Origin of the sequence: Streptomyces sp. NPDC060184 (assembly GCF_042728795.1) — a bacterium.
In the GTDB taxonomy this organism is placed as follows: domain Bacteria; phylum Actinomycetota; class Actinomycetes; order Streptomycetales; family Streptomycetaceae; genus Streptomyces.
In genome coordinates this window covers 237,931-351,817 of the sequence record NZ_JBHWYX010000001.1, presented here as the reverse complement: position 1 = coordinate 351,817, position 113,887 = coordinate 237,931, and the positions used below count along the sequence as shown (strand labels likewise).

Genomic DNA, 113,887 nt, shown 5'->3' with positions numbered 1-113,887 from the left:
CGTCACCGTGCGGCCGGTGGAGAGGTCCAGGGCGCGCAGCGCGTGGTTGACGGTGTCGGCGACGGCGATCCGGCCGTCCGGCAGCACCGCGAGTCCCTGCGGCTCGCTGAACCGCACCTCGTCCCGGCCGCCGTCGGTGAAGCCGCGCTCGCCGGTGCCGTAGTGGCCGCGCACGGTCTCGCCGTCCGCCTCCAGCTCGACCAGCCGGTGGCGGGTGGTGTCCGAGACCAGGAAGCCGCCGTCGGGCAGCAGCAGCGCCTTGCCGGGGAACCGCAGGTGGGTCGCGACCGGCTCGGGCGCCACGTACGGGCCGTCCCCGCGCCGCAGGGTGCCCTTCGCCGCGTGCTCGGCCTCCAGCTCGTCCACCAGCTTCGCGATGGCGTGGGCGTGGCCCTCACCGGCGTGCTGGGCGACGACGTAACCCTCGGGGTCGATGACCACGAGCGTCGGCCAGGCGCGGACCGCGTACTGCTTCCACGTCGCGAGCTCCGGGTCGTCGAGCACCGGGTGGTGCACCTCGTACCGCTCCACGGCGTCCACCACGGCCCTGTGCTCCGCCTCGTGCACGAACTTCGGCGAGTGCACGCCGATGATCACCACGGTGTCGCGGTGCTTCTCCTCCAGCTCGCGCAGCTCGTCGAGGACGTGCAGGCAGTTCACACAGCAGAAGGTCCAGAAATCGAGGACGACGATACGTCCTCGCAGGTCAGCAAGGGTGTACTGCTGGCCACCCGTGTTGAGCCAGCCGCCCTTGCCGATGAGCTCGGGGGCGCGGACACGGGCACGGTGGGGCGCGGGGGTGGGCGCCGGGACGGCATCGTTCATGCCTCAAGGGTGCCACCCGTGTAGAAATGCCGGACACGCACGTGTGGACGGCCATGCCACCGAAGATGCCCCGTGTCGAGGCGGTGGGCTCCGGACCGGCGACGCGTCCCGACGCCTTCGCCGAGGACCCGGTCGTGGTGGCCGCATGGAACAGGACCGCGCTGCGGGAGTTCGTGGAGAACGAACACCTCGACGTCCGACGCAGCCTGCTCCCCGGTCTGGCGCTGCGGAAGTCGGCGCAACCCCCCGGGCTTCACGGCCTGGTGGACGCCGCGGTGGCGATAGCCCGTTCCCATCCGGACGACTACATCCGCCACCGGGTGGAGCACCAGGTGGGCGACTGAGGGGGCAGGAGGCGTGGCGGGCGGACAAGGGCCCGCCACCCCCCGGCATTACCGGCCACGCCCGCACGACGACGGCACCTCGCGCGCCCCCATGCATTCCGTGCACGGCTCCGGGAACCTGTGCTCCATGAGACTTCTCGTACGCGAGCGACTGTTCGCCATCGGCGACGACTACTGGATCGAGGACACCGAGGGCCGCAAGGTGTTCCTCGTCGACGGCAAGGCCATGCGGGTACGCGACACCTTCGAGCTGAAGGACGCGAACGGCCGGGTCCTCGTGGAGCTGCGGCAGAAGCTGATCAGCGTCCGCGACACGATGATCATCGAGCGCGAGGGCGAAGAGCTGGCCCGGGTCAGGAAGAAGCACCTGTCGCTGCTCCGCAACCACTACCGCGTCACCATGGCCGACGGCACCGAACTCGACGTCAGCGGCAAGATCCTGGACCGCGAGTTCGCCGTCGACTACGACGGTGAGCTGCTGGCCCAGATCTCCCGGCGGTGGCTCAGTGTCCGCGACACGTACGGCATCGACATCGTCCGCGAGGACGCCGACGCCTCGCTGCTGATCGCGGTCGCGATGTGCGTGATCGTGCTGGCGGAGAAGGACCACGACAAGGGGGACGACTGAGGGGGCGCGAGACCGGGACGGGTACGACGGACCTCATCACCGCGATCAGGTTCTGAACCGCCCCTCACCCCTCCGTCCCCGGCCGCTCCACCCCCAGCCGACGGTCCTTCAGCGCCGGGAACTGCGACCGGGTCTTCTCCACCTTCGCGGGGTCGAACTCCACCCGCAGGATCTCCTCGTCCGCCCCCGCCTCGGCGAGGACTTCGCCCCACGGGTCGACCGCGAGGGTGTGGCCCGCCTGGGGGACGTCGGCGTGGGTGCCGGCGGTGCCGACGGCGAGGACGTACGCCTGGTTCTCGACGGCGCGGGCCCGGGCGAGGAGGGTCCAGTGGGCGCGGCGGCGTTCGGGCCATCCGGCGGGGACGACGAGGGTCTGGGCCCCGGCGTCGACGAGGCCCCGGAAGAGTTCGGGGAAGCGGAGGTCGTAGCAGGTGGCGAGGCCCAGGGTGGTGTCCGGGAGGGGGACGGTGACGAGGGTGTCTCCGGCGCCCATCAGGGTCGCTTCGCCCTGGTCGAAGCCGAAGCGGTGAATCTTGCGGTAGGCGGCGACGCGTTCGCCCCGGGGGTCGAGGACGAGGGAGGTGTTGTAGAGGGTGCCGTCCTCGGCGCGTTCGACGAAGGATCCGGCGTGCAGCCAGACGCCCGCTTCGGCCGCCGCGCGGGACATCACCTCGTGGGTGGGGCCTTCGAGGGGTTCGGCCTCGTCGGCGAACCGGGTGAAGGCGAAGGCGCCGACCGGCCAGAGTTCGGGGAGGACCACCAGGTCGGCCGGATGTGGACCTGACGCCTCGCCGACCACGAGCGAAGCCGCCCTCGCTCTGCGGTGATTGACGGGTTCGTCCGGGTTTACCGCGATCTGGATCAGAGAGGCGCGCACAGTACCACCGTCCTGGCATTCGAGCCGTCAACACCGGCCTACGATCGTCACACGAAAGCACTGCCGGGGTGCCTGATCGCAGCGTAACTTGGAACTTTCCGAAGGAACGAACCTCCCACGCAGCTCGCAGACAGCGCCGTCAGTGCCAGCCCACCCGCCCGCACGCCCTGCTCTCCAGCCCACGCACCGAAGAACCGCACGAGGGGTCCCGTGACCGTCCATCCCAGCCTCCAGCCCTACGCCGACGCCTGGACCCACTCCATCGAGGCGATAACGGAGCTGGTGCTGCCGCTCGCCGAGGGGGACTGGAATCTCCGTACGCCGTGCCCCGCCTGGTCGGTGCGCGACATCGTGTCGCACATCATCGGCATGGAGTGCGAGCAGCTCGGCGACCCGCGGCCCATCCACACGCTGCCGCGCGATCTCTACCACGTGCAGAGCGACATGGCGCGGTACATGGAGATGCAGGTCGACGTACGGCGCCACCACACCTCGCCCGAGATGACTTCGGAGCTGGAGTACACGATCATCCGCCGCTCCCGGCAGCTGCGGAACGAGTCGCGCGCGCCCGAGACGACGGTCCGGGCGCCCCTGGGGGCCGAGCAGACCCTCGAAGTCGCCCTGCACATGCGGGCCTTCGACGTGTGGGTGCACGAGCAGGACCTGCGTACGGCGCTCGGGCAGCCCGGCAACCTCGACTCCCCGGGCGCCCACATCGTCCGCGACACCCTGCTGGAGGCGCTGCCGAAGGTCGTCGCCAAGGACGCCGGGGCCCCGCCGAACTCGGCCGTGGTGCTCGACGTCCAGGGGCCTCTGGAGTTCCTCCGTACGGTCCGGGTGGACGCGGAGGGGCGCGGCTCGATCGACGGTTCGCCGTCGCTGGGCCCCGCCGTGACGCTGGCGATGGACTGGGAGACGTACTACCGGCTGGCCTGCGGGCGGGTGCGCCCGTCGGCCGTCGCGGACCGGATCAAGGTCGAGGGCGACGAGGACCTGGCGGCGGCGATCCTGCACCGGTTCGCCGTGACCCCGTAAGGGCTCCGGGGGGGGTGCGTCAGCGGACCAGCGGCAGGAAGACGGTGTCGACGATCTCTTCGAGCACGTCGTCCGGGACCGGGGCGAAGGTCGTGAGGAGTTCGTGGCGCAGCAGGTCGAAGGGGAGTGACCTGACGCGGTCGGTGAGGCGTTCCGGCCGGGCCTCGCCGCGCCGGACGGCACGTTCGTAGAGCACGTCGACGGCTTCCTCGCGCCCGCTGGTGAGGGGGGCGTGCGGGGCACCGGGGCCGGTGGCCCGGTGGTAGTCGGCGAGTTGCACGCTCATGACGGTGACGAGTTCGACGCGGGTGGCGTTGATCTCGCGCATGAGGGTGAGCACGTCCCCGCGCAGGCTCCCCGTGTCGGGGACGTCGAGGAGGGCGCCCTTCATGACGTGCTGGAGGGTGGCCCGGACGAGGGCGTCGCGGTCGGACCAGCGGCGGTAGAGGACGGGCGGGCTGGTGCCCGCGCGCTGGACGACGGCGTCCATGGTGAACCGGGCATAGCCGTTGGCCGTGAGTTCTTCCCAGGCGGCGTCGAGGAGTGCCTTCTCCAGCGCCGGTCCGCGTCGCCGCTCGGCCATCTCGTCTCCTTGAAGGTCGTGCCCCAGAGCCGGTTAGATACATTTGCCTATCTTATTTCGGCGCCCTACGCTGAGCTCCGTAAGATAGGACTCTATATCTTAGGCGGTCGTCGTCCTTGCGTACGCACCACGGGCCCGGGGCCAAGACCGCGCCCCCCGCGAAAGCCCCGTCCCCCCGCTCGCTCCGCGAGGCGTGGCCCGCGCTGACCGGGCTGTCGGCGGTGTTCCTCGTCGAGATGCTGGACAACTCGGTCCTGAACGTCGCGCTCCCCACGATCGGGCGGCAGACGCACGCCTCGACCACCGCGCTCCAGTGGGTGACCGGGGTCTACGCGGTGGTGTTCGGCGGGCTGATGCTCGCGTCCGGCGCGGTGGCCGACCGGTTCGGGCGGCGGCGGGTGATGCTCACCGGCCTGGTGCTGCTGGGCGTCGCGAGTCTGGCGACCGCGTGCGTCACCACCCCGGGGCAGCTGATCGCGGTCCGCGCGGTGACGGGGGTCGCGGCGGCGATGACCACGCCGGGTTCGATGGCCCTCGCCTTCCGGCTGTTCGACGACGACGGGCTGCGCGTACGGGCGACCACCCTGATCTCCACCGTGGGCCTGGCGGGGCTCGCGGTCGGACCGGCGGCGGGCGGTTTCGTCCTCGCGGTCGCGCCGTGGCAGGTGCTGCTGCTGGTGAACGTGCCGGTGGCCGCGCTCGCGTTCCTGGGCATACGCCGGGGCATCGCGCCCGACGGGGCGGCGGAGCTCCACCGCGATCCGGTGGACGCGGCCGGAGCGGCGCTCGGTACGGCGACGATCGTGGCGGCGCTCCTCGCGCCGACGCTCTTCGTGGAACGGGGCACCGGCTCCTGGGCCCCGTGGGCGGCCTCGGCGGTGGTCGCGGCGGGGGCGGTGCTGTTCGTCCTGCGCGAGCGGTCGGCGCGCCACCCGCTCCTCGACCTCCGGCTGCTCGCCGCGCCGCTGGTGTCGAGCGGCCTGGCGTTCAAGGCGGCGGCCGGGCTGGCGACCGCCGGGCTCGGCTATCTGGTGACGCTGCGGCTCCAGCTCGACTGGGGCTGGTCGCCCGGCCAGGCGGCCCTCGGGATGCTGCCGCAGGTGGTGGTGCTGGTCGCGGGCGGCGTGTTCGTCCGGCCGTTCGTGGAGCGGGCCGGGCTCGAACGGGCCGCCCGGCTCAGCGCGTCGGCGGTGGTCGCCGGGCTCGCCGTCCACTCCCTGCTGGGCGGGTACGGCTACGGGTGGGTCGCGCTCGCCCTGGTGCTGGTGGCCGCCGGGATGCGGGTGGTCGGAGTCGTCGCCGGGGTCAACGTGCTCCGCGGGCTGCCCGAGAACCGGACCACGACCGGCGCGGCCCTCGTCGACACCGCGTCCGAGGTCAGCTCCGGCACCGCCGTCGCGATCGCCGGTACGGTCCTCGCCGCGCTGTTCACCGGCTCCGTCGCCGACGCGCACTGGACCGCCCGGCAGACCGCGGAGTTCCAGCGGGCCGCCACGGTCGCGGGCCTCGCGCTCACCGTCCTGGCCGCCGCCCTCGTCGCCTGGGGGTTCGTACGGGCCCGCGCCCGCCGGGCCACCGGCGCCACCGGGTGACCGGTCGCCACCGGCACCCGCACCGGCCGGGGAGACTCACACCGGTACGTGCACCGCCTCCACCCGGCTGACCACGTGGTGCTCGCGCTCCCGGGCCGCCGCGCGCTTCCGCAGCCGCAGGATCTGTACGAGACCGAGCGCCTCCAGAAGAAACACCGAGGAGAACGCGATCGTGTAGTCGTCGCCGGTCGCGTCGAGCAGCACCCCGACCAGGAACAGCGTGGTCATCGAGGCGATGAAGCCGCCCATGTTGACGATGCCGGAGGCGGTGCCCTGGCGCTCGGGCGGGTTGGCGGGCCGGCCGAAGTCGAAGCCGATCATCGACGCGGGGCCGCAGGCGCCCAGCACCACGCACAACACGATCAGCAGCCACATCGGCGCGTGCCCGGGGTGGAAGATCGTGGCCGCCCAGAGCACCGCCGTCGCCCCGACCGTGCCGAGGGCGAGCGGGAGCCGGGCCGCGTGGTGGCGGGCGATGACCTGGCCGTAGACGAGGCCCACCGACATGTTCGCCAGCACCACCAGCGTGAGCAGGCTTCCGGCGGTGCCCCGGCTCAGCCCCTGGTCCTCCACGAGGAACGGCAGCCCCCACAGCAGCAGGAACACCATCGCCGGGAACTGCGTGGTGAAGTGGACCCACATCCCGAGCCGGGTGCCGGGCTCCCGCCAGCAGGCGGCGATCTGGCGGCGTACGTACGCGGCGCCCGCGTGCTCCACGGGCGGGGGCTCGTGGCCCTCGGGGTGGTCCTTCAGGAAGAGCAGCATCAGGACGAGCACCAGCACGCCCGCCATCGAGCTGCCGACGAAGGTCTTCGTCCAGCCGAAGCCGTGCAGGGCGCGGGCGATGAAAAGGGTGGAGACGAGGTTGCCCGCCATCCCGAAGAGGGCGGCGACCTGCCCGATCAGCGGTCCGCGCCGGGCCGGGAACCACCGGCTGCCGAGCCGCAGCACGCTGATGAACGTCATGGCGTCGCCGCAGCCGAGCAGGGCGCGCGAGGCGAGCGCGGTGCCGTAGGACGGGGAGAGCGCGAAGCCGAGCTGGCCCGCGGTAAAGAGGATCGCACCGAGCCCGAGGACCTTCTTGGTGCCGAGCCGGTCGACCAGCAGGCCGACGGGTATCTGCATCCCCGCGTACACGAGCAGCTGGAGGATGGAGAAGGTCGACAGGGCGGAGGCGTTGACGTCGAACCGCGCGGCGGCGTCGAGTCCGGCGACGCCCAGGCTCGTACGGAAGATGATCGCGACGAAGTAGACGGCGACCCCGATGCCCCAGATCCACACGGCCCGTCGGCCGCCGGGCGGGTCTCCGGGCAGCGAGAGGGCGGGCGCACCGGCGGAACTCATCGGTCCTCACCCCGCACCAGCACCCTGACCCGGCCGACGTGCCGCCGGACGACCTCCGCCGCGGCCTCGGCATCACCCGATCGAATGGCTTCCAACAGCTCCGTGTGCTCGGTGATGTTGGTGGCGATCCTGCCGGGGTGCGCCTCCATCACGGCGACGCCCATCCTCAACTGCCGGTCGCGGAGCTGGTCGTAGAGGCGGGAGAGGATCTGGTTGCCCGCGTTGCGCACGATCTCGGCGTGGAAGCAGCGGTCGGCGACGGAGACGGCGGCCAGGTCCCCGGCCCGCGCGAGGGTGGCCTGTTCGGCCAGCAGCTCTTCGAGCCTGCCGATCAGGCGGGGGGAGGCCGGCACCGCCTTGCGGGCGGCGAACTCCTCGACGAGCAGCCGGGTTTCGATGACGTCGGCGATCTCCTGGGCGGAGACCGCGAGGACGAGCGCGCCCTTCTTCGGGTAGAGCTTGATCAGCCCTTCGACTTCGAGGCGGAGCAGCGCCTCGCGCACGGGGGTCCGGGAGACGCCGACGGCCTCGGCGAGGTCGCCTTCGGTGAGGAGCGTCCCGCCTTCGTAACGGCGGTCGAGTACCGCTTCCTTGACGTGGGAGTAGACGCGTTCGGCGGCGGGGGGCGGTTTGGGTTCCGCCCGGTGGGCAGCAGGGGATGCGGGAGGTGCGGCAGGCATGCGCACAGCATAGATACAACATGGACGCATGGGGGGAGCCGTCCGTGATCCGGACGCCACGGTGAACCCGTGGGCCTCTCCCGTACCAGGAGAAACGCCCGCCTCAGGGGCGACCTGGCTGTCGGCGACGCGCGTTACGATGCGCAGCGCTCCGCACGCCGCTCAAACGCGCCCCGGCGCCAGCACATCCAAGCGGCCGTCTCAGGAGTCTCACCATCAGCGGCTCCCATGCAGTCGCATTCCAGTGGCATTTGGAGCATTTATCTTGAAGATCCGCATGAGGGGCATTCGTCGCACGTCCGTCGCGGCGACCGTAACCCTGACGGCCGGTGCCGTCATCGCCGGTGGGGCGCTCGCCACCACCGCGCAGGCGGCCACGGTCCCGACGCCCACCGTCGTCGCGCCCGGCGGGTTCGTGATGAACAACGCCAACGCCGCGACCCTCTACTCCAAGGGCGCCGACACCCGTCGCGCCACCGGGTCCACCACCAAGATCATGACCGCCAAGGTGGTGCTGGCGCAGAAGAACCTCAACCTGAACAGCACCGTCACGATCCAGAAGGCGTACAGCGACTACATCGTCGCCAAGGGCGCCTCCTCCGCGCACCTGATCGTCGGCGACAAGGTCACCGTGCGCCAGCTGCTGTACGGCCTGATGCTGCCGTCCGGCTGCGACGCGGCGTACGCGCTGGCCGACAAGTTCGGTACCGGCACGACCCGCGCGGCCCGGGTGAAGTCCTTCCTCGGCAAGATGAACGCCGACGCGAAGGCCCTCGGCCTGAAGAACACGCACTTCGACTCGTTCGACGGCATAAGCAATGGCGCGAACTACTCGACCCCGCGCGACCTGACGAAGATCGCCAGCAGCGCCATGAAGAACTCGACCTTCCGCGCCCTCGTCAAGACGAAGTCGACGAAGCAGAAGGTCATCACGAAGAGCGGTGGCTACCGCTACATGTCGTGGACCAACACCAACAAGCTGCTGAGCAGTTACAGCGGCATGATCGGCATCAAGACCGGCTCCGGCAGCAACGCCAAGTACTGCCTGGTCTTCGCCGCGACCCGCAACGGCAAGACGGTGATCGGCGCCGTCCTGGCCTCCACCTCCGAGGCCACCCGCACGACCGACGTCAAGAAGCTCCTGGACTACGGCTTCAAGAAGTAGTCCACGGCACCGCACCAGTGCCACGGGAGGGGTCCGGACCGCGCGCGCTCCGCGCACCGGGCCCCTTCCCGCTCCACTCCCGCTGTGCTCCACGACCCTTGTCCGAAAGGGCCTCCTCACGTGACACCCCCTTCCCGCGTACGGCTCCGCTCCGTCGCGGCCCTCTCCGTCGCGGCGACCTCCTGCACGCTGCTCTCGGCCATCGGCGCCACTCCGGCGGCGGCGGCCACGGTGGTCTGCAAGACGAACTACTTCACGCGCACCTACTACGCGAACACCACGTTCGCCGGGACGCCGAAGAAGACCGACTGCGACAACGCGATGGACCAGAACTGGGGCAGCAACGCACCCATATCCGGTCTGCCGAAGGACAACTTCGCCGTCCGCTACTCCGTCACCCGCGACTTCGGCGGCGGCGGCCCCTTCACCCTCGCCGCCTCGGCGCGCGACGGCGTGCGGGTCTACCTCGACGGCGTGCGGAAGATCGACATCTGGAAGAACGGCTCGGCCACCGTGTCGAAGTCGGTCAACCTCACCATCCCGTCCGGCAAGCACACCCTGCGCGTGGACTACGTGAACTGGACGGGCGCCGCCAACGTCAAGTTCGGCTACGCGCCCCGCACGTCGAAGACGTACGACAAGGTCAAGCCGCGCACGCCCACCGGCGTGAAGGCCGTCCACGACACCGCGTCCGGCAAGGTGAAGATGACCTATCCGGCGAGCGTGGAGATGGACCTCGCCGGGTACCGGATCTACCGCCGCCTGGCCGGCACCACCACGTACACCCAGGTCGCCGCGGGCGGGGCCACCAGCTACACCGGCCTCAACCCCGAGCCCGGCAAGACCTATTACTACGAGGTCCGCGCCGTCGACAAGGCCGGGAACGTCTCCACCGGCTCGGCCGACGTCCCCGTGGTCTCGCCGCTGATGACCACCCCGACCGGCCTCGCCGCGACGGGCACGGACGCCGGCATCACGGTGACGTGGAAGCCGGTGGCGGGCGCGACCCACTACGCGCTGATCCGCACCGGCAACAACACCACCGTCACCAAGAGCGTGACGGGCACCTCCTTCACCGACACCGCCGTCACCCGCTCCACCGTGTGGCAGTACCGGGTCGCCGCCGTGGACGGCGCGGGCCGCACCTCCGCTTACACCGCCGCGAACAACCCGCCGGCCGCCGCGTACCGCCTCGTCGCCGCGCCGCACGAGGTCACCGCGCGACCGGCCATCACCTCGGTCACCCTCACGTGGATCAAGGAGAGCGCCGACGGCTCGGTGTACGACTACCACGTCTACCGCTCGAAGAGCCTGCCTCTGGACGCGACGGCGGAGCTCGCCCGGTGCACCACCACGTCGAAGCTGCTCGCGGACGGCCGCCGCCAGTACACCTGCACCGACAGCTTCCCGGCGGCCGGCACCACGTACCACTACGCGGTGAAGGCGTTCGACAGCAAGTCGAAGGAGTCCGTGGCCTCCCCGACCGTCACCACCACCACGCTCACCGCCGACACCACGCCCCCCGCGCCGGTCACCGACCTGGCCGCCGAGGCGACCGACTACGGCGTCGAGCTGCGCTGGCACGTCGGCAGCGAGCCCGACATCAAGCGCCAGCGCGTCCTGATCGGTGAGCTGGTCACCGACGAGGAAGAGGGCACCTCGGTCTGCTACGCGGTGTCGTCCGAGTACGTCGGCCCCACCGTCACCTCCTACCGCGACGTCCGGCTCCCCGACGGTGAGGAACGCTGCTACTTCGTCGACGTCGAGGACCAGTCCAACAACCACAGCATGGTGGACCCCGAGATCAACCCCGTCGTGACCGTCACCGAGCGGGACCTGACCCCCACGGTCGCGACCCCCGAGGGCTCCCCGGTCACCGTCACCGGCACGCCCGTCCTCACCGGCGGCGTCCTGCTCGACTGGCAGTCGGCCGGGGACGCCACCGGCTACACGGTCGAGCGCTGGAACCCGGTCACCGGGGCCTACGAGGCCATCCCGGACGCCCCGTCCCCGTACGGCGCCACCTCCGTCACCGACCGCACCGCCGTCGCGGGCACCACGCACTTCTACCGCGTGACCGCCCTCTACGCCGACGGCACCGCCTCCGTTCCCGGCACCGCCTACGTGGTGCTGGCCCCGGCCGCGTGAGCTGACCACCGGACGGTACGGACACCCCGAGGGGCCCCGCGCGAAGGATCGCGCGGGGCCCCTCGGCCGAGAACACCTCAGCGTTTTCCGGCGCGGCGCTTCCTCACCACCACAAGCACCAGCGCGCCTGCGGCCCCGGCGAGCAGCGCGCCGCGTCGGCGGCCGACCGCCCGCTGGGCACGCCCGGCCCGCTCCGCGAACGCGTCCGGGGTCTTCTCCTCGACCCTCGCGGCAAGGGACGTGGCGACCGCGCCGATCCGGTCCTTGGTGCGCACCGCCTTGTCCACCACCGGCGGCGGAAGCTTCTCCCGCGCGCCCCGGGCGATCCGGGCGGCCCGGTCCCTGGCCGACGCCGCCTTCTCCCGCCCCTGGGTCCGGGCGTCGGCGGCCTTCTCCCGCATCTGGACCTTGGCATCCATCGCCGCCAGCCGTGCCTGGACCCTGGCCTGGTCCGCCGTGGCCTGGGCATGGACCTTGGCGTCCTCGGCCTTCCGCTGGACCTGTGCCTTCACGTCCGCCTTGGCCGCCAGGGCTTCGACGGTCTGTCCGAGCTGCTCGCGCGTCGCCTCCGCCTTCGCCCGCGACTCCTCGGGGGTCGGGGATTCGTCGTGCGAAGACCGGGACTGGGGCATGTCGTTCATCGGTGCGCCTTCTCCTTGATCTCTGCCGTGTCGGCCTTGACGTCGTCGATGGCCCGCTCGGGCTTGGGGGGAGTGGCCAGGGCTATCGCCTTCTTGCCCTTCAGGGCCAGGCCGGCCGTGCCCGGGACGCGTCCGCCGGTGCGCTCCTGGCGCCGTCCGGTCCGCCGATGCCGGTACGGGCCCCGTTCCCGCGAACGTGCGGCCCGGAAGGGTGTTCAACCGTGCTCATGGCCGTTCGCCGCCTTCCCCGCGGCGCGGTACCCGGAAGGGAGGAACCACGCGCCGCACAACACTGGATTGTCATGAATGGGCCATATCGCGCGTACCCCCCACGGCGCGCCGTATGCGCGCTCCCGCCCGCGCGCCCGGTGCCCCCGGTCGGCCGGGGCCCGGGTCAAGGGTTCAGCCGAGCCGGCGACGGTCCTCCTCGGACCACGTGGAGGTGTCGCGCGGTTCTACGTACGGCTCCTCGGTCTCCGGGAGCCCGCCGACGATGGCCCGCTCCCGGCTCAGCTCCGCGTCGAATTCGAGGCCGAGGAGAATCGCCAGGTTGGTGATCCACAACCACACCAGGAACACGATGACCCCGGCGAGGGTGCCGTACGTCTTGTTGTACGAAGCGAAGTTGGCGACGTACAGAGCGAAGCCCGCCGAAGCGACCAGCCAGATCAGCAGGGCCAGGAGACTGCCCGGGGTGATCCAGCGGAATCCCCGGCCGCGGGCGTTGGGTGCGGCCCAGTAGAGGATCGCGATCATCAGGATGACGAGGACGGCGAGTACGGGCCACTTCGCGATCGACCACACCGTCAGCGCGGTGTCCCCGAGGCCGAGCGTCTCACCCGCACGGCGGGCGAGGGGACCGGTGAAGACGACGATCAGCGCGCTGATCACCGCCATCACCATCAGGACCACGGTCAGCACGAAGCGCAGCGGCAGCACCTTCCACACCGGGCGGCCCTCGGGCAGGTCGTAGACGGCGTTGGAGGAGCGGATGAACGCCGCGACGTAGCCGGACGCCGACCAGACCGCCAGCACCAGGCCCACGACCGCCATGACCGACCCGATGCCGCCGTTGTTCTGCAACTGCTCCACGGCGTCGGTCAGCATGTCGCGGGCCGGTCCGGGCGCGAGCTTCTTCAGGTTGTCCATCACCTTCTGGGTGGTCGACTCCCCGGCGAGACCGAGAATCGAGACCAGCACCAGCAGGGCCGGGAAGAGCGCGAGGACGCCGTAGTAGGTCAGGGCCGCCGCCCGGTCGGTCAGCTCGTCGTCCTTGAACTCCTTGCCCGTCCGCTTCAGCACCGCCCACCACGAGCGCTTGGGCATGCCGGTCGGGCTGTCGGGGGCGTTGGCCTCCACCTCAGGACCGGGGCCGACGTTCTCGGCCCCGGGATCGGGCCGGCGCTGCGGGGAGGGAGCCTCGGCATCCCGGCGCCCGTCGGCGCGGTGGTGTCCCGCGAGGTGGTGCCCGCCGGGTTCTTCCTGGTCATCGGGTGATTCGGGGGTCGGTGCCATGCATCACGAGTAACCCCGGCACCGGATCGGAAACGATCCTGCGTCCGCACCGGTGAAGCGGCACGCCAACCGGCCCAGCCCGTACGTGCGGCGGGGGGCGCCCTGCGGTTCACCACTGGTCCGGGTTCGTGCGGAACACCCCCGACGGATCCGCCGGGCCCGCCGCCCCGGTCGCGTCTGTCAGGGTCGGACCTCATGGACTGTGTCTTCTGCGCTCTCATCCGGACCGGCTCCGCCTCATGGGTCACCCGTGGGCCGGTGGCCTCCGCCTTCGCCCCGCTCTCGCCGATCGCCCCCGGCCACACCCTGGTCGTCCCCACCTCGCACTTCGCCGACCTCTTCGACACCCCGCCGACGGTCCTCGCGGAGACCACGGCACTGGTGCGGCTGGTCGCCGACGGGATGCGGTCCGCGCTCCGGGCCGACGGGGTCAACATCCTCAACGCCAGCGGCCCGGGCTCCGAACAGTCCGTGCCCCACTTGCACTTCCACGTGATCCCCCGGTGGATCGGCGACGGCTTCTCGACCTGGCCCGGCGGACGTTCGCAGCACCAGGTCGACGGCGACCCGGTCGCGCGGCTCGCCTCGGCCGTCGCCGGGTGACCGCCCTCCGTGCGTTCGCCCGTCCGCTGGTCGAGGCCGTGCTCTAATCGCCGGATGACGACGATCGACTCAGCGCTGATACGACGGTGGCTGAACGGCTGGTCCGTGGCCCGCTCCCTGCCCGAGGCCGAGCCGGTCGAGCCCGCCGGGGACGGTCTGCGGTCCGAGTACGGCCAACCCGGCCGCGAGGTGGAGGTGTTCGCGCTCCGGGCGGACGAGGAGCCCGACTCCTTGGTACGGCTGGCGGCAGCGGTCGCCGCGGCGACCCGGACCACCTGGCTCACGGTCCCCACGCTGCGCCCGGAGACCGTCGAGGAGGTCTTCGGCGCCGCCCGACTGGAAGTGCTCCAGCGGTCGGAGTGGCTCATGACGACCGACCTGACCGGGCACCCGCAGCACGCGCCCGCGGCGCCGTACGAACGCGAGCTCCGCACCGACGGGCCGGTCACGGTCGTCACGTTCCGTACGCCCTCCGGAGAACTGGCGGCCAACGGCACCATCGCCGTGGCCGGCACCGACGCGACCGCCGATCGCATCGAGACGTACGCGGGACACCAGCGGCGCGGCCTGGGCAGCGCCGTGATGAGCGCGCTGGCGGAAGCGGCCGTTGCCCAGGGCGCCCGTACCGGACTGCTCATCGCCAGCCAGGAGGGCCAGCGCCTCTACTCCTCGCTGGGCTGGCGCCGCGCGGCCGACGTCCTGGTCGCCCGGGGGCCGGCGGCGCCCGCCCAGGGGTAGGACCACTCCGCCCCGGCCCCATCCGCCCCCGCACACGGCGCCGTCCTCACAGCGGCGGCGCCGCCGCCCTGGACTGCGGGCCGCTCAGGACGCGGGGTCCTCCGAGCGGCACAACTCCGCGCCGAAGGCGGCCCAGGCGGCGGGCGCGACGACGATCACCGGCCCGTGGGGGCGCTTGGAGTCGCGTACGGCCACGGAGCCGGGGACGTTGCGGGCGACCTCGACGCAATCGCTGTTCATGCTGCTGAAACTGGACTTACGGAAGTGGTACGGCTTCAATTGCTCATTTCCTTCGCAAGGTCGTCGATGAACTGAACCGAGTCGTACGGTGACAGACTCATTCGCGCCGCTTGGTTGAACAGGTTAACGAAGACTGCACTCTCTTCCGCGTCCTCAACCCAGATCGTGGAACGCGGAGTATCCATGTGTACAACGTCGACCGCCTCGTCCTCCCCGAAGGACAGGACGTTGAAGGGTCCGCCCACGCACGGATGACCACCCGCCCGGAACGGGAGTACCTGAATGGCTACGTTCGGAAGCTCGGCCAGCTGACACAAGTGCGCGAGCTGTCGAGCCATCACAGCTGGCCCACCCATCAGTTGGCGAAACGCAGCCTCCCAGATGACCGCATGGATGCGCAGTGGAGCATCACCGTACAACTTCAGCTGACGCTTCGCCCTGTTGGCAACAACGTCCTCGATTCCGTCGATGTCGTCCCACGACATGTCTGCCACGCCCAGAGCTCGCGTGTACTCAGCTGTCTGAAACAGACCGGGGACCAACGCCAACTGCCACTGCCTGACTCGCACAGCAGCGTCTTCCATCGCGATGTATTCCATCTGCGTGGCCGTGGTCGGAGTGTCGTTCCACCAGCCCTTGACCTTTCGCCGCTCGCGATCGGTCTTGGCCAGCTCCAAGAGGTGCGCCACGACCTTCGGATCATCGACTCCGTACGCTGCGCAGAGAGCCGAGATATCCGGATCGCGCATGGGCACCCAGCCGCTCTCCATCTTTACGACCTTGGTCTGGGTCGCACTCAACGCTTCCGCTGCCTGCTTCTGCGTCTTACCGGCCGCGCCCCTCAGTCGCTGAAGCTCTCCGCCCAGCCGTCGCCCGAGAACGGTGGAGACCCGGTTGCCCGCTGCTCGCCTGCCGGATGCCTGCATGTCGCCTCCCAATGAACGCCACCAGTTTCGCAGCAGGTTGAGACTCGGAACACCGCCTCACTCGAACGGGGAATATAGTTCCCGGAACCTTGAGTGCCGGACATCTAGGGCGCTACGTTCGGTACTCCACCGCTCGCACAGCGAGGCCACCGGCGGAAGTGCACCGTCCTGCCCTGCGCCGGATACGTACCGGCCCAGGCGCCCCGGCACGGCATCGCCACCGCCCGTTTCCACGGAGGTACGTGTCCATGACGCCCGCCCAGGAAATCCCCGCCCCCGAACCCGTCCTCCATGAAGACGTGCTCAGTTACACGCCCACGCCCGGCAGCGTCAGGCTCAGCCGGCGCCGGGCCGCGCGGCTCGTCGCGGAGTGGGGGCATGAACACCTGGCCGACGACGTGGCGCTGCTGGTCAGCGAGTTGACCACCAACGCGGTACTGCACGGCGGCGTACAGGGCCGCCTCTTCCGCGTACGCCTCCTGCTCACCGCGACCACTCTGCGGATCGAGGTCAGCGACGCGCGGGCGGAACGGCTGCCCGACACCCGCAAGCCGGTGGACACGGACTGTTTCGGGCGGGGGCTGCTGATCGTGGCGAACCTCGCCGACAAGTGGGGCATCGAGCGCCGTACGGTCGGCAAGACGGTGTTCGCCGAGGTGTCCCTCGCGGGGAAGACCGGGCCCCTCTTCCTCCCGTAACTCCGCCTCCCGCCTCCCGCCTCCCGCCTCCCACTTTCCGCCTCCGGAGACGGAAAGTGGGCCCGCACGCTGCTGCGCGCGGGCCCACCTCGTAGGACGTCCGGGCCGTCAGGCCCAGGTGATCAGGCGCTTCGGCTGCTCCAGGATCGCGGCGATGTCCGCGAGGAATCTCGACCCGAGTTCGCCGTCGATCAGACGGTGGTCGAACGACAGCGCCAGCGTCATGACGTGACGGGGCTTCACCTTGCCCTTGTGGACCCACGGCTGGAGCTTGATCGAGCCGACCGCGAGGATCGCGGACTCGCCCGGGTTGAGGATGGGCGTGCCGGTGTCGACGCCGAATACACCCACGTTGGTGATGGTGAGCGTGCCGCCCGCCATCGCCGCCGGGGAGGTCTTGCCCTCGCGGGCCGTGGTGACCAACTCGCCGAGCGCACCGGCGAGTTCGGGCAGGGTTTTGTCCTGCGCGTCCTTGATGTTCGGCACGATCAGTCCGCGCGGGGTGGCGGCGGCGATGCCCAGGTTCACGTAGTGCTTCTGGACGATCTCCTGATTCGCCTCGTCCCAGGCGGCGTTGACGCCCGGGTTCCGCTTGACCGCGACGAGCAGGGCCTTCGCGATGAGGAGCAGCGGGTTGACCCGGACCCCGGCGAGGTCCTTGTCCTCCTTCAGCTCCGCGACGAGCTTCATCGTGCGGGTGATGTCGACCGTGACGAACTCGGTGACGTGCGGCGCGGTGAAGGCGCTGGTGACCATCGCCTGCGCGATGGCCTTCCGGACCCCCTTGACCGGGATACGGGTCTCCCGCGCACCCGGGACCGCGGCCACCGGCTGCGGCGCCTCGGCCGGAGCGGTGTCGTACGGCGCGGTCTCGAACGGCAGGTTCCCGGCGGGCGGCTCCGTCGGCGCGGCCTCGACGACCGCGGGTGCCGGAGTCGCGGCGGCGTGCACGTCGTCGCGGGTGATGACACCGTCCGGGCCGGTCGGGGTGACCTGCGCCAGGTCGATGCCGAGGTCCTTCGCGAGCTTGCGGACCGGGGGCTTGGCGAGCGGGCGGCTCTTCGCCACCGCCTTCACCGCTCCGGCGCCCTGGCCGTTCAGCTCGCCCTGGACCGCCTGGACCGCCGCGGCGGCGGGCTGCTCGGCGCCCTTGCGGGGGCGGCGCTTGGTGGAGCTCTCGGAGACGCCGTAGCCGACCAGGACGGACTGGCGGCCCTTGGGCGCCTCCTCCGCGGCCGGGGCGGCGGCGGGCTCCTCCGGAGCGGTCACCGCCTCCTGCGCGGGGGCGTCGGCGGGGCCCGAACCGGGCGCCACGTCCACCGCGATGATCACCTGGCCCACGTCGACCGTGGTGCCCTCGGGGAAGCGCAGCTCGTGCACCACCCCGTCGAACGGGATCGGCAGCTCCACGGCGGCCTTCGCGGTCTCGACCTCGCAGACGACCTGGCCGTCGGTGACGGTGTCGCCGGGCTGGACGAACCACTTGAGGATCTCCGCCTCGGTGAGCCCCTCGCCCACGTCGGGCATCTTGAACTCGCGGAAACGGACCGTTGTGTCGGTCATCGTCACGACCCCTCTCCTCAGTACGCCAGCGAGCGGTCGACGGCGTCGAGCACCCGGTCGAGACCCGGCAGGTACTCGTCCTCCAGCCGGGCCGGCGGGTACGGCACGTGGTAGCCGCCGACCCGCAGGACGGGTGCTTCGAGATGGTAGAAGCAGCGCTCGGTGATCCGGGCGGCGATCTCGGCGCCGGAGCCGTAGAAGACCGGGGCCTCGTGCACGACGACGAGCCGGCCGGTCTTCTCGGCCGAGGCCTGGATGGCGTCGAAGTCGATCGGGGACATCGACCGCAGGTCCAGGACCTCGACCGACTTGCCCTCCTCCTCGGCCGCCGCGGCGGCCTCCAGGCAGACCTTCACCATCGGCCCGTACGCGACGAGCGTGAGGTCGCTGCCCTCGCGGACCGTGACGGCGCGGTGCAGCGGGACCGGGATGGCCTCGGTGTCGACCTCGCCCTTGTCCCAGTAACGCCGCTTCGGCTCGAAGAAGATGACCGGATCGTCGGACTGGAGAGCCTGCTGCATCATCCAGTAGGCGTCGTGCGCGTTCGACGGCGAGACGACCTTCAGACCGGAGACGTGCGCGAACAGCGCCTCGGGCGACTCGCTGTGGTGCTCGACCGCGCCGATGCCACCGCCGTAGGGGATGCGGACCACGACGGGCAGCTTGATCGTGCCGAGCGAGCGGGCGCGCATCTTCGCGAGCTGCGTGACGATCTGGTCGTACGCGGGGAAGACGAAGCCGTCGAACTGGATCTCGACGACGGGACGGTAGCCGCGCAGGGCCAGACCGATCGCGGTGCCGACGATGCCGGACTCGGCGAGCGGGGTGTCGATCACCCGTCCCTCGCCGAAGTCCTTCTGCAGCCCGTCCGTGATCCGGAAGACGCCGCCGAGCTTGCCGACGTCCTCACCCATGATCAGGACCTTGGGGTCGGTGTCGAGGGCATGGCGCAGCGACTCGTTGAGCGCCTTCGCGATGGACATCTTTTCCGCGGCCACGGTCAGTTCCCCTCCTCGACGAACGATGCCTGGTAGGCGATGAACTCGGCCCGCTCCTCGTCGACGAGCGAGGAGCCGTCGGCGTAGACGTGGTCGAACATCGCCATCGGACCGGGGTCCGGCATGGCGCGGACGGCCTCGCGCACGCCCTTGCCGAGCGCCTCGCTCTCCGCCTCCAGGGCGGTGAAGAAGGCCTCGTCCGCGAACTTCTGCTTCTCCAGGTACGTGCGCAGCCGCAGGATCGGGTCCTTCGCCTCCCACGCGACGCGCTCCTCGTCGGCCCGGTACTTCGTCGGGTCGTCGGAGGTGGTGTGCGCGCCCATGCGGTAGGTGAACGCCTCCACGAGGGTGGGGCCCTCACCCCTGCGGGCCCGCTCCAGCGAGGCCTTGGTCACCGCGAGGCAGGCGAGCACGTCGTTGCCGTCGACCCGGACGCCGGGGAAGCCGTAGCCCTGGGCGCGCTGGTAGAGCGGCACCCGGGTCTGGCGGGCGGTGGGCTCGGAGATCGCCCACTGGTTGTTCTGGCAGAAGAACACGACGGGCGCGTTGTAGACCGCGGAGTAGGTGAACGCCTCGGCCACGTCGCCCTGGCTGGTGGCGCCGTCACCGAAGTACGCGACCACGGCGGAGTCCGCGCCGTCCTTGGCGACACCCATGGCATAGCCGGTGGCGTGCAGGGTCTGCGAGCCGATGACCAGCGTGTACAGGTGGAAGTTGTTGGTGGCCGGGTCCCAGCCGCCGTGGTTCACCCCGCGGAACAGGCCGAGCAGGTTCGTCGGGTCCACGCCCCGGCACCAGGCGACGCCGTGCTCGCGGTAGGTGGGGAAGACGTAGTCGTCGTCGCGCAGCGCCCGGCCGGAGCCGATCTGCGCGGCCTCCTGGCCCAGCAGCGAGGCCCACAGGCCCAGCTCGCCCTGGCGCTGCAGGGCGGTCGCCTCGGAGTCGAACCGGCGGGTCAGCACCATGTCCCGGTACAGCCCGCGCAGCTCCTCGGGGGAGATGTCGATGCTGTAGTCCGGGTGCTCCACCCGCTCGCCCTCGGGCGTCAGGAGCTGTACGAGCTGAGGCTCGGAACTCTGCGGTGCCTTCGCGGCGCTGGTGCGCCTGCTGCTACTGCGTCGCGGCTTACGCGCGGCAGTGCTCTCCACGGTCACGTGCGTGCTCCTCCGTCGGTCCGGACCCCGGGGTCTGCCGGGATACCAGTGCGGCTCGCCTGTGTCCGGACCCGTGCACGGGGTGGGTGCCGCTCGGCCGGGAACAGGCGTGACAGGTGCCCCGGCGAGCGCCCTGTCACAGGCACGTTACCCAGTGGGTCGCATATACGCGAAACCCTCTCTGACCTGCGATTTTGCTTGGATTTCCAAGTAAATCGCGAAAAACCCGAACTCTTGCTGGTCACAGCACTGGTAACAGCCTCGCAGGCGGCCGGAACAACGGCACGTTATCCCGGAGGACCGGCGCAGGGAAGGGCGGAGCGGAGCGGAGTGTGTGAGACTGCGAATGTGTCCGAAGATGGAAAAATCACCGTATTTCTACTCGACGACCATGAGGTAGTACGTCGGGGCGTCCACGACCTGCTCGCGGTGGAGGACGACATCGAGGTCGTCGGCGAGGCCGGGACCGCCGCCGACGCCCTGGTCCGCATCCCCGCCACCCGCCCGGACGTGGCCGTGCTGGACGTGCGCCTGCCGGACGGCAGCGGGGTGGAGGTGTGCCGGGAGATCCGCTCCCAGAACGAGAACATCAGGTGCCTGATGCTGACCTCGTACGCCGACGACGAGGCCCTGTTCGACGCGATCATGGCCGGTGCCTCGGGGTACGTGCTCAAGGCGATCCGCGGCAACGAGCTGCTGAGCGCGGTGCGCGACGTCGCGGCCGGCAAGTCGCTGCTGGACCCGGCGGCCACCGCCCGCGTGCTGGCCCGGCTCCGCGACGGCAAGGACCCCAAGGGCGACGACAGACTCGCCAACCTCACCGAGCAGGAACGCAAGATCCTCGACCTGATCGGCGAAGGACTCACCAACCGGGTCATCGGCGAGCGCCTGCACCTCGCGGAAAAGACGATCAAGAACTACGTCTCCAGCCTCCTGTCGAAGCTCGGCATGGAGCGCCGCTCGCAGGCCGCCGCGTACGTCGCCCGCATCCAGGCCGAGGGCGAGCGCTGAGAGGGCGGAGCCGACGAACCGGCCCGGCCGGGGACCTTGGTCCCGGTGTGCCCGGGGCCCCGGACCCTTACGCACGGGCGGGGCCGCACCGGACAGTGGAGGAATGTCTCCAGAGGAATCGCGCGCCATCGAGTTGCTGGACCGGGTCCCGTACGGCCGGCTGGCGACCAGCAGGCGTGCGCTCCCGCTGCTGGCCTTCGCCCGCCACATCGTGCACGAGGGCCACCTCGTGCTGCGCATGCACGGCGGACTCGGCCACCACGAGGCCTGTGACGGCACCGTCGTCGCCTACGGGGCCGACAACCTGAACACCGCCGCACCGGGCGACCGGGACCTGTGGGCCGTGCAGTTCACCGGCACCGCCGAGCTGCTGGAGCCCTCCGCCGACCAGCGCGCCCGCTTCGGCGCCCTGCCCGCCGAGGTCAACGGCGAGGCCTACGCTCCGGTCTACCTCCGGCTGCGTCCGCAGTTCGCCTCAGTGCACACTCTGGGCTGGATTTCAAGTCCGCATCCGGGGCACGTGGGGTGATCTACCATCTGGTAAGTGCCGCGCTCATATGTAACCCACCCTCCCCAGCCTCCGGTCGGCGAGGTCATGCGCCGCTATCCCGCGGTCGGTGAACCGCTCGCCTGCGAGCCGATCACCAAGGGACTTCTCAACCACGGATACCGCGTCTCCACCACGCGCGGCGCGTACTTCCTCAAGCACCACCTCGACAAGCAGCACCTGGACGACGCCACCGGCGAGCGCTCCCTCATCGCCCGCCAGCACCGGGCCACCATGCGCCTCCAGTCGATCGGCGTCCCCGTCGCACCGCCGCTCGCCGACGCCGACGGCGAGACCGTCACCGTCATCGACGGCCACTGCTTCGCCCTGCACCCCTGGGTCGACGGCCGCCACCGCGTCGGCGCCCAGCTGACCCCGGACCAGTCCCAGCGTCTCGGGGCGCTCCTCGGAGCCGTACACACCGGTCTCGAACAGGTCATGGGCCCCGGCGGCGGCACGCCGGCCACACGGCGCGGACACGGCAGCCCCGACCCGGCCGACACCTTCGCCCTCATCGACGAACTGCTCGACGCCGCACGCGGCGTGCGCCCCCGCGACACCCCGCTGGACGCCTTCGACGAACTCGCCGTGCACCGCCTCGTCGAGCGCCGGGCCCTGCTGGAACGCCACGCCCACCGCCGCCCGCCCACCCCCGTGGGCCCCGCACACGGCTGGGTGCACGGCGACTTCCACCCGCTGAACCTGCTCTACCGGGGCAGCGACCCCGTCGCGATCGTCGACTGGGACCGGCTCGGCGTCCAGCCCCGCGCCGAGGAGGCGGTCCGCGCCGCGGCGATCTTCTTCGTCCAGCCCGCCGGAAAACTCGAACTCGACAAGGTCAAGGCGTACGCCCGCGCCTACCGCGAGGCCGCCGGGGTCAGCTCGGCGGAACTCGCCGCCGCGGTGCACCGGGTCTGGTGGGAACGGCTCAACGACTTCTGGATACTGCACTGGCGCTACGCCCTGGGAGACCGAAGGGCCGACCCGCAGTTCCCTGCGGTGTCGGCCCTGGTGGTGTGGTGGACCCGCGAATACGAGGCCGTGAACGAGGCGTTCACGGGCTGAGCGCCCCGCACCGGACGGGCGGGGCGCTCGACGGGGCTCCCGGGGTGAGCTGTGGCGGCCCGGTCAGGGGATGAGACCGGTGGCGCCCGCGGACTCGGCGGAGCCGGTGGGCTCCGCGGTGCTGCCGGTGTCGCCCGCACCCGCCGCCGCGTCCCCGTCCGCACCGTCGTCCGTCGGCTCCGTGGTCGGCTCCTCGGACGTGTCGCCCGTGGGCTCCCCGGCGCCCCCGCCGTTCGACGTGGCGGGCGCCTCCGTGGTCTGCGTCGGCTTCGGGGTGTACGACCCCTGGGTTTCGGTCGGCGTCGGCGTCCAGGTCGGGTCCTGGGACCACTGCGACTGCCCGCCCGAGGAGTCCTCGGGCTCCTGCGACTCCTCGGTCGGCTCGTCACTGGGCTCGGCCGAGGTCTCGTCCGGGGACGGCGAGCTCGACGTGGTCGGCTCCACCCGGCCCGTGCCGGGGTCGTCGCCGCCCGCCGCGTTGACCGCGAGCGCGACGCCGATACCGATCGCGACCAGCGCCAGCACCGCGAAGAGCCACATCTTGCTCTTGCCGCCGCCGTTGCCCTGGCCGCCGTTGTAACCGCCGTTGCCGTAGCCGCCGTAGCCGCCGTCGTCCGGGTTCGCCGGAGGCAGGATCGGCCCCTGCGAGGTGTCCCCGTGCGACCCGTAGCCGCCGGCCCCCATCACCTGGGTGGCACCCGCGAAACCCTGCGCCGGAGTGTGGCCGCCGTCGTACCCGACCGGTCCGGTGTTCCACGTGCCGGTGTGACCGCCCTGCACCTGGAGCATCTGCAAGCCGTACTGGACCAGCCCGCGCATCTCCTCCGCGCTCTGGAACCGGTCGTCCGGCTCCTTCGCGAGCGAACGCATCACCAGACCGTCCAGCTCCGGCGGCACCCCGTCCGAGACCTCGGACGGCGGGACCGGGATGTCCTGGACGTGCTGGTACACCACGGAAAGCGGCGTCTCACCGGTGAACGGGGGCCGCAGCGCCAGCAGTTCGTACAGCAGACAGCCGGTCGCGTACAGGTCGGAACGGTGGTCGACGGCCTTGCCGAGCGCCTGCTCCGGGGAGAGGTACTGCGGGGTGCCCATGACCATGCCGGTCTGCGTCATCGTCGACTGCGCGCCGTGCAGCGCGCGGGCGATCCCGAAGTCCATGACCTTCACGGCGCCGGAGTTCGTGATGATGACGTTCGCGGGCTTGATGTCCCGGTGCACGATGCCGTGCTGGTGCGAGTAGGCCAGCGCCTCCAGCACCCCGGAGACGATGATCAGCGCCTGCTCGGGCGGCGGCGCCTCCGCACTGATCAGCAGGTCGCGGATGGTGCGGCCCTCGACCAGCTCCATCACGATGTAGGGGACGGTCTGACCGCCCACGACGTCCTCGCCGGAGTCGTACACGGCGACGATCGCGTGGTGGTTCAGCCCGGCCACCGACTGCGCCTCACGGGTGAACCGCGCCTTGGACACCGGGTCCTCGGCGAGATCGGAGCGGAGCAGCTTCACCGCGACGGTACGTCCCAGACGCACGTCCTCAGCGGCGTAGACCTCCGCCATGCCGCCCCTGCCGAGGCGGTGGGTCATCCGGTAACGGCCGTCCCCGACGACGCCGCCGACGCCCCAGGAGTCGGTGCCATCCGAGACTCCGCCGCCGTTTGCTTCGGAATCGGGTGCCATCAGTCCTCGCCGTCGTATCTGTCCGCGCGTCCGCGGGTCCTCACGGTGCCTGGTTCCTGCAACAGCCGCATGGACGGCTGCATTGCCACGCCACGCTACAGCCTCCACCGCGCCCCTCGGTCCGGAGCGAAACCGGTCATCCGATCGGCGGGCGCGGCGCACGCGCACATTCCGGGCAGTTCCTGTAACGCTTCCGAGACGGTTCGTGTGGTCAGGGTCACGGAACCGGCACCTGGCTTGACGTGTCCCACCCCTCGGGCAGACTGGGCACGTAGTACGGATCTTCGCGGATTCCCGGGGCCCCGGGGCCACTGTTCACCGAAGTTTCTGTTCACCGAAGCTTCGGAGTTCCTGTTCACCGGGCCTTCGGAACGATTTCCGCGATTCCCGCGACATCGGGGTGAGGCGCCGACAGCGCGCCGAGGGGGAGCACGTCATGAGCCAGGACGGTTCGCAGGGCCGCTATGCGGGCGGAGCCGTCGCCGGCGGCCGGTACCAGCTCCGGGATCTGCTCGGCGAAGGCGGCATGGCCTCCGTCTACCTCGCCTACGACGCGGCACTCGACCGCCAGGTGGCGATCAAGACCCTGCACACCGAACTCGGACGGGAGCAGTCCTTCCGCGAACGGTTCCGCCGCGAGGCCCAGGCCGTCGCGAAGCTCCAGCACACCAACATCGTCTCCGTCTTCGACACCGGCGAGGACGAACTCGGCGGCGCCCTGATGCCGTACATCGTCATGGAGTACGTGGAGGGCCTGCCGCTCGGCTCGGTGCTGCGCCAGGACATCGCCGCCCAGGGCGCGATGCCCGCCGACAAGGCCCTCAAGGTGACCGCCGACGTGCTGGCCGCCCTGGAGACCAGCCACGAGATGGGGCTCGTCCACCGCGACATCAAGCCCGGCAACGTCATGATCACCAAGCGTGGCGTGGTCAAGGTCATGGACTTCGGCATCGCCCGCGCCATGCAGTCCGGCGTCACCTCGATGACCCAGACCGGCATGGTCGTCGGCACACCCCAGTACCTCTCGCCCGAGCAGGCCCTCGGCCGCGGCGTGGACGCCCGCTCCGACCTCTACTCGGTCGGCATCATGCTCTTCCAGCTGCTCACCGGGCGCCTCCCCTTCGACGCGGAGTCGCCTCTCGCCATCGCCTACGCGCACGTGCAGGAACAGCCGCCCGCCCCGTCCACGATCAACCGGGCGGTCACCCCCGCGGTGGACGCGCTCGTCGCCCGCGCACTCCGGAAGAACCCGAACGAACGCTTCCCCAGCGCCGCCGCGATGCGCGACGAGATCTTCCGGGTGCTGAACGCCTCGGGCCAGGCCGCCGCCCCGGTGATCGTCGCCGGAGGCCCCGTCAACAGCGGGTCGGGCGTCGGCGCCACGGTCTTCCCGCCGGTCGACCAACAGGCCCAGCCCGGCCCGTACGGCGTCCAGACCCCGTACCCGGCCCACCCGCAGCAGCCCGGCCCGTACGGCGCCCCCACCCCGGCTCCGAGCTACGGCTACCCGCAGGCCGCTCCTCCGGCGTACCAGCAGACCCCGCCGCCGTACGCGGGCGCGGCGACCTCCCCGACCGCGGGCCAGGTGGTCGGCGGCGGTACGGGCTCCGGGGGCGGGGGCGGCAGGTCCCGGCGGAACCCGGTGGTCGTCGGCTCCGTGGCCGTGGCCGGCATCGTCGTCATCGGCCTGATCGCGGCGACGCTCCTCCTCGACGGGGGCGGCGGCGAGGACCCGGCGCCGGGTCCCACCGACGCCACCGGCAGCAGCGCGCCGGCGGTCGCCGGGGAGCACAAGGGTCCCGAGCGCAACCGGACGATGGACACCGACGAGTGCACGGACCCGAGCACGGACGTCCGCGACGCCGACAAGGTCTCCGCACCGGACTTCGTCTACAAGGACCTGCTCTCCGCGAAGGCCTGCGCGGACGCCGCCGGGTGGACCCTCAAGGTGATCGAGGAGCCCGGCAACACCTACGCCGAGGACCAGATCGTCAAGCAGTTCCCGACCGCGGGCACCGCCATCGACCCGGTGAACGCCCACATCGAGCTGAGCGTCTCCACGGGGGACCCCTCCTGAGCCCTGCGTGCCTGCCCGGCCCGCTGTGCCCTGCCGTGCCCGCTGTACCTGCCCGGCCCGCTGTACCTGCCCGGCCCGCAGTCCCTGCCCGGCCCGCTGTTTCGGCCGTCTGTGCGTGGGCCGGATCGGCCGTTCGGGTGGGAGGCGGGTCCGCCGTCACCGTGGCGGATGACATCCCTCCATCCGGGATGCCGGGAATGTGCGGGCGTGTGACGCTGATCCCATGGCTCCAGGTCCTCCTCCCCCGCGGTCTCCGTGGACGTCGAGGTCGGTGGTCTCCCTCCTGCTCGCCATGACCGCCGCGCTGGGCCCGACGGCCGGTGCGGCTGCTTCCCCGTCCCCCCGTACGAGCACCGTCACGCCCTCCGCGTCCCCGGGCCCGGTGCCCCCGGCAACCGCCGGACCCGCCTTCTCCCGCGCTCCCTCCCGCGCCCCCGACCCGCGCGCCGCCCACCGGGCCACACCTTCGCCGGGCGCGCCGCCGTCGTTCTCCCCGGCCCCGCGGGGAGCCCCGCCGTCCGGCCGGGCGGCCTCCGCCGTCTCTCCCGCTCCGGCAGCACCGGCAGCACGGGCCGAGCTCACGCTTCCGGCCACCACCCCGCCCGTCGCTCCGCCGCCGCCCCTCACCCCGACCGGCTCGCCGTCCGCCCCGTCGTCCGCCCAGCCGTCCGTCTCGCCGTCTCCGGGTGAGCAGCCGTTCGCCGGGCGGCCCGCGGGGGAGGGCCGGGTACGCCCCGGCCGTTCGCTCTCCCCCCAGGAGCTCGCGGAGGCCATCGCCGCGCTGGAGGACGAGGAGGCCCCGGCCACCCCGTCCGCGCCCGCCTCCCTCTCCGCCGCGCCGCTCTTCCCCTCTTCCGAGCCCGTACCGGCGACCCGGCCGCACACGCTGGGCACCCGCCCCGCCGAAGGGCTCAGCCCGCTCTCCCTGGGCAGCGGAATCGCCCTGGTCGGCCTCGGACTGGCCTTCCTCGGCGCCCGGATGCGCCGCGCGGACTGACGGGACGGGCGGTACGTACGGGACTCGGTCGTGTTGGTGAACCCTCACCACACGACCCAACCGGGTCCGTGTCCGGCGCGGCGCCGGACGATCCCGGGGGACTGATCACGCATTCAGGTACGTAGGGGACGGTGGATCAAGCCCAAGAAGGGGCACCACCCTTCTGTACGGCGCATGTGCGAGACAATGGCGGCATGGAGATGCCGAGGAATGACCGGTCGCAGGAGCACCCCCAAGTCCTCGTAGTGGGACAGGACGGAATGGCTGTCGGCGGCGGTGCCAGTGGCGACGAGTCCCGCGAGGTCCCAGTGACGGAGATGGTCGAACAGCCCGCGAAGGTCATGCGCATCGGCAGCATGATCAAGCAGCTCCTCGAGGAGGTCAGAGCGGCACCTCTCGACGAGGCCAGCCGCGTCCGGCTCAAGGAGATCCACGCCAGCTCCGTGAAGGAGCTGGAGGACGGCCTCGCGCCCGAGCTGGTGGAGGAGCTGGAGCGCCTTTCGCTGCCGTTCACGGAGGAGTCGGTCCCCTCGGAGGCCGAGCTGCGGATCGCGCAGGCCCAGCTGGTGGGCTGGCTGGAGGGCCTTTTCCACGGCATCCAGACCGCCCTGTTCGCCCAGCAGATGGCGGCCCGCGCCCAGCTGGAGCAGATGCGGCGCGCCCTGCCCCCCGGCTCCGGCGACGACGAGGGGTCCGACGGAGACCCGCACGGCGCGATCCGCTCCGGCCCGTACCTGTAAAGCCGTACGACACGCTCTGGACCAGATCCCGTAGAACAGCGCGCTCGCGCGCAGAGCCCGGACCCGGAAGAGCCCGGTCCCGCACACGATCCGATGTGCGGGCCGGGCTCTCGTCATGCGGGCCGGGCTCCGTTCGCGCGGGCGGGCCAGGCTCGCACGGTCAGGCCCGGTACGCGGGGTCAGACCTGGTTCGTGGCGGGCGCCAGCAGCAGGACCTTGCCGATGTGGGCGCTGGACTCCATCACCCGGTGCCCCTCGGCGGCCTCGGCCATCGGCACCGTACGGTCCACGATCGGGCGGACCACCCCGGCCTCGATCAGCGGCCAGACGTGCTCACGCACCGCCGCCACGATCGCGGCCTTCTCGGCGAGCGGGCGACCCCGGAGCGACGTCGCGGTGACGGCGGCCCGCTTGGTCAGCAGGGCCCCCAGGTTCAGTTCGGCCTTCGCGCCGCCCTGGAGCCCGATGACGGCGAGCCGCCCGTTGGTGGCGAGCGCCTCGACGTTCTTCGACAGGTACTTCGCGCCGACGATGTCGAGGATGACGTCCGCGCCCGCGCCGTCCGTCGCCTTGCGGATCTCCTCCACGAAGTCCTGCTCGCGGTAGTTGATCAGGATGTCCGCGCCGAGTTCCGCACAGCTCGCCAGCTTCTCCGCGCTGCCCGCGGTCACCGCGACCCGGGCGCCGACCGCCTTGGCCAGCTGGATCGCCATGGTGCCGATGCCGCTGGAACCGCCGTGCACCAGCAGGGTCTCGCCGGGGCGCAGATGCGCCACCATGAAGACGTTGGACCAGACCGTCGACGTCACCTCGGGAAGCGCCGCCGCCGACACCACGTCGAGCCCCGCGGGCACCGGCAGCAGCTGCCCGGACGGCACCACGACCTTCTCCGCGTACCCGCCACCGGCGAGGAGCGCGCAGACCTCGTCGCCCACCGCCCAGCCGCTCACCCCGGGGCCCAGCGCGGCGATCCGCCCCGCGCATTCGAGACCCGGGTACACGGGGGCGCCGGGCGGCGGGTCGTAGAAGCCTTGGCGCTGCATGACGTCGGCGCGGTTCACCGCGCTGGAGAGCACCTGCACGAGGACTTCGCCCTCGCCGGGTACGGGATCGGGCACCTCGGTCCAGACGAGCGCCTCGGGGCCACCGGGTTCGGGGATCGTGATCGCATACATGGCCGCGAGGCTACTCCGTACCCCGCCGCGGCAGCCGTCGCGCCGCCGGACACCGCCTACAGCCGCTGCGGGCCCTGGGGCGGCCGGTTCGGGATCAGCGGCGAGGGCAGCGGGGAGGCGCGCACGACCACCACCACCCGGTCCGTCGTCTGCAAGGGGCTCGCGGCGGGATCGTCGTAACTGAGCATCCGGTGCCCCCGCACCACGTTCACCACCAGGTCATCGGTCTCCCGGACGCCCCGTCCCACCTCGCTCTTTATGACCGGCCGCTCGATGAGATCCAGGCCGCTGCCGTGCTGGATCAGGTCCTCCAGCACCGTGCCCGCGCCGGGGCTGAGCGCCGACAGGCCCAGCAGGCGGCCGGCCGCGCTGGCGCTGGTGATCACGGAGTCCGCGCCGGACTGCCGGAGCAGCGGGGCGTTCTCCTCCTCGCGCACCGCGGCGACGATCTTCGCGCTCTGGTTCAGCTGCCGGGCCGTCAGCGCCACCAGCACGGCGGTGTCGTCGCGCTGGGTGGCGATGATGATCTGACGCGCCTTCTGGACCTCGGCCCGCAGCAGCACCTCGCTGCGCGTGGCATCGCCCTGCACCCCGGTGAACCCCTGGGCGTTGACCGCGTCCACCACCTTGCCGGCCGGATCGACGATGACGATCCGGTCCTTGCGCTGACCGGTCGCGCAGAGCGTCTGCACGGCCGAACGGCCCTTCGTACCGAAACCGACGACCACACTGTGATCACGCACGTTGCTTCTCCAGCGATTCAGCGATTCAGGAACTCGGGGGTCCGGGTGTCCGGGTGTCCGGGGGTCGGTTGCCCGGGGGTCGGTTGTCCGGGGGGTCGGGGTGTCCGGCGGCCCCCTGGCCGGTGGGCCGCGCGGTACGGCGCAGTTCCCAGGGTACGGAAGGACGACGGACGGAACGGCCGCACGGGACCCCTTACGCTTCTCTCCGCCGGTGACGGTGCACGACTGGTGGAGACACGGCACGTGCGACGCGCTTCGGCCACCGTCCCCGTCGTCGATCCACGACCATGGGCCACGACGTGACCACCTGCCCGCCGCCGCCAGAGGACATGCCATGAAGGACGAGAACCAACCAGCAGTCAGGAACGGCAGGTTCTCCATCCTGCGATCCCTCTGGCACCGCTCGCGCTCGGACGCGCGGGAGGACGCCGAGGCCAGCCGCGCCATCACCATGCCGACGCAGGGAGCGCTGCCGCCACTCCAACAGGTCCTCCGGCGCCTCGCGATGGCACTGCTCGTCCTGGCGGTCACGGTGGTGATCGTCTGGTCCGACCGCTCCGGCTACAACGACACCTCCGACAGCAGCGTCGATCTGCTCGACGCGGTCTACTACGCGACCGTCACCCTCTCCACCACCGGATACGGCGACATCACTCCGGTGAGCGACGGCGCCCGCCTCATCAACGTGCTGGTCATCACCCCCCTTCGAGTGCTCTTCCTGATCATCCTGGTCGGCACCACCCTCGAAGTCCTCACCGAGCGGACCCGCCAGCAGGTACGCATCCACCGGTGGCGTTCCCGCACCCGCGACCACGTCGTGGTGGTCGGTTACGGCACCAAGGGCCGGCACGCCGTCGAGTCGTTGATCTCCACGGGCATCACCAAGGACAAGATCGTCGTGGTGGACCCCCAGCAGAAGGCCGCACACGCGGCCGGTGACGACGGGCTGGTGGCCGTCGTCGGCGACGCCACACGCTCCGAGACACTGCTCAAGGCCGAGGTACCGACCGCAAGCCGGGTGATCATCGCCCCCCAGCGCGACGAGACCGCCACCCTGATCACCCTGACCGCCCGCCAGCTCAACAAGCACGCCACCATCGTCGTCGCGGTCCGCGAGGACGAGAACGTCCCGCTGCTCAAACAGAGCGGCGCGGACACCGTGGTCACCAGCTCCAGTTCGGCCGGCCGCCTGCTCGGGGTCTCCATGGCCAGCCCGCCGGTCGCCAGGACCCTGGAGGACCTGATGACCCACGGCAGCGGACTGGACCTCGGGGAACGGGCGGTGACCGAGGAGGAGATCGGCCGTCCGCCGCGCGACTGCGCCGATCTGATCGTCGCGGTGCTCCGCAACAGGAGACTGCTCGACTACACGGACCCCGCGCTCACCAGCCTCCAGCGCGAGGACCGTCTCATCACCATCAGCCGTTCAGGACCAGCCCGCTGACGCACTGTTCGCCCGCGCGTTCCGGTTCGGGTGTTTCACGTGAAACACCCGAACGCCGGACCGTTGCTGTCACCGTCGCCGGTCCTGTCACCGGCGACGTTTCACGTGAAACGGTCGGGGCGCCCGAGCCCTGCCTGATCCGAACGAAGGGTCCTACGCCCAGGGCAGATCCAAGATCTCCACCTCGGCACCGGGGCGCGCACCACCCGGCTCCACGACCGCCATGCCGTCGGCGGTGGCGATCCCCCGCAGCATCGCGGGGCCGTTGTAGCGCAGCGGTACGGCGTGGTCCCTGGCCCCTCCCCGCCCGGCCCGATGCACCACGGGCACGAGCCGGGTGTCGTGCGGATGCCCCTGCACCGCCTCCTGTACGGGCGCCCGGTACGGCTCCTGCTCGACGCGGCCCGCGAGCCCGCCGAGGAGCGGAAGGGCGAGCGTGAGGAGGCCGGAGACGGCAGCGAGCGGGTTGCCCGGCAACCCGACCAACCAGGGGCCGTCCGGTGCCAGTCTGGCCAGCAGCATGGGGTGACCGGGGCGTACCGCCACTCCGTCCACCACCAGTTCGGCGCCGATCTCCGCGAGGATCGGGTGCACATGGTCGACCGGGCCGGCCGCAGTGCCGCCGGTCGTCAGCACCAGGTCCGCGTCGGTGGAGGTGAGCGCCCGCCGCAACGCCCCCGCGTCGTCACCCAGTCGGCGCGGTTCGGCGACATCGGCGCCCGCGGCGCGCAGCCACGGACCGAGCATGGGCCCGAGCGCGTCCCGGATGTGCCCGCCGTGCGGGAGCCCCGAGGTGAGCAGTTCGTCGCCGAGCACCAGCACCTCCACCCGGGGACGCGGGACCACGACGAGCGCGTCGTACCCGGCGGCAGCGGCGAGTCCGAGCACCGCGGGGGTCACCAGTGTTCCCGGCGAGAGCAGTTGCTCGCCGGTCCGGCACTCCTGGGCGCGCGGCCGGATGTCCTGGCCCGGGACGACCGCCCGCCGGGCATGCAGCATCCCCTTGGCCTCGTCCACTTCCGCGTGCTCGGAGCGGATGACCGCCGTCGCCTCCACGGGGATGCGGGCCCCGGTGGCGATCCGTACCGCCTCGCCGTCCGGCAGCCGGCCGGGACCACCGTCCCCGGCGAGCAGCCCCGAGCCTCCGTGGAAGTGCCAGGGGCCAGGTCCGGTGACGGCCCAGCCGTCCATGGCGGAGGTGTCGAAGGACGGCAGATCGGTCAGCGCCGTGAGTCCTTCGGCCAGTACATGGCCCAGCGCGCGGTCGAGCGGCAGCCGGATCGCGGCATGCGTACCCCCGCGTCCGGCGCGCACGGCCAGCGCCCGGGCCTGCTCCCAGGTCACGGCGGGGGAGAGGTGCGCGGGCGTGACCCCGCGGGCGGGTACATCCCTCGCGGGCGCCTCCCTGGCGAATCCACCCGCTGTGGCTCCGGAGGGCTCAGGAGACAGGGGGGCCGAGAAGTCGTGGCGCGAGGAGTCGTGGCGCGAGGAGTCGTAGGGCGAAGGCTCGTGCGGGGAGACCCTGTTGGCCAGGGCCAGTGCCTGTTCCACGGCCCGTTCGTCCTCGGCCGAGGAGGTCTTCCGCGCGGGCACCGGGCAGTCGTCCAGTTCCGGAAGCACGAAGAAGTCCCCGGGCGTTCCCATGCCGGAGAGCCGCACGGTCGGGGCCTCCGCCGCCGGGATCGGCTCCCGGCCGGTCACGGGGCTCCCGCTCCCTTGCCCTCGCCCGATTCCGCTTCCCAGCGCAGGGCGAGAGCAGTCGCCTTGCGGGTCGCCTCCGCCACGGCCCGGGGGCCTTCACCGGGTGCGGCGTTCGCGCCCGCCAGACCCGCCGCGTACCCGACGAGGAACGTGGTGAGCGGGGCGGCGGGCCGCGCGACACCGTGCGCGGCGTCGCGTGCCAGGTCGAGCAGAACATCGGTGTCGACGTCGAGTTCGAGGCCCAGTTCGGTCTTGACTGCGGTGATCCATTCGTCCAGCACGGCCTCATGCTCCCTGATGTGTGCCCTTGCCACCCTGATGTCGTCCCAAGTGTCGCAGTCGAAGGAGGCGAGTCCCGGTGTGGCCACGGCGGCCAGATCGAGTTCGGCCGTCAGCAGGCGCAGCGGGAGTCCGGCGAGGCCGCCGTGCTCGGTCGCGAGCAGGGCGAGCTCACGGCGGAGCGGTTCGGCGCGGTAGACGGCGACCAACGGCTGCCGTCGCCCGTCGGGGTCCCTACACAGGGCACCCTCCCGGCCGCCCTCCTCGGCGGCGGCCAGCAACGCGTCGACGGTGGCGGCGCCGAGGAACGGCAGATCCGCCGAGAGCACCACGAGCCAGGGGGCGGTGGTCTGCCGCACGCCCGCGTCCAGCGCGGCCACCGGCCCGCCTCCCGCAGGTGCTTCGCGGGTCCAGATCACCTGCCGGACCGTGGGTCTGCGGGGCCCCACCACGACCGTGCTCGCGGCACCGGCGCACGCCGCGAGCACCCGGTCGAGCAACGCCCGCCCGCCGACGCCGATCCCGGGCTTGTCGGTTCCCCCGAGCCGTCGGGCGGCCCCTCCTGCGAGGACGATGGCGTCATGGGCGGTCATGCGACGAGTATGGCCGCCCAGCCCCGGGGCACCCGCCCCCGGGCACGGGCCCAGCGGGCGAGGGCCGCGCGCGGGGACTGTCGGAGACGCTTCAGAGGGTCCGCAGCAGGACGGCCGGCTGCTCCACGCAGTCGGCGACGTACCGCAGGAAACCGCCCGCCGTGCCGCCGTCGCAGACCCGGTGGTCGAAGGTGAGCGAGAGCTGCACCACCTGACGTACCGCCAGCTCGCCGCCGTGGACCCAGGGCCGGGGGACGATCCGGCCGACCCCGAGCATGGCCGCCTCGGGGTGGTTGATGATCGGCGTGGAGCCGTCCACCCCGAACACGCCGTAGTTGTTCAGGGTGAAGGTGCCGCCCGTCAGCTCCGCAGGGGTCAGCTTCCCGTCCCGGGCCGCCTCGGTGAGCCGGGCCAGTTCGGCCGCCAGCGAGTCCACGGAACGCGCGTGCGCGTCCCGGACCACCGGCACCACCAGCCCCCGGTCCGTCTGCGCGGCGAACCCGAGGTGGACGGACGGCAGCCGGACGATCTCCCGGGCGGCGGTGTCCACGGTGGAGTTCAGCTCGGGATACTTCGCCAGCGCCGCCGCGCAGATCCGGGCCAACAGGGCGAGGACCGAAACCTTGGGCCCCGCCGTCCTGTTCATCGCCGCGCGGGCCGCCATCAGTTCGGTCGCGTCCGCGTCCACCCAGCAGGTCGCGTCGGGGATCTCGGTCCGGCTGCGCGCCATCTTGTCGGCGACCGCGCCCCGCACCCCGCGCAACGCGATCCGCTCGCCGGTGACGGCACGGTCCTGCGGAGGAGCGGAGGCCGCCCCCGCCGCGCCGACGGCGTGCCCACCGCCCATCGCGGACGCCCGCTCGATCACCGCCTCGACGTCGCACCGGAGGATCAGCCCCTCCGGCCCCGATCCCGCAAGCTCCCGGAGGTCCACGCCGTGCTGCCGGGCCAGTCGGCGCACGAGCGGAGAGATCACCGCGACCGGTGCGGCGGAACCAGCCGGACCGGCCTCCGCCACCGGAGCGACCGGACCGGCCTGCACCACGGGAGCGCCCGAACCGGCCTGCACCACCGGGGCGCCCGGAGCGACCGGACCGGCGCCGACGGTGGCGGCGGCCGAAGCGGACACGGGACGGACCCGCCGCCGCCGCGCCGCCGGGGCGGCCGTGCCGTACCCGACCAGCACGTTCCCCGACGCGTCCGACGACGCGGGGCCCGGGGCGGCCGGGGCGGAAGCCGAAGACGGGGCGGAACCCGGGACCGGACCCGACACCGGGGCGGAAGCCGGGACCGGGGCGGAAGCCGGGACCGGGGCGGAAGCCGGGACCGGGGCGGAAGCCGGGACCGGGGCGGAACCCGCCGCCGGGTCCGGCGCGACCGCGACCGTCATCAGCGGGGCGCCGACCGGGAGTTCCGCGCCCTCCTCGCCGAAGCGCGCCGTCACCACGCCGCCGTACGGGCACGGCACCTCCACCAGGGCCTTGGCCGTCTCGACCTCGACCACCGGCTGGTCCACGGCGACGACCTCGCCGATCTCCACCAGCCACCGCACGATCAACGCCTCGGTCAGCCCCTCGCCGAGGTCCGGCAGCCTGAATTCGAGCACCGTGGGCATCAGCGCGTCGCCTCCCACTGGAGCCGGGCGACCGCGTCGAGCACCCGGTCGACCCCCGGCAGATGGTGCCGCTCCAGCATCGGCGGCGGATACGGGATGTCGAAGCCGGCGACCCGCAGCACCGGCGCCTCCAGATGGTGGAAGCACCGCTCGGTCACCCGCGCGGCGATCTCGCCCCCCGGCCCACCGAACCCGGCGGACTCGTGGACGATCACCGCGCGCCCGGTCCGCCGCACGGAGGCGGCGACGGTCCCGTCGTCGAAGGGCACCAGAGACCGCAGATCGACGACCTCCAGGTCCCACCCCTCAGCCACCGCCGCCTCGGCCGCCTCCAGGCAGACCGGCAGGGACGGGCCGTAGGTGATCAGCGTCGCGCTCGTACCCGGCCTGCGGACCACCGCCCGTCCGAGGGGCTCGACCTCCGGCAGAGCCTCCGGCGACCAGTCGGACTTCGACCAGTACAGCCGCTTCGGCTCCAGGAACACCACAGGATCGTCCGAGGCGATCGAGGCCCGCAGCAGCCCGTAGGCGTCCTCCACGGTGGCCGGGGTGACGACGTGGAGCCCCGGAGTGGCCATGTAGTACGCCTCCGAGGAGTCGCTGTGGTGCTCGACCCCGCCGATCCCGCCACCGTACGGAATCCGCACGGTCAGCGGCATCGGCAGGGCGCCCCCGGTCCGGTTCCGCATCCGGGCCACATGGCTGACGAGCTGCTCGAACGCTGGATAGGCGAACGCGTCGAACTGCATCTCCACCACCGGCCGCAGGCCGTACATCGCCATCCCGACCGCCGCGCCGAGAATCCCCGCCTCCGCGAGCGGCGTGTCCGTGCACCGCTCGTCCCCGAACTCCGCCGCGAGGCCGTCGGTGACCCGGAAGACGCCGCCGAGCGTGCCGACGTCCTCGCCGAGCACATGCACCGAGGGATCCTCCGCCATCGCGTCCCGCAGCGCCCGCCCCAGCGCCTGGGCCATCGTGACCGGCCCCGTACGCCCCGCCCGCGCCCGCACCGCCGTGGTCATCGCCCGCCCTCCGTGTCCCGCTCCCGGCCGGACCGCTCGCTGCCGTCCCGCTGCTCCTCGGCGTCCTCGGCCGCGTCCTCGGCCACCAGTTCGGCGCGCAACCCGGCCTCCTGCTCGCGCAGCGGTCCGGTCCGGTCCCCGTAGACGTGCGCGAACAGGTCCATCGGGTCGAGCACCGGATCGGCGTTCATCCGCTCCCGCAGCGCCGCCGCCATCCGCTCCGCCTCCTGGCGCACCGCGTCGGCGGTGGCCTCGTCCAGCAGGCCGCGCGCGGTCAGCTCGCGCTCCATGAGGAGGACCGGGTCGTGGTCCCGCCAGGACTCCACCTCCTCCCGGGAGCGGTAGCGGGTCGCGTCGTCGGCGTTGGTGTGGGCGTCCATGCGGTAGGTCACCGCCTCCACCAGCGTCGGTCCGCCACCCCCGCGGGCGCGCGCCACCGCCTCGGCCAGCACCTCGTGCACCGCTGCGGCGTCGTTGCCGTCGACCAGCCGGCCGGGCATGCCGTAACCGACCGCCTTGTGGGCGAGGGACGGTGCCGCCGTCTGCTTGGCCAGCGGCACCGAGATGGCGAAGCCGTTGTTCTGCACGAGGAAGACGACCGGTGCCCGCCACACGGCCGCGAAGTTCAGCGCCTCGTGGAAATCGCCCTCGCTGGTCCCGCCGTCCCCCACCAGCGCCAGCGCCACCACGTCGTCGCCCTTGAGCCGCGCCGCGTGCGCCAGCCCCACCGCGTGCGGCAGGTGCGTGGCCAGCGGGGTGCAGAGCGGCGCGATCCGGTGCTCGCGGGGGTCGTAACCGGTGTGCCGGTCGCCCCGCAGCAGCGTCAGCGCGTCGACCGGATCGAGCCCCCGGGCCACCGCGGCGAGGGTGTCGCGGTAGCTCGGGAAGAGCCAGTCCCGCTCCTCCAGCACCAGCGCCGCGGCCACCTGGCAGGCCTCCTGGCCCGTGCTGGACGGGTACACGGCGAGGCGTCCCTGCTTGGTGAGCGCGGTCGCCTGCGTGTTGTACCGGCGGCCCCGCACCAGCTCGGCATGGAGCCTCAGCAGCAGCCGGGGGTCCGCTCCGGCCGCCGCCTCCGTGCCCAGCACCCGGTACGGCTCCGGGTCCGGAAGCAGCGGGGCGGGATCGGTGAGCGGCTTCCAGGCCGGGGGCGGCACCGGCCGGTAACCGGCCGCGCCGGGCAGCTCTTGGACCGTCATGAGAGGCACCTCCTTGGCAACGAGGCGGACACACGGACCGGCGGGGGAGCCGAATCCCCCGGGCCCCGCGCCCTACGTCGGGGTGTACGTCGGTGTGTACGTCGGAGTCGGGGCGGTCGCACGCGGACGCGTCCCGGGACGGGCCCGGGTGACGTGTCTCACCCAACGATTGTTCGGTCGTGGGCGCATTCTGGCTACAGCCCCCCTCGCCCTGTGGACAAACGGTTGTCCACAGCCTGGGATGGAGGCAGCTCGTCCACAACAGGGAGGCGCGGGGGCATGGCAGCTGAACGAATGGCCGGAGGGCCGGGGACGGGGCCGACACCGCCGCCCCGTCCGCTGGACGCCGTCGACCAGGACATCCTGCGCATCCTCCGTACCGACGGCCGGGCCTCGATACGGGCCGTCGCCGAGCAGGTGCACGTATCGCGGGCCAACGCCTACGCCCGCATCAACCGGCTGGTCGAGGACGGGGTCATCCGCGGGTTCAGCGCCCGGATCGACCACGAGCGGGCCGGGCAGGGGGCATCCGCGTACATCACGCTCAAGATCGTGCAGAATTCCTGGCGGACCGTGCGCGAGGAGCTCCAGGCGCTCCCGGGCGCCACCCACATCGCGCTGGTCAGCGGCGATTTCGACGTACTGCTCCTGGTGCACACGCCGGACAACCGGGCGCTGCGCGAGCTCGTCCTCACCCGCATTCAGGCCATTCCCGAGGTGCTCTCCACCCGCACCCTGCTGGTGTTCGAGGAGACCGAACTCGGCCACGGCCGGGACAACCCCTAGCTTGGTCTTCGAGCAAAGGGTCCGGCTGTCGCCCGAAGCGTCACCGGCCGGCGGAACGCATCCCGTCGAAGGCGAGGCGTACAACGGTCCCCGGCAGGTCGTCCGCCCCGAGCACCCCGTCGGGGGCGCCGCCCGTACCGCCGACGGCCCCCTCGGGCTGCGGGCGGTACCACTCGACCAGCGAGTTCACCATGCCGAACAGCAGCCGGGTGGCCAGCCGTATGTCCACGTCGGCCCGGAGGTCCCCGTCCGCGACGGCCGCCTTCAGCAGGGCCGCCACCCGCTGGTCGAACTCGCGGCGCCGCTCCAGCGCCCACCGCTCGGTCTTGGTGTTGCCCCGGACGCGCAGCAGCAGGGTGACGTACGGCAGCTCGGCCATCAGCACCTCGACCGTGCGGCGCGTGACGTATTCGACCCGCTCGACCGCGCGCCCCCGGCCCGCGCCCGGCTCGTCGAGAATCCCGAAGAGCCCGTCGATCGCCCGGCTCACCGCACGGTGCAAAAGCTCCTCCTTGCCCGCCACATGGTGGTAGATCGAGGACTTCGAGATGCCCGCCGCCCGGGAGAGGTGCTCCATGGACGTGCCGTCGTATCCGCGCTCGTTGAAGACCCGCACGGCGACGGCGAGCAGGGTCTCCGGGGTGTACGTGTCCCGCTTGGCCGTGGTCATGGACGCGATCCTCCCCCATGAGTTGTCCACAGGTTGTCCGGGCCCCCTTGTCCCGACCGATCGTTCGGTTAATCTAACTCCGTCAGCACGTCCCCGCCCGGCTCGATGAGGAGTTGGTCCGCCATGGCCGCCGCGCTCTCCCTCCAGAAGCTGTCCGAGACCCACCGGCCCACGCTCGACCAGGCCCTCGACGCCATCCGGACCCGCGCGTACTGGTCGCCCCACCCGGAGCACCCCAAGGCGTACGGCGAGGGCGGGGCGCCCGGCAGCCTCGGCGCGGCGGAGGGCAAGGCGGCGTTCGACGCGCTCCTGCACACCCGGTTCGACCTCGGCCAGCCCGGCACCGACGGCTGGGCGGGCGCCGAGATCTCCCCGTACGGCCCCGAGCTGGGCATCGAGTACCCGCACGCCGACCCCGACGTCCTGCTGCCCGCGATGCGCGCCGCCACCGCCGCCTGGCGGGACGCGGGCCCGGAGGCGCGGGCGCTGGTCTGCCTGGAGATCCTGGCGCGCATCGGCGCCCGCACGCACGAGCTGGCACAGGCCGTCATGCACACCAGCGGGCAGGCCTTCCTGATGGCGTTCCAGGCGGGCGGCCCGCACGCCCAGGACCGCGGCCTGGAGGCGGTGGCGTACGCGTACGAAGAACAGCTCCGCACCCCCGCGGAGGCCGACTGGTCCAAGCCGCAGGGCAAGCGCGATCCGCTCCGGCTGCGGAAGTCGTTCACCGCGGTCGGGCGCGGTGTCTCGCTGCTGATCGGCTGCAACACCTTCCCCACCTGGAACAGCTACCCGGGCCTCTTCGCCTCGCTCGCCACCGGCAACCCCGTCCTCGTCAAGCCGCACCCGCGCGCCGTGCTGCCGCTCGCGCTCACCGTCCGGATCGCGCGCGACGTGCTCGCGGAGACCGGATTCGACCCGAACCTCGTCGCGCTGACGGCCGAGCGCCCCGGCGAGGGCATCGCCAAGGAGCTGGCGGTGCGCCCGGAGGTCCGGATCATCGACTACACCGGCTCCACCGCCTTCGGCGACTGGCTGGAGACCCACGCCCGCCAGGCCCAGGTGTACACCGAGAAGGCCGGGGTCAACACCGTGGTGATCGACTCCACCGACGACTACGCCGGAATGCTCGCCAACCTCGCGTTCTCGCTCTCCCTCTACAGCGGCCAGATGTGCACCACCCCGCAGAACCTCCTCGTCCCCCGCGACGGCATCAGCACCGAGACCGGCCCCAGGACGTACGACGAGGTGGTCGCGGACCTCGCGGCGGCGGTCGACGGGCTCCTCGGCGACGACGCACGCGCCACCGCCCTCCTCGGGGCTCTGGTCAACCCGGACGTGCGAAGCCGGCTCGAAGCCGCCCCGGACCTCGGTGAGGTGGCCCTGGCCTCACGCGCGGTACCGCACCCGGAGTTCCCCGACGCGGTGGTGCGCACGCCGGTCGTCGTCAAGGTCCTCGCCAAGGAGCCCGGCCCGGACGGCGGCGACCCCGTCCACCTCTCCGAGTGCTTCGGCCCGGTGTCCTTCGCCGTCTCGGTGGACTCCGTCACCGACGCGGTGGACCTGCTGCGCCGGACCATCCGGGAGAAGGGCGCGATGACGGTCGGCGCCTACACCACCTCGCCCGAGGTGGAGCGCGCGATCGAGGAGGTCTGCCTGGAGGAGTCGGCCCAGCTGTCGCTGAACCTCACCGGCGGGGTCTACGTCAACCAGACGGCCGCCTTCTCCGACTTCCACGGCTCGGGCGGCAACCCGGCGGCCAACGCGGCCCTCTGCGACGGCGCGTTCGTCTCGGGACGCTTCCGCACCATCGAGGTCCGGCGCCAGGCCTGAGGCCCCGGGGACCGGATCCGGGGTCAGGCCGAGGGGTCCGGCACGTCCGCGTACCGCTGGACCCACGCGTGCATGGCGACGGCGGCGGCGGCCCCCGCGTTGATCGACCGCGTCGAACCGAACTGCGCGATCGAGCAGACCATCGAGGCGTGGGCCCTGGCCTCCTCCGTGAGGCCCGGACCCTCCTGGCCGAAGAGCAGCACACACCGCCGGGGCAGCACCGTCCGCTCCAGCGGGACGGCCCCCGGGAGGTTGTCGATCCCGATGATCGGCAGCCCCTCCGCCGCCGCCCAAGCGGTCAGGTCGGCGGTGTCCGGGTGGTGGCGGACATGCTGGTAGCGGTCGGTGACCATGGCACCGCGCCGGTTCCAGCGCCGCCGGCCGACGATGTGGATCTCCTTCGCCAGGAAGGCGTTCGCGGTGCGGACGACCGACCCGATGTTGAAGTCGTGGCCCCAGTTCTCCACCGCCACGTGGAAGTCGTGGCGCCGCAGGTCCAGGTCGGCGACGATCGCCTCACGGGTCCAGTAGCGGTACTCGTCCACCACGTTGCGCCGGTCGCCGCCCGCCAGCAGCTCGGGGTCGTACCGCTCGTCCTCCGGCCAGGGGGCCGGGTGCGGTCCGACGCCGATCCCGTCCCCGAACCCGTCGTCGTACTGCGCCGGTTCCGCGGCCGGATCGGGCCCCTCGGCCACGAAGGGCCCGCATTCCTCTGTACTGCCGGTCTCACTGCTCACCCGACGAGCGTATGGCCCCCGTCGACGGGACGCCTCGGGGCCTCCCCGCCCGGTCCCGCCGACCCCCGCGGGCCGGGCACGCGGGCTGCGCCCGTACGGCTGCCGACCCTGGCCAGCAGCCGGTCCCGGCCGGCGCCGACCCGGCCGCCGAGCCACACCAGGAAGACGGTGGGCAGGAAGACGGCGTCCGCCGAGATCATCGCCATCGAGAAGAAGGGCAGGCCCAGCAGGACCGCGATCCCCGCGTGCTCACCCATCATCACGACGAGCAGGACGTTCTTGACCCGCCGGTTGAAGAGCGTGAACGGGAACGCCACCTGCACGATCACCGTCGCGTACGTCACCACCATCACCATCACCGCGCTGCCCGCAAGGAGGTTCGAGAGCTCGGGCCACGGGGTGAAGTAGTCCAGCTTGAGCGGGTAGTACAGCGCGGTGCCGTCCTGCCAGCGCGAGCCCTGGATCTTGTACCAGCCCGCAGTGGCGTAGATCAGGCAGACCTCGGCCATGATCACCACGAGGGCCGCGTTGTGGGCGAGGTTGGCCACCACGTCGAGCAGCACCCGGACCTCCCCGTCCCGCGCGTTCCGGTTCGTGATCCACCAGGCGGCGGCCCCCAGCCAGAGCGCCCACAGCAGCTTCGGCAGCCACCAGGTGCCGCCGAGGCCGTCCTGCACCGTGGCGACCACCAGGACCGCTCCGAGCACCGACCAGAGCACCGGACCGACGACGTCCCGGGACGGCCGCAGACCCCGCGCCCGCCGCGCCGCGTTCCGCGCGGCCCGCCGCGCGTCGAGCGACCAGACCTGGGCGCAGCGGGTCAGCACGAGGTAGATCGCCATCAGATGGACGACGTTGTCGCCGCCGTCGCCCATGAAGACGTTGCGGTTCTGGATGGAGAGGACCCCGACCATGAACAGGACGGACATCGTCCGGGTACGCCACCCGATCATCGTGCAGAACGCCGCCGCGAGGGTGAGCGCGTAGACCGCCTCGAACCACGCGGAACTGTCCGACCACATCAGGACGGTGAAGGCGTGGTTGTCGGATATCAGCCGGTGCGCCAGCTCCCACTGCCAGGGGGAGTCCGGCCCGTAGAGCTCCTGCCGGTACGGCACTTCCCGCAGCAGGAACAGCAGATACGTGGCGGTGAACCCGATCCGGATCACGGCGCTCTGGTACGGGCCGAGAGCGGACGCGGTGATCCGCTGGACGGAGCGGCCGACCGGCCCCGACGGCCAACGGGGACCGGCAGGTTCGGCGGCGGGCATCGTGGGGGCGGTGCTCACTGGTCGGCCTCCTCGCCGGACGTCGCGGCGGCCCGGGACGCCGCGCCGCCCTCGGGCAGATCGTCGGTGGACACGTTCCACCACCCGAGCTCGCGGTACATGGGACGGGTGCTGACCTTCTCGGCGCTCCACGGGGGTGCCGCGACCCGGCGCGACGACGAACGCAGCTGGATGCGTTCGACGGTCCCGCCGTAGTCGTGCCCGTCCAGGCGGAGCATCACGATGCGCCGCAGATAGGCCTCGGCGAGCACTCCGCGCGTTCCGGTCGAACGGTTCTTGTCGTCATGGCTGTTGACGAAGAAGTCCCAGGCCCTGCGCAACTCGTTCTGGTCGGCGTGGCTGGGCAGCGGGTTGCTCCGGATCGCCTCCGCGTCCTCCGCGGTGAGGCTCATCCAGGGGGTGGTGCGACGATCCCCGTCGGGGCTGACGACCTCCGCCCGGACATGCACGGAGATGTTCAGCTGGAGCGGATTCGGAGCGAAAAGCTTCCAGTTCTGCTCGAACTCCGGATAGATCCACTTGTTGACGCGCTCCGCGTGCTCCTTGGAGAGCGTGTTCGACGGCGCCACGTGCAGAAAGACCATGCCCAGGTGGGCACAGGCGAGCAGGCCGATTCCGGCCATCACCAGTCCCGCGACGACCCGGTATCCGGTCGACAGCCCGGCCATCCCGACACGCGCCGGGCCGGGAGCCGCGCCGGACAGCGCCTCCGACGCGGTACCGGGGCCGCCCGTACCGTCGTCACCGCCCTCACGCCCCGCACCCACGGCGCCGTGCCGGTCGCCTTCCCCGGCCGGCGCGTGCGGTGCGGCGCCGGAAGCGGCGACGTCCCCGTCGTGGTCGCGGCCCGCGTCGTGCCCCTCGGATATCGGCGCGGGCTCGTGCCCGTCCGTCCCGGGAGGCCGGGACGCGGCGACACCCCGCTCCTCGGACTCCCCTTCGGAGAGCTTCCCTCCGGCGGTTACCCCTTCGCCGGACTCCCCCTCGGCGGGCTCCCCCTCGGTAGCCCCGCCCTCGGTAGCCCCGCCCTCGGCGGGCTCCCCCTCGGCGGATCCACCGGCGACCGGTTCCTCGACGGCAGGCCCACCGGGCCGTTCCGTGCGTTCCGTGCGTTCCGTGCGTTCCGTGGAGAGCCCCGGCGCCTCCTGGGGCGCCGCGTCCGCGCGTACCTCGTCCGATCCCTCGCCCGCACCGGCCGTCGGCCGACGTTCCGAGCGCCCCCTGTGATCCGATTCCATACCGCCCCGATCGTCGTCGATCATCCCTCGGCCATCCACAGGGTTGACACCCTACGGTCCACCGACCGACCATTGAAGCGGACGAACCGAACGATCGGTCGGGACGGAGGGGTCATGGGGACAGCGATCGCAGGTCGGCAGTCACCGGACGGTGCGGACGCAGCCGCGGTGGGGGAGGACGGCCGCACGGCGGCGTTCGAGGCCACCGTGGCGGCGGACGAGCGGATCGAGCCCCGCGACTGGATGCCGGACGCGTACCGCGCCTCACTGGTCCGCCAGATGGCCCAGCACGCGCACTCCGAGATCATCGGGATGCAGCCCGAAGCCAACTGGATCACCCGCGCCCCCTCGCTGCGCCGCAAGGCCATCCTGATGGCCAAGGTGCAGGACGAGGCGGGCCACGGCCTGTACCTCTACAGCGCCGCGGAGACCCTGGGGACCAGCCGGGCGGAGTTGCTCGACAAGCTGCACGCGGGCCGTCAGCGCTATTCGTCGATCTTCAACTACCCGACGCTGACCTGGGCGGACGTGGGCGCGATCGGCTGGCTGGTGGACGGCGCCGCCATCACCAACCAGGTGCCGCTCTGCCGCTGTTCCTACGGCCCCTACGCCCGCGCGATGGTCCGCATCTGCAAGGAGGAGTCCTTCCACCAGCGCCAGGGGTACGAACTCCTGCTCGCGCTGAGCCGGGGCACACCGGCCCAGCACGCGATGGCGCAGGACGCGGTGGACCGCTGGTGGTGGCCGTCGCTGATGATGTTCGGCCCGCCGGACGACGCGTCCGCGCACTCCGCGCAGTCGATGGCCTGGAAGATCAAGCGCCACTCCAACGACGAGCTCCGTCAGCGGTTCGTGGACATCTGCGTGCCCCAGGCCGAAGCCCTCGGCCTCTCCCTCCCCGACCCCGGCCTCCGGTGGAACGACGACCGGGGCCACCACGACTACGGCGCCATCGACTGGACGGAGTTCCAGGAGGTCCTCAAGGGCAACGGCCCGTGCAACGACCAGCGGCTCGCCCAGCGCCGCGGCGCCCACGAAGCCGGCGCCTGGGTACGCGACGCCGCCGCCGCGTACGCCACGAAGCACGCGCGGCCCGAGCCCCCGCAGCGCGCTCTTGAGCAGTCCCCGCCCCCGCGGCCCCCTGGCCGGCCGTCCCCGTCCGCGCCCTCCCCCGCTACGGACACCGCCGCGGAGGCACCCACCACCCCGGCCCGGAACGAGGAGGCGACGGCATGAGCAGCCCGACCGACTGGCCGCTGTGGGAGGTGTTCGTCCGCTCCCGCCGAGGGCTCTCCCACACCCATGCGGGCAGCCTGCACGCCCCCGACGCCACCATGGCCCTGCGCAACGCCCGCGACCTCTACACCCGCCGCGCGGAAGGCGTCTCGATCTGGGTGGTGCCCTCCACCGCGATCACCGCCTCGTCCCCCGACGAGAAGGACTCCTTCTTCGAACCGGCCGCCGACAAACCCTACCGCCACCCCACCTTCTACGAGATCCCGGAAGGGGTGAAGCACCTGTGACCGCCGCCCCGCACGGCGCGACGCCCGGCACCACGGCCTCCCCGCCGCCCGGACTGCTGGCCGGTGCCCTCGCGTTGGGCGACGACGCGCTGGTGCTGTCGCACCGGCTGGGGGAGTGGGCCGGTCACGCCCCGGTGCTGGAGGAGGAGGTCGCCCTCGCCAACATCGCTCTGGACCTCCTCGGCCAGGCCCGGGTGCTCCTCTCCCTCGTGGGCGACGAGGACGAACTCGCCTACCTCCGCGAGGAACGCGCCTTCCGCAACACGCAGTTGGTCGAGCAGGAGAACGGCGACTTCGCCCGCACCATCGCCCGCCAGCTCTACTTCTCCGTCTACCAGCGCCTCCTGTACGAGCGGCTGGCGACCGGAACGAGCGCGTTCGCACCGCTGGCGGCGAAGGCCGTGAAGGAGGTCGCCTACCACCAGGACCACGCCGAGCAGTGGACCCTGCGACTCGGCGACGGCACCGAGGAGAGCCACCGGCGGATGGGCGAAGGACTCGACGGGCTCTGGAAGTTCACCGGCGAACTCCTCCAGCCCGTCGAAGGCGTCGACATCGACTGGGAAGCCCTCGGTCACGACTGGCTGGCCTCGGTCACGGACGTGGTCGAGCGCGCCGCCCTCTCCCTGCCCACCGGCCCCAGGAGCGGCGCCTGGACGGCGGGCGCCGGCCGCCAGGGACTGCACACCGAGCCCTTCGGGCGGATGATCGCCGAGATGCAGCACCTCCACCGCAGCCACCCGGGGGCGACATGGTGACCACGACCCCACTGGAGGAGGAGCTGCGCACCGTCGCCGGAGCCGTACCGGACCCGGAGCTGCCGGTGGTGACGCTCGGAGAACTCGGCGTCCTGCGCGGTGTCCGGGTGGAGGGACCCGGCCGCGTCACCGTCACCCTCACCCCGACGTACACCGGCTGCCCCGCCGTGGAGACCATGGCCCACGACATCGAACGCGCCCTCCACGACCGCGGCATGGCCCAGGTCTCGGTGGTCACCGTGCTGACCCCGGCCTGGTCCACGGACGACATCAGCGCGGAGGGCCGTCGCAAGCTGGCGGCCTCCGGCATGGCGCCCCCGCGCCCCGTGCACGCCGCCGACGGAGCCGTTCCGCTCGCCCTCGCCGTGCGCTGCCCGCACTGCGGCTCGACCCGCACCGAGCTGCTCAGCAGATTCTCCTCCACCGCCTGCAAGGCGCTGCGCCGGTGCGTCGACTGCCGCGAACCCTTTGACCACTTCAAGGAGTTGTAGATGTTCCATCCGCTCCGGGTCGGCGCCGTCGAACGCATCACGGACGACGCGGTGGCCGTGACGTTCGAGGTCCCGGACGCCCTGCGGGAGACCTTCCGCCACGTACCGGGCCAGCACCTCAACGTGCGCTACGAAGCGGCCGGCGAGGAGATCCGGCGGTCCTACTCGCTCTGCTCCCCCGCCGTGCCCGCACCGGACCCGCCGGTGCTCCGGGTCGGCATCCGCCTGGTGGACGGCGGCACCTTCTCGACGTACGCGCTCAAGGAGCTCGCGGTCGGCGACCACGTGGAGGCGATGCCTCCGGCCGGGCGCTTCACGCTGGAGCCCCGGCCGGGGCTCTTCGCGGCGGTGGTCGGCGGCAGCGGCGTCACCCCGGTCCTCTCGATCGCGGCGACCCTGCTCGCTCGGGAGCCCCTGGCCCGGTTCTGTCTCGTGCGCAGCGACCGGACGGTGGCGTCGACGATGTTCCTCGACGAGGTGGCCGACCTCAAGGACCGCTACCCGGACCGCTTCCACCTCGTCACCGCGCTCTCCCGGGAGGAGCAGGCGGCGGGGCTGCCCGCCGGACGGCTCGGACAGGACCGCCTGACCTCGCTGCTGCCCGCCCTGCTGCCGGTGCCGGAGGTGGCCGGATGGTTCCTCTGCGGACCGTTGGGACTGGTCCGGGAAGCCCAACGGGCCCTGCGGGCGCTGGACGTCGACCGCGGCCGGGTACACCAGGAGATCTTCCACGTGGCGGACTCCCCCGGACCGGCGGCGACCGCCCCGACGGCGACCGCTCCGGACGCGGCGGGCGCCGGGGGTGCGGCCGGGGCCGCCATCCCCGCGGAGGCCACGCTGACGGCGACCCTGCACGGGCGTTCGGGCAGCTGGCCGGTGGAGAACGGCGATTCACTGCTGGAGACGGTGCTCCGCACGCGTGCCGACGCGCCCTACGCCTGCAAGGGCGGGGTCTGCGGCACCTGCCGTGCCTTCCTCGTCCGGGGCGAGGTGCGGATGGACCGGAACTACGCGCTGGAACCGGAGGAGACCGACGCGGGTTTCGTCCTGGCCTGCCAGTCGCACCCGCTCACCCCCGAGGTGACCATCGACTTCGACCGCTGACCATCGACTTCGACCGGCTGACCGACGCCGGGACCGGCAGCGATCAGCCGGTCGTCGTCCGGTCGACAGCCGGTCGTCGTCCGGTCGTCAGCCGGTCGTCTTCCGGTCGTCCGGCTCAGAGGACGAAGGGCGACGCGCCGCTGTCCGCGACCATCGGACGGCCGGCCCCGTCCCAGGCGAGCATGCCGCCCTCGATGTTCACCGCGTCGATGCCCTGCTGGACGAGGTACTGGGTGACCTGCGCGGACCGCCCGCCGACGCGGCACATCACGTGCACGCGGCGGCCGTCCTCGGCCGCCTCCGTCAGCTCGCCGAAGCGGCTGACGAAGTCGCTCATCGGGATGTGCAGGGCGCTCTCGACATGACCGGCAGCCCACTCGTCGTTCTCACGGACGTCGAGCACGAAGCCGTCCGACGGCACCGCAGCGACGTCCACCGAGGGCAGCGGGGCGAAATTCATGGGTCATGCCTTCTCTCGTACATACGCGCATACCGCATACGCGACACCGTCTACCGAAACGCTACTGCACCAGCTCCGCGAGCTCCGCTTCCCGGCGGGACACCTCGCCCAGCAACTGGTCGGCGATGTCCACCAGCAGCTGGTCCGGGTCGTCCGGCGCCATCCGCAGCATCGAGCCGATCGCGCTCTGCTCCAGCTCCTGTGCCAGCACCGTCAGCAGCTCCTTGCGCCGGCTGAGCCACTCCAGCCGGGCGTAGAGCTCCTCGCTCTCGCTCAGCAGCACCGGCGGGCGCACCGGGTCCGCCGCCCACTCGTCGGCGAGCTCCCGCATCAACGGCACGTCGCCCCGGCCGTACGCCGCGTTGACCCGGGCGATGAACTCGTCCCGCCGCTGCCGGTCGGCCTCGTCCCGCGCCAGGTCGGGGTGGGCCTTGCGGGCCAGCTCGCGGTAGAGCTTGCGGGCCTCGTCGCTGGGCCGCACCCGCTTCGGCGGCTGAACCGTCTGCTCGGTGAGCATGGCGACGGCCTCGGGGTAGAGCCCTTCCGAGTCCATCCAGCCGTGGAACAGTTCCTCCACCCCCGGCATCGGCATGACGGCGGCACGCTTCTCCCGGGCCTTGCGGGCGTCCTCCGGGTCGCCGGTGCGGGCGGCGGTGGCCTCCGCGATGAGCGCGTCCAGCTCGTCGAGGCGGGCGTACATCGGGCCGAGCTTCTGATGGTGCAGCCGGGAGAAGTTCTCCACCTCGACCCGGAAGGTCTCCACCGCGATCTCGAACTCGATCAGCGCCTGCTCGGCCGCCTGGACGGCCTTGGCGAGCCGCGCTTCCGGCCGCGCGGCGGTCTCCTCCGCACCGGACACCGCTTCCTCCCCGGAGGGAGCCCCGGAAGGAGTCCCGGAAGGCTCCGCGCCGGGCGCATCCCCTTCCGCGGTGGGCTCGCCGCCCGGACCCCCCAGGTCCTGGACGTGGTCGGGGCTCTGCCGGTCATCGTCGTTCCGGGTGGTGTCCACCCCGGCGGCTTCGTCGGTCACCCGTCCAGCGTATGGCCCCGGCGGCCGGGCCGAGGACCCGGCGGGGGGCCGCTCAGCGCTCAGACCCCCAGCTCGGCCGCTATCCGTCCGGACCTGATGGCCCTGAGGAGTTCGGCGTGGTCCGCCTCGGTCCGGTCCGCGTACGTCACGGCGAAGTCCGCCACCGCCTCCTCCAGCTCGTCGTTCTTGCCGCAGTACCCGGCGACGAGGCGCGGATCGGCACTGTGCGCGTGGGCCCGCGCGAGGAGCGCGCCGGTCATCCGCGCGTAGTCGTCCACCTCGTCCGGGGCGAGCGCCGCCGGATCGACGCTGCCCTTGCGGTTCCTGAACTGCCGCACCTGGTAGGGCCGGCCCTCGACCTCGGCCCAGCCGAGCAGATGGTCGCTGACGACCTGCATCCGCTTCTGCCCGAGCACCACCCGGCGCCCCTCGTGCTCCACCACCGGAACGTCGAAACCGACCGCCGGCAGATGGGGCGTCAACGCCGACGGCCGGGCCTCCTTCACCTGGAGCACCAGCGGCTCCCCCCGGTGGTCCAGCAGCAGCACCACGTACGAACGGGTCCCCACGCTGCCCGTCCCCACCACCCGGAACGCCACGTCGTGGACGGCATGGCGGGCGAGCAGCGGCACCCGGTCCTCCGGAAGCGTGTCCAGGTAGTCGCCGAGCCCCGCCGCGACCGCCGCCGCTTCCGCGTCCGGGACCCGGCGCAGCACCGGCCGGGCGTCCACGAACCGGCGCCCGCCGTCCTCCGACTCCTCGGTGGACCGGGCCGCGAACCGGGCGCTCGTGTTCTTCCGGGCCTTCGCCGAGACCCGCTCCAGCGTCCCGAGAAGGTCCCGCGCGTCCGCGTGCGAGACGAGCGCCTCGTCCGCGATGGCGTTCCAGGCGTCGAGTGCGGGCAGCCGGGCGAGCAGCCGCATGGTCCGCCGGTACGCGCCCACCGCGTCGTACGCACCCTTGCGGCAGGTGTCCTCGTCGGCGCCGGCCGCCCGGCCCGCGAGGACGAACGAGGCGGCCAGCCGCTTGAGGTCCCACTCCCAGGGGCCGAAGACCGTCTCGTCGAAGTCGTTGAGGTCGATGACGAGGTTGCCGCGCGCGTCGCCGTACAGACCGAAGTTGGCCGCGTGCGCGTCGCCGCAGAGCTGCGCGCCCACCCCGGTGACGGGCGTCCCCGTGAGGTCGTGGGCCATCAGCCCCGCCGCACCGCGCAGGAACGCGAAGGGAGTGGCCGCCATCCGTCCGACCCGTATCGGGGTCAGACCGGCCACGCGGCCCCGGTTCGATTCCTCGACCGCCCGCACCGCGTCGGGCCGCCCCGCCGGAAGCGCCAGCGACGCGTGGGCTCCACGCGGCACCCGCTCCCGCAACGCCCGGCCCGCAGCCTTGCGCGAGGACTCCTCCGTCCGACGCGCGAACCCCGGGACCACCGGAATGCGCGGCCCGGGCACCCCGGAAACCGCATCGGGCGCCAAAGCCCCGGCCGCCGAAACCTCCACGACGGTCGCCACCGGCACCACCGACTCCGCCACCCCGACCGAAATCGCCGACACGTCGATCGCACTCATGGAAACCGCCTCCCCCGCCCACCAGCGGTCCTGTTCGCCCTCAATGGGCCCTGACCGTACCGCCGTTCGCTCTGAGCCGTCGGCCCCTGTGGACAACTACCGCCCCAGACTGTGGAGAAGTCGCTGAACAGGCCAAAGAGCGAGTAAAACCGCCGCCGGAGAAGACGGCCCCTTCGATGTTTCACGTGAAACACGGCACAGCCCCGGCCGCACCCACCCTCCGGCGACCCGCCCACCGCGGACCAGAAATCGCACCGCACACAACGAAGAACCCCCGCACCGGATCTCTCCGGTGCGGGGGTTCTGTCGAACCAACCCAGCAGCTGTTTCCAGCTACTCGTTGTGCGCGAGGGGGGATTTGAACCCCCACGTCCCTAAGGACACTGGCACCTGAAGCCAGCGCGTCTGCCGTTCCGCCACTCGCGCAAGAGTGGTGCTTCCAGTTCGTCCCGCCGTTTCGGCGCTTCTCCCTGGCGACAACGGAAGATTAGCACGCTGAGCGGGGAGGATTCACATCCGTTGTTTCGAGGACTCCCGAGCGGGAAGCGGGAACGCGGAACCCTCTCCCCACTCCTGCCGAGTGCACCCCGTGTGCGGGACACTGTGATGTGGCCACCTCTACGATCCGTGTGAGGGGGGACACTCGTCCACCGTGCAGACAAGGGGAACCAGCCGTTTTCCCCGGGCGTGGATACGATCAGTAAGCAGTACAGGGACGATGACACCGGAGGAGGTGCCCCATGGGAGTCATGAAGCGTTTCGAGCAGCGTCTCGAAGGTCTGGTCAACGGCACCTTCGCCAAGGTCTTCAAGTCCGAGGTCCAGCCGGTCGAGATCGCGGGTGCGCTCCAGCGTGAGTGCGACAACAACGCGACGATCTGGAACCGCGAGCGGACCGTCGTCCCCAACGACTTCATCGTCGAACTGAGCGCTCCCGACTACGAGCGGCTCAGCCCGTACTCCGGTCAGCTCGGCGACGAGCTGTCCGGACTCGTACGGGATTACGCGAAGCAGCAGCGCTACACCTTCATGGGACCGATCAAGGTCCACCTGGAGAAGGCCGAGGACCTGGACACGGGCCTCTACCGCGTCCGCAGCCGCACCCTCGCCTCCAGTACGTCGCAGCAGGACCCCGCCGGCCCTCAGGGCAGGCCCGACCAGCCCTACGGCGGACGCCCCGACCCCTACGGCGCCCAGCGCCAGGCACCGGGCAGGCCCGCCGCCCCGCAGGGGCAGCAGCCCCCCGGCGGCTACGGCTACCCGCCCGCCGCCGCCCCTCCGATGCCCGCGGCCCCGCCGCCGGGCGGACGCGGAGCGGGCCCCGCGAACGACCGGCGCCGACCGCCCGTGCCCTCCGGCCCCCTGCCGGAGACACAGGTCAGGCGCTGGATCGAAATCAACGGCACCCGCCATCAGATCTCCCGCCCGACGCTGGTGCTGGGACGCAGCACCGAAGCCGACGTGCGGATCGACGACCCCGGCGTATCGCGCCGGCACTGTGAGATCCGGACCGGAACGCCCTCGACGATCCAGGATCTCGGGTCCACCAACGGCATCGTGGTGGACGGGCAGCACACCACCCGCGCTACGCTCCGCGACGGCTCGCGGATCGTCGTGGGCAGTACCACCATCGTTTACCGGCAAGCCGAAGGGTGAAGCGGGGGCAATGTCAGAGCTGACCCTGACGGTCATGCGGCTAGGTTTCCTGGCCGTTCTGTGGCTGTTCGTGATCGTGGCCGTACAGGTCATCCGCAGCGATCTGTTCGGAACGCGCGTCACCCAGCGCGGCTCACGCCGCACGGGCACCGAAACGCGTCCGCAGCAGGCCCGCCAACAGGCGGCGGCACCACCGCAGCAGCGCCAGCAGCCGGCGCGTCAGCGCCGCGGCGCACCCACCAAGCTGATCGTCTCCGAAGGCTCCCTCACCGGCACCACGGTCGCGCTCCAGGGCCAGACCATCACGCTGGGCCGGGCCCACGATTCGACGATCGTGCTGGACGACGACTACGCGTCCAGCCGGCATGCCAGGATCTACCCCGACCGGGACGGCCAGTGGATCGTCGAGGATCTCGGGTCCACCAACGGCACGTATCTCGACCGGACCCGTCTCACCACCCCGACGCCTGTTCCGCTGGGTGCGCCGATCCGTATCGGCAAGACCGTCATCGAGCTGCGGAAGTAGTACGACAATGAGCGAGCGGAGCGAGCGAGCCGCGGCGGTCCTGACGAAGGACGCGGCCGGGTTCCCGACCGGAGGGTGGGCAGTGTGGCTCGACAGGACCGGCTGTACCCCGAACCGACGGGCGAGGTGCGCATGAGTCTGTCCCTGCGTTTCGCCGCCGGATCGCACAAGGGCATGATCCGGGAGGGCAACGAGGACTCCGGCTACGCCGGTCCCCGCCTCCTCGCGATCGCCGACGGCATGGGCGGCCAGGCCGCCGGTGAGGTCGCCAGCTCCGAGGTGATCTCCACGCTCGTCCAGCTCGACGACGACGTCCCCGGTTCGGACATCCTCACGTCGCTCGGCACCGCCGTGCAGCGTGCCAACGACCAGCTCCGCGTCATGGTCGAGGAGGACCCCCAGCTGGAGGGCATGGGCACCACGCTCACCGCCCTGCTCTGGACCGGCCAGCGCCTCGGCCTGGTGCACGTCGGCGACTCCCGCGCGTACCTGCTGCGCGACGGCCTCCTGACCCAGATCACCCAGGACCACACCTGGGTGCAGCGGCTGGTGGACGAGGGCCGGATCACCGAGGAGGAGGCCACCACCCACCCGCAGCGCTCCCTGCTGATGCGCGCCCTGGGCAGTGGCGACCACGTCGAACCCGACCTCTCCATCCGCGAGGTCCGGGCCGGCGACCGCTACCTCATCTGCTCCGACGGCCTCTCCGGGGTCGTCTCGCACCAGACGATGGAAGAGACGCTCGCCAGCTACCAGGGCCCCCAGGAGACCATCCAGGAGCTCATCCAGCTCGCCCTGCGCGGCGGCGGACCGGACAACATCACCTGCATCGTCGCCGACGTCCTGGACGTCGACAGCAACGACACCCTGGCCGGCCACCTCAACGACACCCCGGTGATCGTCGGCGCGGTCGCGGAGAACCAAGCGCAGCTCAGCGACGGCGGGGCCATGCACACCCCGGCCGGACGCGCGGCCGGCCTCGGCCGCTCCGTGCCGCCCCCGGCCGGCGGTTTCGGCCCTCCCGGCAGCGGCGACGCCGGTTACGGCGACGGCCCGCACGGCTCCTTCGACTCGTACACCGAGGACGACTTCGTCAAGCCCGGCGGGCGCAGGTGGCTCAAGCGCTCGCTGTACTGCGTGCTCGCCCTGGCGATCGTCGGCGGCGGCCTGTACGGCGGCTACCGCTGGACGCAGACGCAGTTCTACGTGGGCGCGCAGAACGAAAACGTCGCCCTGTTCCGCGGCATCAGCCAGGACCTCGGCTGGGTCTCGCTCTCGAAGGTCGAGAAGGACCACCCGGAGATCGAACTCAAGTACCTGCCGCCGTACCAGCGCAAGCAGGTCGAGGAGACGATCGCCGAGGGCAACCTCAGCGACGCCCGCAAGAAGGTCGACCAGCTGTCGACCCTGGCCAGCGCCTGCAAGAAGGACGCTCAGCGCCGAGCGGCCGAGAAGCAGGCCGCGGAGAGCAACGCCGCTTCCGCCGACAAGACCTCCGAGGCGGGCTCCGACAAGGAGACCGCCAAGGAGACGAAGCCGACCGCAGCGACCCCCACTCCCGGCCCCAGCCTCTCGGAGGAAGAGCAGAAGCTGGTCCCGCAGTGCGGTAAGCAGTAAGGCCGTAGGGGGCCCACAGCACCATGAGCGTTGTCACCAACACGACCACCATCGGCGCGATCGACGCACCGAGCCGCCGCAACACCGAGCTGATGATGATGGTGTTCGCCATCGCCATCTCGGTGTTCGCGTACGCCAACGTCGGACTCGCCATCGACGGCAAGCTGCCGTCCGGCATGCTCGGCTACGGCGCCGGGCTCGTCCTGCTCGGCGGCGTCGCCCACCTCGTGGTGCGCAGGTTCGCGCCCTACGCCGACCCGTTGCTGCTGCCGCTGGCAACGCTGCTCAACGGCCTGGGGCTGGTGCTGATCTGGCGCCTCGACCAGTCGCAGCGGCTGATCCAGCGCGCGGAGCAGCTCTACGGGGCGTACAGCCCGGACGCTCCCAAGCAGCTGCTGTACTCGGCGATCGGCGTCGCCTTCTTCGTGGCCGTGCTGATGGTTCTCAAGGACCACCGCGTCCTCCAGCGCTACACGTACATCTCGATGGCCGTGGCGATGGTGCTGCTGATCCTGCCGATCTTCTTCCCCGCGGTGAACGGCGCGAAGATCTGGATCAGCCTGGGTCCGCTCTCCATCCAGCCCGGGGAGTTCGCGAAGATCTTCATCGCGATCTTCTTCTCCGGCTACCTCATGGTGAAGCGCGACGCGCTGGCCCTGGCGAGCCGCCGCTTCATGGGGATGTACCTCCCCCGCGGCCGTGACCTCGGCCCGATCCTGACGATCTGGGCGCTGTCGATCCTGATCCTGGTCTTCGAGACCGACCTCGGTACGTCCCTGCTCTTCTTCGGCCTCTTCATCGTCATGCTCTACGTGGCGACCGAGCGGACCAGCTGGATCGTCTTCGGCCTGCTGATGTCCGCGGCGGGCGCGGTCGGTGTCGCGACCTTCGAGCCGCACGTCCAGCAGCGCGTGAACGCCTGGATGGACCCGTTCGCCGAGAAGACGCTGGCGCAGAGCGACCAGATCGCCCAGTCCCTGATGTCGTTCGGCTCCGGCGGCACCCTCGGCTCCGGCCTCGGCCAGGGCCACTCGGACCTGATCATGTTCGCCGCCAACGCCGACTTCATCCTCTCCACCGTCGGCGAGGAGCTCGGGCTGGCCGGGATGATGGCGGTCCTGCTGGTCTACGGCCTCATCGTCGAGCGCGGCATCCGTACGGCGCTCGCCGCCCGCGACCCGTTCGGCAAGCTCCTGGCGGTCGGCCTCTCCGGCGCCTTCGCCATCCAGGTCTTCGTCGTCGCCGGCGGTGTGATGGGCCTCATCCCGCTCAGCGGTATGACGATGCCGTTCCTGGCGTACGGCGGTTCGTCCGTGCTCGCCAACTGGGCGCTGATCGCCGTCCTCATCAGGATCAGCGACACCGCGCGCCGCCCGGCGCCCGCCCCCGCCCCTTCGCCCGACGCCGAGATGACTCAGGTGGTCCGTCCGTGAACAAGCCCCTGCGCCGGATCGCGATCTTCTGCGGGGTCCTCATCCTGGCCCTGCTGGTCCGTACGAACTACCTCCAGTACGTCCGCGCCGACGAACTGAACTCGCGCGACGAGAACCGCCGCGTCCGCATCGAGCGGTACGCCCACGAGCGCGGCGACATCATCGTCGACGGCAAGGCCATCACCGGCTCCGTCGAGACGGACGGCAGCGACTTCAAGTACAAGCGGGTCTGGAAGGACGGGCCCATGTGGGCCCCCGTCACCGGGTACTCCTCGCAGGCGTTCGACTCGACGCAGCTGGAGAACCTGGAGGACGGCATCCTCACCGGCAACGACGACCAGCTCTTCTTCAACCGCACCCTGTCGATGTTCACCGGGGAGCAGAAGAAGGGCGGCAACGTCGTCACCACGCTCAACGGGGCCGCGCAGAAGGCCGCCTTCGAGGGGCTCGGCGACCAGAAGGGCGCGGCCGTCGCGCTCGACCCGGAGACCGGCGCGATCCTGGCCCTGGCCAGCACGCCGTCGTACGACCCCTCGGTCTTCGCCGGCAACTCCGACAAGGACTCCGAGGCCCGCGCGAAGCTCCTCGCGGACAAGGACGAGCCCATGCTCAACCGGGCCCTGCGCGAGACCTACCCGCCGGGCTCCACGTTCAAGATCGTCACCGCTGCCGCCGCCCTGGAGAACGGGCTCTACGACGACATCGACGACCCGACCGACTCCCCGCTCCCCTGGACGCTCCCGCAGACCTCGGTGCCGCTCCCGAACGAGGGCAACATCCCCTGTGAGAACGCCACGCTCCGGGAGGCGCTGCGCTGGTCCTGCAACACGGTCTTCGGCAAGATCAGCGCCGACCTCGGCAACAAGAAGATGATCGAGGAAGCCGACAAGTTCGGCTTCAACCAGGAGATCTTCACCCCGGTCCGCGCCGACAAGAGCGTCTTCCCCGAGGACATCCCGTCGCAGAGCGCCATGGCGGGCATCGGCCAGGCGTCCAACCGCGCCACCCCGCTCCAGATGGCCATGGTGGCCTCGGCCATCGCCAACGACGGCAAGCTCATGCAGCCGTACATGGTCGCCTCCCGCCAGGCGCCGAACACGGACACCATCGACACGGCCGAGCCGAAGGAGATGAGCCGTCCCGTCTCGGCGGAGAACGCCCAGAAGATCCAGCAGATGATGGAGACCGTCGTCGAGAAGGGCACGGGAACCTCCGCCAAGATCGACGGCGTCACCGTCGGCGGCAAGACCGGCACCGCCGAGAACGGCCTGAACAACAGCAAGAAGCCGTACGCCTGGTTCATCTCGTACGCGAAGACCGACAAGGGAACCCCGGTCGCCGTCGCGGTCGTCGTCGCGGACAGCAAGGCCAACCGGGAGAACATCTCCGGTGGTGGTCTGGCCGCCCCGATCGCGAAGGCCATCATGAAGGCGGTCATCGACAGCAAGTAGGGGTCGGGACGGCCCCGGACAAGGCTTTGAGGCCCGACCGTCATACCGGACATCGGGATACCGGTCGGATATCGGCTGACGGGTGTGGGCCGAACGCGTCGCGCGTGCCCGGTAGCGTATGCGCGAACAGCGCACCGCCGGACCACACACGGGTGCGGTCGGGACTGACGGAGAGGGCTGGAACAGTGATGGAAGAGCCGCGTCGCCTCGGCGGCCGGTACGAGCTGGGCTCGGTGCTCGGCCGTGGTGGCATGGCCGAGGTCTACCTCGCGCACGACACCCGGCTCGGCCGCACCGTAGCCGTGAAGACGCTCCGGGCCGACCTGGCCCGCGACCCGTCCTTCCAGGCCCGGTTCCGCCGAGAGGCCCAGTCCGCGGCCTCGCTCAACCACCCCGCGATCGTCGCCGTCTACGACACCGGCGAGGACTACGTGGACGGGGTCTCGATCCCGTACATCGTGATGGAGTACGTGGACGGCTCCACGCTCCGGGAACTCCTGCACTCCGGCCGCAGACTGCTGCCCGAGCGCACCCTGGAGATGACGGTCGGCATCCTCCAGGCGCTGGAGTACTCGCACCGCGCCCAGATCGTGCACCGCGACATCAAGCCGGCCAACGTCATGCTGACGCGCACCGGCCAGGTCAAGGTCATGGACTTCGGCATCGCCCGTGCGATGGGTGACTCCGGCATGACGATGACTCAGACCGCCGCGGTCATCGGCACCGCCCAGTACCTCTCGCCGGAGCAGGCCAAGGGCGAGCAGGTCGACGCCCGCTCCGACCTGTACTCCACCGGCTGTCTGCTGTACGAACTGCTCGCGGTACGGCCGCCCTTCATCGGGGACTCGCCCGTCGCGGTGGCCTACCAGCACGTCCGCGAGGAACCCCAGCCGCCGAGCAACTTCGACCCCGAGATCACGCCCGAGATGGACGCGATCGTGCTGAAGGCGCTCACCAAGGACCCCGACTACCGCTACCAGTCCGCCGACGAGATGCGCGCCGACATCGAGGCCTGCCTCGACGGCCGTCCCGTCGCCGCGGCTGCCGCCATGGGCGCCGCGGGGTACGGGGGCTACGGCGGTTACGACGGCGGCTACGGCGGCGACCAGCCCACCACCGCCCTGCGCGCCGCGGACGGCGGTGGCGGCCCGCAGACGTCGATGATGCCGCCGCTCAACCCGGACGACGGCGGCTACGGCTACGACGACCGCCCCGGCCGGCGGCGCCAGAACCAGAAGAAGAGCAACACCTCGACGATCCTCCTCGTCCTGGGCGGCGTCCTCGTCCTGATCGGCGCCATCCTGATCGGCCGCACCGTCTTCTCCGACAACGAGGAGACCGGTTCGGTCCCCGTACCGAACATGGTCGGATCGACGGTCACGGAGGCCCAACGGCTCGCGGACAACTCCGAACTGATCCTCAAGGTCGGCGACGAGAAGCCCTGCGAGGACCAGGAGAAGGGCAAGATCTGCGACCAGGACCCCTCCGGCGGTGAGCTGCAGAAGCACGACACCGTCACGGTCCACGTCTCCTCCGGCGCGCCCAAGGTCGAGGTCCCGGACGTCACGGAGAAGTCCGAGGACAACGCCCGCAAGGCCCTTGAGGACAAGGGCTTCACCGTCAAGGTGGAGACCGAGGAGTCCGACGCGACGCCGGACACGGTCACCAAGCAGAGCCCCGAGGGCGGCTCCGAGGCCGAGAAGGAGTCCGAGGTGACGATCACCGTCGCCAAGGAGAAGCTCATCTCGATGCCGGACGTCTCGACGTCGGGCCGTACGTTCGAGCAGGCCCAGAGCCAGTTGAACGGCCTCGGGTTCACCAACGTCTCGCAGGCGGAGACCGACTCGACGGCCCCGGCGGGCACCGTGGTCGAGCAGTCCCCGGCGGCCGGCACCGAGCAGGCCAAGGACGTCCAGATCGTGCTGAAGGTCTCCAAGGGACCGCCGCAGCCCGAGAAGGTGGCCGTCCCGGAGCTGAAGGGCCAGACCCTGGGCAACGCCAAGGCGCTGCTCGCCCAGAACGGGCTGGTGCTCGGGAGCGTCGACGGCTCGTCCGACGACAACACCATGGTGATCAACACGGACCCGGGCACCGGCCAGCAGGTCGACAAGGGCAGTGCGGTCAACGTGAAGACGATGGGCGGCGGAAACGGGCCCGGCGGAAACGGCCTCTTCGGCTGATCCCGCCCCGGCGCGCCTCCCTCGCGCACCACGATGAAGGGGCCCGGACCACCTCACGGTGGTCCGGGCCCCTTCATCTGTTCTACGGGTGACACGCCGGACCGGTGCTCACCCCGCCCGCGACCGGCGCGGTCGCCTGCGGTCCTGCGGTCCTCTGTGGTCCTCTGTGGTCCTCCAAGGTCCTCTGCGGTCAGCGCAGTTCGGCCGGGGGCGTGCGGTCGCTGTCGACCTTCTCCGTACGCTGCAGCTCGCCCCAGACGATGTAGCGGTACTTCGAGGTGTAGACCGGGGTGCAGGTCGTCAGGGTGATGTAGCGGCCCGGCTTGGTGACACCGGCCTCCTTCGGCACCTGCTGGAGCACGTCGACGTTGTACTTCGAGGTCTCCGGGAGCGTCTTGAACACCTTGTACACGTACCAGGTGTCCTGCGTCTCGAAGACGATCGCGTCACCGGTGCGCACCTTGTCGATGTTGTGGAACTTCGCGCCGTGGCCGTCCCGGTGCGCGGCGAGCGTGAAGTTCCCCCGGGCCGCCGACGGGAGCGCGGCCGGGATCGGGTCGGTGTAGTACCCGGCCACGCCGTCGTTGAGGACCGTGGTGTCGGTGCCCTTCCTGACCAGCACCTCACCGTTCTTCATGGCGGGTACGTGCAGGAAGCCGATGCCGCCCTCTGTGTCCAGCGCACCCGGTCCGCCGGCCGCCTGCCAGCCGTCGCGGACGGCGTGGCCCTGCTTCGCGGCCTCGTGGTCGGCGACCACGTTCGTCCACCACAGCGAGTACACGACGAAGAGACCGAGCACCAGTCCCGCGGTGATGAGGAGTTCACCGAGGACGCTGACGGCCGCCGCGACCGCGTTTCGCCGGACCGGCTCCGCCGCGAGGGGCGGAGCGGGTTCGTCGGCCCGCGCCTCGTGCTCGGTCCTCGTTACCACCGCAACCGTCCCTTGTCGTGGGGTTGTCCGCCGCCGGGGTCCGCCCGCGAGCGCACTGTCGTCAGTCCAGGAGCGCGTCGGGCTTGCCCTTGCTCCGAGGCCGCTCGTCGACCATCTTGCCCCACACGATCAGGCGGTAGGTACTGGTGAATTCCGGCGTACAGGTCGTCAGGGTGATGTAGCGGCCGGGCCCCGTGAATCCCGACCCCGGAGGCACCGGACTGATCACCGACACGTTGGACGGCGAGGTCTGCGGGAGCGTCTTCGTCATCTCGTACGTGTAGTACGCGTCCTGGGTCTCGACCACGACCTTGTCGCCCGGACCCAGCTTGTTGATGTAACGGAACGGCTCACCATGGGTGTTGCGGTGACCGGCCAACGCGAAGTTGCCCTGGGGGTCCGAGGGCATCGCGGTCTTCAGAGAGCCCTCGCCGTAGTGGCCGACCATGCCCCGGTCGAGCACCTTCTCCTTGCTGGTGCCCTCGGCGATGGGCGCGACGATGTCGAGCTTGGGAATGTGGATGATGGCGAAGCCCTGACCGGGCTCGAAGACCCCGGGGTCCCGTTCGCCCGCCGCCCACTGGTCCTGGATCTTGTGGGTCTCCCGGCCGGCGATCTGGTCGGCCCGGACGTTGGTCCACCAGAGCTGGTACGCGACGAACAGCAGCATCAACACGCCGAGCGAGATGAAGAGTTCACCGACGACGCGGCTGGCCACGACCGCCGGGCTGTCCTTGGCCGCGCGGGCCGCCCTGCGAGCCTCCACCCGCGACATCGGCCGGGCGGGCCCCGCGCCCCCCGGTCCGGCGCCGGGGCCGTCTTCCCCGGACGGCGCCGGCTGCGACGTCCGGCGACGGCCGCCCGCCTTGGCCGCCTTGCGCCGCTCCGCCCGTCCCCCCGGGGCGGGGGTGGCGTGGGAGGCGCTGGTCCCGGGCCCCTCCGCGCGGGCGGGACGCACCGTCCGCAGGGCCACGGTCTCGTCGTGCGGCGGGAGCTGGGCGGGGTCGGACGGGTCCAGCGGGGGGAGGACGGTGGTCGCCGCCTCGTCCGCGAAGACACCGGCGCGCGTACCGAGGCCCGAGACGGTGGGCCCGGCCGGTCCGGGCGCGGGCGTCCGCGGGTCCTGGCCGCCGTACCAGTCGCGGCGGTAGCCCTCGGGGTCGTACCACTCACTCGGCTCACCGGGCCGCCGGAGGCCCTCCTGCGGCCCGTACGGGGCCTGTTGGGGGTTCTGGTACTCCTGGGGCCGCACGGGCTGCTGCGGTGGCCGTGGCCGCCCCGTACGGGCTCTGAGGGAGCTCTCCACGACCACGCCCTCCACGACGCGCCCGCCCGCGGGCGGGCGTTCGGCGGGCGGGCTGCCCGGCGCGCTCTCCACCGGGCCGTCCGCCGCGTGGCGGGCCGGGGGCGGGGCGTAGCCGCCCGGCAGCGGGTCGTTCAGCGGATCCGCCAGCCGGCCCACCGCGTCCTCGAACGAACCGCCCGTCCCGCGCCTCGGCGGGTACTCCTGACCGGCGTCGTGCTCGGGACGGAGTGCGGTCACGCGACGGCCTTGCCCACCACCGGCATGAGCCCCGCGGATCTGCCGACCGCGCCCGCGTCGCCGCACCGGACGAGCCAGTTGGCCAGCATCAGGTGGCCGTGCTCGGTGAGCACCGACTCGGGGTGGAACTGCACGCCCTCGACCGGCAGATCGCGGTGGCGCAGCCCCATGACGATGCCGTCGGCGGTCCGCGCGGTGACCTCCAGCTCGGGCGGGAGCGCGGTGGGTTCGGCGGCCAGCGAGTGGTAGCGGGTGGCGGTGAAGGGGGACGGCAGTCCGGCGAAGACGCCCTGTCCGTCGTGGGTCACCGGCGACGTCTTCCCGTGCAGCAGTTCGGGGGCCCGGTCCACCACTCCGCCGTACGCCACGGCCATCGCCTGCATGCCGAGGCAGACGCCGAAGACCGGAACGCCCGTGGCCGCGCAGTGGCGCACCATGTCGATGCAGACACCGGCCTGTTCGGGTGCACCGGGGCCGGGCGAGAGCAGGACGCCGTCGAAGCCGTCCTGGGCGTGGGCGGTGGTGACCTCGTCGTTGCGGAGCACCTCGCACTCGGCGCCGAGCTGGTAGAGGTACTGCACGAGGTTGAAAACGAAGCTGTCGTAGTTGTCCACGACCAGAATGCGTGCGCTCACTGCCCTGTCTCCGCTCCGGCGCTCTGGCCGTCCACCGTCACGTCACCGAACGGGAGCAGCGGCTCCGCCCAGGGGAAGACGTACTGGAACAGTGCGTAGACGACCGCCAGGACGAGCGCGAGCGAGATGATTCCCCGCACCCACGCGTTGCCCGGCAGATGCCGCCAGATCCAGCCGTACATGCTGCCCCTCCATTCGGTTCGGGACCAGACTAAAGGTCGGTGGCCCGGGCGGGGGGCAGCTGTGGAAAGCCGCGGCGGGCGGGAGGAAGCACGCCGTCCGGAACGGCTCGTGCCGCCGCTACCCGACCGGCTTCGCGTAGTGGAGGTCGATCGTTCCGGCGTACGCGGGCAGGGTCGCCCTGTCGTCCTCGTCGAGCTTCCAGCCGAGGCCGTAGGCCTTCACGTACAGCTGGTAGTTCTGCAGGGCCGTGGAGGCGTCCAGCGCCTTGCGGAGCTCGTCGGGGTCGCCCACGGCGGTGACCTTGTACGGCGGGGAGTAGACGCGGCCCTGGAGGATCAGGGTGTTGCCCACGCAGCGGACGGCGCTGGTGGAGATGAGCCGCTGGTCCATGACCTGGATGCCCCGGGCACCGCCGTCCCACAGCGCGTTGACGACGGCCTGCAGGTCCTGCTGGTGGATCACCAGGTCGTTGGGCTGCGGCTCCGGGTATCCGGGGTTCGCGGTGGCGTCGGGCGGGGCGTCGTCGAGCGTCACGCTGACGGACTTCCCGGTGATCGCGGTGGTCCCGGCCGACTCCTCCAGCGCCTTGCGGCGGGCGTCCTCCGCCTCGGTGCTGCCGTCGTCGCGCTGGACGAGCGCGTCGATCTGCGCGCGCACGGCCGCGTTCGAGTCGGTCAGCACCCCGTTCTTGTCGCTCCGCTCGCCGATGAGGTCGGAGAGCTTGAGCAGGGAGGAGTCGCTGCGGATGTTGGTGCCCTTGGCCGTGTTCGCGCTGGTGACGAAGATCAGACCGGCGAGTGCGAAGACGGCAGCGGTGAGCAACCGGACCGGTCGCTTCGAAGTGCGCCGGGCCGCCTCTTCGGGAGAGTCCGCGAGATTGCTCAACGTACCCTTATCTCATCAGGCGCCATGGAAGCACTACGCTAACGGACGCCCGGGGGAGGCAGCTTCCCCCCAGCGCCCTCGGGCGCCAGCCAAAGATCACTGCGCGGTCACGCAGCGCATCGACAGGAGCGTTCCTCGTGCCGAAGTCACGTATCCGCAAGAAGGCCGGTTTCACGCCCCTCGCGGCGAACCAGGCGACCACCATCAAGCTGGGAAACCGCGGCTGGATCGCTCCGGTGATGCTGGGGCTCTTCCTCATCGGTCTGGCCTGGATCGTCCTGTTCTACGTGACCGACGGCTCGCTCCCCATCGAGGCGCTCCACAACTGGAACATCGTGGTCGGCTTCGGGCTCATCGGCGGCGGCTTCGCCGTCTCCACCCAGTGGAAGTAGCCCGCTGACCCGGCTGCCCCTCCGCTCCTGCCGCCTCCTCCCCGCGGCATGCGCGACAACTGTCCGACCCCGAAGGACAGCTTCGCCCGAGATACCGGCGGAACCCGTGCGCGCGCGGAGTCCGGCCGGCCTTCCGGGTGCCTTGCTCCTGCTGTCCTGAAGCCTCGTCCTGACCCTGCTCTGAACCCCTGCCCTGAAGTTACCCACAGAGTTATCCACAGGCGGGGGAAAAGGTCAGACGATCTGTGGATAACCTACGTCGAAGTTGACGCCGGTGTGACTACAGCCTCCCTCATCCAGGGAGGCTGTAGCGACCACCCCGGGCAAGAAGACCCTGTTCAGCGACAAGGCGAACACGCGTACCCCACACTCCGTCGCCCCGCGATGTCATTCTGTGGATAACTCCGCTCTCGGAGTGGACAGAACCAGTCAGGTCAGCGCGGCAGTACGAGCAAAAACGATCACAACGGTCACCGCGAGCACCAGCGCACAGGCCCCGAACTGCACCGCGTTCCGTCGTGCGCGCGGTGCGTGCACCAGGGCGACGGCGATGAGCGTGCCGGCGACCAGACCTCCGAGGTGGGCCTGCCACGCGATGCCCGACCGCAGGCTGAAGAGCACGTTCAGCGCCAGGATGACGAGGACCGGCCGCAGGTCGTAGTTCATCCGCCGCATGAGCACGACGGTGGCACCCAGCAGACCGAAGACCGCCCCGGAGGCCCCCAGCGAGCCCTGGTTCTGCGCGCTGATCCAGTAGGTGAGCGCGCTGCCCGCCAGCCCCGAGAGCAGATAGAGCGCGAGGAAGCGGACCCGGCCGAGCGCGGCCTCCAACGGCCCGCCGAGCCACCACAGCCCCAGCATGTTGAAGGCGATGTGCAGCAGCTCCTCGTGGAGGAACATCGAGGTGAGCAGCCGGTACCACTGCCCCTCGGCCACACCGGTCCAGCCTCCCGGGAACGGCTGGGGATCCCAGGCGCGGCCGATCAGCATCAGGTCCTGGACCAGCCACGACCGGCCGGTCAGCCACACGGCGGCGAAGACCGCCACGTTGATCGCGAGCAGGATCTTCGTGACCAGGTGGGGGTCGGCCGCCACCGCCCCGCCGGTGAGCGTGCGGGGCCGGGAGGCCGCCGGGTGGTGGCCCGTACCGCCTCCGCTCCGTACGCACTCGGGGCAGTGGAAGCCCACGGAGGCGCTGATCATGCACTCGCTGCAGATCGGCCGGTCGCAGCGGGTGCAGCTGATCCCGGTCCCGCGGTCCGGATGGCGGTAGCAGAACCGCGTCGCCCCGCCCTCTCCGGACGGGTCGCGGTCTGCCGGAGGCTGCTGCTGGTCCATCGTCCCGACCCCTCGGTCCTGTCGCTGCCAGTCCTGTCGCTGCCAGTCCTGGTCCGTTATGTAACCGTACGGACCATCGGTCCCGATGGTTCCCCGCGCGGAACATCACGCGCGGGCACCGGGCCGCCGGGCCGCCGGGTCAACGGGTCAACGGGTCAACGGGTCAACGGGTCAACGGGTCAACGGTGCTCGACCAGGACGGACTCCAGCACGACGTCCTGGTACGGACGGTTCGTCCGCGGGTTCGCCGGGAGCGACGCGATGGTGTCCACGACCTTGCGGCAGGCCGCGCCGGGAACCTCTCCGAAGATCGTGTGCTTGCCGGTGAGCCAGGCGGTCGGCGAGACGGTCACGAAGAACTGGGACCCGTTCGTCCCCGGCCCGGCGTTCGCCATGGCCAGCAGATACGGCCGGGTGAACGCGAGGTCGGGGTGGAACTCGTCCGCGAACTCGTACCCCGGGCCGCCGGTCCCGTTCCCCAGCGGATCGCCGCCCTGGATCATGAAGTTCTCCAGGACCCGGTGGAAGACGGTGCCGTCGTAGAGCCGGCCGGCCGACCGGGTGCCCGTCGCCGGATGGATCCACTCACGGGCACCGGTCGCGAGGTCGACAAAGTTCCGCACGGTCCTGGGGGCGTGGTTCGGCAGAAGCCGGATCTCGATGTCACCCTGGCTGGTCCTCAGGGTGGCGTACAGCTGCTCGGCCACGGTCTGCCTTCCATCAATCCTCGGTCTGCGCGGAAAAGCTCCCCGATCCTCGCACGACGGGCTCTCTCCGCGCGGCGGCTGCGGAGGCGCTTCTCCCCGTGCCCCGTCCGGGCGGCTTCACCGGGACACACCCGGCCGGGCAGGTCCCCGTACGGCGCGCCTCCACCCGAACCGTGGCATCGTCGTCCACGCACTCCATGATTCGGTTTGACCGTATATGTCCCATGACCCGGATGCCCGCCCCGCATGCCCCGTAGAAGCCCCGCAGGCATGATTTCGGCATGGGCGGACAGGCGGAGTACCTACCCGCCACCAAGGAGGAGGATCCCGTGACCCGCATCGACAGCGTGCGCGCCGCAACCGACTCGGCAAAGGAAAGCGCGCAGCACGCCGCGGAAGTGGTGGCGCCTTACGCCGACACAGCCAAGATCCAGGCCGCGCACTACGCCAACGAGGCCCGCGTGCGCCTCGCGCCCAAGGTGTCGGCCGCCGCACAGCAGGCCCGCGTGCAGTACGTCGCGCACGTCGCGCCCCGTCTCGACCAGGCCCGCGCCCACGTCCCCCCGAAGGTCGACGACGCCGCCCGGCTCGCCGCCGTGCACACCCGCAAGGCGGCCAAGAACGCGGCCGGGTACACCGTGCCCCGCTTCGAGTACGCGGTGGCAGCTGCCGCGCCGGTCGCCGGGGAAGCCCAGGTACGCAGCGCGGCGGCCCTGGCCGCCCTGCGCGGTCAGGTCACCGCGCAGGACATCAACCGGCTCGCCAGGAAGAACGCGCGCCGGGCGAAGACCGGCCGGTTCGTCAAGGGATTCCTCATCTTCTCGCTGGTCGCCGGTGGCGCCTGCGCCGCTTGGCGCTGGTGGGACCGGCAGGCCAACCCGGACTGGCTGGTGGAGCCGTCCGAGCCCACGGCGGTCGGCTCCCCCGGAGCGCCGCTGACCTCGGTCGACGGCACCGACCTGGACCCCGAGGTCAGGGCCAAGCAGACGGACGCCGATGCCGGTGACCCGAGCGGGAAGAACCGCGGCGACCGCCCCTGAGGGCGGACAGGACCAGACCTGCCATGTTTCACGTGAAACGGCGCTTCCGGTGGAGCCCCGCTGTGGGGTGAAACTCGCTGCGGGGTGAAACTCGCTTCGAGTGCGACAGCTGTTTCACGTGAAACAGCCGTGTCCGCCCACCACGCACCACGCACCGACTCCACCGCGTCCCCACCACTGAGGGGCGTCGGGCGACCGCGACGTCGTCCGACGCCCCTCAGTCGTCCGCGGAAGCCGTCCCTCAAGCCGTCCCTGGAGCCGTCCGCTGAGGCCGGCTCCGGAAACCGTCCTCGGGACGCGCGGATGCGTGGCACCGGAGACCGTGATTCGCTGGCCAGGTGGCCTCCCGTCCCTCCCCGCGCTCCTCACCGCCGGGGTCCGACCAGGTACCCGCTCCCCACGGAAGCGGGCTCCTCCGACGGCTGCCCTGGCTGGACCGGGCACTGCTGGTGATCCTCGGACGGCCGCGGCGCCGACTCGGCTGGCTGTTGCCGCTCGTCCTGCTCCTCGTCGTCTGCTTCGCCGACTGGAACACCTCGGGCGACTTCCGGGTGCTGTCCTGGCTCGTGGTGGTACCCGTCATGGCCGCAGCCCTCTGCCCGGTCGGCACGACCGCCCTGTTCGCGGTCGCCGCCGTGGCCGCGTACGCCGTGATCGACCAGGCGTGGGACCACCAGTACCGTGCGGGGCTGCCCGACTTCATCCTCGTCTCCATGGGCGGACTGCTCGCTATCGCCGCCGCCTGGCTCCGGCGCCGGGGCGAGCGGCGCTCGCTCTCCGTCCGGAACGTCGCGGACACCACCCGGGCCACCGTGATCCGGCCGCTCCCGCCCAGCTGGGGCGGGCTGCTGCACGCGCACATCTACCTGCCCGCCGACGCGGAAGCCCGGCTCGGCGGCGACTTCTACGACATCCAGCCGAGCCCTTGGGGCACCCGCGCACTGCTCGGTGACGTCCAGGGCAAAGGCCTCGGGGCCGTGGCGGTGGCCGCCAACCTGCTGGGCACCTTCCGGGAGGCCGGGTTCCACCAACCCGACCTCCGGGTGGTGGGCGAGCGCATGGAAGTCCGGATGGAGCGCAACCGGCTCTACGAGCAGGCCATGGGCTACAAGGACGGCGACCGGTTCGCCACCGCCGTCCTGCTGGACTTCCCGCCGCCCGGTTCCGCGGGCGGGTACGTCGACGTCATCAACTTCGGGCACGATCCGCCCTTCGCGGTCAGCGCGCGCGGGGTACGCCTGCTGGATGCCTGCAGCGGCAGGCTCCCGCTCGGCCTCAACGAGCTGGCCCCGGCGTCGGAGCGGGCGGCGGCACCGCACCGGATACGCCTCGAAGGGGACGAGACCCTGCTGCTCACCACGGACGGGGTGACCGAGGCCCGCGACAGGGCGGGTGCCTTCTTCCCACTGGCCGAGGCGCTGGAGGCCGCCGTGGCCGAGGACCCGCAGCTCGCCGAGTCGCCGTACCGCCTGGTCAGGGCCGTACGGGACCGGATGCTGCGGCACGTCTACGGACGGCTCCAGGACGACACCACGATCTTCGCCGTCCGCATGGCGCCTCCGGCACCGGGTGAGGTCCAGCCGTTGGTGTCCCTCGCCCGGTGGACGGAGATCTCCTCGACCGCCACGGCTCTGCCCGGCCGCCAAGGCTCCGCCGAACCACCCGGCTGACCACCAGACCGGCAGACCACCAGACCGGCAGACCGCCCGGCCGTCGGCACCCGTCGGTGGCTCAGAGGCCCAGTCGCTCGGTCGCCCAGTCGCCAGGTGCCCACGCGCCAGGTGCCCAGTCGCTCAGTGCGGGACGAGCGTGGTGGCGAGCCGGAGGGCACCCAGCAGCTCGGCGCGGGTGCCGAGCCCGGCGGGGAGGATGTCCAGCCCGGTCGCGATGGCGGGCTGGGCGTGCTGGCGGATCGCCGTGGTGATGCCGTCGACGAGCGCCCCGGTGGAGGCGCCCAGCTCCCCGCCCACGATCAGCGCCGACGGGTTGAGGAGGTTGCAGAACGCGGCGAGTACGCCGCCGAGCGTCCGGCCCGCCCCGTCCAGGATGCGGTCGGTCACCGGGTCGTCGACCTGCGGCAGGAAGCGCGGGCCGGACGCCACTCCGGGGTGAGTGTGGGCGATCTGCGCCGCGAGCGCGGACACCGACACCACTGTCTCCAGGCAGCCCCGGTTGCCGCAGCGGCACATCTCGGTGTGCCCCGGCAGCTGGGTGTGCCCGATCTCGCCCGCGTACCCCTGCGATCCCCGGTACGGCACCCCGCCGACGACGATCCCCGCCCCGATGCCGTGCGACACCTTGACGTAGAGAAAGTCGCTGTAGCAGCGGCCGACGCCGAGGTGCAGTTCTCCGTAGGCGCCGAGGAGGGCGTCGTTCTCGGCGTGCACCGGTACCCCGAGGCGGTCTTCGAGCTCCTTGCGGGGAGCGAGCCCCACCCAGCTCGACAGGATGGTGGGGGAGCGGACCAGCCCTGATCCGGTGTCGAGCGGGCCCGGTACACCCGCGACGACGGCACCGAGCCGGGCGCTCCCGAACGAGCCTCGCAGTCGGTCGAGCATGCCCGCCGCACGGTCGATCGCCTCGACGGCCCGCAGGTCGACGTCGAGTTCCACCCGGTCCTCAGCGACGGGGCGGCCGAGGGAGTCGCCCAGGGCGACGTTGATGTGGTTGTGGCCGAAGTCGATGGCCGCCACCGGGGCTTCCCCGTGGCGGGGTACGACGCGGAGCACCGCCGCCGGCCGTCCGCTTCCGGAACCGGGTCCGCCGCCCTCGGCCTGTGTCTCGGTGACGCGTTCGTCGGCGAGCAGCCGGGTCACCGCGTGGTTGACGGTGCTCCGGGACAGTCCGCTGAGTTCGACGATCCGGGCGCGGGTCAGATGGCCCGCCGACTGGATGTGCCGGAAGACGTCCTCGCGGGTCCGGTCCCGGGGCGAAGAGCCTGCTGGCGTCTGAGGCATGCGCAGATCCTAAGGTCGGGCCTCCCGTACGAGGCGGGTGTGCGACGGCTTCCGTTCACCCTCAACCACCGCTTCCCGTAGGCGAGTAGCCCTCCGCGGGAATCACCCGGGAGCGCCGTGCCGACAACCTGTGAACCGGGTTCGCGGTGCGTGAAGTTTTGTGCGGAGTGGTTCGGCACCCTCTCCAACGGGCGCCTCCGGAACCGGTTCCGGGACCGGATAGCTCTCAACAACCCTTCTGACGTGCCCTTATAGCAGGCAGTTCGCCCTCTGTCACGGTGTCCGACCGCCGGAGAGCCCTCTCCTTCATTCGACCAATTAAGAGTCGAAAAGCTCGCGAAACTCACGATGTTTTTGCCATTGACCACAGAAAAAGTCGCTCTTAGGGTCAGCTCAGCTCACGCCGAGCGGACGATCCTTCCGCAGACCTCCGGGCTGGAGGTTTGCCCGTCCGGCATGAACCTCCTATCTGGACAATGCGGTTGAGAGAGGACTTACTGACATGCACACCACACGTCTGCCCAGAGGTGCCCGCCGGGGCAAGGCCCTTGCGATAGCCGCCGCGACCGCGGTCGTCGCCGGCATCGTCTTCACCGGAGTCCCCGCGGCGACCGCGGCCACCTCCGACCCCAACCCCGCCGCGCTGGAGCTGAAGAACGCGGCGCTGTCGCGGGAAGCCGCCACCCAGGGCATGGTCCTCCTCGAAAACCACGACCACGCGCTCCCGATCGCCAAGAAGGGCAACGTCGCGCTCTTCGGCGTCGGCGCCTACAAGACCGTCAAGGGCGGTACGGGTTCGGGCGCCGTAAACAACCGGTACACGATCTCCGCCCGCCAGGGCCTGACCGACGCCGGCTACAAGGTCACCACGAGCGACGCCTACTGGTCCGCGATGACCCAGGCCTACGACACCAAGTACCCCGCGAGCGCGACGGGCAGCATCTTCGGGACCGCCGTCGACTACTCCTCCGTCGAGCAGCCGCTGACCGCCGCCAACGTGGCGCCCTCGGCCGCCACCGACACCGCGGTCTTCGTCCTCGCGCGGAACTCCGGCGAAGGCTCGGACCGCACCTTCGGCAAGGGCGACTACCAGCTCAGCGACGTCGAGCGCGCCAACCTGAAGCTGCTCGGCCAGACGTACAAGCGCGTCGTCGTGGTGCTCAACACCGGTGGCATCGTCGACACGTCGTTCTTCCAGGAGATCAACAGCGAGGTCAAGAACGCTCCCGGCGGCCAGGCGCTCGACGCGCTGCTGCTGATGAGCCAGGCCGGCCAGGAGAGCGGCGCCGCCCTCGCCGAGGTGCTCAACGGCACCGTCACCCCGTCCGGCAAGCTCACCGACACCTGGGCCTCGCAGTACTCGTACTACCCGGCGTCCGCCACGTTCGGCAAGAACGACAACGACCCGCTGACGGAGCAGTACACCGAGGGCATCTACGTCGGCTACCGCTACTTCGACTCGCTCTACAAGAAGATCAACCCCGCCGACCCGGCGAGCGTCGTCAACTACGAGTTCGGCTACGGCCAGTCGTACACCGACTTCGACATCGAGGCGCAGCAGGTCAAGGCCGACGCCAAGACCGTGAAGGTCACCGCCAAGGTCACCAACACCGGCCGCACCTACTCCGGCAAGGAGGTCGTCCAGGTCTACGTGTCGGCCCCGCAGACCGGGCTCGACAAGGCGTACCAGCAGCTCACCGGCTACGCGAAGACCGACGACCTCGCCCCCGGCCAGTCCCAGACGGTGACGATCAGCTTCGACACCACCTCGCTCGCCGCCTACGACGAGTCCCGCGCGGCCTACGTCCTGGACGCCGGCGACTACGTGGTGCGCGTCGGCAACTCCTCCCGGAACACGCACGTCGCGGCCCGCCTGAACCTCGCGAAGTCCGTCGTCACCGAGCAGGACCACACCGAACTGAACGACCAGAAGCCCGCCTCCGAGCTCACCAGCTCCACGGCGGACTTCTACACCTACCCGGGCGAGAAGTCGGAGATCGCGCGGGCCGGCCGGATCACGCTGAACCCGTCCTCGTTCCGCACGGAGAAGAAGGCGTCGCCGTACCAGCAGAACGTGTCGGTCGACTCCTCCTCCCCGTACTACGCCCTCGACGGCGACAAGATCTCCTCCACCACGGTCTACCTCGACCCGAAGAACAAGAACTGGGAGGGCACCGGCTCGGCGTACGCCCCGAAGACCGGTGAGCAGGTCAAGCACGTCTCCACGAACACGGCGACCACGCTGTACGACGTCGCCAAGGGCAAGGCGACCATGGAGCAGTTCGTCGCCGGCCTGAGCGTCTCCCAGCTCGCCGACATCGTCGAGGGCTCCAGCGCCGCGGGCACCACGCTCACCGCCAAGGGCGCCGCCGGTTACACCACGCCGAACTACGAGAAGCTCGGCATCCCGGGCATGGCGCTGTCGGACGGCCCCGCCGGCCTCCGCCTCACCCAGCAGATCGGCACGGGCGACACCGCCACCTACCAGTTCGGCACCGCCTGGCCCGTCGGCACCCTGCTCGCCCAGAGCTGGGACCGCGGCCTCGTCGCCGAGGTCGGTACGGCCGTCGGTGAGGAGATGCAGGAGTACGGTGTCCAGCTCTGGCTCGCGCCGGGCATGAACATCCACCGCGACCCGCTCAACGGCCGCAACTTCGAGTACTACTCCGAGGACCCGCTGGTCTCCGGCCTGACCGCCGCGGCCACCACCGAGGGCGTCCAGTCCATCCCCGGCGTCGGTGTGACGATCAAGCACTTCGCCGAGAACTCGCAGGAGACCAACCGCACCACCAGCAACTCGGTGATCGGCGAGCGCACGCTGCGCGAGATCGAGCTCAAGGGCTTCGAGATCGCCGTCAAGGCCGCCCAGCCGATGTCGGTGATGAGCTCCTACAACAAGATCAACGGCACCTGGACGGCGAGCAACTACGACCTGCTCACCGACCTGCTGCGCGGCGAGTGGGGCTACAAGGGCACGGTCATGTCGGACTGGGGCGGCAGCCACGGCTCGCTGACCTCGATGTACGCCGGCAACGACCTCATCGAGCCCGGTGGCAACCCGGCCGAGGTCGTCAACGCCATCAAGCAGGTGGCGCCGACCACCGACATCACGGGCCTGCCCGTGTACAACCGGACCGTGACCACCACCCGCACCTCCTACACCTGGCAGTTCGGCGGCTTCACGCCGTCGGCCACCGGTGGCACGACCCTGAGCACCACCGTCGACGCCAAGACCGACCTGTCGAAGACCCCGCTGTCGGGCGAGACCGTCCGGGACGCCTACAACAACCAGGTGTTCACCGCGAACGCGAAGTACGCCTCGGTCGACGCCGCGTACCAGGCGGTCGCCGCCCTGCTCGACCCGAGCGCCGCCGGGCTGACCGCCGCCCAGAAGGCCGCTATCAGCCTGACGAACGTCCAGCACGCCACCGCCGGTGACGACAGCAGCCCGGTGGTCGCCTACACCGTCGCGATCAAGGGCGACTACCCCGCCCAGGGCTACCCGCTGCGCCTCGGCGACCTCCAGCGCAGCGCGATCCGCGTCCTCACCACCGCCTCGCAGAGCTCGGCGTTCGAGGAGCTCGCCGGCCTGAACGGCGTGAAGGGCATCAAGGTCGGCCCGTACACCTCGCAGTTCAAGAACCTGGAGCCCGCGGTCACCGCGACCCTGGGCAAGGTCTCCAAGGCCTCCTCCGGCAGCAGCCACGGCTCCGACGGCAAGGGCCACGGCGACAGCCACGGCTCGGACGGCAAGGGCCACGACGACAAGAACGACAAGGGCCACGGCAAGGGCCACTGAACGGCACCCTGATCCCACCGGGACCCTGATCCCGGGCGGCGGAGCCCCAGCCGGTGCTGCCGCCGCCCACCCGGCACCACACCTCCCCCGAGCGCCCCCGACCTGCTCACCGCAGGTCGGGGGCGCTCGGGCGTACGGGCACACAGGCGCGGCGAGCGGCAGCCGGCCCGCGCGTACGACAAATGGCCCTTGACCGGCGTATCCGCAGGTCAAGGGCCATTCGGGAATGTGGAGCCTAGGAGATTCGAACTCCTGACATCTGCCTTGCAAAGGCAGCGCTCTACCAACTGAGCTAAGGCCCCGAACAACAAACGCCACCACCCGCCATCCGCACGTGGAGCGCCCGTCGCAGACCAGAGTACCGGGTCCCGGGCAGATTCCCGCAAAGAGATGGGGACTCCCGGGGGACGACCACTCTCCGTAAGATGTCCGACTAGGTTCGCAGCAGCGAAGGGGAGGCGTGATGGACGCAGCGCAGCAAGAGGCAACCGCAAGAGCCAGGGAACTCCAGCGCAGTTGGTACGGGGAGCCGCTCGGCGCGCTCTTCCGCCGGCTGATCGATGATCTTGGCCTGAATCAGGCTCGGCTCGCGGCTGTACTCGGGCTGTCCGCGCCCATGCTGTCCCAGCTGATGAGCGGCCAACGGGCCAAGATCGGCAATCCCGCGGTGGTCCAGCGCGTCCAGGCACTCCAGGAGCTCGCGGTCCAGGTCGCGGACGGCAGCGTCAGCGCGGGCGAGGCCGCCGACCGGATGGACGAGGTCAAGAAGTCCCAAGGAGGATCGGTTCTGTCGAGCACCGGCCAGGCCACGGCCAACGGCTCAGCCCCCACCGTCCGCCGTGTCGTCCGCGAGATCCAGTCGCTGCTGCGCTCGGTCTCGGCGGCCGGAGACATCATCGACGCGGCCGACTCCCTCGCCCCGACCCACCCCGAACTGGCAGAGTTCCTCCGGGTGTACGGCGCGGGTCGCACCGCTGACGCCGTCGCGCACTACGAGGGACACCAGAGCTAGGGCGCGGCACCAGGGTCGCGCCCGGGGCACTGGGGGGTCGCCCCGGCGCACCGGGAGCGGCACCGGTCGCGCGCCGCACAGCGGTGCCGGGGCGCACTCGACGCCCTGGCACCCGGGTGCGTCCGGTCGCATCCCGAGTTCCGGCACCCGGCACCATCCGGCACAGGACTGGAGCGGACAGAGCGCAATGGGTGAGGTATTCGCCGGCCGGTACGAACTGGTCGATCCGATCGGACGCGGCGGCGCGGGCGCCGTCTGGCGCGCCTGGGACCACCGGCGCCGCAGGTACGTCGCGGCCAAGGTGCTCCAGCAGAGCGACGCGCACACACTGCTCCGCTTCGTACGCGAGCAGGCGCTGCGCATCGAGCACCCGCATGTGCTCGCGCCCGCCAGCTGGGCCGCCGACGACGACCAGGTCCTGTTCACCATGGACCTGGTGAGTGGCGGTTCACTGGCCCATGTCATAGGCGATTACGGCCCGTTGCCGCCCCACTTCGTCTGTCTCCTGCTCGACCAGCTGCTCTCGGGGCTGTCGACCGTGCACGCCGAAGGCGTGGTCCACCGCGACATCAAGCCCGCCAACATCCTGATGGAGGCGACCGGTTCGGGGCGTCCGCACCTTCGCCTGTCCGATTTCGGCATCTCGATGCGCAAGGGGGAACCCCGGCTCACCGAGACCAACTACGTGGTGGGCACACCGGGTTACTTCGCGCCGGAACAGATGATGGGCGCCGAACCGGACTTCCCCGCCGACCTCTTCGCGGTGGGGCTCGTCGCCCTGTACCTCCTCCAGGGCCGCAAACCCGACTCACGCGCGCTCATCGAGCACTTCGCCGCCCACGGCACCCCCGGGGCCCCGCAGGGCATCCCCGAGCCCCTCTGGCAGGTGCTCGCCGGGCTGCTCCAGCCGGACCCGCAGGCCAGGTTCCGTACCGCGACCGGTGCCCGCAAGGCCCTCGCGGCGGCGGTGGAGATGCTGCCCGAGCCCCCGGCGGGCGAGGAGCCGGTGGAGGTCTTCGACCAGATCGGGCCGCTGCCGGACGGGTTCGGCCCGGACGGCCCGCTCAGGAGCTCGCCCGACAACCCGCTCAACAGCCCGTACGGCGGCCCGGCCCACGCCACGCCCAACAGCGGCCCGCCCCGTGCTTCGTCGGGCGGCGGCCCCGTCACCGGCGCTCCCCACGCCCCCGCGGGCGCCCCGCCCGGCTCCCACGTCCCGCACCAGGCCGCACCGGTGTCCATGTCGGAGACCGGCAGCTTCCACCTGGCCCCGCCCCCCGTCCCGTCGCCGTGGCCCGCCGCTCCGGCGCCCGGCCCGGATCCCGCCGCCCAGGCGCCCTCCCCGGCCACCGCCGCCACGGCCGCCGGGCACCCCGGACCGGCCCCGACACGCGGCTACACCGCGCCCCACGGGCACCCGGCGGCCCAGCCGCCCGCCGCGCCCCCGCATCCCGCGCCACCGGCCCCCGCGCCCCGTACAGCCCGGCCGGGGCCGTCCCCGAAGGTGGCGGCCTCGGTCCTGGTGGTCGCGTTGCTCTGCTTCGCCGTCGGCATCTGGGCGCTCACCCAGGCCTGAACGGCGCCGCGTTCGCCCCTCGCGCCCGGCCGCCCGCCCCGCTGCCGCCACCGCTGCCGGGCCGGGCCGGGTCGTGCCAGGTCGGGCCGGGCCGGCGGCTACCAGGCCTGCGGCGGTCCTCCGTACGGCGAGGGCCGCCCGGCCCTCTCGGCCGCCGCCCCCGCCCGGCGGCGGGCCAGCAGCGTCCAGACGCCGAGCCCCAGCACCAGCACCGTCCCCGCGCCGATCCCGGTCACCCCGACCAGCCGCATGGTCGCGCTCCGCGCCGCCTGCGGCGCGCTCTGTCCGCTGCGCGCCATGTCCCGGTCGCCGTCGCTGACGCCGAAGATCCCCGCGTCACCGGCGTACGGCGAGGGCTGCGCCCCGTTCTTCACCTGCACCGTGAGCGTCAGCTTGATCGGTCCGGCGCCGTACTCCTTCGCCACCTTGGGGCTCAGCCCCACCGCCACGTAGTACCAGCCGGCGAACCGCATGCCGGAAACGCCGGACGCCGAGGCGTAACGGTTGCTCCAGCCGACCGGGGGGAGCGGGTCGAGGGAGACGGACGCGGGCCTTCCGGAGTACGACAGGACCGCGTCCTCCACGTGTCCGCGCGCGGGGTTCGCCAGCGAGAGCGAGAGGGCGTTGCCGAGGAAGGTGGTCGAGGCGTTGTTGTTGCTGAGTTCGGCCGTGACGTGGAGCTGCTGCCCCCAGTCCACCGGGACCCGGTAGAAGCGGGTCTGGCCGGGCGAGACGGTGTCCTTCCACTCGCCCGGTTCCAGCCCGGTCGCGTCGTTGAAGCCGGTGCCGCCGGACCGGGCGGCGCGGGGCGCCGACGTCGGCAGCGGGGCGGGCGGTTCGGAGGCGAACTCCGAGGGCGCGGTGGTGGGTTGGGAGCCCGCCGACCTCAACGTGGGCTCGACGTCGTGGCGGATCTCCAGGTCCCACGTTTCGGGGGAGGAGGTCTCCTTGCTCTTCCGCTCGATCAGGACGTCGTACGCGCCCGCCTCCTGGCAGTACGAACTCGCCTTCTCGACGCTCCGGACCGCGTAGGCGGACAGCGGACGGGCGAACTCCGCCGAACCGACGAGGGCGTCGTCCGAACCGCACCGCGCGTCGTTGCGGTCGCGGATGGACACGGTGATCCCGTCTCCGTAGGCGACTGTCTCCTCCGGCGAGCGGGGCACCACGACAGCCGAGACGTACGCGTCCGAGGCGGCGTCCAGGTTCACCCGGTAGTAGAGCTTCTCCCCGGGCCCGATCGAACTCCGGTAGACCGAACCGGCTTCCAGCACCGGTGCGTCGGCGTTCGCCACGGCCCCGGCCACCCGCTTCGCGCCCGGATCGAAGGCGTACGGGGCGGGGCCGGCCGCGTACACCGGCCCGGACAACGCCACCACCGCGCACATCGCCGCGAAGGCCGCCGACACCGCCCGGCCGCCCCTGCCGATCTGCCTCTTCACGCGCTCCCCCTCGTCCTCCCGGCGCCCACCGACGCCCCGGCCCGCACTGCGTACGGCACGGGATGGCGCCCGGCGCCACCGGAGCTTCCGCCCCCGGCGGTGGTCACGACGCGCGTCCATCCTGCCCCGGCGGCCCCGCCGCTGTCTGCGACCACGGCGGATCGGTGCGAGCGGTGCCCCTTCCCGGAGCGGACCGCACAGCCGCGCAGCCGCGCAGCCGCTCAGCCGCGGCGTGCGCCCCCCGACCGCGCAGGGCCCCCGACACCACGCAGCCCCGGACAGCACGAAGCCCCGACCGCTCGGCGGCCGGGGCTTCTCAGGGACTGCGTCGACTCACACGCCCGAACCTGCGGGCACGGAGTCGGTCGCCTCCGTCCACAGATCCTGCTCGGCGCGATCCGCCTGGATCTGGCGGTACACGAGGAGCCCGCCGATGGCGGCCAGTGCGACCAGGAGAAGCTTCTTCACCGCGCGACCTCGTCTTTCCTAGGTTCTCAGGGACTTCTGCCGCCCGACTATACACACCGGCCGATATCGATCGGTGACCTGCCCGGACCCCCGCCGCAGGGCCCTGTCCGGGCGTTCCGCGAGTCCGCCGGACCTCCCGGACCACCCTCGGCCGGACCTCCGGAAGGCCCCTCGGAGGGGCCCCGGAGCGTTCCACCAGCCCGGTTGCACCATACGAGTGGTGTTCATCAGAAGATCGGCGCACCGGTGGCGTCGCTCCCAGAAATACGCTTCCACATCCACATCATCAGAAAGGTAAGCAAACCGGACCACCTGAAAGTGAGGGGCCATGAGCGCCTTCAAGGTCAAGAACCTCTGGACAGCCTTCATCACCGCCTTCTTCGCTCTCCTCGCCTCCCTCGGCCTCGCCGCGGCGAACGCCTCGGCCACGGAGCAGCAGCCGACGCACACGACCCAGGAGCACACGGGTGCGACCGCGGCAACCGCGACCACCCCGTCGGTGCGATGGACCCTTCCGCGTGACCGGGCGCTGCCACCCACGATGAAGCAGCGCATCCGCGCCGAGGCGCACGGCTCCTCACCCGCCACCCGGCACCTGCCCGCCGACACCGCGAACGCCCCCGGAACCGAAGCGGCCCGCACCAACTACGAGGCCACGGAAGGCGAGTCCCCCCTCCCGCCTCCCTGATCCACCCGGTTCCCCCCAAGACTTCAGGCCCCCGGCCCGGTACCCACCGGCCGGGGGCCTTCCCGTGCGCCCGGCGCCCCGGGGCCGGCCGACGGGCCAGACACCGCGCCGACGGGAGCTGAGTAGCCGTGCTCATGCGCGTCGTCCGGCGCCCGAGCACGCTGGAAGACGCACGGCAGGCGGATCTGCGGGCGAAGGGGTGGGGGTTGCTGTGGGGCAGGGGCAGGGACGACCGTCGACCGGCGAACAGGCCGCCATCAGCGTGCTTCTCTTCGTCGTCGACCTGATCGTCATCGGCTGGCTGGTGTTCCGCTACGGCATGACCGGCTGGGCCGACTCCTACGACGCCGGCAACCCGCCCGACGCCCCCCACGAGGCCGTGCGCGCGACGTGGCTCCTGTTCACCGCCGCGGTCGTCACGGGCGGCGGCTTCCACCTCCTGCGCTGGCGTACGTGCGGCACCGTGCAACTGCTCGTCCTGGGCGCCGGAGCGACCCTGCTCGCCAGCCTGGCCGCCCGCGGATAGCCCCACGGCCCCATCCCGCGGCCTCCTCGTGCGGCCTCCTCGTGCGGCCGGGAACCCCGTACGCACGTCCCCGCCCCCCGAGGCATCAGACGTCAGGCGTCGAAGTCGTACTCAAGAACGTAGGACCCCGCGTCCAGGACCATCTCGTTGACCTCGACCGGGCGGCCGTCCTCGGCGAACGCGGTCCGGCAGACGAGCATCACGGGAGTCCCGGTCGGGAGACCCAGCCTCGCCGTCTCTTCGGGACGGGGCATGCGCGAGCGGATCTCCTCGCGGAAGTGGACCGGTTCGTGGCCCAGCTCGGCCAGTCTGGCGTAGATCCCCCCGGGCCCCGTGTCCCGCTCGGTGATGGGTGAGCCCGACACCAGCGACATCGGAAGGTACGACGTGGCCAGCAGGACGGGCTTCCCGTCCAGGACGAACCGCCTGCTCCTGACGCAGGCCGCTTCGCTTTCTCCCAGATCGAGCACGCGTGCCGCGTTCTCGGAGGCTTCCCCCGTACTCACCTCGATCTGGTCCACGGCCAGGTTCCGGTCTCCGAGATCCGCTTCCCAGACGGAACGCCCGCCACCCCACTGTTCACGTGCCAGCCGCTGAACTCCACGACGTCGCAACGGCTGGAAGACGCGGACGAAGACGCCCGATCCTCTGCGGGCCTCCGCCAGCCCCTCGCTCTGGAGGACGCCCAGGGCCTGGCGGGCCGTCATGCGCGCGACTCCGTACTCCTCCATGAGGTCGTTCTCGCCGGGAAGACGATCTCCCGGCCCGAACGCACCGGACTGGATCTCCGCCTTCAGGGCGTTGGCGATCCGCTGGTACTTGGGCTCACGACCGCTGCCTTCCGTGGTCATCCAGAACTCCCTCTCCTCTCTAGACACCTTAGGACCGCGAGCCACTCACTCGCGACCTCCGGCAGGCTCCCCGCAAGCCGACGCACGCCGCCTCTCCCGCCGGGTCGGACCATGCGAGACCTTGACATCTCTATACAACTTCGGTTCTCTAGAGATATCGCCCGGATGATTTCCGCCAGACCGGAGAGCGGCGTTCCTGCCGTCGAGCAGCCCGCCCCTCCACGTCCCCGAGGGAGCTTCCGCCATGCCCGCACCCCCTCCCGCCCCGCACACCCCACCGGGCCCCTTCGAGGCTCCGGCCATCTCGGTGGAAGAGCTGTCCCCCGGCGAGAGGGCGGTCGCGCTCTACGCCTCCGCCATGCCGGACGGCTACCGCTTCCGCCAGGGCGACGGCCCCCAGGTGGTCGCCTGGATCGTTCAGGGCGCGGCCCGACTGGGCCTTGAGGAGCTGTACCGCGCGGCGGCATACGCCCGCAGCCACCGGGTGTTGCGGATGGCTCATCTCCTGACGGCGGAGCAGGCCCGTGCCCACAGCGACCGCTTCGGCAGCCCACGAAGGCTGGACCGCGCGGGGGCGGTCGCCGCCGCGGTGGCCGGTTCGGGCCGTGTCCCCGTCTCCGGGGCGGCCCTCGCCCGCAGCGGGCGCCCCCTGGTCGAGGGTGCCTGTGTCTGCGGCGGTACCGGCTGGTTCGACGTCCACTTCGAACCGCTCGACCCGGCGGCGGTCGTTTCCCGGAACTGCCCCGCGCACAACCCGGAAGGCCGCACTCCGCACCCCGCGGGCGGCCCGGTACGCCGAAGGCCCCCCACCGTTTCCGGTGGAGGGCCTTCGTACTGGTGGGGCTAACAGGATTTGAACCTGTGGCCTCATCCTTATCAGGGATGCGCTCTAACCAACTGAGCTATAGCCCCGCCGCGCTGCTGCGCTGACTTCTGAAGATTAGCGCACGTCGGGGCCAGTCCCAAAATCGATAGCCCGCGGGCCTACTCGTCCTCGGCCAGCGTGAGCTCCACGCCGCCCACGAAACCCGCCGACAGGTTGTAGATGAAGGCGCCCAGCGTCGCCAGCGCGGTGGCCAGCACCACGTCGATCACCGCGATGACCGACGTGAAGATGAGGACGCGCGGCAGCGAGAGGAACGACTGCAGATCGAAGCCGTTGCTCTCGTTGGAACCCGTCGCCTCACTGATCGTGCCGCCCACGGTGGAGAAGACGCCCATGGCGTCCATCACCATCCACAGGACCGCAGCCGCGACCACGGTGCAGATGCCGAGCGCGATGGAGAGCAGGAAGCTCACCTTCATCACCGACCAGGGGTCGGCCTTCGACACACGCAGCCGTGCCTTACGGGTACGCGGAGTGGTCCGCGCCCCCGTCCGCGGCAGACGCACGCCCTGCCCGCCGGTGGCCCCTCGGCCACTTGCCGGCGACTCGTACGCCTGCGGCGGGTGGTAGGGACCCGCCGTTCCTTGCGCGGGCTCCCGCTCCCCGGGCAGCGGCCCGTTCGCGTAGCCCTCGTACTGGGGCTGCGGGCCCCGAGTGTCCGTCACAGTGCCCCCTTGGGAGTCCGTGGCAGGGCCACGGGCACCGTTCGCTCCGTCTCCAGAAGCGGCCGAACCGGCGCCCGTGGCTCCACTCACGCTCTACTCCTCGTGCTCCCCGGTCGAGGGCTCCGTGCCCTCGACAGTGCCCTCGGTCTGAACCTCGACCGATGCCTCGTCCGAACCGTCGGCCTCGGAGGTCCCATCGACCTCTTCCGCCTCACGGCCAGCCTCGGCGTTGCGCGCGATGCCGACGACGGCATCACGCTTGCCCAGATTGATCAGTTGGACGCCCATGGTGTCACGGCCCGTCTCCCTGACTTCATTGACTCGCGTGCGAATCACACCACCGCCGAGGGTGATGGCGAGGATCTCGTCCGTCTCCTCCACCACCAGGGCCCCCACGAGCGACCCGCGGTCCTCCACGATCTTGGCGGCCTTGATGCCGAGGCCGCCACGGCCCTGGACGCGGTACTCGTCGACGGGGGTGCGCTTCGCGTACCCGCCGTCGGTCGCGGTGAAGACGAACGTACCGGGCCTGACCACGTTCATCGAGAGCAGTTCGTCGCCCTCGCGGAAGCTCATCCCCTTGACGCCCGAAGTGGCGCGGCCCATCGGGCGCAGCGCGTCGTCCGTCGCGGTGAACCGGATCGACTGGGCCTTCTTGCTGATCAGCAGCAGGTCGTCCTCGGCCGACACCAGCTCGGCGCCGATCAGCTCGTCGTCGCTGCCGTCCGCGGTCTCCCGCAGGTTGATCGCGATGACACCGCCGGAACGGGGCGAGTCGTAGTCCTTGAGCGCCGTCTTCTTCACGAGGCCGCCCTTGGTGGCCAGGATCAGGTAGGGCGCCGCCTCGTAGTCGCGGATCGCGAGGATCTGGGCGATCCGCTCGTCCGGCTGGAAGGCCAGCAGGTTCGCCACGTGCTGGCCGCGCGCGTCCCGTCCGGCGTCGGGGAGCTCGTACGCCTTGGCGCGGTAGACCCGGCCCTTGTTCGTGAAGAACAGCAGCCAGTGGTGGGTCGTCGACACGAAGAAGTGGTCGACGATGTCGTCTTCCTTGAGCTTCGTGCCGCGCACGCCCTTGCCGCCGCGCTTCTGCGAGCGGTAGTCGTCCGTCTTCGTACGCTTCACATAGCCGCCACGGGAGATCGTGACGACGATGTCCTCTTCCTGGATCAGGTCCTCGATGGACATGTCCCCGTCGAAGGGCACCAGCTTGGAACGCCGGTCGTCGCCGAACTTCTCGACGATCGCCGCCAGTTCCTCGGCGACGATCTGCCGCTGCCGCTCGGGCGAGGCCAGGATCGCGTTGTACTCGTTGATCTTCGCCTGGAGCTCGTCGTGCTCGGCGGTGATCTTCTGGTGCTCCAGCGCGGCCAGCCGGCGCAGCTGCATCTCCAGGATCGCGTTCGCCTGGATCTCGTCGATCTCCAGGAGGCCCATCAGGCCCTCACGCGCGATCTCCACGGTCTGGCTGCGCCGGATGAGGGCGATGACCTCGTCGATGGCGTCCAGGGCCTTCAGGAGGCCACGCAGGATGTGCGCCCGCTCCTCCGCCTTGCGCAGCCGGAAGCGGGTGCGCCGGACGATGACCTCGATCTGGTGCGTCACCCAGTGGCGGATGAACGCGTCGATCGAGAGGGTGCGCGGCACCCCGTCGACGAGCGCCAGCATGTTGGCGCCGAAGTTCGTCTGGAGGTCGGTGTGCTTGTAGAGGTTGTTCAGCACGACCTTGGCGACCGCGTCGCGCTTGAGCACGACGACCAGCCGCTGGCCGGTCCGCGAGGAGGTCTCGTCGCGGACGTCGGCGATCCCGCCGATCTTGCCGTCCTTCACCAGGTCGGCGATCTTCTGCGCGAGGTTGTCCGGGTTGGTCTGGTACGGAAGCTCCGTGACGACCAGGCACTGCCGGTTCTGGATCTCCTCGACCGCGACGACCGCGCGCATCGTGATGGAGCCGCGACCGGTGCGGTACGCCTCCTCGATGCCCTTGCGGCCGACGACCAGGGCGCCGGTCGGGAAGTCCGGGCCCTTGATGCGCTCGATCAGCGCGTCCAGGAGCTCCTCGTGCGAGGCCTCCGGGTGCTCCAGGTACCACTGGGCGCCCGCGGCGACCTCGCGGAGGTTGTGCGGCGGGATGTTGGTGGCCATACCGACGGCGATACCGGCGGAGCCGTTGACGAGCAGGTTCGGGAAGCGCGCCGGCAGGACCGTCGGCTCCTGGTTCCGTCCGTCGTAGTTGTCCTGGAAGTCGACGGTCTCCTCGTCGATGTCCCGGACCATCTCCATGGACAGCGGCATCATCTTGCACTCGGTGTACCGCATGGCGGCGGCCGGGTCGTTGCCCGGGGAACCGAAGTTGCCGTTGGAGTCCACCAGCGGCATGCGCATCGACCAGTGCTGCGCGAGGCGCACCAGGGCGTCGTAGATCGAGGAGTCGCCGTGCGGGTGGTACGTGCCCATGACGTCACCGACGACGCGGGCGCACTTGTAGAAGCCCTTCTCGGGGCGGTACCCGCCGTCGTACATCGCGTACAGCACCCGGCGGTGGACGGGCTTGAGGCCGTCCCGCACGTCGGGGAGCGCACGCGAGACGATGACGGACATCGCGTAGTCGAGGTAGGAGCGCTGCATCTCCGTTTCGAGCCCCACGGGCTCGACACGCATGCCCACACCGGCCACGACGGGCTGTTCTTCCGGTGTCACAGGGGTGTTCTCGTCGGCCATTGCTGGTCAAAGTCCTTTCGAGCGGCGGCTTGCTTGTACGGCCGACTCAGATGTCGAGGAAGCGGACGTCCTTGGCGTTGCGCTGGATGAACGAGCGCCGTGCCTCGACGTCCTCACCCATCAGCACCGAGAAGAGGTCGTCGGCCTGCGCCGCGTCGTCGAGGGTGACCTGGCCGAGCACCCGGTGGTCGACGTCCATCGTGGTGACGCGCAGTTCCTCGGCGTTCATCTCGCCGAGACCCTTGAAGCGCTGGATCGAGTCTTCCTTGATCCGCTTGCCGTTCTGCTTGCCGAGCGCCACCAGGGCGTCCCGCTCGCGGTCCGAGTACGCGTACTCGAAGTCGTCCCGGCCCCACTTGATCTTGTAGAGCGGCGGGCGCGAGAGGTAGACGTGACCGGCCTCGACCAGCGGGCGCATGAAGCGGAAGAGGAACGTCAGCAGCAGGGTGTTGATGTGCTGGCCGTCGACGTCGGCGTCCGCCATCAGGATGATCTTGTGATAGCGGAGCTTCTCGATGTCGAAGTCCTCGTGGACTCCGGTGCCGAACGCCGAGATCAGTGCCTGGACCTCGGTGTTCTGGAGGATCTTGTCGATCCGGGCCTTCTCGACGTTCAGGATCTTGCCCCGGATCGGCAGGATCGCCTGGTACATCGGGTTACGGCCCGACTTCGCCGAACCACCGGCGGAGTCACCCTCGACGATGAAGATCTCGCACTTGGTGGGGTCGTTCGACTGGCAGTCGGAGAGCTTGCCCGGCAGCGACGCCGACTCCAGCAGCCCCTTGCGGCGGGTCAGGTCACGCGCCTTGCGGGCCGCCACGCGGGCGGTCGAGGCGGCGATGCCCTTGCGGATGATGTCGGCGGCTTCGTTCGGGTTCCGGTCGAACCAGTCGGTGAGCTGCTCGTGGACGACCTTCTGCACGAAGGTCTTCGCCTCCGTGTTGCCCAGCTTGGTCTTCGTCTGGCCCTCGAACTGCGGCTCGCCCAGCTTCACCGAGATGATCGCGGTCAGACCCTCGCGGACGTCCTCACCGGTGAGGTTGTCGTCCTTCTCGCGGAGCAGCTTCTTGTCGCGCGCGTACCGGTTGACCAGCGAGGTAAGCGCGGCGCGGAAGCCCTCCTCGTGGGTGCCGCCCTCGTGCGTGTGGATCGTGTTCGCGAAGGAGTACACGCCCTCGGTGTACTGCGTGTTCCACTGCATCGCGATCTCGGCCGAGAGGAGGCGGTCCTTGTCCTCGGCCTCGATGTCGATCACCGACTGGTGGATCAGGTCGCCCTTGCGCGAGTTCAGGTACTTCACGAAGTCGACGATGCCGCCCTCGTAGTGGTACGTGACGGTGCGCGCCGGCGGCTCCTCCGCGGTCGCGGTGGCCTCGGCCTCGTCGGCACCCACGGTCGCCTTCGCCGACTCGCGCTCGTCGGTGAGCTTGAGCGTGAGGCCCTTGTTGAGGAACGCCATCTCCTGGAAGCGGCGCGCGAGGGTCTCGAAGGAGTACTCGGTGGTGTCGAAGATGTCACCGTCGGCCCAGAAGCTGACCGAGGTCCCGGTCTCCTCGGTGGCCTCGTGCTTCGCCAGGGGCGCCGTCGGCACACCCAGCTTGTAGTCCTGCGTCCAGCGGTGGCCGTCGGTCTTCACCTCGACGGCGACACGGGTGGACAGGGCGTTGACGACGGAGACGCCGACGCCGTGCAGACCGCCGGAGACGGCGTAACCGCCGCCGCCGAACTTGCCGCCCGCGTGCAGGACCGTCAGCACGACCTCGACGGCGGGCTTGCCCTCGGAGGGCACGATGCCGACCGGGATGCCGCGGCCGTTGTCGACGACCCGGACGCCGCCGTCGGCGAGGATCGTGACGTCGATCGTGTCGGCGTGCCCGGCCAGGGCCTCGTCGACGGAGTTGTCGACGACCTCCTGCACCAGGTGGTGGAGTCCACGCTCACCGGTCGAACCGATGTACATGCCAGGTCGCTTGCGGACCGCGTCCAGTCCTTCGAGGACGGTGATCGCGTTGGCGTCGTACGAGGTCGTGACCTCGCCGTGTTCGCCGGCTGTGGACGGGTTGATCTCGTTGGGGTTGCCGGAATCGGCCACGAAGCGCCCTTTCTGGCACAGCACAGGCCGTTCTCCGGCAGGCGGGAGCGGCTGCGTCGTTCGGCTGGTAATCGACGACACCCGCTCAGTAGCGGGATTGTTCATCAGTCTACCGCTAGCGCCGACCCGAATGGGGGTTTGGCGGTACCTGAGTCCGCATGTGCCGCCCTCAACCAGCGGCTGACGACTCCCCATATTCAGGATGGGGCCCTGGGAGGCTCACACGGGCATTGAGCGCTTCTGCCTGTCAACCCTCCGCTACGGTGAGGGACACCCGCTCGGCCCCCGGAGGTTTCAACCCGCGCACAACGGCACAAGCCGGAAGCCCCCGAGGCCACGGCAGCCGCGCGGGCGGTACGGCCCCGGGCAGCGCGAAACGCCCGCCGACGGTGCGGCGGGCGTGGGCGCTTCTGGATTACGGGCCGTGAAAGCCCAGCTCACAAGGGGTGTCGACGGGGATCGCCCGGTCGCTGGACCGGCCGCGACCGGCCGCGGTCAGCCGTACGTGTCGCCGGGACCGGTCGAACCGGGCGCGCGCAGCCGCCCGTGGGAGCGCTGCGGGCCGCCGGGCCCCAGCACCTTGATCATGCGGACCGTGCCCTGCCCGAGATCGGCGTTGAGCCGCGCCACCAGTTGGGGCGCGAGCAGCCGCAGCTGCGTCGCCCAGGCGGTCGAGCTGCACTGGACGGTCAGCACCCGGGCCTCGGGGGCCTCGTCGTACTTCAGCGGCACACAGTGCTTGGCCAGATCCGCGCCCACGATCTGGGGCCAGCGGCCCATCACCCCGCCCACCGCGGCGGGCGTCTCCCAGCCGCGTTCCGTGATCAGCCGGTTGATCGCCGAACCGAGCGCCAGCGGGTCCCGTCCGTCCGACCGCGCGCCGGAGCGCAGCCCGCCACCGCGTCTGGCCTGCTTGCGCTGCTGGGCCGCGGCCCCCCGCGCCGCGGCCTGCTCCTTCGCTGCCCGCAGCGCCACCCGGGCCAGATCCACCCCGGACGGCTCGGGCGCCTTGCCGCCGGACGGCTCCCGGGCCACGTCGCCCCCGGAACCACCCTGCGCACGGTCCGCGGAGTCGCTCACAGCCGGACCACCTCGCCGGCCGCGACCGCGTACCGGGTGCCCGTGAGCACCCCCGGCACGTCGTCGTCGACCGCTGCCGTCACCAGGACCTGTTCGGCCGGTGCCACCAGCTCCGCGAGGCGTTCGCGGCGCCGCGCGTCCAGCTCGGCGAAGACGTCGTCGAGGACCAGCACGGGTTCGTTGCCCTCTGCCCGCAGCAGCTCGTACGAGGCCAGCCGCAGCGCCAGCGCGTACGACCAGGACTCGCCGTGGCTCGCGTACCCCTTCGCGGGCATCCCGCGCAGGCCCAGCAGCAGATCGTCCCGGTGCGGGCCGACGAGGGTCACCCCCCGCTCGATCTCCTGCTTCCGTACACCGGCGAGCGCCGCCAGCAGCTGTTCGTACAGCTCCGGACGGGTCCGGCCCGGGTTCTCGCCCACCGAACCGCGGTACTCGAGCCCCACCGGGCCGCCGCCCGGGGCGACGTCGCCGTACGCCTTGTCGGTGAGCGGCTGGAGCACGGCGATCAGGTCGAGCCGGTGCGCCAGCAGCTCGGCGCCGACCTGGGCCAGGTGCTGGTCCCAGATGTCGAGCGTCGACATGTCCATGGAACGGCCGCCGTGGCGGCGGGCCATCGCGGCGGACTTCAGCAGGGTGTTGCGCTGCTTGAGCACCCGGTCGTAGTCGGAGCGGACCCCCGCCAGCCGGGGGGAGCGGGCGGTGACCAGCTCGTCGAGGAAGCGCCGCCGCTCACCCGGATCGCCCTTGACCAGGGCCAGATCCTCGGGGGCGAACAGCACGGTCCGCAGGATGCCCACCACGTCCCGCGGTCTGACCTGCGAGGACCGGTTGATCCGGGCGCGGTTGGCGCGGCCCGGGTTGAGCTCCAGCTCGATCAGCTGGGAACGCTCTCCCTGGGTCACCGCGGCCCGGACGACGGCCCGCTCCGCGCCCATCCGCACCAGCGGGGCGTCCGAGGAGACCCGGTGGCTGCCGAGGGTGGCGAGATAGCCGACCGCCTCGACGAGGTTCGTCTTGCCCTGCCCGTTGGCCCCCACGAACACGGTGACGCCCGGGTCGAGAGGTACCTCGACCCGGGCGTACGAGCGGAAGTCGGCCAGCGAGAGATGCGTGACGTGCATGGTCGCGGGCCTTCCGTCCGTCCTGCTGTGCGTGCGTACTACTTCTTGTTCTCCACCGCGTGGCCACCGAACTGGTTGCGCAGCGCGGCGATCATCTTCATCTGCGGCGAGTCGTCCTGGCGCGAGGCGAAGCGCGCGAAGAGCGACGCGGTGATCGCGGGCAGCGGCACCGCGTTGTCGATCGCGGCCTCGACCGTCCAGCGGCCCTCGCCCGAGTCGGCGGCGTAGCCGCGCAGGCCGTCGAGGTGCTCGTCGTCGTTCAGGGCGTTGACCGCGAGGTCGAGCAGCCAGGAACGGATGACGGTGCCTTCCTGCCAGGAGCGGAAGACCTCGCGCACGTCGGTGACGGAGTCGACCTTCTCCAGGAGCTCCCAGCCCTCGGCGTAGGCCTGCATCATGGCGTACTCGATGCCGTTGTGGACCATCTTCGCGAAGTGTCCGGCGCCGACCTTGCCCGCGTGGACGGAGCCGAACTCGCCCTCCGGCTTCAGGGCGTCGAAGATGGGCTGCACCTTCGCGACGTCCTCGGGCTTGCCGCCGTACATCAGGGCGTAGCCGTTCTCCAGGCCCCAGACACCGCCGGAGACACCGCAGTCGACGAAGCCGATGCCCTTGATGCCCAGCTCGACGGCGTGCTTCTCGTCGTCGGTCCAGCGGCTGTTGCCGCCGTCGACGACGATGTCGCCGGGCTGGAGCAGCTCCGCCAGCTCGTCGATGGTGGACTGCGTCGCGGCGCCGGCCGGGACCATGACCCAGACGACACGCGGGCCCTTCAGCTTGCCCACAAGCTCTTCGAGGCTGTGGACATCGGCGACGTCCGGGTTCCGGTCGTAACCGATGACGGTGTGGCCTGCGCGGCGGATGCGCTCGCGCATGTTGCCGCCCATCTTGCCGAGGCCGACGAGACCGAGCTCCATCAGAGATTCCTTAAGCGTTGTGCCGATACGTTCCCATGTCCGAGCCTACGCCCGGCACCGGAACACGGAGCGGCGGGCAAGCTCAGCGCCGAGCCTGCCCGCCGGATCCCTTGTCGTGGGTACGGGTACCGATCAGCGTCAGCCGGAGAGGCGGACCGGCATGATCAGGTACTTGTACGCGTCGTTCGCCTCGGCGTCGACGGCCGGACGGCCGCTGAGCAGGGCGGGCTTCGTGGACGTGGTGAACGAGAGCTGGGCGACCGGGGAGTCGATGGCGCTCAGCCCGTCCAGCAGGAAGGTCGGGTTGAAGGCGATCGAGATGTCGTCGCCCTCCAGCACCGCGTCGACGCGCTCCACAGCCTGTGCGTCGTCCGAGGAACCCGCCTCCAGGATGAGCACCCCCTGCTCGAAGCTGAGCCGCACCGGGGTGTTCCGCTCGGCGACGAGGGCCACACGCTTGACGGCCTCGACGAACGGGGCGGTCTCGATCACGGCGACGGAGTTGAACTCGGTCGGGAAGAGCGTGCGGTACTTCGGCAGGTCGCCTTCGAGCAGACGGGTGGTCGTGCGGCGGCCGGCGCCCTCGAAACCGATCAGCCCTTCGCCCGCGCCGGCGCCGGAGAGCGCCAGGGTGACCGTGTCGCCGCTGGTGAGCGCCTTGGCGGTGTCCAGGAGCGTCTTGGCGGGCACCAGGGCCACGGCGGACGCGTCCGGGTTCTCCGGCTTCCACTGGAACTCGCGGACGGCGAAGCGGTACCGGTCGGTCGAGGCCAGCGTGACGGTCTCGCCCTCGATCTCGATGCGCACACCGGTGAGCACCGGGAGGGTGTCGTCACGGCCCGCGGCGATGGCGACCTGGGCGGCGGCGGAGGCGAAGACCTCACCGGGCACCGTGCCGGTCGCGGTCGGCATCTGCGGCAGCGCCGGGTACTCCTCCACAGGCAGTGTGTGGAGGGTGAAGCGCGACGAGCCGCAGACCACGGTGGCCCGCACACCGTCGGTGGAGATCTCCACCGGGCGGTTCGGCAGGGCGCGGCAGATGTCGGCGAGCAGGCGGCCGGAGACCAGGACCGTGCCGTCCTCCTCGATCTCCGCGTCGACGGAGACCTTCGCCGAGACCTCGTAGTCGAAGCTGGAGAAGCTGAGGGCACCGTCCTCGGCCTTCAGCAGAAGGCCCGCGAGGACGGGCGCCGGCGGACGGGCCGGGAGGCTGCGGGCCACCCAGGCCACCGCCTCCGCGAGTACATCGCGCTCCACCCGGATCTTCACCGGAACCGCCTCCTGCTGTTGCTCGCTCGCCCTGCTGGCCTTCGTCGTCGATCGGGTCCGTCGGCCGGGGGGCCGGGGAGGACGCCGGGGTCCAGTCTGACGTACGGCACCGACACTCGTCGCTGCTCGGGGTCAAGTCGCCCGAGGCGGTCCGAGAGCCCAGCGAGCCAAGTTGTGCACAGCCCCCACTTCGAAACGGATTCCTGGCTAACTCTGGGAGGTAGTAGTAGTAGGCCCTGTGGAAACCGTGGATAACGTCGTTTGCGCAGGTCAGAGCCGATTTTTTGTCCACCGCACCTGTGGGTGCAGTCCGTGGATAACCAGGCACTTCTGTGGACACACGAAAGTTCTGCACACCCGATGCACAGGGCGGGGGTACTTCTCCCCAGGGCCGTCCCCAGCTTTACCCCGGTTCCCCACAGCCCAATCGACCACCTTGGTGTGACGCCTTTCACTCTCGGCAGTGAGGAGGGGTGTCGTGTTGCCGAACAGTGGACAGAGGTGTGGAGAAGAGGGTTCCTCCTGGGGACAAGAGAGCTGATCCTGTGAGTTGCCGGTGGACAACCCGGATGAGCCCCTGTGGACAGATCCTTTGTCCACAGGCTGTGGATCACGGTTGACCACAAATCCCCAGGCGGTTGACCTGGCCTGATGGAGTATCGACAGCGGGCCCTGTGGACGCAATCTGGACAACTTCCTGTTCCCCAGGCTGTGGAGAGAAGAAATCCGGCACATCTGTGGAGAAGGGCCGTGTCCGCTCTTCTGTGACCTTCTGTTCGAACAACGACAAGCCCCGCGCACGGCCCGGAACGAGGGCTCCACGTGCCGTCGGGGGCCGGAAACGCCCCGGAGACGTTCCGGAGACGTTCCGGAGCTCTCCTTCCGGAGCCGTTTCCACGAACCGCTCGACGTGTCCCGAGACCGCTCGCCGGGTGTCCCGAGACCGCTCCGCGGGTGTCCCGGATACGACGGAAGGCGCCCCGCCGGACCGTGAAGAGGTCCGGCGGGGCGCCTTGTTGTCCACTCCCTGTGGGCGGAGTACGCCGGGGCGGGTGCTCGTGGCCCGCTCGCCCCGGCGGACGGGCCCGGCGGAGTGTCAGCCGTTCTTGATGCGGTTGGTGAGCTCGGTGACCTGGTTGTAGATGGAGCGGCGCTCTGCCATCAGCGCGCGGATCTTGCGGTCCGCGTGCATGACCGTGGTGTGGTCGCGGCCACCGAACTGCGCGCCGATCTTCGGCAGCGAGAGATCCGTCAGTTCGCGGCAGAGGTACATGGCGATCTGGCGTGCCGTCACCAGCACGCGACTGCGCGACGACCCGCAGAGGTCCTCGACCGTCAGTCCGAAGTAGTCGGCGGTGGCCGCCATGATCGCGGGCGCGGTGATCTCCGGAGCCGAGTCCTCGCCACCGGGGATCAGGTCCTTCAGCACGATCTCGGTCAGGCCGAGGTCCACCGGCTGCCGGTTCAGGCTCGCGAACGCCGTCACCCGGATCAGCGCGCCCTCCAGCTCACGGATGTTCCGCGAGATCCGGGACGCGATGAACTCCAGCACCTCCGGCGGGGCGTTCAGCTGCTCCTGCACCGCCTTCTTGCGCAGGATCGCGATCCGCGTCTCCAGTTCGGGCGGCTGCACATCGGTGGTGAGGCCCCACTCGAACCGGTTCCGCAGCCGGTCCTCCAGCGTCACCAGCTGCTTGGGCGGCCGGTCCGAGGAGAGCACGATCTGCTTGTTCGCGTTGTGCAGGGTGTTGAAGGTGTGGAAGAACTCCTCCTGCGTCGACTCCTTGCTCGCGAGGAACTGGATGTCGTCGACGAGCAGGATGTCCACGTCGCGGTAGCGCTTGCGGAAGGTGTCGCCCTTGCCGTCGCGGATCGAGTTGATGAACTCGTTGGTGAACTCCTCGGAGCTCACGTACCGCACCCGGGTCCCCGGGTAGAGGCTCCGCGCGTAGTGCCCGATGGCGTGCAGCAGGTGGGTCTTGCCGAGCCCGGACTCCCCGTAGATGAAGAGCGGGTTGTACGCCTTCGCCGGCGCCTCGGCCACCGCCACCGCCGCCGCGTGCGCGAACCGGTTGGACGCGCCGATGACGAAGGTGTCGAAGAGGTACTTGGGGTTCAGCCGCGCGTGCGGCTCGCCCGGGCCGGGCGCGGGGGACGGCTGCGAACCCGGACCAGGCATCCCGCCGCCGGCCCGCCCCGGGCGGTGCTGCTGGTCCTGGAGGTCGTGCCGCTCGGGCCGCTGGGACTCGTACCCCTGGCGCTCCGGAGGCTGCGGCCGGTATTCGTGCGAGGGCTGCTGCGGACGTCCGGTGCCGTACGGCTCGCGCCACTGGTCGGCCTGCTGCTCGCGGTCCTGGTAGCCGCCGTGCCGCGGCTGCTGCCAGGAGAGGTCCTCCTGGGTGCGCGGCCAGGCGCCCGGCTCGGGTCGCTGCTGGTACTCCGGGTACGCGGGGCGGGCGGTCGGCATCCCGTCGTCCTGCGGGCGGTGACCGTACGTGTCGTACGGGTCGCCGTGCTGTTGCTCGTCGTGGGACGGGTTCGGGTACCGGTGGTTCTGCCGGCCCTGCTGGGTCTGGTGCAGCGGCGGCGCCGGAGGGGTCGGCGGCTCACCCGCCGAGTCGTCGACCGTGATCGCGATCCGGATCGTCCGCCCGCACTCGCGGGTCAGCGTCTCGCTGATGAGCGGCGCGAGCCGGCCCTCCAGGACCCGCTTGCCCCACTCGTTCGGTACGGCGAGCAGCGCGGTGTCCGCGACCAGCGCGAGCGGCTGGCAGCGCTCGATCCACTGCTTGTCCTTCGGCTCGATGCCCTGCTGGCCCTCACCGAGGAGATGTTCCAGCACGCGTGGCCACACTGCGGCAAGATCGGCAGGTACGTCAGCCACAAGGCACGCTCTCTCGCATGTCCCACGAAAATGTGTTTCCCGGGACGGAATGGGTCGGGTCGGGTCGGGCCCGGCAGGGGGGAACGAAAAGAAACCGGAGTTCAGCCACGGTAGTCACGGCGACCCGCCCGGTTCAAGTTGTTGTCCACAGCCTGTGCATAGCGGGGGGTCACTCGTGGTGAGTTTGACCGGATGGCGTAGCCGCGCGTACCGTGACCAGGTCGAGTTGTCGATGGCTGCTGCCGCCTGCCTCCGATGGGCAAAGATCACGATCTGTGATTGTGAAGCGGTGCACTAAGGCGTTTACGCGAGTTCCTCGTGGGCGCACGGTGACAGCCAGGCGATGTCCCGCCATCACCCGATTTATTCTGGAGCCCCCGAGTGAGCAAGCGCACCTTCCAGCCGAACAACCGTCGTCGCGCCAAGACCCACGGCTTCCGGCTGCGTATGCGTACCCGTGCCGGCCGCGCGATTCTCGCGAACCGCCGTGGCAAGGGTCGCGCGAGCCTGTCCGCCTGATCATCCACAGGTCATGACGTGCTGCCTACCGAGAATCGGCTGAGGCGGCGCGAGGACTTCGCGACCGCGGTTCGACGAGGACGCAGGGCTGGTCGCCCTCTGCTTGTCGTCCATCTACGCAGCGGTACTACGGACCCGCACGTGTCGGGGGAGACCCCTCCCCCACCGCGTGCGGGTTTCGTCGTCAGCAAAGCCGTGGGTGGTGCGGTCGTCCGCACCGCTGTGAAGCGCCGGCTTCGCCACCTGGTTCGAGACCGGCTGGCTCAGCTGCCCCCCGGTAGCCTGGTTGTGGTGCGCGCGTTGCCCGGTTCGGGTGACGCCGATCACGATCAGCTGACCCGAGACCTGGACGCCGCCCTCGCGCGGCTGCTGGGAGGGGGCACGCGATGAAGTACCCGCTGCTGGCTCTCATCAAGCTGTACCAGTGGACGATCAGCCCCTTGCTGGGACCTGTCTGCCGCTACTACCCGTCGTGTTCGCACTACGGGTTCACGGCGATAGACCGGCACGGCGCGATCAAGGGAACAGCGCTGACCGCCTGGCGCATTCTGCGATGCAATCCGTGGTCGCCGGGCGGTGTGGACCATGTCCCGCCGCGCAAGCGTCCGCGCTGGCACGAACTGCTGCGCAACGCGCTGCGCGGTGACAAGGGCGGGGACTCCGCCACTGATGTGCCCCCCGGGGACGTGACGACCGCGACAGCCGCGGCAGCCGTGACGCCGGGTCCGGCCACAGAGACCTCGCCCAAAGCTCAAGGAGCCTGATTAGTGGACACGATTGCCAGTCTGTTCAGCTTTATCACCACACCCGTCTCTTGGGTGATCGTCCAGTTCCACAAGGTGTACGGGGCGATCTTCGGTGCAGACACGGGCTGGGCCTGGGGCCTGTCCATCGTGTCCCTCGTGATCCTGATCCGCATCTGCCTGGTCCCGCTCTTCGTGAAGCAGATCAAGTCGACGCGGAACATGCAGGTGCTCCAGCCGAAGATGAAGGCGATCCAGGAGCGCTACAAGAACGACAAGCAGCGTCAGTCCGAAGAGATGATGAAGCTGTACAAGGAGACGGGTACCAACCCGCTCTCCTCGTGCCTTCCGATCCTGGCGCAGTCCCCGTTCTTCTTCGCCCTCTACCACGTGCTCGCGGCCATCGCCAACGGCAAGACGATCGGCGTCATCGACCAGCCGCTGCTCGACAGCGCGCGGCAGGCCCACATCTTCGGTGCCCCGCTCGCGGCGAAGTTCATGAACAGCTCGGCCGAGGTGCAGGCGCTCGGCGCCTCGCTCGTCGACGTCCGGGTCGTCACCGCAGTGATGATCATCATGATGTCGGCCTCGCAATTCTTCACCCAGCGCCAGCTGATGACGAAGAACGTCGACCTCTCCGTGAAGACCCCGTACATGCAGCAGCAGAAGATGCTGATGTACGTCTTCCCGCTGATCTTCGCCGTGATGGGCATCAACTTCCCCGTCGGTGTCCTCGTCTACTGGCTGACCACCAACGTCTGGACCATGGGTCAGCAGATGTACGTGATCAACCAGAACCCGACGCCGGGCAGCAAGGCCCAGGACCAGTACCTCGGACGCCTGCTGAAGAGCATCACCCAGCACGGCGAGGTACGCGGCCGGACGCGTCGGAACACCGTCAAGCGCATCTTCGCCAAGGGCACGGAGCGCAACGACATCGAGCGCAAGTTCATCAACGGACTCTCCAAGCTGGGCCTCGCCGCCCAGGAGGACGGGACCGTGGCGAAGAGCGAGTCGTCCGTGGCCGAGGCCGAAGGCGCCACCCAGCGCCGGCACCAGCCCAAGCGGCAGAGCAAGGCGCAGAGGACCGCCACCGTCGGTCAGACCGAGGCGGCCAAGGAACCGGACTCCGGTGACGCCGCGGAGGCCAAGACCTCGCTCCAGAAGCAGGACGACAAGTCGAAGCCGGCGGGCAAGCCCGCGTCGGGCTCCTCACGCCAAGCAAAGTCCGGACCGCGCAAGGGCCAGCAGCGGCCCAAGCACCCGTCCAAGAAGTAAGGGAGTCCATCCGTGTCGGAAGGCACCATCTCCACGGCCGCTGAGGGCAGCGACACCTTGACCCGCCTTGAGCAGGAAGGCGAGATCGCGGCCGACTACCTTGAGGGTCTCCTCGACATCGCCGATCTCGACGGCGACATCGACATGGACGTCGAGGCGGACCGGGCCGCGGTCTCGATCATCAGCGAGTCGGCGCGTGAACTGCAGAAGCTGGTGGGCCGCGACGGTGAGGTGCTGGAGGCGCTCCAGGAGCTGACCCGGCTCGCGGTGCACCGGGAGACCGGTGACCGCAGCCGCCTGATGCTGGACATCGCGGGCTTCCGGGCCAAGAAGCGCGAGGTCCTGGCGGCGCTCGGCGCGAAGGCCGCGGACGAGGTCAAGAGCTCCGGCGAGCCGGTGCGGCTGGAGCCGATGACTCCGTTCGAGCGCAAGGTCGTGCACGACGCGATCGCGGCGGCCGGTCTGCGGAGCGAGTCCGAGGGCGAGGAGCCGCAGCGCTTCGTCGTCGTCCTTCCGGCCTGACCGGAACGTGTTCTGTCGGCCCCGTCTGTTCGCAGGCGGGGCCGATCTTTGTCAGCCTGATAGTCAGCCATCCACAGTGCGGTAGTGCGGTAGGGAAGGACGGTCCCCGTGACGGAGGAAGCAGCGCTCCCTCAGGCACCTGAGGCGGCCCAGGCGGTTTTCGGTGAGTTCTTCCCGGAGGCCGTCCGGTACGCGGAGCTGCTCGCGGACGCGGGTGTCAAGCGTGGACTGATCGGTCCGCGCGAGGTCCCACGTCTGTGGGAGCGGCACCTGCTGAACTGCGCCGTGCTCTCCGAAGTGGTCCCCCAGGACGTCACGGTCTGCGACGTGGGCTCCGGAGCCGGGTTGCCGGGAATCCCGCTGGCCCTGGTGCGTCCGGACCTGAAGATCACGCTGCTGGAACCGCTGCTCCGGAGGACGAACTTCCTCCAAGAGGTCGTCGAACTGCTCGGCCTCGACCATGTGACGGTCGTCCGCGGCCGGGCCGAAGAGGTGCTGGGGAAGCTGCAGCCGGTCCATGTCGTCACGGCGCGGGCGGTCGCACCGTTGGACCGCCTCGCGGGCTGGGGCGTGCCGCTGCTGCGGCCGTACGGCGAGATGCTGGCGCTCAAGGGCGACACCGCGGAAGAGGAGATCAACGGCGCGCGCGCCGCGCTGAGCAAGCTGGGCGTGGTGGAGACCGAGGTGCTGCACGCCGGGGCCGGAGTGGTGGACCCCACGACGACGGTGGTCCGGGTGGTCGTGGGCGAGAGCCCGGGCGGTGTGAGGTTCGCCGCAAAGAGGGCCAAGGCGGCCCGGGTGGGGCGGACGCGCCGTCGGCGCTGAACGGCCCTCCCCGGCTGGGACCGCTGCGCTGCCGCCAGGCAACCTCACCAGGGTTCGGTCGGTCGGCTTGCGGAGCGATGCTCCACAGAAGTAGCCCTGCCCTCGCCACGCGGAGTGTCGGTGCTGGGTAGTTGTCCCGCAGAGGCATCGTGTTTCACGTGAAACGTCGCTCTCTGTTGCAGGGAATCATCGGCCGTGGCCGTGCGGCTGCCACGCCGCGGGACCGCAACCCCGAACGAGCTACCAAGTTGTCCACATCGGTGGAGCCATCCACAGAACAGCGGGCCTCGCTGGTTCACAACCCCGAAAGCATGGCAGGCTCTGTTCATTGCGAGCCTGAAGTCGAGGAGAGTGAATCCTTGCGGTCCGACGCCAACATCGCGGGACCGATGACCGATCCGGTCCCCGGTCCCCGAACCGAGTCCCTGGCGGACGGTGTTTCACGTGAAACACCGCCGCCGATGGATGACACCCCTATTGGCCGTGCGGCCCAGCTGGCGGTGGAGGCCCTGGGCCGTGCCGGCGAGGGCCTGCCACGCCCAGACCGGACGCGCGTCATGGTGGTCGCCAACCAGAAGGGCGGTGTGGGCAAGACGACGTCGACCGTCAACCTTGCCGCCTCGCTCGCTCTGCACGGCGCCCGCGTTCTGGTGATCGACCTCGATCCGCAGGGAAACGCCTCGACGGCTCTGGGGATCGACCACCATGCCGAGGTCCCCTCGGTCTACGACGTCCTGGTGGAGAGCATGCCGCTCTCCGAAGTCGTGCAGCCCGTCCCGGACGTCGAAGGTCTCTTCTGCGCCCCCGCCACCATCGACCTCGCCGGTGCGGAAATCGAGCTGGTCTCCCTGGTGGCACGCGAGAGCCGTCTCCAGCGCGCCATCCAGGCGTACGAACAGCCGCTCGACTACATCCTCATCGATTGCCCCCCCTCCCTCGGCCTGCTGACGGTCAATGCGATGGTCGCCGGGGCCGAGGTCCTGATCCCCATTCAGTGCGAGTACTACGCACTGGAGGGTCTGGGGCAGTTGCTGCGGAACGTCGAACTGGTGCGTGGTCACCTCAACCCGGACCTCCATGTGTCCACGATCCTGCTCACCATGTACGACGGCAGGACCCGCCTCGCTTCCCAGGTGGCGGAGGAGGTGCGCAGCCACTTCGGCAAGGAGGTGCTGCGGACGAGCATTCCGAGGTCCGTACGCATCTCGGAGGCTCCCAGCTATGGACAGACCGTGCTGACGTACGATCCGGGGTCGAGCGGGTCGCTGTCGTATCTCGAAGCGGCGCGTGAGATCGCGCTGCGGGGCGTCGGAGTGCGGTACGAGCCCCAGCCGGCCCATGTGGGCAGTCAGAGCACCCAGCGGAGCATTTCGGAGGGCATCCAGTGAGTGACCGTCGTCGAGGGCTGGGTCGTGGCCTCGCTGCGCTGATCCCGGCAGCTCCCACGGAGAAGCAGGTGGCACCCCAGGGTTCGGGCCAGGTGCTGGCCGCTGAGCGGGGAGTGCCGGCCGCGAAGCTGTCCGCTCTTCCGAACGGGCCTCTGGTGCCCGAGCCGAAGGCGCCCGAACCGCCGGTGGAGCAGCCGGAGTCCGTCCCGGTCGGCGCCTACTTCGCCGAACTGCTTCCGGAGTCCATCCGTCCCAACCCTCAGCAGCCGCGCGAGGTGTTCGACGAGGAGGCGCTCAGCGAGCTGGTCACCTCGATCAAGGAGGTGGGTCTCCTCCAGCCCGTCGTGGTGCGACAGGTGGGGACCGACCAGTACGAGCTCATCATGGGCGAGCGGCGCCTGCGGGCCAGCCGGGAGGCGGGCCTGGAGCGGATTCCCGCGATCGTCCGGGAGACCGAGGACGACAAGCTTCTGCTGGACGCGCTCCTGGAGAACCTGCACCGGGCTCAGCTCAACCCGCTGGAGGAGGCAGCCGCATACTCCCAGCTGCTGAAGGAGTTCAACTGCACCCAGGAGCAGCTGGCCGACCGGATCGGGCGCTCGCGGCCCCAGGTCTCCAACACGCTGCGTCTGCTGCGGCTGCCGCTCTCCGTGCGGAGCAGGGTGGCTGCCGGAGTTCTCTCGGCAGGGCATGCGCGCGCGCTGCTCTCACTGGAGGACCCCCAGGAGCAGGAGGATCTCTCCCGTCGCATCGTGCGCGAAGGGCTCTCGGTGCGTTCGACCGAGGAGATCGTCAAGGTGATGGAGTCGAAGAACACCCGCTCCACCAAGCCGAAGGGGCCGAGGGCGGGAAGTCTGGTCTCACCCGCGTTGAGTGATCTGGCGTCACGGCTCTCGGACCGGTTCGAGACCCGGGTGAAGGTCGACCTCGGCCAGAAGAAGGGGAAGATCGTCGTCGAGTTCGCCTCGATGGAGGATCTCAACCGCATTCTCGGCAGCCTCGCGCCGGGTGAGGGGCGTGTGCTGGAGAGCGGCACCTCCGCGAAGCCGGCCGAGGACGAAGCCGCGGGCTGACGGTTCCGGTAACGCGTGGAAGGACGGGTCCTGTTCCGGCAGCGGAACAGGACCCGTCCTTTGCTCGTTCCCGGGTAGGCGCCTTCTGCACGCGTCGATACGATGCGATCTGGTAGGGCGCATCTCCCGGGATCCAAGGAAGTGAGGGATCGCCTTCATGGGGCGTCGGCTCGTACCGCTCACCCTGGACAACCTTCCGGATCTCCCCCAGCGCTGTCGGTCCTGTGTGTTCTGGGAGTTGGACCCCGTCAGGGCGGAAGCCGCGATCAAGGCGGGCGAGTCGGAGACGGCGAAGGAATCCTGGCTTTCCGCCGTGCTCCTGGAGTGGGGCTCCTGCGGGCGCCTGGTGTACGTCGACGAGGTGCCGGTGGGCTATGTGCTCTACGCCCCGCCGGCCTACGTACCGCGCTCCATCGCTTTTCCCACCAGCCCGGTCTCACCGGACGCCGTGCAACTGATCACCGGATGGATCGACCCCGCGTACCAGCGGCAGGGGCTCGGAAGGGTCATGGTGCAGACGGTGGCGAAGGATCTGCTCCAACGGGGCTTCAAGGCGATCGAAGCCTTCGGCGAAGCGCGGTGGAAGGAACCCGCCTGTCTCCTCCCGGCGGATCATCTGCTGTCGGTGGGCTTCAAGACGGTCCGGCCTCATCCGGTCCATCCGCGTCTGCGACTCGATCTGAGGACGACGCTCTCCTGGCGGGAAGATGTCGAACTGGCCCTGGACCGGCTGCTGGGAGTGGTGCAGAAGGAACCCGTGCTCCGACCGCTCTGAGACGGACGAGAGCCACGGAGAGCTCATCGTGACGGAGTACCGGGGGCGGAGCACTGGGGACGGAGCACCGGCACGGCGAAAAACGGGCACAGCAGAACGGGTCGGCCCCGTGGAGAGGCCGACCCGTTTCACGTGAAACATGCTCCGTGCGTGCCGCTGGGCGCGCACCGAGCGGGTGGTGCTTACTTCGAGACGATGAAGTCTTCGAGGTCGCGGATGATCGCGGCCTTGGGCTTGGCACCGACGATGGTCTTGGCGACCTCGCCACCCTGGTAGACGTTGAGCGTCGGAATGGACATCACGCCGTACTTGGCGGCGGTTTCCGGGTTCTCGTCGATGTTGAGCTTCACGATCTCGATCTCGTCGTGCTCAGCCGCGATGGCCTCCAGGGAGGGGGCGATCTGGCGGCACGGACCGCACCAGGCGGCCCAGAAGTCAACGAGAACGGGCTTGCCGCTCTTGAGGACCTCTTCCTCGAAAGTAGCGTCGGTAACGTCCTTCAGCGCGCCGGCCACGGCGGCCTCCTTAACTACAGGGGTGGGGGTGTGGGTGGAGCAGTTCAGACGGCCGGGGTCTTCTCCGGCTCGGCGAGCTTCTCGTCCGCCAGGGCGGCCAGGAAGCGTTCGGCGTCGAGAGCGGCCGAGCACCCGGTGCCGGCCGCGGTGATGGCCTGACGGTAGGTGTGGTCGACGACGTCGCCGGCACCGAAGACGCCCGTGAGGTTGGTACGGGTCGAGGGGGCCTGGACCTTGAGGTAGCCCTCCTCGTCGAGGTCGAGCTGCCCCTTGAAGAGCTCGGTCCGCGGGTCGTGGCCGACAGCGATGAAGAGGCCGGTGACCGCCAGCTCGGAGGTCTCTCCGGTCTTGGTGTTGCGCAGGGTCAGACCGGAGAGCTTCTGCTCGCCGTGCACACCGGCGACTTCGCTGTCCCAGGCGAAGTTGATCTTCGGGTCGGCGAAGGCGCGCTCCTGCATCGCCTTGGAGGCGCGGAGCGTGTCACGGCGGTGGACGATGGTGACCGACTTCGCGAAGCGGGAGAGGAAGGTCGCCTCCTCCATGGCGGTGTCGCCGCCACCGATCACCGCGATGTCCTGGTCCTTGAAGAAGAATCCGTCGCAAGTGGCGCACCAGGAGACGCCGCGTCCGGAGAGGGCGTCCTCGTTCGGCAGACCGAGCTTCCGGTGCTGGGAGCCGGTGGTCACGATGACGGCCTTGGCGCGGTGGACCGTGCCCGCCGTGTCCGTGACCGTCTTGATCTCGCCGGTCAGATCCACGGCGACCACGTCGTCCGGAACCAGCTCCGCGCCGAAGCGCTCGGCCTGGGCGCGCATGTTGTCCATGAGGTCGGGACCCATGATGCCGTCCTGGAACCCGGGGAAGTTCTCCACGTCGGTGGTGTTCATCAGCGCACCACCGGCGGTGACGGCACCCTCGAAGACCAGGGGCTTCAGCGAGGCGCGAGCGGTGTACAGGGCGGCCGTGTATCCAGCCGGCCCGGAGCCGATGATGATCACATTACGGACGTCGCTCACGGGTGTCTTCCTCGTCTCTGCGGTCTGCCTGCTTGTCTGAGGGGGTCGGTTCAACGACTCTCACCCCACCCAACGGATCCTACGGGGCGTGCATTCCCGATCCCTCCCGCGTGGCGTGGGGCACATCGGGGTCAGGTACGGGGGTAGGCGTGGGTGAACAGAAGGGTGCCCGTGTCCGAGGGATCGGAAGCGGTGCATCCGGCGTCGACGAGGTATGCGGTGACCAGGGAAACGTCCGTGGGGTGCGGCAGCACCACGAGGTAGGTCTCCGTCCCCCGGTAGATCCCCGTCTCCACCGCGAGGACGGAGTCGGTACGGCCGAGTGCCTGCTGGACGCAGGAAGGTACGGAGGGTGCGCGCAGGGGACGGTCGGCCGTGGGTGCCCCGGAGGGGCTCGCGTCCTGCGGGGTGTTCTCGGCGTCCTCGGTGTGCTGGAGCGCGGAGGCGCTGCCCAGCAGGCCGCGCACCTGATCCGCGAGCGTGGCCGTGGTGAACTCGACGGCATGCGACGCGGCTGCCCCCGTGCTGTCCTCCGGAGGCGCGGACGCGGCCATGGCTCCCGAGCCCGTCTTGTCGGACGAAGCTCCGGCCGTCATACCCGCGGTCTGGAACACGAGGGCGCCCATGCCCAGAAGCGCGGCGCCGAACACGGTGCCGAGGACGACGCGACGGCGCCGGGGGAAACGGCGCCGGCCCGGGCCGGTGGCGGTGCTCGGCGGACGGGTGATGGAACGGGGCATCGGTGCCCCGGGCTTCGGCGGTGTTCCGGCAGCCGCGCCCGCGGTCGGCCCGGTGGTGCGCTCGGTGGTGTGCGCTGTCGGCCGCTCAGTGGTCCGTGCTGCCGGTTCATCGGCCGCTGTCGCACGGTCCGCGGTTTCCCTCGTCGCTGTCTCACCGCCTGCGGTTTCCCTCGTTTCTGTGTCACTGCTCGCGGTTTTCCTCGTCGCCGTTTCACGTGAAACATCGACGCTTCCCGGCGGGGAGACCGAGGGGGCGCGGGTGTCGAGCAGTGCCTCGGCGGCGAGAGCCGCCTCGATACGGCCGGCGATGTCGGCCGGTACGGGGGAAGGCTCCGGCAGCGAGCCGAGCAGGGACCGGATCTCTTCCAGGGAGGAGCGCACGTCTTCGCAGAGCGCGCAGGTGAGGAGGTGCCGCCGGATCTCCGTGGCCCGGGCGACGGAGAGGACGCCTTCAGCGAAGTCGGAGATCTCGGTGACGTCCGGGTGCTGAGTCGTGTCGGTCGTGGATGTCATGGATGTCCGCCTCCGCCCTGCGCTGCGGCAGGATCATGCGCTCCCGCGTCCCTGGGCGCTGACGCCCGTGGGACGAATGGATCTTCTGATCGGTTCCGCTCGGAACCTGGCGGGCCCTTGCTCGTCAGCGGTGGGTCCTCCGTGCCACGCCCGCGCAGATGATCGAGCAGCGGCAGGAGCCGGGCCCGTCCCCGAGCACAGCGGCTCTTCACCGTGCCGGTCGGCACGTCGAGGATCACGGCCGCCTCCGCGACGGGATATCCCTGCATGTCCACGAGGACCAACGCGGCGCGTTGCTCGGGAGGGAGCGTAGCGAGCGCGGCCAGCAGCTCGCGGTGCACATCCTGACGCTCCGCAGGCGCCTCGGCCGACTCGTGCGGTTCCAGTAACTGATCGAGGCGCTCGGTGGTGTCCACCGGTGAGGTCCTGCGGGAGGCGGCCTTGCGCGCCCGGTCCAGGCAGGCGTTCACGGTGATCCGGTGCAGCCAGGTGGTGACGGCGGAGTGCCCCCGGAAGGTGTGGGCGGCGCGGAACGCGGAGACGAGGGCGTCCTGGACCGCGTCCGCCGCTTCCTCCCGGTCTCCGAGCGTCCGCAGCGCCACGGCCCACAGACGGTCCCGGTGGCGCCGCACCAGCTCACCGAAGGCTTCCGGTACGCCTGCCACGTGTTGTGCCAGCAGTTCCTGGTCACTGGTGTCGGCGAATCTGGCGTCGTCCAACGGTGAGCTCCCCGCCCCTCGCGTCCGTCAGCTGGTGACCTTGATCTCGGAGACCTTGCCCCGGTAATCCTTCCCGCTGCCGGGCAGTTCGGTGAGCCAGACGAGAAGGTACCGCGCCTGGACGGGGTTCCCGGGCTTGAGTGTCACGTTTGTACCCGAGCCGTCGGCCACCTTGGTGAAGCCGTCGGGCATGGACGGCGGGGTCGCGTCCTTCGCGGTGCGCAGCTCGACCGAGGTGGTGCCGTCGAGGAAGGAGACGTCCACGGAGCCGACCTGCTGCACCTTGCCGAGGTCGAGAACCATGCCGACGCCCGTTTTGAGGGCGCCGAACTTGGCGGTGTAGTAGCTCTGGGTGGACCAGTAGGTGCTGGGGTCACCGTCGTAGGCGTTCTTTATCGCCTCGGGCTTCTCGCCCCCGTCGGTGCCGAGAGGGTCGTAGTCCCGGGCGTCCACGATGGTGATCGGCTTGCCCGAGACGAGGACGTTCTTGTCGGTGCTGCCGCTGTCCGTCGTCCGGGTGGTGTCGGTCTCCTCGGTCTTCTTGTTGTCCAGGAGCGTCTCGGCGAGCTGCCAGCTGCCGAGCCCCAGCGCGGCGATGAGCAGGGCGGAGACGGCCCACTTCAAGGCTCTGCCGGTACGGCTCTGGAGCGGGGCCGGAGGCGGGGCCATGACCGGCACCGACTGTGCGGGATGGGCGGACGGACGCCCGTACGTCCCCTGCTGGTAGGTGGTCCGCTGGTACTCGGGCGGAGCGGTGAAGGTCGGCTCGGGCGGCAGGATGCGAGGCATCGCGGCGACCGCCTTGGCCAGTTCGTCCGGGGTGGTGCAGGCAGGCTCCTGCCGTGAGGCGGTGGCGCCGTCGTTGGCGAGCGCGCGCATGGCGAGCTCGGAGAGTCCGCGGTGGACTCCCGCCCGGACCTGGTCGGGGGCGATGAGCCCCACTTCCTTGGGCAGGCCGGTGAGCCCGTAGGCGTCGTTCTCGTAGGGCCACCGCTGCGTGAGCGCCGCGTACAGCAGGGCGCCGATCGCCTCGGTGTCCGTACGCAGCGGCCGGTCCGCCGTGATGCCCCGCAGGGCGGCGTCCACGGCGAGGCCCCGGATGCGGTACTGCCCCGTGGAGCTGCGCAGGACGGCTCCAGGGGTCAGGCGCAGGTGGGCCAGTCCTTCGCGGTGCGCCGCCGCCATGGCCTGGGAGAGCTGTCCGACGAGCTGGAACGCGTCGTGCGCCTCCATCGGGCCCGCGGCGAGCAGCGCGGTGAGTTCGACGGCGTCCGGGAGCCACTCGTGGACGACGTAGACGAAGTCGCCCTCTTCCACGGCGTCCAGCACCTGGACGAAGCGCGGGTCGCCGAGCAGGGCGGACGAGCGTGCCGCCGCCAGGACCGGCCTGGCACGGGGGTGATTCGCGGCGAGCAGGTGGACGCCCACCGCGCGCCGCAGCTTCTCGTCCATCGCGCGCCAGCTGCTGAAACCGTCCAGCCGGGTGACGCACTCTTCGAGCCGGTAGCGCTTGGCCAGCTTGTGGCCGCTGTGCAGATCGGGCGCAGGTGGCTCTGCGGGGGAGCCGGCGTCCTTGTCGTCCACGCCGTCGGGGCTCGCACCCGCCGCGCTCTTGGCTTCAGCCGTCCCGTCGGTCGTGGCCTCGTCCGCCTTGGCGGCCAGCGGCTCGTCGCCGCTGTTGTCGGCCACGTCGACGGCAGCCGTGCTACGTTCCGCCACCGTCGTTCCTGCCTCCCCATCCGTTGCGCGATGCCAGCCAGCTCTGCTCACAGTCACGCCAATTGTGCCCACACTCCGGCGCTATGCACGACACGCGGAGACCGGCGATGGTTGTGTGCTGCGGCGTCCGTTCAGCGGCCGAGCCGTCCCCGGACCATACCCATCAGGCCGTTCACCTCTTCGATCCGCATCTTCTTGGCCGCTCCGAAGAAGACGCCGAGCAGGAGCAGACCGCCACAGATCAGCGCGGCGATCGAACCGAACACGCCTTCGCCGAGAAGTTCGAGCAGGGCGACTCCCACGACACCTCCGACCAGTGCGGCGGGGATCGCCGCCATGCAGAGGCGGGCGTACGTGCGGACGACGCGGGCGCCGTCCAGATCGCCGCCGAGCCGCTTGCGCAGCCGTCGCCAGGCGACGCCGACCCCGACCGCGTAGGCGAGCCCGTAGGACGCCGCCATGCCGACCACCGCCCAGCGGGCCGGGAGGACGACGTAGCAGAGGGCCGACGCGGCGGCGTTGACGGCCGCCACGATGACCGTGTTGTAGAAGGGGGTGCGGGTGTCCTCGTACGCGTAGAAGCCGCGCAGCACGACGTACTGCACCGAGTACGGGATGAGGCCGAGGGCGAAGGCCATCAGGATGAAGCCCATCGACCGTGCGGACTCGGACCCGCTGGACCCGTAGAGCAGGGTGCACATCGGCAGGCCGAGCGCGAGGAAACCGAAGGACACCGGGACGATCGCGACGGCGGAGTTCCGCAGCCCCTGGGAGATGTCGTCGCGGACCGCGCCGGGGTCGTTGTCGTGCGCGGCACGGGCGATGCGGGGCAGCAGGGCGGCCATCACGGAGACGGTGATGATGGCCTGCGGCATGCCCCAGATGAGCTGGGCGTTGGAGTACGCCAGGAAGCCGGTGCCGTCCTGGCCGGAGAGCTTCCCGGCCGAGGTGGCGAGCTGGGTCACGACCAGGACGCCCGCCTGGTTGGCGAGGACGAAGAGCACGGTCCACTTGGCCAGCCTGATGGTCTTGCCGAGGCCGTGGCCCTTCCAGTCGAAGCGCGGCCGGAAGCGGAAACCCGCCTCGCGCAGATAGGGGATCATCGCCAGCGCCTGCACCGTGAGGCCGAGCAGGGTGCCGATGCCGAGCAGGCGCACGCCGTCCGGCGGGATGGTCTCGACGCCCATCCGGGATTCGGCGGAGGTGCCGTAGACCCAGATGAAGAGACCGAACGTGGCGATCATGACGATGTTGTTGAGGACCGGGGTCCACATCATCGCGCCGAACTTGCCACGCGCGTTCAGGATCTGCCCCATCACGACGTGCACGCCCATGAAGAAGATCGTCGGCAGGCAGTAGCGCGCGAAGGTGATGGCCACACTGTTGGCGTCGGGGTCCCTGGCGATGGGGAGCGACATCAGTTTGATGAGCAGGGGCGCGGCGAACACGGCCGCGGCCACGATCACACCGAGTGCCACCATCACCAGGGTGAGCAGGCGGTTGGCGTATGCCTCGCCGCCGTCCTCGTCCTCCTTCATGGAGCGGACGAGCTGGGGGACGAAGACGGAGTTCAGACCGCCGCCGACGGTGAGGATGTAGATCATCGTCGGCAGGGTGTAGGCGATGGTGAAGCTGTCGCCGAGCAGGACGGTGCCGAGGGCCGCCGTGATGACCAGGCTCCGGACGAAGCCGGTGAGCCGGGAGACGAGCGTTCCGGCGGCCATCAGGGCACTGGACTTGAGGAGTCCCGAAGCCCGTCCGCCGGACTTCTGCTGCGGCGCGGGCGCCTTGGCGGGTTCGGGTTCGGGCGTGCCCGCGTGCCGGCCGCCGGAGGAGCCTTCCTGGTCCCGGAAGAGGTGGGCGAAGGCGTCCGGCTCCACCTCGTCCTCCGAGGCGCGGGTGACGAGGTCGTCGACGCCCACGAACTGAGTCGTCAGGGCGTCCTCTCCGTAGGGAAGGTGCCGGGAGGGCCCTGCGGGCTCCGGTGCGGGCGTCTGGGCCCAGAGCCGGGGGTCCGGGGGGTACTGGGACGCGGGAGGCTGCTGGTAGAGCGGCTGCGGCTCCGCGTACGTGCCCGGGGGCGGCGGCGGGTGGGACGCCCGGTCGTACAGGGCTTCGCCGACCGGGTCCTGGGCGGCGAGATCGCGCGCCCGGTAGGGGTCGTGCTCGTAGGCGTGCTGGAGGTACGGATCGGCCGGAGCCATCTGGTCCGGTCCCGTCTCCGGGGGCACACGGTCGGCGCCCGTCCCGCCCGCGCCATGCACGCGGTCACCGTCGTACGGCGCGTTCATCGAAACCCCACCTCATCGTCCCCGGCCGACCGGCCTCGACAGACATCGCTCAACGGTCCACTTTCTCACCCGTCCCGGACGGGTCCCCGCTTTCCGGCCCGGTGTCCGGTGTCGGGTCACTCGGCTGCTCGGGTTCGCCGCCGCCGCCTTCCGACGTGTCGCTTGCGACGGCGCGCTTCCGGTGGTTGTACATCCTCACACCCGCGAGGACCAGCAGCAGCAGTCCGCCGGCGATCACCAGCAGAACCGTCGGCGTCAGTTCGGAGACCTTCACCGTGAAGGTCATCTCGTCGCCGTAGGGCGTTCCGTCCTCGGTGAAGAGACGGGCCCTGATCTGCACCTGGCCGTTGACGTTCGCGTCGGCGTCGAACTTCACCGACTGGCTGTGACCGCCCGCGATCGCCACCGGCAGCTCCGCGACCGCGCCGTCGTCGTTGAGCTTGAGACGGGTGGCGTTGTCGGAGGTCAGCCGGAGCACCAGGTGGTCGACGCCCTGCACCAGCTGGTTCTGCACGGTGACGGGGATCGTAGCGCTGCGGCCGGAGAGCGTCACGTCGGACTTCGTGATCAGGTTCACCTGGCCGACGAGCCCCTGGAGGTACGTGCGGACCGCGTCACGGTACTGCTGGGCCTCCAGCGGCTTGCCCCGCCAGGAGGTCGACATCGAGCGGTTGATGGCGTTGCCGAACGGGGTCACCACCCGCTCCGGCTGCGTCAGGATGACCTGGAAGCTGTTCAGCGAGTCCTGGATGGCCCTGATGTCCTGGAACGCCTGCGTGGGCAGTTCCTGGCTGCGCAGCTTCTTCGGGTAGGCGGACGAGCTCGGCACCCGGGTGGTCGCCCTGGCGTCGGGCTTCACCTCGGAGGCGGCCACCAGGTCCACGGACTCCGTCCAGCGGCCGTCGTCCAGCGTCCTGAGGGCCCGTGCCATCGTCTGTGCCTGCGCGGCGGTGGGCATCCGCTGGGGAGCCACCACGATGCTGCGTTCCTTCTCCTCGTCCTGCTTGGTGAACGCCAGGGTCTGGGAGAGGAAGTTCTGGACGGCGAGTGTGGAGCGTTCGCCCCCCGTCATGTCGCCGCCGAAGGCCGTGGAGAGCCGGTAGTCGGCCACGACCGCGTTCGTACCGCCACCGATCGGCCGGGCGGCCGTGGGGGTGTACAGCAGGTTGCCGGTCTCCTTCAGGCTGTCGCTGCGGGCGATCACGTTGTGAGCCCCGGCCGACGTGGCCACGTCGACGATCGAGGGATCGACGGCACCGTCCACGGGCCAGGCGAAGTCGGTGGTCGGCGTGGTGTGCAGCACCGTCTCGACGGTGGTCGTTGCCGCCTCGGTGGCCGTCTGCAGATGGCTGAGGGTGCCCGAGACGTTCTTGCCCCGGTGGGCGATGGACGCGAGGTCGGGGTCGGCGAACGGAAGGGCGACGACCTTGCCGCCGTTCACCGCCTTCTGCAGGTCGTCGAGCCACTTCTTCGCGACCGCCTGGTGGGTGCCCGGGACGGTGGTGTCCCCGGACTTGACCCGGTAGGTCCCCGCCATCGCGTCGACGCTGGCCAGCAGATCCGGATCGATCACCCAGGTCACCGGGGCACCGCTGCCCAGGGAGACGAGCTGTTCGAGCCGGCCGCCGGGCTCCAGCTCGGTGGCGAGCTCGTCGTCCTGGAAGACGGGGGTCTGCTGCTCGTCCGAGGCGGTCTCGGCCGTGATGTGCGCCGAGGCGATCAGCGGCCAGAGGAAGGTGAGCTTGGACTTGGCGTCGCTCTCCTCCGGCTGCCAGGGGAGGAAGGTGCGCTGGATACCGAGCACCCGCTCGTAGGAGCTGCCGGAGGTCTGCCCGGTCAGGGAGACGGCCAGTTGGTAGACACCGGCGGAGTCCAGCGGCAGCTTGTCGACCGGCACGGAGAGCGAGAAGTCCTGGCTGACGCCCTTGCGGAGCGTGGCCACCTGCACGGTGTACGGGTCGCCGAGCGGCTCCGCGTCGACACCCGGCAGATATCCGGTCCGCTTGGCGTTCGCGTCGATCGAGGAACGCCCCGAGAGCCGCGGACCGACCCGGAGGTCCACCTCGGCGTCCTTGATCGTCTCCTTGCCCCGGTTGGTCAGGGTGCCGGAGACGACCAGCGTGTCTCCTTCGACCGGTGCGCTGGGAGCGAGCGAGTTCAGCGCGACGTCGACCGTGCTGGAGACGGGGGCCGCCTTCTCCGCCGTGCCGGTGAGAGGAGCCGATGCCGCCGGCCCGGCGAGCAGACCGGTCAGCAGGGGCACCCCCAGCAACACGGACGCTGTACGCCTCATCCACCGGCGAGCAGGAGAGGGAAGTGTCCCCTGGGAGTCTGCCGCCTCGGCCACGCGTGTACCCGTCCCTCGTCGTCGTCAGCTGGGGTGTCGATCGCTGTCGGTTCTGCGTCCCCGCATGGTAACGAGGTGCGCTGTGGCGGAGTGCTCCGGACCGCCCCTCATGATCGGCAGAGTCTCGCAGGGCTCCTGGAAACGATGACGCCCGGGCCGGTCGGTGCACGTACCCTTTTCTGTTGTGCCGAACGCCAACGAAGACAAGACCAGCGCCCTGAGCCAGGCGGAGCCCCGTGCGGTCAGCGAACTGCTGCGGGTGTCCCCCGTCGCCGACGACCTCGCCCGCCGTTTCGAGGAGGCGGGGTTCTCCCTCGCCCTGGTCGGCGGCTCGGTCCGGGACGCGCTGCTCGGGCGGCTCGGGAACGACCTCGACTTCACCACCGACGCGCGGCCGGAGGACGTCCTCAAGATCGTCCGTCCCTGGGCCGACGCGGTCTGGGAGATCGGCATCGCGTTCGGCACGGTGGGCTCGCAGAAGGACGGCTACCAGGTCGAGGTCACGACCTACCGCTCGGAGGCGTACGACCGGACCTCCCGGAAGCCCGAGGTCTCGTACGGGGACTCCATCGAGGAGGACCTGGTCCGCCGCGACTTCACGGTCAACGCGATGGCCGTCGCCCTGCCGCGGAAGGAGTTCGTCGACCCGCACGACGGGATGAAGGACCTCGCCGACCGGGTCCTGCGCACCCCCGGAACACCGGAGGCGTCCTTCTCCGACGACCCGCTCCGCATGCTGCGGGCCGCACGGTTCGTCGCTCAGCTCGACTTCGAGGTGGCCCCCGAGGTCGTCGCCGCCATGAAGGAGATGGCGGCCCGCATCGAGATCGTCTCGGCGGAGCGTGTCCGGGAGGAGCTCAACAAGCTGCTCCTCTCCGAGCACCCCCGCAAGGGTCTGGGGCTGCTGGTCGACACGGGACTTGCCCGGTACGTACTGCCGGAACTGCCGGCGCTCCGGCTGGAGAGTGACGAGCATCACCGCCACAAGGACGTCTACGAGCACTCGCTGACCGTCCTGGAGCAGGCGATCGACCTGGAGAAGAACGGCCCGGACCTGATCCTGCGGCTCTCCGCGCTCCTCCACGACATCGGCAAGCCCCGGACCCGGCGCTTCGAGAAGGACGGCCGCGTCTCCTTCCACCACCACGAGGTGGTCGGCGCCAAGATGGTCAAGAAGCGTCTGACGGAGCTGAAGTACTCCAACGACATGGTCAAGGACGTCTCCCGGCTGGTCGAGCTCCACCTGCGCTTCCACGGCTACGGCGACGGCGAGTGGACCGATTCGGCCGTCCGCCGGTACGTGCGCGACGCGGGGCCCCTGCTGGAGCGGCTCCATAAGCTCACCCGTTCGGACTGCACGACCAGGAACAAGCGGAAGGCGAACGCTCTCTCGCGTACGTACGACGCGCTGGAGGAGCGCATCGCGCTGCTCCAGGAGCAGGAGGAGCTGGACTCCATCCGCCCCGATCTGGACGGGAACGCGATCATGCGGATTCTCGACGTCGGTCCGGGGCCCGTCATCGGTCAGGCGTACGCGTTCCTGCTGGAGCTGCGGCTGGAGAACGGGCCGATGGGCGAGGAGGCCGCCACAGCCGCTCTCACCGAGTGGTGGCGGGCTCAGAACTGATCCGCCGGTTCGTCCCGCGGGGTCGTGTTTCACGTGAAACACGACCCCCCGGGGGGGGGGGGGGGCGGGGGGTGTAGGGGGAACACCCGGGGTGAGGGGGGGGGGGCCCGAGCACGCCGCCCCGCCCAACCCCACGCG

At 70.8% G+C, this 113,887-nt stretch carries 100 protein-coding genes, 3 tRNA genes and 1 pseudogene (1 of these 104 cut by a window edge); 48 read left to right on the top strand and 56 right to left on the bottom strand.

Annotated features, from left to right (window positions below; genetic code table 11):
- Positions 1 to 825 carry the beginning of an NHL domain-containing thioredoxin family protein gene (locus ACFWEE_RS01495; protein ID WP_386885361.1) on the bottom strand. 1,023 nt of this gene lie to the left of the window's left edge, so 825 of the gene's 1,848 nt are visible here — the first part of the coding sequence; its start codon is at positions 823 to 825; its stop codon lies off the left edge, out of view.
- 65 nt (positions 826 to 890) lie between these two features.
- On the opposite strand from ACFWEE_RS01495, the gene ACFWEE_RS01490 reads away from it, so the two are divergent.
- Together ACFWEE_RS01490 and ACFWEE_RS01485 are read left to right on the top strand one after the other, a co-directional pair.
- Positions 891 to 1,169, top strand: coding sequence for a hypothetical protein (locus ACFWEE_RS01490; protein WP_386885360.1), 279 nt, complete (start codon positions 891 to 893; stop codon positions 1,167 to 1,169).
- Between the two features lie 127 nt (positions 1,170 to 1,296).
- Positions 1,297 to 1,797 carry an LURP-one-related/scramblase family protein gene (locus ACFWEE_RS01485; protein ID WP_386885359.1) on the top strand — a complete coding sequence of 167 codons (501 nt, stop codon included), beginning with the start codon at positions 1,297 to 1,299 and terminating at the stop codon, positions 1,795 to 1,797.
- A gap of 64 nt (positions 1,798 to 1,861) precedes the next feature.
- Here the strand turns inward: ACFWEE_RS01485 and ACFWEE_RS01480 are convergent, their stop codons facing one another.
- Positions 1,862 to 2,674 (bottom strand): carbon-nitrogen family hydrolase, encoded by an 813-nt coding sequence (locus ACFWEE_RS01480; RefSeq protein ID WP_386885357.1) that lies wholly within the window; start codon positions 2,672 to 2,674, stop codon positions 1,862 to 1,864.
- A gap of 210 nt (positions 2,675 to 2,884) precedes the next feature.
- Between ACFWEE_RS01480 and ACFWEE_RS01475 the strand changes: the two genes are divergently transcribed.
- Positions 2,885 to 3,709 carry a maleylpyruvate isomerase family mycothiol-dependent enzyme gene (locus ACFWEE_RS01475; protein ID WP_386885355.1) on the top strand — a complete coding sequence of 275 codons (825 nt, stop codon included), beginning with the start codon at positions 2,885 to 2,887 and terminating at the stop codon, positions 3,707 to 3,709.
- A gap of 19 nt (positions 3,710 to 3,728) precedes the next feature.
- On the opposite strand, the gene ACFWEE_RS01470 is transcribed toward ACFWEE_RS01475, so the two are convergent.
- Positions 3,729 to 4,292: a TetR/AcrR family transcriptional regulator gene (locus ACFWEE_RS01470; protein WP_386885353.1), complete on the bottom strand. Its 564-nt coding sequence runs from the start codon at positions 4,290 to 4,292 to the stop codon at positions 3,729 to 3,731.
- A 116-nt stretch (positions 4,293 to 4,408) separates the two neighbouring features.
- Here ACFWEE_RS01470 and ACFWEE_RS01465 point away from each other — a divergent pair, with 116 nt between their 5' ends.
- The gene (locus tag ACFWEE_RS01465; RefSeq protein WP_386885352.1) at positions 4,409 to 5,884 is read left to right on the top strand and encodes an MFS transporter; all 1,476 of its coding nucleotides are present in this window, start codon (positions 4,409 to 4,411) and stop codon (positions 5,882 to 5,884) included.
- 36 nt (positions 5,885 to 5,920) lie between these two features.
- Here the strand turns inward: ACFWEE_RS01465 and ACFWEE_RS01460 are convergent, their stop codons facing one another.
- Both ACFWEE_RS01460 and ACFWEE_RS01455 read right to left on the bottom strand, forming a co-directional pair.
- Positions 5,921 to 7,228 (bottom strand): nitrate/nitrite transporter, encoded by a 1,308-nt coding sequence (locus ACFWEE_RS01460; RefSeq protein ID WP_386885351.1) that lies wholly within the window; start codon positions 7,226 to 7,228, stop codon positions 5,921 to 5,923.
- Positions 7,225 to 7,908: a GntR family transcriptional regulator gene (locus ACFWEE_RS01455; RefSeq protein ID WP_386885349.1), complete on the bottom strand. Its 684-nt coding sequence runs from the start codon at positions 7,906 to 7,908 to the stop codon at positions 7,225 to 7,227. The genes ACFWEE_RS01460 and ACFWEE_RS01455 overlap by 4 nt, the downstream gene beginning before the upstream one ends.
- Positions 7,909 to 8,185: 277 nt before the next feature.
- Here ACFWEE_RS01455 and ACFWEE_RS01450 point away from each other — a divergent pair, with 277 nt between their 5' ends.
- Both ACFWEE_RS01450 and ACFWEE_RS01445 read left to right on the top strand, forming a co-directional pair.
- Positions 8,186 to 9,073: a D-alanyl-D-alanine carboxypeptidase family protein gene (locus ACFWEE_RS01450; RefSeq protein WP_386885347.1), complete on the top strand. Its 888-nt coding sequence runs from the start codon at positions 8,186 to 8,188 to the stop codon at positions 9,071 to 9,073.
- Between the two features lie 120 nt (positions 9,074 to 9,193).
- On the top strand, positions 9,194 to 11,221 hold the full coding sequence (locus ACFWEE_RS01445; RefSeq protein ID WP_386885345.1) for a PA14 domain-containing protein: 2,028 nt from the start codon (positions 9,194 to 9,196) through the stop codon (positions 11,219 to 11,221).
- A 77-nt stretch (positions 11,222 to 11,298) separates the two neighbouring features.
- On the opposite strand, the gene ACFWEE_RS01440 is transcribed toward ACFWEE_RS01445, so the two are convergent.
- Positions 11,299 to 11,862 carry a DUF3618 domain-containing protein gene (locus tag ACFWEE_RS01440; protein WP_386885343.1) on the bottom strand — a complete coding sequence of 188 codons (564 nt, stop codon included), beginning with the start codon at positions 11,860 to 11,862 and terminating at the stop codon, positions 11,299 to 11,301.
- Positions 11,863 to 12,264: 402 nt separating this feature from the next.
- Positions 12,265 to 13,377, bottom strand: coding sequence for a YihY/virulence factor BrkB family protein (locus tag ACFWEE_RS01435; RefSeq protein ID WP_386885341.1), 1,113 nt, complete (start codon positions 13,375 to 13,377; stop codon positions 12,265 to 12,267).
- Between the two features lie 195 nt (positions 13,378 to 13,572).
- On the opposite strand from ACFWEE_RS01435, the gene ACFWEE_RS01430 reads away from it, so the two are divergent.
- Both ACFWEE_RS01430 and ACFWEE_RS01425 read left to right on the top strand, forming a co-directional pair.
- The gene (locus tag ACFWEE_RS01430) at positions 13,573 to 13,980 is read left to right on the top strand and encodes an HIT family protein (protein ID WP_386885340.1); all 408 of its coding nucleotides are present in this window, start codon (positions 13,573 to 13,575) and stop codon (positions 13,978 to 13,980) included.
- 54 nt (positions 13,981 to 14,034) lie between these two features.
- Positions 14,035 to 14,718, top strand: coding sequence for a GNAT family N-acetyltransferase (locus tag ACFWEE_RS01425; RefSeq protein WP_386885338.1), 684 nt, complete (start codon positions 14,035 to 14,037; stop codon positions 14,716 to 14,718).
- Between the two features lie 84 nt (positions 14,719 to 14,802).
- On the opposite strand, the gene ACFWEE_RS01420 is transcribed toward ACFWEE_RS01425, so the two are convergent.
- Both ACFWEE_RS01420 and ACFWEE_RS01415 read right to left on the bottom strand, forming a co-directional pair.
- Complete coding sequence (locus tag ACFWEE_RS01420) at positions 14,803 to 14,997, bottom strand: DUF397 domain-containing protein (RefSeq protein WP_386885337.1); 195 nt, start codon at positions 14,995 to 14,997, stop codon at positions 14,803 to 14,805.
- Positions 14,994 to 15,884 (bottom strand): helix-turn-helix domain-containing protein, encoded by an 891-nt coding sequence (locus ACFWEE_RS01415; protein WP_386885335.1) that lies wholly within the window; start codon positions 15,882 to 15,884, stop codon positions 14,994 to 14,996. Before ACFWEE_RS01415 ends, ACFWEE_RS01420 begins: the two co-directional genes overlap by 4 nt.
- A 248-nt stretch (positions 15,885 to 16,132) precedes the next feature.
- Between ACFWEE_RS01415 and ACFWEE_RS01410 the strand changes: the two genes are divergently transcribed.
- Entirely contained in the window at positions 16,133 to 16,582 is a 450-nt protein-coding gene (locus ACFWEE_RS01410) for an ATP-binding protein (RefSeq protein ID WP_386885334.1), read from the top strand.
- Between the two features lie 108 nt (positions 16,583 to 16,690).
- Here ACFWEE_RS01410 and ACFWEE_RS01405 read toward each other — a convergent pair whose 3' ends face one another.
- Genes ACFWEE_RS01405 through pdhA (ACFWEE_RS01395) form a run of 3 tightly spaced genes read right to left on the bottom strand, consistent with a single transcriptional unit; the run spans position 16,691 to position 20,297 of the window.
- Entirely contained in the window at positions 16,691 to 18,145 is a 1,455-nt protein-coding gene (locus tag ACFWEE_RS01405) for a dihydrolipoamide acetyltransferase family protein (RefSeq protein ID WP_386885332.1), read from the bottom strand.
- Positions 18,146 to 18,162: 17 nt separating this feature from the next.
- Entirely contained in the window at positions 18,163 to 19,143 is a 981-nt protein-coding gene (locus ACFWEE_RS01400; RefSeq protein WP_386885330.1) for an alpha-ketoacid dehydrogenase subunit beta, read from the bottom strand.
- A gap of 2 nt (positions 19,144 to 19,145) precedes the next feature.
- A complete protein-coding gene (pdhA, locus tag ACFWEE_RS01395) occupies positions 19,146 to 20,297 on the bottom strand; it encodes a pyruvate dehydrogenase (acetyl-transferring) E1 component subunit alpha (protein WP_386885329.1) in 1,152 nt (383 codons plus the stop codon).
- A gap of 348 nt (positions 20,298 to 20,645) precedes the next feature.
- Here pdhA (ACFWEE_RS01395) and ACFWEE_RS01390 point away from each other — a divergent pair, with 348 nt between their 5' ends.
- From ACFWEE_RS01390 to ACFWEE_RS01380, 3 genes are all read left to right on the top strand, one after another.
- Positions 20,646 to 21,308 carry a response regulator gene (locus ACFWEE_RS01390; RefSeq protein WP_386885327.1) on the top strand — a complete coding sequence of 221 codons (663 nt, stop codon included), beginning with the start codon at positions 20,646 to 20,648 and terminating at the stop codon, positions 21,306 to 21,308.
- 103 nt (positions 21,309 to 21,411) lie between these two features.
- A complete protein-coding gene (locus ACFWEE_RS01385; protein WP_386885326.1) occupies positions 21,412 to 21,837 on the top strand; it encodes a pyridoxamine 5'-phosphate oxidase family protein in 426 nt (141 codons plus the stop codon).
- Between the two features lie 66 nt (positions 21,838 to 21,903).
- A complete protein-coding gene (locus ACFWEE_RS01380; RefSeq protein ID WP_386885429.1) occupies positions 21,904 to 22,920 on the top strand; it encodes a phosphotransferase in 1,017 nt (338 codons plus the stop codon).
- A 63-nt stretch (positions 22,921 to 22,983) separates the two neighbouring features.
- Here ACFWEE_RS01380 and ACFWEE_RS01375 read toward each other — a convergent pair whose 3' ends face one another.
- Positions 22,984 to 24,600 carry a protein kinase gene (locus ACFWEE_RS01375; protein WP_386885325.1) on the bottom strand — a complete coding sequence of 539 codons (1,617 nt, stop codon included), beginning with the start codon at positions 24,598 to 24,600 and terminating at the stop codon, positions 22,984 to 22,986.
- Between the two features lie 436 nt (positions 24,601 to 25,036).
- Between ACFWEE_RS01375 and ACFWEE_RS01370 the strand changes: the two genes are divergently transcribed.
- From ACFWEE_RS01370 to ACFWEE_RS01360, 3 genes are all read left to right on the top strand, one after another.
- Positions 25,037 to 26,677 (top strand): protein kinase, encoded by a 1,641-nt coding sequence (locus ACFWEE_RS01370; protein WP_386885323.1) that lies wholly within the window; start codon positions 25,037 to 25,039, stop codon positions 26,675 to 26,677.
- A gap of 271 nt (positions 26,678 to 26,948) precedes the next feature.
- Entirely contained in the window at positions 26,949 to 27,674 is a 726-nt protein-coding gene (locus ACFWEE_RS01365; protein WP_386885321.1) for a hypothetical protein, read from the top strand.
- A 194-nt stretch (positions 27,675 to 27,868) separates the two neighbouring features.
- Positions 27,869 to 28,414 (top strand): bacterial proteasome activator family protein, encoded by a 546-nt coding sequence (locus tag ACFWEE_RS01360; protein ID WP_386885320.1) that lies wholly within the window; start codon positions 27,869 to 27,871, stop codon positions 28,412 to 28,414.
- Positions 28,415 to 28,593: 179 nt separating this feature from the next.
- Here ACFWEE_RS01360 and ACFWEE_RS01355 read toward each other — a convergent pair whose 3' ends face one another.
- Positions 28,594 to 29,589, bottom strand: coding sequence for an NAD(P)H-quinone oxidoreductase (locus tag ACFWEE_RS01355; RefSeq protein WP_386885318.1), 996 nt, complete (start codon positions 29,587 to 29,589; stop codon positions 28,594 to 28,596).
- A 56-nt stretch (positions 29,590 to 29,645) separates the two neighbouring features.
- Positions 29,646 to 30,353: pseudogene (locus tag ACFWEE_RS01350) on the bottom strand (potassium channel family protein); the annotation flags it as partial.
- Positions 30,354 to 30,666: 313 nt separating this feature from the next.
- On the opposite strand from ACFWEE_RS01350, the gene ACFWEE_RS01345 reads away from it, so the two are divergent.
- Positions 30,667 to 31,776, top strand: a complete 1,110-nt coding sequence (locus ACFWEE_RS01345; RefSeq protein WP_386885316.1) for a potassium channel family protein — start codon at positions 30,667 to 30,669, stop codon at positions 31,774 to 31,776.
- A 153-nt stretch (positions 31,777 to 31,929) separates the two neighbouring features.
- Here ACFWEE_RS01345 and ACFWEE_RS01340 read toward each other — a convergent pair whose 3' ends face one another.
- The 5 genes from ACFWEE_RS01340 to pdhA (ACFWEE_RS01320) all read right to left on the bottom strand — a co-directional run bounded on the left by ACFWEE_RS01340 (position 31,930) and on the right by pdhA (ACFWEE_RS01320) (position 38,185).
- A complete protein-coding gene (locus tag ACFWEE_RS01340; RefSeq protein ID WP_386885315.1) occupies positions 31,930 to 33,477 on the bottom strand; it encodes a molybdopterin molybdotransferase MoeA in 1,548 nt (515 codons plus the stop codon).
- Positions 33,474 to 34,349, bottom strand: coding sequence for an NTP transferase domain-containing protein (locus tag ACFWEE_RS01335; RefSeq protein WP_386885314.1), 876 nt, complete (start codon positions 34,347 to 34,349; stop codon positions 33,474 to 33,476). The genes ACFWEE_RS01340 and ACFWEE_RS01335 overlap by 4 nt, the downstream gene beginning before the upstream one ends.
- A 91-nt stretch (positions 34,350 to 34,440) precedes the next feature.
- The gene (locus tag ACFWEE_RS01330; RefSeq protein WP_386885313.1) at positions 34,441 to 35,964 is read right to left on the bottom strand and encodes a 2-oxo acid dehydrogenase subunit E2; all 1,524 of its coding nucleotides are present in this window, start codon (positions 35,962 to 35,964) and stop codon (positions 34,441 to 34,443) included.
- Positions 35,964 to 36,986 carry an alpha-ketoacid dehydrogenase subunit beta gene (locus ACFWEE_RS01325; RefSeq protein WP_386885311.1) on the bottom strand — a complete coding sequence of 341 codons (1,023 nt, stop codon included), beginning with the start codon at positions 36,984 to 36,986 and terminating at the stop codon, positions 35,964 to 35,966. Before ACFWEE_RS01325 ends, ACFWEE_RS01330 begins: the two co-directional genes overlap by 1 nt.
- Positions 36,983 to 38,185, bottom strand: a complete 1,203-nt coding sequence (gene pdhA / locus ACFWEE_RS01320) for a pyruvate dehydrogenase (acetyl-transferring) E1 component subunit alpha (protein WP_386885310.1) — start codon at positions 38,183 to 38,185, stop codon at positions 36,983 to 36,985. Before pdhA (ACFWEE_RS01320) ends, ACFWEE_RS01325 begins: the two co-directional genes overlap by 4 nt.
- A 279-nt stretch (positions 38,186 to 38,464) precedes the next feature.
- On the opposite strand from pdhA (ACFWEE_RS01320), the gene ACFWEE_RS01315 reads away from it, so the two are divergent.
- The gene (locus tag ACFWEE_RS01315) at positions 38,465 to 38,971 is read left to right on the top strand and encodes an Lrp/AsnC family transcriptional regulator (protein ID WP_386885308.1); all 507 of its coding nucleotides are present in this window, start codon (positions 38,465 to 38,467) and stop codon (positions 38,969 to 38,971) included.
- 40 nt (positions 38,972 to 39,011) lie between these two features.
- Here the strand turns inward: ACFWEE_RS01315 and ACFWEE_RS01310 are convergent, their stop codons facing one another.
- Positions 39,012 to 39,641, bottom strand: a complete 630-nt coding sequence (locus tag ACFWEE_RS01310) for a TetR/AcrR family transcriptional regulator (RefSeq protein ID WP_386885307.1) — start codon at positions 39,639 to 39,641, stop codon at positions 39,012 to 39,014.
- A gap of 123 nt (positions 39,642 to 39,764) precedes the next feature.
- On the opposite strand from ACFWEE_RS01310, the gene paaN reads away from it, so the two are divergent.
- Entirely contained in the window at positions 39,765 to 41,474 is a 1,710-nt protein-coding gene (paaN, locus tag ACFWEE_RS01305; protein ID WP_386885305.1) for a phenylacetic acid degradation protein PaaN, read from the top strand.
- 23 nt (positions 41,475 to 41,497) lie between these two features.
- Here the strand turns inward: paaN and ACFWEE_RS01300 are convergent, their stop codons facing one another.
- From ACFWEE_RS01300 to ACFWEE_RS01290, 3 genes are read right to left on the bottom strand one after another with little or no spacing between them, the layout of a single operon-like run.
- A complete protein-coding gene (locus ACFWEE_RS01300; RefSeq protein WP_386885303.1) occupies positions 41,498 to 42,211 on the bottom strand; it encodes a TrmH family RNA methyltransferase in 714 nt (237 codons plus the stop codon).
- On the bottom strand, positions 42,208 to 43,482 hold the full coding sequence (locus ACFWEE_RS01295; RefSeq protein ID WP_386885428.1) for an HTTM domain-containing protein: 1,275 nt from the start codon (positions 43,480 to 43,482) through the stop codon (positions 42,208 to 42,210). The genes ACFWEE_RS01300 and ACFWEE_RS01295 overlap by 4 nt, the downstream gene beginning before the upstream one ends.
- Positions 43,483 to 43,496: 14 nt before the next feature.
- A complete protein-coding gene (locus ACFWEE_RS01290) occupies positions 43,497 to 44,738 on the bottom strand; it encodes a DUF5819 family protein (RefSeq protein WP_386885301.1) in 1,242 nt (413 codons plus the stop codon).
- Between the two features lie 114 nt (positions 44,739 to 44,852).
- Between ACFWEE_RS01290 and paaA the strand changes: the two genes are divergently transcribed.
- From paaA to ACFWEE_RS01265, 5 genes are read left to right on the top strand one after another with little or no spacing between them, the layout of a single operon-like run.
- The gene (paaA, locus tag ACFWEE_RS01285) at positions 44,853 to 45,974 is read left to right on the top strand and encodes a 1,2-phenylacetyl-CoA epoxidase subunit PaaA (protein ID WP_386885299.1); all 1,122 of its coding nucleotides are present in this window, start codon (positions 44,853 to 44,855) and stop codon (positions 45,972 to 45,974) included.
- Complete coding sequence (gene paaB / locus ACFWEE_RS01280; protein WP_386885297.1) at positions 45,971 to 46,261, top strand: 1,2-phenylacetyl-CoA epoxidase subunit PaaB; 291 nt, start codon at positions 45,971 to 45,973, stop codon at positions 46,259 to 46,261. Before paaA ends, paaB begins: the two co-directional genes overlap by 4 nt.
- A 56-nt stretch (positions 46,262 to 46,317) precedes the next feature.
- Positions 46,318 to 47,019, top strand: coding sequence for a 1,2-phenylacetyl-CoA epoxidase subunit PaaC (gene paaC, locus ACFWEE_RS01275; protein ID WP_386885426.1), 702 nt, complete (start codon positions 46,318 to 46,320; stop codon positions 47,017 to 47,019).
- On the top strand, positions 47,013 to 47,510 hold the full coding sequence (gene paaD / locus ACFWEE_RS01270; protein ID WP_386885295.1) for a 1,2-phenylacetyl-CoA epoxidase subunit PaaD: 498 nt from the start codon (positions 47,013 to 47,015) through the stop codon (positions 47,508 to 47,510). Before paaC ends, paaD begins: the two co-directional genes overlap by 7 nt.
- Positions 47,511 to 48,614, top strand: a complete 1,104-nt coding sequence (locus ACFWEE_RS01265; protein ID WP_386885294.1) for a 2Fe-2S iron-sulfur cluster-binding protein — start codon at positions 47,511 to 47,513, stop codon at positions 48,612 to 48,614.
- Between the two features lie 115 nt (positions 48,615 to 48,729).
- On the opposite strand, the gene ACFWEE_RS01260 is transcribed toward ACFWEE_RS01265, so the two are convergent.
- From ACFWEE_RS01260 to ACFWEE_RS01245, 4 genes are all read right to left on the bottom strand, one after another.
- Positions 48,730 to 49,074: a rhodanese-like domain-containing protein gene (locus tag ACFWEE_RS01260; RefSeq protein WP_386885292.1), complete on the bottom strand. Its 345-nt coding sequence runs from the start codon at positions 49,072 to 49,074 to the stop codon at positions 48,730 to 48,732.
- Positions 49,075 to 49,135: 61 nt separating this feature from the next.
- Entirely contained in the window at positions 49,136 to 50,104 is a 969-nt protein-coding gene (locus ACFWEE_RS01255; protein WP_386885290.1) for a J domain-containing protein, read from the bottom strand.
- Between the two features lie 59 nt (positions 50,105 to 50,163).
- Complete coding sequence (locus ACFWEE_RS01250; protein WP_386885289.1) at positions 50,164 to 51,672, bottom strand: DUF2252 domain-containing protein; 1,509 nt, start codon at positions 51,670 to 51,672, stop codon at positions 50,164 to 50,166.
- A 343-nt stretch (positions 51,673 to 52,015) separates the two neighbouring features.
- Positions 52,016 to 52,098: transfer RNA gene (locus ACFWEE_RS01245), tRNA-Leu, on the bottom strand.
- Positions 52,099 to 52,412: 314 nt separating this feature from the next.
- Here ACFWEE_RS01245 and ACFWEE_RS01240 point away from each other — a divergent pair.
- The 6 genes from ACFWEE_RS01240 to pknB all read left to right on the top strand — a co-directional run bounded on the left by ACFWEE_RS01240 (position 52,413) and on the right by pknB (position 60,534).
- The gene (locus tag ACFWEE_RS01240) at positions 52,413 to 53,327 is read left to right on the top strand and encodes an FhaA domain-containing protein (protein ID WP_386885287.1); all 915 of its coding nucleotides are present in this window, start codon (positions 52,413 to 52,415) and stop codon (positions 53,325 to 53,327) included.
- Positions 53,328 to 53,337: 10 nt separating this feature from the next.
- Positions 53,338 to 53,853: an FHA domain-containing protein gene (locus ACFWEE_RS01235; RefSeq protein WP_386885285.1), complete on the top strand. Its 516-nt coding sequence runs from the start codon at positions 53,338 to 53,340 to the stop codon at positions 53,851 to 53,853.
- A gap of 132 nt (positions 53,854 to 53,985) precedes the next feature.
- A complete protein-coding gene (locus ACFWEE_RS01230; RefSeq protein WP_386885424.1) occupies positions 53,986 to 55,470 on the top strand; it encodes a Stp1/IreP family PP2C-type Ser/Thr phosphatase in 1,485 nt (494 codons plus the stop codon).
- 23 nt (positions 55,471 to 55,493) lie between these two features.
- Positions 55,494 to 56,903 (top strand): FtsW/RodA/SpoVE family cell cycle protein, encoded by a 1,410-nt coding sequence (locus tag ACFWEE_RS01225; RefSeq protein ID WP_386885283.1) that lies wholly within the window; start codon positions 55,494 to 55,496, stop codon positions 56,901 to 56,903.
- A complete protein-coding gene (locus ACFWEE_RS01220) occupies positions 56,900 to 58,354 on the top strand; it encodes a peptidoglycan D,D-transpeptidase FtsI family protein (protein ID WP_386885281.1) in 1,455 nt (484 codons plus the stop codon). The genes ACFWEE_RS01225 and ACFWEE_RS01220 overlap by 4 nt, the downstream gene beginning before the upstream one ends.
- A 188-nt stretch (positions 58,355 to 58,542) precedes the next feature.
- Positions 58,543 to 60,534, top strand: coding sequence for a Stk1 family PASTA domain-containing Ser/Thr kinase (gene pknB / locus ACFWEE_RS01215; RefSeq protein ID WP_386885280.1), 1,992 nt, complete (start codon positions 58,543 to 58,545; stop codon positions 60,532 to 60,534).
- 190 nt (positions 60,535 to 60,724) lie between these two features.
- On the opposite strand, the gene ACFWEE_RS01210 is transcribed toward pknB, so the two are convergent.
- The 5 genes from ACFWEE_RS01210 to ACFWEE_RS01190 form a co-directional block, all read right to left on the bottom strand.
- Positions 60,725 to 61,465, bottom strand: coding sequence for a class E sortase (locus ACFWEE_RS01210; protein ID WP_386885278.1), 741 nt, complete (start codon positions 61,463 to 61,465; stop codon positions 60,725 to 60,727).
- A 61-nt stretch (positions 61,466 to 61,526) separates the two neighbouring features.
- Positions 61,527 to 63,008, bottom strand: a complete 1,482-nt coding sequence (locus ACFWEE_RS01205) for a class E sortase (protein ID WP_386885277.1) — start codon at positions 63,006 to 63,008, stop codon at positions 61,527 to 61,529.
- The gene (locus ACFWEE_RS01200) at positions 63,005 to 63,643 is read right to left on the bottom strand and encodes an aminodeoxychorismate/anthranilate synthase component II (RefSeq protein WP_386885275.1); all 639 of its coding nucleotides are present in this window, start codon (positions 63,641 to 63,643) and stop codon (positions 63,005 to 63,007) included. The genes ACFWEE_RS01205 and ACFWEE_RS01200 overlap by 4 nt, the downstream gene beginning before the upstream one ends.
- Positions 63,640 to 63,825 carry a hypothetical protein gene (locus ACFWEE_RS01195; protein ID WP_386885273.1) on the bottom strand — a complete coding sequence of 62 codons (186 nt, stop codon included), beginning with the start codon at positions 63,823 to 63,825 and terminating at the stop codon, positions 63,640 to 63,642. The genes ACFWEE_RS01200 and ACFWEE_RS01195 overlap by 4 nt, the downstream gene beginning before the upstream one ends.
- Before the next feature lie 118 nt (positions 63,826 to 63,943).
- Positions 63,944 to 64,711 (bottom strand): DUF881 domain-containing protein, encoded by a 768-nt coding sequence (locus ACFWEE_RS01190; protein WP_386885271.1) that lies wholly within the window; start codon positions 64,709 to 64,711, stop codon positions 63,944 to 63,946.
- A 137-nt stretch (positions 64,712 to 64,848) separates the two neighbouring features.
- On the opposite strand from ACFWEE_RS01190, the gene crgA reads away from it, so the two are divergent.
- Positions 64,849 to 65,103, top strand: a complete 255-nt coding sequence (crgA, locus tag ACFWEE_RS01185) for a cell division protein CrgA (protein WP_327176833.1) — start codon at positions 64,849 to 64,851, stop codon at positions 65,101 to 65,103.
- Between the two features lie 429 nt (positions 65,104 to 65,532).
- On the opposite strand, the gene ACFWEE_RS01180 is transcribed toward crgA, so the two are convergent.
- On the bottom strand, positions 65,533 to 66,441 hold the full coding sequence (locus ACFWEE_RS01180; RefSeq protein ID WP_386885270.1) for a rhomboid family intramembrane serine protease: 909 nt from the start codon (positions 66,439 to 66,441) through the stop codon (positions 65,533 to 65,535).
- Between the two features lie 179 nt (positions 66,442 to 66,620).
- On the bottom strand, positions 66,621 to 67,148 hold the full coding sequence (locus ACFWEE_RS01175; RefSeq protein ID WP_386885268.1) for a peptidylprolyl isomerase: 528 nt from the start codon (positions 67,146 to 67,148) through the stop codon (positions 66,621 to 66,623).
- A gap of 329 nt (positions 67,149 to 67,477) precedes the next feature.
- Here ACFWEE_RS01175 and ACFWEE_RS01170 point away from each other — a divergent pair, with 329 nt between their 5' ends.
- Positions 67,478 to 68,188 carry a DUF5324 family protein gene (locus ACFWEE_RS01170; RefSeq protein ID WP_386885422.1) on the top strand — a complete coding sequence of 237 codons (711 nt, stop codon included), beginning with the start codon at positions 67,478 to 67,480 and terminating at the stop codon, positions 68,186 to 68,188.
- Between the two features lie 338 nt (positions 68,189 to 68,526).
- A complete protein-coding gene (locus ACFWEE_RS01165) occupies positions 68,527 to 69,858 on the top strand; it encodes a PP2C family protein-serine/threonine phosphatase (RefSeq protein WP_386885266.1) in 1,332 nt (443 codons plus the stop codon).
- A gap of 123 nt (positions 69,859 to 69,981) precedes the next feature.
- On the opposite strand, the gene ACFWEE_RS01160 is transcribed toward ACFWEE_RS01165, so the two are convergent.
- On the bottom strand, positions 69,982 to 71,145 hold the full coding sequence (locus ACFWEE_RS01160; protein ID WP_386885265.1) for an ROK family protein: 1,164 nt from the start codon (positions 71,143 to 71,145) through the stop codon (positions 69,982 to 69,984).
- 502 nt (positions 71,146 to 71,647) lie between these two features.
- Here ACFWEE_RS01160 and ACFWEE_RS01155 point away from each other — a divergent pair.
- A complete protein-coding gene (locus ACFWEE_RS01155) occupies positions 71,648 to 74,944 on the top strand; it encodes a glycoside hydrolase family 3 C-terminal domain-containing protein (RefSeq protein WP_386885263.1) in 3,297 nt (1,098 codons plus the stop codon).
- 229 nt (positions 74,945 to 75,173) lie between these two features.
- Here ACFWEE_RS01155 and ACFWEE_RS01150 read toward each other — a convergent pair.
- Positions 75,174 to 75,246 (bottom strand) — tRNA-Ala (locus ACFWEE_RS01150).
- A 161-nt stretch (positions 75,247 to 75,407) separates the two neighbouring features.
- Here ACFWEE_RS01150 and ACFWEE_RS01145 point away from each other — a divergent pair.
- Both ACFWEE_RS01145 and ACFWEE_RS01140 read left to right on the top strand, forming a co-directional pair.
- Positions 75,408 to 75,956 carry a helix-turn-helix domain-containing protein gene (locus ACFWEE_RS01145; RefSeq protein ID WP_386885261.1) on the top strand — a complete coding sequence of 183 codons (549 nt, stop codon included), beginning with the start codon at positions 75,408 to 75,410 and terminating at the stop codon, positions 75,954 to 75,956.
- A gap of 187 nt (positions 75,957 to 76,143) precedes the next feature.
- A complete protein-coding gene (locus ACFWEE_RS01140) occupies positions 76,144 to 77,532 on the top strand; it encodes a serine/threonine-protein kinase (protein ID WP_386885259.1) in 1,389 nt (462 codons plus the stop codon).
- Between the two features lie 98 nt (positions 77,533 to 77,630).
- Here the strand turns inward: ACFWEE_RS01140 and ACFWEE_RS01135 are convergent, their stop codons facing one another.
- Positions 77,631 to 78,974, bottom strand: coding sequence for a hypothetical protein (locus tag ACFWEE_RS01135; protein ID WP_386885257.1), 1,344 nt, complete (start codon positions 78,972 to 78,974; stop codon positions 77,631 to 77,633).
- A 333-nt stretch (positions 78,975 to 79,307) separates the two neighbouring features.
- Positions 79,308 to 79,442, bottom strand: a complete 135-nt coding sequence (locus ACFWEE_RS01130; RefSeq protein WP_003958712.1) for a DLW-39 family protein — start codon at positions 79,440 to 79,442, stop codon at positions 79,308 to 79,310.
- 328 nt (positions 79,443 to 79,770) lie between these two features.
- Between ACFWEE_RS01130 and ACFWEE_RS01125 the strand changes: the two genes are divergently transcribed.
- Together ACFWEE_RS01125 and ACFWEE_RS01120 are read left to right on the top strand one after the other, a co-directional pair.
- Positions 79,771 to 80,130: a DUF6344 domain-containing protein gene (locus tag ACFWEE_RS01125; RefSeq protein ID WP_386885255.1), complete on the top strand. Its 360-nt coding sequence runs from the start codon at positions 79,771 to 79,773 to the stop codon at positions 80,128 to 80,130.
- A 211-nt stretch (positions 80,131 to 80,341) separates the two neighbouring features.
- A complete protein-coding gene (locus tag ACFWEE_RS01120; protein WP_386885253.1) occupies positions 80,342 to 80,656 on the top strand; it encodes a DUF6234 family protein in 315 nt (104 codons plus the stop codon).
- A 92-nt stretch (positions 80,657 to 80,748) separates the two neighbouring features.
- Here the strand turns inward: ACFWEE_RS01120 and ACFWEE_RS01115 are convergent, their stop codons facing one another.
- Complete coding sequence (locus ACFWEE_RS01115; protein WP_386885251.1) at positions 80,749 to 81,507, bottom strand: GntR family transcriptional regulator; 759 nt, start codon at positions 81,505 to 81,507, stop codon at positions 80,749 to 80,751.
- A gap of 244 nt (positions 81,508 to 81,751) precedes the next feature.
- Here ACFWEE_RS01115 and ACFWEE_RS01110 point away from each other — a divergent pair, with 244 nt between their 5' ends.
- Entirely contained in the window at positions 81,752 to 82,354 is a 603-nt protein-coding gene (locus ACFWEE_RS01110) for a hypothetical protein (protein ID WP_386885249.1), read from the top strand.
- Here ACFWEE_RS01110 and ACFWEE_RS01105 read toward each other — a convergent pair.
- The 9 genes from ACFWEE_RS01105 to dnaA all read right to left on the bottom strand — a co-directional run bounded on the left by ACFWEE_RS01105 (position 82,343) and on the right by dnaA (position 95,139).
- Positions 82,343 to 82,419, bottom strand: a tRNA-Ile gene (locus tag ACFWEE_RS01105). The two genes, ACFWEE_RS01110 and ACFWEE_RS01105, sit on opposite strands and share 12 nt — an antisense overlap.
- A 72-nt stretch (positions 82,420 to 82,491) precedes the next feature.
- Positions 82,492 to 83,058, bottom strand: a complete 567-nt coding sequence (locus ACFWEE_RS01100; RefSeq protein WP_386885247.1) for a DUF3566 domain-containing protein — start codon at positions 83,056 to 83,058, stop codon at positions 82,492 to 82,494.
- Positions 83,059 to 83,151: 93 nt separating this feature from the next.
- Entirely contained in the window at positions 83,152 to 85,776 is a 2,625-nt protein-coding gene (gene gyrA / locus ACFWEE_RS01095) for a DNA gyrase subunit A (protein WP_386885245.1), read from the bottom strand.
- A 46-nt stretch (positions 85,777 to 85,822) separates the two neighbouring features.
- Positions 85,823 to 87,892, bottom strand: coding sequence for a DNA topoisomerase (ATP-hydrolyzing) subunit B (gene gyrB / locus ACFWEE_RS01090; RefSeq protein ID WP_386885243.1), 2,070 nt, complete (start codon positions 87,890 to 87,892; stop codon positions 85,823 to 85,825).
- A 471-nt stretch (positions 87,893 to 88,363) separates the two neighbouring features.
- Complete coding sequence (locus ACFWEE_RS01085) at positions 88,364 to 88,903, bottom strand: DUF721 domain-containing protein (protein WP_386885420.1); 540 nt, start codon at positions 88,901 to 88,903, stop codon at positions 88,364 to 88,366.
- A gap of 41 nt (positions 88,904 to 88,944) precedes the next feature.
- On the bottom strand, positions 88,945 to 90,069 hold the full coding sequence (recF, locus tag ACFWEE_RS01080) for a DNA replication/repair protein RecF (RefSeq protein WP_386885241.1): 1,125 nt from the start codon (positions 90,067 to 90,069) through the stop codon (positions 88,945 to 88,947).
- 38 nt (positions 90,070 to 90,107) lie between these two features.
- Positions 90,108 to 90,986 (bottom strand): phosphogluconate dehydrogenase (NAD(+)-dependent, decarboxylating), encoded by an 879-nt coding sequence (gene gnd / locus ACFWEE_RS01075; protein WP_386885240.1) that lies wholly within the window; start codon positions 90,984 to 90,986, stop codon positions 90,108 to 90,110.
- Between the two features lie 138 nt (positions 90,987 to 91,124).
- Positions 91,125 to 92,255: a DNA polymerase III subunit beta gene (gene dnaN / locus ACFWEE_RS01070; RefSeq protein ID WP_386885238.1), complete on the bottom strand. Its 1,131-nt coding sequence runs from the start codon at positions 92,253 to 92,255 to the stop codon at positions 91,125 to 91,127.
- 1,096 nt (positions 92,256 to 93,351) lie between these two features.
- The gene (gene dnaA / locus ACFWEE_RS01065; RefSeq protein ID WP_386885237.1) at positions 93,352 to 95,139 is read right to left on the bottom strand and encodes a chromosomal replication initiator protein DnaA; all 1,788 of its coding nucleotides are present in this window, start codon (positions 95,137 to 95,139) and stop codon (positions 93,352 to 93,354) included.
- A 381-nt stretch (positions 95,140 to 95,520) separates the two neighbouring features.
- Between dnaA and rpmH the strand changes: the two genes are divergently transcribed.
- From rpmH to ACFWEE_RS01020, 9 genes are all read left to right on the top strand, one after another.
- Complete coding sequence (rpmH, locus tag ACFWEE_RS01060) at positions 95,521 to 95,658, top strand: 50S ribosomal protein L34 (RefSeq protein ID WP_006381191.1); 138 nt, start codon at positions 95,521 to 95,523, stop codon at positions 95,656 to 95,658.
- An 18-nt stretch (positions 95,659 to 95,676) separates the two neighbouring features.
- Entirely contained in the window at positions 95,677 to 96,048 is a 372-nt protein-coding gene (gene rnpA / locus ACFWEE_RS01055; protein ID WP_386885235.1) for a ribonuclease P protein component, read from the top strand.
- Positions 96,045 to 96,422: a membrane protein insertion efficiency factor YidD gene (gene yidD / locus ACFWEE_RS01050; protein ID WP_386885234.1), complete on the top strand. Its 378-nt coding sequence runs from the start codon at positions 96,045 to 96,047 to the stop codon at positions 96,420 to 96,422. Before rnpA ends, yidD begins: the two co-directional genes overlap by 4 nt.
- Positions 96,423 to 96,425: 3 nt before the next feature.
- Positions 96,426 to 97,679: a membrane protein insertase YidC gene (yidC, locus tag ACFWEE_RS01045; protein ID WP_386885233.1), complete on the top strand. Its 1,254-nt coding sequence runs from the start codon at positions 96,426 to 96,428 to the stop codon at positions 97,677 to 97,679.
- A 12-nt stretch (positions 97,680 to 97,691) separates the two neighbouring features.
- Positions 97,692 to 98,201 carry a R3H domain-containing nucleic acid-binding protein gene (locus tag ACFWEE_RS01040; RefSeq protein ID WP_266706608.1) on the top strand — a complete coding sequence of 170 codons (510 nt, stop codon included), beginning with the start codon at positions 97,692 to 97,694 and terminating at the stop codon, positions 98,199 to 98,201.
- A 108-nt stretch (positions 98,202 to 98,309) separates the two neighbouring features.
- Positions 98,310 to 99,026 (top strand): 16S rRNA (guanine(527)-N(7))-methyltransferase RsmG, encoded by a 717-nt coding sequence (rsmG, locus tag ACFWEE_RS01035; RefSeq protein ID WP_266706607.1) that lies wholly within the window; start codon positions 98,310 to 98,312, stop codon positions 99,024 to 99,026.
- 311 nt (positions 99,027 to 99,337) lie between these two features.
- A complete protein-coding gene (locus tag ACFWEE_RS01030) occupies positions 99,338 to 100,414 on the top strand; it encodes an AAA family ATPase (RefSeq protein ID WP_327176811.1) in 1,077 nt (358 codons plus the stop codon).
- Positions 100,411 to 101,487, top strand: a complete 1,077-nt coding sequence (locus ACFWEE_RS01025; protein ID WP_386885231.1) for a ParB/RepB/Spo0J family partition protein — start codon at positions 100,411 to 100,413, stop codon at positions 101,485 to 101,487. The genes ACFWEE_RS01030 and ACFWEE_RS01025 overlap by 4 nt, the downstream gene beginning before the upstream one ends.
- A 157-nt stretch (positions 101,488 to 101,644) precedes the next feature.
- Complete coding sequence (locus ACFWEE_RS01020; RefSeq protein WP_386885229.1) at positions 101,645 to 102,262, top strand: GNAT family N-acetyltransferase; 618 nt, start codon at positions 101,645 to 101,647, stop codon at positions 102,260 to 102,262.
- A 182-nt stretch (positions 102,263 to 102,444) separates the two neighbouring features.
- On the opposite strand, the gene trxA is transcribed toward ACFWEE_RS01020, so the two are convergent.
- The 7 genes from trxA to ACFWEE_RS00985 all read right to left on the bottom strand — a co-directional run bounded on the left by trxA (position 102,445) and on the right by ACFWEE_RS00985 (position 112,122).
- Positions 102,445 to 102,777, bottom strand: coding sequence for a thioredoxin (trxA, locus tag ACFWEE_RS01015; RefSeq protein WP_386885228.1), 333 nt, complete (start codon positions 102,775 to 102,777; stop codon positions 102,445 to 102,447).
- Positions 102,778 to 102,821: 44 nt separating this feature from the next.
- Positions 102,822 to 103,793 (bottom strand): thioredoxin-disulfide reductase, encoded by a 972-nt coding sequence (gene trxB, locus ACFWEE_RS01010; RefSeq protein WP_327176807.1) that lies wholly within the window; start codon positions 103,791 to 103,793, stop codon positions 102,822 to 102,824.
- A gap of 131 nt (positions 103,794 to 103,924) precedes the next feature.
- The gene (locus ACFWEE_RS01005; protein WP_386885226.1) at positions 103,925 to 105,046 is read right to left on the bottom strand and encodes a hypothetical protein; all 1,122 of its coding nucleotides are present in this window, start codon (positions 105,044 to 105,046) and stop codon (positions 103,925 to 103,927) included.
- On the bottom strand, positions 105,043 to 105,765 hold the full coding sequence (sigM, locus tag ACFWEE_RS01000) for an RNA polymerase sigma factor SigM (protein ID WP_386885225.1): 723 nt from the start codon (positions 105,763 to 105,765) through the stop codon (positions 105,043 to 105,045). The genes ACFWEE_RS01005 and sigM overlap by 4 nt, the downstream gene beginning before the upstream one ends.
- Positions 105,766 to 105,792: 27 nt before the next feature.
- Positions 105,793 to 107,484 (bottom strand): protein kinase family protein, encoded by a 1,692-nt coding sequence (locus ACFWEE_RS00995; RefSeq protein ID WP_386885224.1) that lies wholly within the window; start codon positions 107,482 to 107,484, stop codon positions 105,793 to 105,795.
- A 131-nt stretch (positions 107,485 to 107,615) separates the two neighbouring features.
- Positions 107,616 to 109,775, bottom strand: coding sequence for a murein biosynthesis integral membrane protein MurJ (gene murJ, locus ACFWEE_RS00990; protein ID WP_386885222.1), 2,160 nt, complete (start codon positions 109,773 to 109,775; stop codon positions 107,616 to 107,618).
- 49 nt (positions 109,776 to 109,824) lie between these two features.
- Positions 109,825 to 112,122: a DUF6049 family protein gene (locus ACFWEE_RS00985; RefSeq protein ID WP_386885220.1), complete on the bottom strand. Its 2,298-nt coding sequence runs from the start codon at positions 112,120 to 112,122 to the stop codon at positions 109,825 to 109,827.
- Positions 112,123 to 112,306: 184 nt separating this feature from the next.
- On the opposite strand from ACFWEE_RS00985, the gene ACFWEE_RS00980 reads away from it, so the two are divergent.
- The gene (locus tag ACFWEE_RS00980) at positions 112,307 to 113,749 is read left to right on the top strand and encodes a CCA tRNA nucleotidyltransferase (RefSeq protein WP_386885219.1); all 1,443 of its coding nucleotides are present in this window, start codon (positions 112,307 to 112,309) and stop codon (positions 113,747 to 113,749) included.
- Positions 113,750 to 113,887 lie beyond the last annotated feature (138 nt).

What these genes read in the sequence shown, in the direction of transcription:
- ACFWEE_RS01490 (WP_386885360.1), top strand. Translation starts at nt 891, where the DNA reads ATGCCCCGTGTCGAGGCGGTGGGCTCCGGACCGGCGACGCGTCCCGAC.
- ACFWEE_RS01485 (WP_386885359.1), top strand. Translation starts at nt 1,297, where the DNA reads ATGAGACTTCTCGTACGCGAGCGACTGTTCGCCATCGGCGACGACTAC.
- ACFWEE_RS01470 (WP_386885353.1), bottom strand. Translation starts at nt 4,292, where the DNA reads ATGGCCGAGCGGCGACGCGGACCGGCGCTGGAGAAGGCACTCCTCGAC.
- ACFWEE_RS01460 (WP_386885351.1), bottom strand. Translation starts at nt 7,228, where the DNA reads ATGAGTTCCGCCGGTGCGCCCGCCCTCTCGCTGCCCGGAGACCCGCCC.
- ACFWEE_RS01455 (WP_386885349.1), bottom strand. Translation starts at nt 7,908, where the DNA reads ATGCCTGCCGCACCTCCCGCATCCCCTGCTGCCCACCGGGCGGAACCC.
- ACFWEE_RS01450 (WP_386885347.1), top strand. Translation starts at nt 8,186, where the DNA reads ATGAGGGGCATTCGTCGCACGTCCGTCGCGGCGACCGTAACCCTGACG.
- ACFWEE_RS01440 (WP_386885343.1), bottom strand. Translation starts at nt 11,862, where the DNA reads ATGAACGACATGCCCCAGTCCCGGTCTTCGCACGACGAATCCCCGACC.
- ACFWEE_RS01435 (WP_386885341.1), bottom strand. Translation starts at nt 13,377, where the DNA reads ATGGCACCGACCCCCGAATCACCCGATGACCAGGAAGAACCCGGCGGG.
- ACFWEE_RS01430 (WP_386885340.1), top strand. Translation starts at nt 13,573, where the DNA reads ATGGACTGTGTCTTCTGCGCTCTCATCCGGACCGGCTCCGCCTCATGG.
- ACFWEE_RS01425 (WP_386885338.1), top strand. Translation starts at nt 14,035, where the DNA reads ATGACGACGATCGACTCAGCGCTGATACGACGGTGGCTGAACGGCTGG.
- ACFWEE_RS01415 (WP_386885335.1), bottom strand. Translation starts at nt 15,884, where the DNA reads ATGCAGGCATCCGGCAGGCGAGCAGCGGGCAACCGGGTCTCCACCGTT.
- ACFWEE_RS01410 (WP_386885334.1), top strand. Translation starts at nt 16,133, where the DNA reads ATGACGCCCGCCCAGGAAATCCCCGCCCCCGAACCCGTCCTCCATGAA.
- ACFWEE_RS01405 (WP_386885332.1), bottom strand. Translation starts at nt 18,145, where the DNA reads ATGACCGACACAACGGTCCGTTTCCGCGAGTTCAAGATGCCCGACGTG.
- ACFWEE_RS01385 (WP_386885326.1), top strand. Translation starts at nt 21,412, where the DNA reads ATGTCTCCAGAGGAATCGCGCGCCATCGAGTTGCTGGACCGGGTCCCG.
- ACFWEE_RS01380 (WP_386885429.1), top strand. Translation starts at nt 21,904, where the DNA reads ATGCGCCGCTATCCCGCGGTCGGTGAACCGCTCGCCTGCGAGCCGATC.
- ACFWEE_RS01375 (WP_386885325.1), bottom strand. Translation starts at nt 24,600, where the DNA reads ATGGCACCCGATTCCGAAGCAAACGGCGGCGGAGTCTCGGATGGCACC.
- ACFWEE_RS01370 (WP_386885323.1), top strand. Translation starts at nt 25,037, where the DNA reads ATGAGCCAGGACGGTTCGCAGGGCCGCTATGCGGGCGGAGCCGTCGCC.
- ACFWEE_RS01360 (WP_386885320.1), top strand. Translation starts at nt 27,869, where the DNA reads ATGGAGATGCCGAGGAATGACCGGTCGCAGGAGCACCCCCAAGTCCTC.
- ACFWEE_RS01355 (WP_386885318.1), bottom strand. Translation starts at nt 29,589, where the DNA reads ATGTATGCGATCACGATCCCCGAACCCGGTGGCCCCGAGGCGCTCGTC.
- ACFWEE_RS01345 (WP_386885316.1), top strand. Translation starts at nt 30,667, where the DNA reads ATGAAGGACGAGAACCAACCAGCAGTCAGGAACGGCAGGTTCTCCATC.
- ACFWEE_RS01335 (WP_386885314.1), bottom strand. Translation starts at nt 34,349, where the DNA reads ATGACCGCCCATGACGCCATCGTCCTCGCAGGAGGGGCCGCCCGACGG.
- ACFWEE_RS01330 (WP_386885313.1), bottom strand. Translation starts at nt 35,964, where the DNA reads ATGCCCACGGTGCTCGAATTCAGGCTGCCGGACCTCGGCGAGGGGCTG.
- ACFWEE_RS01325 (WP_386885311.1), bottom strand. Translation starts at nt 36,986, where the DNA reads ATGACCACGGCGGTGCGGGCGCGGGCGGGGCGTACGGGGCCGGTCACG.
- pdhA (WP_386885310.1), bottom strand. Translation starts at nt 38,185, where the DNA reads ATGACGGTCCAAGAGCTGCCCGGCGCGGCCGGTTACCGGCCGGTGCCG.
- ACFWEE_RS01315 (WP_386885308.1), top strand. Translation starts at nt 38,465, where the DNA reads ATGGCAGCTGAACGAATGGCCGGAGGGCCGGGGACGGGGCCGACACCG.
- ACFWEE_RS01310 (WP_386885307.1), bottom strand. Translation starts at nt 39,641, where the DNA reads ATGACCACGGCCAAGCGGGACACGTACACCCCGGAGACCCTGCTCGCC.
- paaN (WP_386885305.1), top strand. Translation starts at nt 39,765, where the DNA reads ATGGCCGCCGCGCTCTCCCTCCAGAAGCTGTCCGAGACCCACCGGCCC.
- ACFWEE_RS01295 (WP_386885428.1), bottom strand. Translation starts at nt 43,482, where the DNA reads ATGCCCGCCGCCGAACCTGCCGGTCCCCGTTGGCCGTCGGGGCCGGTC.
- ACFWEE_RS01290 (WP_386885301.1), bottom strand. Translation starts at nt 44,738, where the DNA reads ATGGAATCGGATCACAGGGGGCGCTCGGAACGTCGGCCGACGGCCGGT.
- paaA (WP_386885299.1), top strand. Translation starts at nt 44,853, where the DNA reads ATGGGGACAGCGATCGCAGGTCGGCAGTCACCGGACGGTGCGGACGCA.
- paaB (WP_386885297.1), top strand. Translation starts at nt 45,971, where the DNA reads ATGAGCAGCCCGACCGACTGGCCGCTGTGGGAGGTGTTCGTCCGCTCC.
- paaD (WP_386885295.1), top strand. Translation starts at nt 47,013, where the DNA reads ATGGTGACCACGACCCCACTGGAGGAGGAGCTGCGCACCGTCGCCGGA.
- ACFWEE_RS01265 (WP_386885294.1), top strand. Translation starts at nt 47,511, where the DNA reads ATGTTCCATCCGCTCCGGGTCGGCGCCGTCGAACGCATCACGGACGAC.
- ACFWEE_RS01260 (WP_386885292.1), bottom strand. Translation starts at nt 49,074, where the DNA reads ATGAATTTCGCCCCGCTGCCCTCGGTGGACGTCGCTGCGGTGCCGTCG.
- ACFWEE_RS01250 (WP_386885289.1), bottom strand. Translation starts at nt 51,672, where the DNA reads ATGAGTGCGATCGACGTGTCGGCGATTTCGGTCGGGGTGGCGGAGTCG.
- ACFWEE_RS01240 (WP_386885287.1), top strand. Translation starts at nt 52,413, where the DNA reads ATGGGAGTCATGAAGCGTTTCGAGCAGCGTCTCGAAGGTCTGGTCAAC.
- ACFWEE_RS01235 (WP_386885285.1), top strand. Translation starts at nt 53,338, where the DNA reads ATGTCAGAGCTGACCCTGACGGTCATGCGGCTAGGTTTCCTGGCCGTT.
- ACFWEE_RS01230 (WP_386885424.1), top strand. Translation starts at nt 53,986, where the DNA reads ATGAGTCTGTCCCTGCGTTTCGCCGCCGGATCGCACAAGGGCATGATC.
- ACFWEE_RS01225 (WP_386885283.1), top strand. Translation starts at nt 55,494, where the DNA reads ATGAGCGTTGTCACCAACACGACCACCATCGGCGCGATCGACGCACCG.
- pknB (WP_386885280.1), top strand. Translation starts at nt 58,543, where the DNA reads ATGGAAGAGCCGCGTCGCCTCGGCGGCCGGTACGAGCTGGGCTCGGTG.
- ACFWEE_RS01195 (WP_386885273.1), bottom strand. Translation starts at nt 63,825, where the DNA reads ATGTACGGCTGGATCTGGCGGCATCTGCCGGGCAACGCGTGGGTGCGG.
- ACFWEE_RS01180 (WP_386885270.1), bottom strand. Translation starts at nt 66,441, where the DNA reads ATGGACCAGCAGCAGCCTCCGGCAGACCGCGACCCGTCCGGAGAGGGC.
- ACFWEE_RS01160 (WP_386885265.1), bottom strand. Translation starts at nt 71,145, where the DNA reads ATGCCTCAGACGCCAGCAGGCTCTTCGCCCCGGGACCGGACCCGCGAG.
- ACFWEE_RS01155 (WP_386885263.1), top strand. Translation starts at nt 71,648, where the DNA reads ATGCACACCACACGTCTGCCCAGAGGTGCCCGCCGGGGCAAGGCCCTT.
- ACFWEE_RS01145 (WP_386885261.1), top strand. Translation starts at nt 75,408, where the DNA reads ATGGACGCAGCGCAGCAAGAGGCAACCGCAAGAGCCAGGGAACTCCAG.
- ACFWEE_RS01140 (WP_386885259.1), top strand. Translation starts at nt 76,144, where the DNA reads ATGGGTGAGGTATTCGCCGGCCGGTACGAACTGGTCGATCCGATCGGA.
- ACFWEE_RS01125 (WP_386885255.1), top strand. Translation starts at nt 79,771, where the DNA reads ATGAGCGCCTTCAAGGTCAAGAACCTCTGGACAGCCTTCATCACCGCC.
- ACFWEE_RS01115 (WP_386885251.1), bottom strand. Translation starts at nt 81,507, where the DNA reads ATGACCACGGAAGGCAGCGGTCGTGAGCCCAAGTACCAGCGGATCGCC.
- ACFWEE_RS01110 (WP_386885249.1), top strand. Translation starts at nt 81,752, where the DNA reads ATGCCCGCACCCCCTCCCGCCCCGCACACCCCACCGGGCCCCTTCGAG.
- gyrA (WP_386885245.1), bottom strand. Translation starts at nt 85,776, where the DNA reads ATGGCCGACGAGAACACCCCTGTGACACCGGAAGAACAGCCCGTCGTG.
- recF (WP_386885241.1), bottom strand. Translation starts at nt 90,069, where the DNA reads ATGCACGTCACGCATCTCTCGCTGGCCGACTTCCGCTCGTACGCCCGG.
- gnd (WP_386885240.1), bottom strand. Translation starts at nt 90,986, where the DNA reads ATGGAGCTCGGTCTCGTCGGCCTCGGCAAGATGGGCGGCAACATGCGC.
- yidD (WP_386885234.1), top strand. Translation starts at nt 96,045, where the DNA reads ATGAAGTACCCGCTGCTGGCTCTCATCAAGCTGTACCAGTGGACGATC.
- ACFWEE_RS01030 (WP_327176811.1), top strand. Translation starts at nt 99,338, where the DNA reads ATGGCAGGCTCTGTTCATTGCGAGCCTGAAGTCGAGGAGAGTGAATCC.
- ACFWEE_RS01020 (WP_386885229.1), top strand. Translation starts at nt 101,645, where the DNA reads ATGGGGCGTCGGCTCGTACCGCTCACCCTGGACAACCTTCCGGATCTC.
- ACFWEE_RS01005 (WP_386885226.1), bottom strand. Translation starts at nt 105,046, where the DNA reads ATGACATCCACGACCGACACGACTCAGCACCCGGACGTCACCGAGATC.
- murJ (WP_386885222.1), bottom strand. Translation starts at nt 109,775, where the DNA reads ATGAACGCGCCGTACGACGGTGACCGCGTGCATGGCGCGGGCGGGACG.